Source organism: Rhodococcus koreensis (assembly GCF_017068375.1).
GTDB lineage: Bacteria > Actinomycetota > Actinomycetes > Mycobacteriales > Mycobacteriaceae > Rhodococcus_F > Rhodococcus_F koreensis.
This window is the reverse complement of record NZ_CP070611.1, coordinates 288,358-401,539: the sequence shown is the minus strand read 5'-3', so window position 1 is coordinate 401,539 and position 113,182 is coordinate 288,358. Positions and strand designations below refer to the sequence as shown.

At 64.9% G+C, this 113,182-nt stretch carries 104 protein-coding genes, 12 pseudogenes and 1 riboswitch (2 of these 117 running past the window's edge); of the genes and pseudogenes, 42 read left to right on the top strand and 74 right to left on the bottom strand.

What is annotated here, in order from left to right; all coding sequences use genetic code 11:
• Nucleotides 1-442: the 5' portion of an SRPBCC family protein gene (locus JWS14_RS48475; protein ID WP_206017246.1), read on the bottom strand. 20 nt of this gene lie to the left of the window's left edge; the window shows 442 of its 462 coding nt (coding positions 1-442); it begins with the start codon at nt 440-442; the stop codon falls past the left edge of the window.
• Between the two features lie 158 nt (nt 443-600).
• On the opposite strand from JWS14_RS48475, the pseudogene JWS14_RS48470 reads away from it, so the two are divergent.
• A pseudogene (locus JWS14_RS48470) lies at nt 601-1,852 on the top strand (serine/threonine-protein kinase).
• A 536-nt stretch (nt 1,853-2,388) separates the two neighbouring features.
• The gene (locus JWS14_RS48465) at nt 2,389-3,453 is read left to right on the top strand and encodes an NAD-dependent epimerase/dehydratase family protein (protein ID WP_206017245.1); all 1,065 of its coding nucleotides are present in this window, start codon (nt 2,389-2,391) and stop codon (nt 3,451-3,453) included.
• Between the two features lie 199 nt (nt 3,454-3,652).
• On the opposite strand, the gene JWS14_RS48460 is transcribed toward JWS14_RS48465, so the two are convergent.
• The 4 genes from JWS14_RS48460 to JWS14_RS48450 form a co-directional block, all read right to left on the bottom strand.
• Nucleotides 3,653-3,919 (bottom strand): hypothetical protein, encoded by a 267-nt coding sequence (locus JWS14_RS48460; protein ID WP_206017244.1) that lies wholly within the window; start codon nt 3,917-3,919, stop codon nt 3,653-3,655.
• Between the two features lie 228 nt (nt 3,920-4,147).
• Nucleotides 4,148-5,041, bottom strand: coding sequence for a glycosyltransferase (locus JWS14_RS48455; RefSeq protein ID WP_241031944.1), 894 nt, complete (start codon nt 5,039-5,041; stop codon nt 4,148-4,150).
• Entirely contained in the window at nt 4,986-5,264 is a 279-nt protein-coding gene (locus tag JWS14_RS51065; protein ID WP_241031929.1) for a hypothetical protein, read from the bottom strand. The genes JWS14_RS48455 and JWS14_RS51065 overlap by 56 nt, the downstream gene beginning before the upstream one ends.
• Nucleotides 5,261-5,425: a hypothetical protein gene (locus tag JWS14_RS48450; RefSeq protein ID WP_206017243.1), complete on the bottom strand. Its 165-nt coding sequence runs from the start codon at nt 5,423-5,425 to the stop codon at nt 5,261-5,263. The genes JWS14_RS51065 and JWS14_RS48450 overlap by 4 nt, the downstream gene beginning before the upstream one ends.
• Before the next feature lie 93 nt (nt 5,426-5,518).
• On the opposite strand from JWS14_RS48450, the gene JWS14_RS48445 reads away from it, so the two are divergent.
• Nucleotides 5,519-5,776 (top strand): DUF7218 family protein, encoded by a 258-nt coding sequence (locus tag JWS14_RS48445; RefSeq protein WP_206017242.1) that lies wholly within the window; start codon nt 5,519-5,521, stop codon nt 5,774-5,776.
• A gap of 806 nt (nt 5,777-6,582) precedes the next feature.
• Here the strand turns inward: JWS14_RS48445 and JWS14_RS48435 are convergent.
• Nucleotides 6,583-6,906, bottom strand: a complete 324-nt coding sequence (locus tag JWS14_RS48435) for a hypothetical protein (RefSeq protein WP_206017240.1) — start codon at nt 6,904-6,906, stop codon at nt 6,583-6,585.
• Between the two features lie 416 nt (nt 6,907-7,322).
• On the opposite strand from JWS14_RS48435, the gene JWS14_RS51430 reads away from it, so the two are divergent.
• From JWS14_RS51430 to JWS14_RS48420, 3 genes are all read left to right on the top strand, one after another.
• Entirely contained in the window at nt 7,323-8,789 is a 1,467-nt protein-coding gene (locus JWS14_RS51430; protein ID WP_206017239.1) for an aminotransferase class I/II-fold pyridoxal phosphate-dependent enzyme, read from the top strand.
• A gap of 397 nt (nt 8,790-9,186) precedes the next feature.
• The gene (locus JWS14_RS48425) at nt 9,187-9,891 is read left to right on the top strand and encodes a GAF and ANTAR domain-containing protein (protein WP_241031928.1); all 705 of its coding nucleotides are present in this window, start codon (nt 9,187-9,189) and stop codon (nt 9,889-9,891) included.
• 28 nt (nt 9,892-9,919) lie between these two features.
• On the top strand, nt 9,920-10,678 hold the full coding sequence (locus tag JWS14_RS48420; protein ID WP_206017238.1) for a GAF domain-containing protein: 759 nt from the start codon (nt 9,920-9,922) through the stop codon (nt 10,676-10,678).
• Nucleotides 10,679-10,775: 97 nt separating this feature from the next.
• On the opposite strand, the gene JWS14_RS48415 is transcribed toward JWS14_RS48420, so the two are convergent.
• Nucleotides 10,776-11,027: a hypothetical protein gene (locus tag JWS14_RS48415; protein ID WP_206017237.1), complete on the bottom strand. Its 252-nt coding sequence runs from the start codon at nt 11,025-11,027 to the stop codon at nt 10,776-10,778.
• Nucleotides 11,024-11,800 carry an ANTAR domain-containing protein gene (locus JWS14_RS48410; protein WP_241031927.1) on the bottom strand — a complete coding sequence of 259 codons (777 nt, stop codon included), beginning with the start codon at nt 11,798-11,800 and terminating at the stop codon, nt 11,024-11,026. The genes JWS14_RS48415 and JWS14_RS48410 overlap by 4 nt, the downstream gene beginning before the upstream one ends.
• Nucleotides 11,801-12,086: 286 nt before the next feature.
• Here JWS14_RS48410 and JWS14_RS48405 point away from each other — a divergent pair, with 286 nt between their 5' ends.
• On the top strand, nt 12,087-12,851 hold the full coding sequence (locus tag JWS14_RS48405; RefSeq protein ID WP_206017235.1) for a GAF and ANTAR domain-containing protein: 765 nt from the start codon (nt 12,087-12,089) through the stop codon (nt 12,849-12,851).
• A gap of 939 nt (nt 12,852-13,790) precedes the next feature.
• Here the strand turns inward: JWS14_RS48405 and JWS14_RS48400 are convergent.
• The 4 genes from JWS14_RS48400 to JWS14_RS48385 form a co-directional block, all read right to left on the bottom strand.
• Nucleotides 13,791-14,273, bottom strand: coding sequence for a hypothetical protein (locus JWS14_RS48400; protein ID WP_241031926.1), 483 nt, complete (start codon nt 14,271-14,273; stop codon nt 13,791-13,793).
• Nucleotides 14,274-14,413: 140 nt separating this feature from the next.
• The gene (locus tag JWS14_RS48395; protein ID WP_206017234.1) at nt 14,414-15,139 is read right to left on the bottom strand and encodes a GAF and ANTAR domain-containing protein; all 726 of its coding nucleotides are present in this window, start codon (nt 15,137-15,139) and stop codon (nt 14,414-14,416) included.
• Nucleotides 15,136-15,459 carry a hypothetical protein gene (locus JWS14_RS48390; protein WP_206017233.1) on the bottom strand — a complete coding sequence of 108 codons (324 nt, stop codon included), beginning with the start codon at nt 15,457-15,459 and terminating at the stop codon, nt 15,136-15,138. Before JWS14_RS48390 ends, JWS14_RS48395 begins: the two co-directional genes overlap by 4 nt.
• A 127-nt stretch (nt 15,460-15,586) precedes the next feature.
• On the bottom strand, nt 15,587-15,859 hold the full coding sequence (locus JWS14_RS48385; RefSeq protein ID WP_206017232.1) for a response regulator transcription factor: 273 nt from the start codon (nt 15,857-15,859) through the stop codon (nt 15,587-15,589).
• Nucleotides 15,860-16,129: 270 nt separating this feature from the next.
• On the opposite strand from JWS14_RS48385, the gene JWS14_RS48380 reads away from it, so the two are divergent.
• The 3 genes from JWS14_RS48380 (at nt 16,130) to JWS14_RS48370 (ending at nt 20,627) form a co-directional block, all read left to right on the top strand.
• A complete protein-coding gene (locus JWS14_RS48380; RefSeq protein ID WP_206017231.1) occupies nt 16,130-18,007 on the top strand; it encodes an RNB domain-containing ribonuclease in 1,878 nt (625 codons plus the stop codon).
• Nucleotides 18,008-18,646: 639 nt separating this feature from the next.
• Nucleotides 18,647-19,819 (top strand): ATP-binding protein, encoded by a 1,173-nt coding sequence (locus JWS14_RS48375; RefSeq protein ID WP_206017230.1) that lies wholly within the window; start codon nt 18,647-18,649, stop codon nt 19,817-19,819.
• 628 nt (nt 19,820-20,447) lie between these two features.
• Entirely contained in the window at nt 20,448-20,627 is a 180-nt protein-coding gene (locus tag JWS14_RS48370; protein ID WP_005572760.1) for a YegP family protein, read from the top strand.
• A gap of 403 nt (nt 20,628-21,030) precedes the next feature.
• Here the strand turns inward: JWS14_RS48370 and JWS14_RS48365 are convergent, their stop codons facing one another.
• Both JWS14_RS48365 and JWS14_RS48360 read right to left on the bottom strand, forming a co-directional pair.
• On the bottom strand, nt 21,031-21,612 hold the full coding sequence (locus JWS14_RS48365; protein ID WP_206017229.1) for a transglycosylase family protein: 582 nt from the start codon (nt 21,610-21,612) through the stop codon (nt 21,031-21,033).
• 8 nt (nt 21,613-21,620) lie between these two features.
• A riboswitch (cyclic di-AMP (ydaO/yuaA leader) is annotated at nt 21,621-21,834 on the bottom strand.
• Nucleotides 21,835-22,429: 595 nt separating this feature from the next.
• Nucleotides 22,430-22,588 carry a hypothetical protein gene (locus tag JWS14_RS48360; protein WP_206017228.1) on the bottom strand — a complete coding sequence of 53 codons (159 nt, stop codon included), beginning with the start codon at nt 22,586-22,588 and terminating at the stop codon, nt 22,430-22,432.
• Nucleotides 22,589-22,740: 152 nt separating this feature from the next.
• Here JWS14_RS48360 and JWS14_RS48355 point away from each other — a divergent pair, with 152 nt between their 5' ends.
• Complete coding sequence (locus JWS14_RS48355; protein WP_206017227.1) at nt 22,741-23,400, top strand: pyridoxamine 5'-phosphate oxidase family protein; 660 nt, start codon at nt 22,741-22,743, stop codon at nt 23,398-23,400.
• A gap of 82 nt (nt 23,401-23,482) precedes the next feature.
• Here the strand turns inward: JWS14_RS48355 and JWS14_RS48350 are convergent, their stop codons facing one another.
• The 3 genes from JWS14_RS48350 to JWS14_RS48340 form a co-directional block, all read right to left on the bottom strand.
• On the bottom strand, nt 23,483-24,292 hold the full coding sequence (locus JWS14_RS48350) for a GvpL/GvpF family gas vesicle protein (protein ID WP_206017226.1): 810 nt from the start codon (nt 24,290-24,292) through the stop codon (nt 23,483-23,485).
• Entirely contained in the window at nt 24,289-24,654 is a 366-nt protein-coding gene (gvpJ, locus tag JWS14_RS48345; RefSeq protein ID WP_206017225.1) for a gas vesicle protein GvpJ, read from the bottom strand. The genes JWS14_RS48350 and gvpJ (JWS14_RS48345) overlap by 4 nt, the downstream gene beginning before the upstream one ends.
• A 289-nt stretch (nt 24,655-24,943) precedes the next feature.
• Nucleotides 24,944-25,219, bottom strand: a complete 276-nt coding sequence (locus JWS14_RS48340; RefSeq protein WP_206017224.1) for a hypothetical protein — start codon at nt 25,217-25,219, stop codon at nt 24,944-24,946.
• Between the two features lie 1,328 nt (nt 25,220-26,547).
• Here JWS14_RS48340 and JWS14_RS48335 point away from each other — a divergent pair.
• Nucleotides 26,548-26,796, top strand: a complete 249-nt coding sequence (locus JWS14_RS48335; protein WP_206017223.1) for a hypothetical protein — start codon at nt 26,548-26,550, stop codon at nt 26,794-26,796.
• A gap of 71 nt (nt 26,797-26,867) precedes the next feature.
• On the opposite strand, the gene JWS14_RS48330 is transcribed toward JWS14_RS48335, so the two are convergent.
• Complete coding sequence (locus JWS14_RS48330) at nt 26,868-27,179, bottom strand: hypothetical protein (protein ID WP_206017222.1); 312 nt, start codon at nt 27,177-27,179, stop codon at nt 26,868-26,870.
• 279 nt (nt 27,180-27,458) lie between these two features.
• Here JWS14_RS48330 and JWS14_RS48325 point away from each other — a divergent pair, with 279 nt between their 5' ends.
• On the top strand, nt 27,459-28,106 hold the full coding sequence (locus tag JWS14_RS48325) for a TetR/AcrR family transcriptional regulator (RefSeq protein ID WP_420855186.1): 648 nt from the start codon (nt 27,459-27,461) through the stop codon (nt 28,104-28,106).
• A gap of 76 nt (nt 28,107-28,182) precedes the next feature.
• Here the strand turns inward: JWS14_RS48325 and JWS14_RS51060 are convergent, their stop codons facing one another.
• The 4 genes and pseudogenes from JWS14_RS51060 to JWS14_RS48305 all read right to left on the bottom strand — a co-directional run.
• Nucleotides 28,183-28,635, bottom strand: coding sequence for a hypothetical protein (locus JWS14_RS51060; protein ID WP_241031925.1), 453 nt, complete (start codon nt 28,633-28,635; stop codon nt 28,183-28,185).
• A 63-nt stretch (nt 28,636-28,698) separates the two neighbouring features.
• Complete coding sequence (locus JWS14_RS48315; protein WP_206017221.1) at nt 28,699-29,109, bottom strand: PAS domain-containing protein; 411 nt, start codon at nt 29,107-29,109, stop codon at nt 28,699-28,701.
• A gap of 314 nt (nt 29,110-29,423) precedes the next feature.
• The gene (locus JWS14_RS48310; RefSeq protein ID WP_206017220.1) at nt 29,424-29,888 is read right to left on the bottom strand and encodes a DUF4190 domain-containing protein; all 465 of its coding nucleotides are present in this window, start codon (nt 29,886-29,888) and stop codon (nt 29,424-29,426) included.
• A 409-nt stretch (nt 29,889-30,297) separates the two neighbouring features.
• A pseudogene (locus JWS14_RS48305) lies at nt 30,298-31,115 on the bottom strand (IS1634 family transposase); the annotation flags it as partial.
• Nucleotides 31,116-31,368: 253 nt separating this feature from the next.
• Between JWS14_RS48305 and JWS14_RS48300 the strand changes: the two are divergent.
• Nucleotides 31,369-32,634, top strand: coding sequence for a hypothetical protein (locus JWS14_RS48300; RefSeq protein WP_206017219.1), 1,266 nt, complete (start codon nt 31,369-31,371; stop codon nt 32,632-32,634).
• A gap of 477 nt (nt 32,635-33,111) precedes the next feature.
• Here the strand turns inward: JWS14_RS48300 and JWS14_RS48295 are convergent, their stop codons facing one another.
• From JWS14_RS48295 to JWS14_RS48270, 6 genes are all read right to left on the bottom strand, one after another.
• Nucleotides 33,112-33,339 (bottom strand): gas vesicle protein GvpG, encoded by a 228-nt coding sequence (locus tag JWS14_RS48295; RefSeq protein WP_095870859.1) that lies wholly within the window; start codon nt 33,337-33,339, stop codon nt 33,112-33,114.
• 3 nt (nt 33,340-33,342) lie between these two features.
• Nucleotides 33,343-34,146 carry a GvpL/GvpF family gas vesicle protein gene (locus JWS14_RS48290; protein ID WP_206017218.1) on the bottom strand — a complete coding sequence of 268 codons (804 nt, stop codon included), beginning with the start codon at nt 34,144-34,146 and terminating at the stop codon, nt 33,343-33,345.
• On the bottom strand, nt 34,146-34,511 hold the full coding sequence (gene gvpJ / locus JWS14_RS48285) for a gas vesicle protein GvpJ (protein WP_206017217.1): 366 nt from the start codon (nt 34,509-34,511) through the stop codon (nt 34,146-34,148). The genes JWS14_RS48290 and gvpJ (JWS14_RS48285) overlap by 1 nt, the downstream gene beginning before the upstream one ends.
• A gap of 307 nt (nt 34,512-34,818) precedes the next feature.
• Entirely contained in the window at nt 34,819-35,232 is a 414-nt protein-coding gene (gene gvpJ / locus JWS14_RS48280) for a gas vesicle protein GvpJ (RefSeq protein ID WP_206017216.1), read from the bottom strand.
• A complete protein-coding gene (locus JWS14_RS48275; protein WP_206017215.1) occupies nt 35,229-36,842 on the bottom strand; it encodes an SRPBCC family protein in 1,614 nt (537 codons plus the stop codon). The genes gvpJ (JWS14_RS48280) and JWS14_RS48275 overlap by 4 nt, the downstream gene beginning before the upstream one ends.
• Nucleotides 36,843-36,848: 6 nt before the next feature.
• Nucleotides 36,849-37,445, bottom strand: coding sequence for a hypothetical protein (locus JWS14_RS48270; RefSeq protein WP_206017214.1), 597 nt, complete (start codon nt 37,443-37,445; stop codon nt 36,849-36,851).
• A 701-nt stretch (nt 37,446-38,146) separates the two neighbouring features.
• Between JWS14_RS48270 and JWS14_RS48265 the strand changes: the two genes are divergently transcribed.
• Entirely contained in the window at nt 38,147-38,455 is a 309-nt protein-coding gene (locus JWS14_RS48265; protein ID WP_179443455.1) for a hypothetical protein, read from the top strand.
• A 65-nt stretch (nt 38,456-38,520) separates the two neighbouring features.
• On the opposite strand, the pseudogene JWS14_RS51055 reads toward JWS14_RS48265, so the two are convergent.
• Nucleotides 38,521-38,813: pseudogene (locus JWS14_RS51055) on the bottom strand (hypothetical protein).
• Between JWS14_RS51055 and JWS14_RS48260 the strand changes: the two are divergent.
• Nucleotides 38,800-39,033, top strand: a pseudogene (locus tag JWS14_RS48260) (DDE-type integrase/transposase/recombinase); the annotation flags it as partial. The pseudogenes JWS14_RS51055 and JWS14_RS48260 sit on opposite strands and share 14 nt — an antisense overlap.
• A gap of 55 nt (nt 39,034-39,088) precedes the next feature.
• Here JWS14_RS48260 and JWS14_RS48255 read toward each other — a convergent pair.
• A pseudogene (locus tag JWS14_RS48255) lies at nt 39,089-39,295 on the bottom strand (recombinase family protein); the annotation flags it as partial.
• A gap of 197 nt (nt 39,296-39,492) precedes the next feature.
• Between JWS14_RS48255 and JWS14_RS48250 the strand changes: the two are divergent.
• The 4 genes from JWS14_RS48250 to JWS14_RS48235 all read left to right on the top strand — a co-directional run bounded on the left by JWS14_RS48250 (nt 39,493) and on the right by JWS14_RS48235 (nt 43,188).
• Complete coding sequence (locus JWS14_RS48250) at nt 39,493-39,708, top strand: hypothetical protein (protein WP_007298551.1); 216 nt, start codon at nt 39,493-39,495, stop codon at nt 39,706-39,708.
• On the top strand, nt 39,705-40,058 hold the full coding sequence (locus tag JWS14_RS48245) for a hypothetical protein (RefSeq protein ID WP_061044005.1): 354 nt from the start codon (nt 39,705-39,707) through the stop codon (nt 40,056-40,058). The genes JWS14_RS48250 and JWS14_RS48245 overlap by 4 nt, the downstream gene beginning before the upstream one ends.
• Nucleotides 40,059-40,400: 342 nt before the next feature.
• On the top strand, nt 40,401-41,915 hold the full coding sequence (locus JWS14_RS48240) for a M15 family metallopeptidase (RefSeq protein WP_206017212.1): 1,515 nt from the start codon (nt 40,401-40,403) through the stop codon (nt 41,913-41,915).
• Nucleotides 41,916-41,928: 13 nt separating this feature from the next.
• Nucleotides 41,929-43,188, top strand: coding sequence for a DUF4185 domain-containing protein (locus tag JWS14_RS48235; protein WP_206017211.1), 1,260 nt, complete (start codon nt 41,929-41,931; stop codon nt 43,186-43,188).
• 237 nt (nt 43,189-43,425) lie between these two features.
• Here JWS14_RS48235 and JWS14_RS48230 read toward each other — a convergent pair.
• Nucleotides 43,426-43,995 (bottom strand): annotated as a pseudogene (locus JWS14_RS48230) (long-chain fatty acid--CoA ligase); the annotation flags it as partial.
• A gap of 366 nt (nt 43,996-44,361) precedes the next feature.
• Between JWS14_RS48230 and JWS14_RS48225 the strand changes: the two are divergent.
• Nucleotides 44,362-44,691 (top strand): hypothetical protein, encoded by a 330-nt coding sequence (locus JWS14_RS48225; protein WP_197436272.1) that lies wholly within the window; start codon nt 44,362-44,364, stop codon nt 44,689-44,691.
• A 429-nt stretch (nt 44,692-45,120) separates the two neighbouring features.
• Here the strand turns inward: JWS14_RS48225 and JWS14_RS48220 are convergent, their stop codons facing one another.
• The 6 genes from JWS14_RS48220 to JWS14_RS48195 all read right to left on the bottom strand — a co-directional run bounded on the left by JWS14_RS48220 (nt 45,121) and on the right by JWS14_RS48195 (nt 53,665).
• Nucleotides 45,121-45,924 carry an SGNH/GDSL hydrolase family protein gene (locus JWS14_RS48220; RefSeq protein WP_206017210.1) on the bottom strand — a complete coding sequence of 268 codons (804 nt, stop codon included), beginning with the start codon at nt 45,922-45,924 and terminating at the stop codon, nt 45,121-45,123.
• Between the two features lie 166 nt (nt 45,925-46,090).
• Complete coding sequence (locus JWS14_RS48215) at nt 46,091-46,279, bottom strand: hypothetical protein (RefSeq protein WP_061044010.1); 189 nt, start codon at nt 46,277-46,279, stop codon at nt 46,091-46,093.
• Between the two features lie 350 nt (nt 46,280-46,629).
• Nucleotides 46,630-48,348 carry an NPCBM/NEW2 domain-containing protein gene (locus tag JWS14_RS48210; RefSeq protein ID WP_206017209.1) on the bottom strand — a complete coding sequence of 573 codons (1,719 nt, stop codon included), beginning with the start codon at nt 48,346-48,348 and terminating at the stop codon, nt 46,630-46,632.
• 414 nt (nt 48,349-48,762) lie between these two features.
• Nucleotides 48,763-50,985, bottom strand: a complete 2,223-nt coding sequence (locus JWS14_RS48205) for a DUF7937 domain-containing protein (RefSeq protein WP_206017208.1) — start codon at nt 50,983-50,985, stop codon at nt 48,763-48,765.
• Nucleotides 50,986-51,003: 18 nt separating this feature from the next.
• Nucleotides 51,004-53,376: an outer membrane protein assembly factor BamB family protein gene (locus JWS14_RS48200; RefSeq protein WP_206017207.1), complete on the bottom strand. Its 2,373-nt coding sequence runs from the start codon at nt 53,374-53,376 to the stop codon at nt 51,004-51,006.
• A complete protein-coding gene (locus tag JWS14_RS48195) occupies nt 53,324-53,665 on the bottom strand; it encodes a hypothetical protein (protein ID WP_206017206.1) in 342 nt (113 codons plus the stop codon). Before JWS14_RS48195 ends, JWS14_RS48200 begins: the two co-directional genes overlap by 53 nt.
• A 1,285-nt stretch (nt 53,666-54,950) precedes the next feature.
• Between JWS14_RS48195 and JWS14_RS48190 the strand changes: the two genes are divergently transcribed.
• The 7 genes from JWS14_RS48190 to JWS14_RS48160 all read left to right on the top strand — a co-directional run bounded on the left by JWS14_RS48190 (nt 54,951) and on the right by JWS14_RS48160 (nt 61,773).
• Nucleotides 54,951-55,514 carry a hypothetical protein gene (locus JWS14_RS48190; protein WP_206017205.1) on the top strand — a complete coding sequence of 188 codons (564 nt, stop codon included), beginning with the start codon at nt 54,951-54,953 and terminating at the stop codon, nt 55,512-55,514.
• On the top strand, nt 55,511-56,092 hold the full coding sequence (locus JWS14_RS48185) for a hypothetical protein (protein WP_206017204.1): 582 nt from the start codon (nt 55,511-55,513) through the stop codon (nt 56,090-56,092). The genes JWS14_RS48190 and JWS14_RS48185 overlap by 4 nt, the downstream gene beginning before the upstream one ends.
• A gap of 1,034 nt (nt 56,093-57,126) precedes the next feature.
• Nucleotides 57,127-58,635 carry a protein kinase domain-containing protein gene (locus tag JWS14_RS51050; RefSeq protein WP_241031924.1) on the top strand — a complete coding sequence of 503 codons (1,509 nt, stop codon included), beginning with the start codon at nt 57,127-57,129 and terminating at the stop codon, nt 58,633-58,635.
• Nucleotides 58,636-58,679: 44 nt separating this feature from the next.
• Nucleotides 58,680-59,813, top strand: a complete 1,134-nt coding sequence (locus JWS14_RS48175) for a sensor histidine kinase (RefSeq protein WP_206017203.1) — start codon at nt 58,680-58,682, stop codon at nt 59,811-59,813.
• A complete protein-coding gene (locus JWS14_RS48170; RefSeq protein WP_241031923.1) occupies nt 59,810-60,880 on the top strand; it encodes a hypothetical protein in 1,071 nt (356 codons plus the stop codon). The genes JWS14_RS48175 and JWS14_RS48170 overlap by 4 nt, the downstream gene beginning before the upstream one ends.
• A gap of 153 nt (nt 60,881-61,033) precedes the next feature.
• Nucleotides 61,034-61,336, top strand: coding sequence for a helix-turn-helix transcriptional regulator (locus JWS14_RS48165; protein WP_206017201.1), 303 nt, complete (start codon nt 61,034-61,036; stop codon nt 61,334-61,336).
• Between the two features lie 212 nt (nt 61,337-61,548).
• Nucleotides 61,549-61,773 (top strand): phosphoadenosine phosphosulfate reductase domain-containing protein, encoded by a 225-nt coding sequence (locus JWS14_RS48160; RefSeq protein ID WP_241031922.1) that lies wholly within the window; start codon nt 61,549-61,551, stop codon nt 61,771-61,773.
• Here the strand turns inward: JWS14_RS48160 and JWS14_RS52155 are convergent.
• Nucleotides 61,713-62,017 (bottom strand): annotated as a pseudogene (locus tag JWS14_RS52155) (IS1634 family transposase); the annotation flags it as partial. The gene JWS14_RS48160 and the pseudogene JWS14_RS52155 overlap by 61 nt on opposite strands.
• 574 nt (nt 62,018-62,591) lie before the next feature.
• Between JWS14_RS52155 and JWS14_RS48155 the strand changes: the two are divergent.
• From JWS14_RS48155 to JWS14_RS52150, 3 genes and pseudogenes are all read left to right on the top strand, one after another.
• The gene (locus JWS14_RS48155) at nt 62,592-62,933 is read left to right on the top strand and encodes a hypothetical protein (protein ID WP_206017200.1); all 342 of its coding nucleotides are present in this window, start codon (nt 62,592-62,594) and stop codon (nt 62,931-62,933) included.
• Nucleotides 62,934-63,096: 163 nt separating this feature from the next.
• Nucleotides 63,097-63,624: a winged helix-turn-helix domain-containing protein gene (locus JWS14_RS48150; protein ID WP_241031921.1), complete on the top strand. Its 528-nt coding sequence runs from the start codon at nt 63,097-63,099 to the stop codon at nt 63,622-63,624.
• Between the two features lie 119 nt (nt 63,625-63,743).
• A pseudogene (locus JWS14_RS52150) lies at nt 63,744-64,749 on the top strand (helicase-related protein); the annotation flags it as partial.
• A gap of 104 nt (nt 64,750-64,853) precedes the next feature.
• On the opposite strand, the gene JWS14_RS48140 reads toward JWS14_RS52150, so the two are convergent.
• The 17 genes from JWS14_RS48140 to JWS14_RS48060 all read right to left on the bottom strand — a co-directional run bounded on the left by JWS14_RS48140 (nt 64,854) and on the right by JWS14_RS48060 (nt 79,821).
• Complete coding sequence (locus tag JWS14_RS48140; RefSeq protein WP_206017199.1) at nt 64,854-65,081, bottom strand: hypothetical protein; 228 nt, start codon at nt 65,079-65,081, stop codon at nt 64,854-64,856.
• 1,390 nt (nt 65,082-66,471) lie between these two features.
• Nucleotides 66,472-66,624, bottom strand: coding sequence for a helix-turn-helix domain-containing protein (locus JWS14_RS51030; protein WP_259376171.1), 153 nt, complete (start codon nt 66,622-66,624; stop codon nt 66,472-66,474).
• Nucleotides 66,625-66,751: 127 nt separating this feature from the next.
• Nucleotides 66,752-67,042 carry an alkylmercury lyase gene (locus JWS14_RS48130; protein ID WP_206017197.1) on the bottom strand — a complete coding sequence of 97 codons (291 nt, stop codon included), beginning with the start codon at nt 67,040-67,042 and terminating at the stop codon, nt 66,752-66,754.
• Nucleotides 67,043-67,127: 85 nt separating this feature from the next.
• Complete coding sequence (locus JWS14_RS48125; protein ID WP_241031920.1) at nt 67,128-68,015, bottom strand: hypothetical protein; 888 nt, start codon at nt 68,013-68,015, stop codon at nt 67,128-67,130.
• A 1,031-nt stretch (nt 68,016-69,046) separates the two neighbouring features.
• Entirely contained in the window at nt 69,047-70,528 is a 1,482-nt protein-coding gene (locus JWS14_RS48120; protein ID WP_206017196.1) for an NAD-dependent succinate-semialdehyde dehydrogenase, read from the bottom strand.
• A gap of 124 nt (nt 70,529-70,652) precedes the next feature.
• Nucleotides 70,653-71,930 carry a serine hydroxymethyltransferase gene (gene glyA / locus JWS14_RS48115; RefSeq protein ID WP_206017195.1) on the bottom strand — a complete coding sequence of 426 codons (1,278 nt, stop codon included), beginning with the start codon at nt 71,928-71,930 and terminating at the stop codon, nt 70,653-70,655.
• 20 nt (nt 71,931-71,950) lie between these two features.
• The gene (locus JWS14_RS48110; protein WP_073358024.1) at nt 71,951-72,250 is read right to left on the bottom strand and encodes a putative quinol monooxygenase; all 300 of its coding nucleotides are present in this window, start codon (nt 72,248-72,250) and stop codon (nt 71,951-71,953) included.
• A gap of 25 nt (nt 72,251-72,275) precedes the next feature.
• Nucleotides 72,276-73,037, bottom strand: a complete 762-nt coding sequence (locus JWS14_RS48105) for an iron-sulfur cluster assembly protein (protein ID WP_206017194.1) — start codon at nt 73,035-73,037, stop codon at nt 72,276-72,278.
• Entirely contained in the window at nt 73,034-74,284 is a 1,251-nt protein-coding gene (locus JWS14_RS48100; RefSeq protein ID WP_206017193.1) for an NAD(P)/FAD-dependent oxidoreductase, read from the bottom strand. Before JWS14_RS48100 ends, JWS14_RS48105 begins: the two co-directional genes overlap by 4 nt.
• Nucleotides 74,281-74,610 carry a Rieske 2Fe-2S domain-containing protein gene (locus tag JWS14_RS48095; RefSeq protein ID WP_205415326.1) on the bottom strand — a complete coding sequence of 110 codons (330 nt, stop codon included), beginning with the start codon at nt 74,608-74,610 and terminating at the stop codon, nt 74,281-74,283. The genes JWS14_RS48100 and JWS14_RS48095 overlap by 4 nt, the downstream gene beginning before the upstream one ends.
• Nucleotides 74,607-75,659, bottom strand: a complete 1,053-nt coding sequence (locus JWS14_RS48090; RefSeq protein ID WP_206017192.1) for a ferritin family protein — start codon at nt 75,657-75,659, stop codon at nt 74,607-74,609. Before JWS14_RS48090 ends, JWS14_RS48095 begins: the two co-directional genes overlap by 4 nt.
• A complete protein-coding gene (locus JWS14_RS48085) occupies nt 75,652-75,963 on the bottom strand; it encodes an MmoB/DmpM family protein (protein ID WP_206017191.1) in 312 nt (103 codons plus the stop codon). The genes JWS14_RS48090 and JWS14_RS48085 overlap by 8 nt, the downstream gene beginning before the upstream one ends.
• Nucleotides 75,960-76,271 (bottom strand): toluene-4-monooxygenase system B family protein, encoded by a 312-nt coding sequence (locus JWS14_RS48080; protein ID WP_073358019.1) that lies wholly within the window; start codon nt 76,269-76,271, stop codon nt 75,960-75,962. Before JWS14_RS48080 ends, JWS14_RS48085 begins: the two co-directional genes overlap by 4 nt.
• The gene (locus JWS14_RS48075; protein WP_206017190.1) at nt 76,268-77,800 is read right to left on the bottom strand and encodes a ferritin family protein; all 1,533 of its coding nucleotides are present in this window, start codon (nt 77,798-77,800) and stop codon (nt 76,268-76,270) included. Before JWS14_RS48075 ends, JWS14_RS48080 begins: the two co-directional genes overlap by 4 nt.
• Before the next feature lie 14 nt (nt 77,801-77,814).
• The gene (locus JWS14_RS48070; protein ID WP_073358017.1) at nt 77,815-78,297 is read right to left on the bottom strand and encodes a nuclear transport factor 2 family protein; all 483 of its coding nucleotides are present in this window, start codon (nt 78,295-78,297) and stop codon (nt 77,815-77,817) included.
• A gap of 11 nt (nt 78,298-78,308) precedes the next feature.
• Nucleotides 78,309-78,743 (bottom strand): nuclear transport factor 2 family protein, encoded by a 435-nt coding sequence (locus JWS14_RS48065; RefSeq protein WP_206017189.1) that lies wholly within the window; start codon nt 78,741-78,743, stop codon nt 78,309-78,311.
• 40 nt (nt 78,744-78,783) lie between these two features.
• Nucleotides 78,784-79,821, bottom strand: a complete 1,038-nt coding sequence (locus JWS14_RS48060; RefSeq protein ID WP_206017188.1) for a DJ-1/PfpI family protein — start codon at nt 79,819-79,821, stop codon at nt 78,784-78,786.
• Between the two features lie 289 nt (nt 79,822-80,110).
• On the opposite strand from JWS14_RS48060, the gene JWS14_RS48055 reads away from it, so the two are divergent.
• Nucleotides 80,111-80,833 (top strand): type 1 glutamine amidotransferase domain-containing protein, encoded by a 723-nt coding sequence (locus tag JWS14_RS48055; protein WP_206017187.1) that lies wholly within the window; start codon nt 80,111-80,113, stop codon nt 80,831-80,833.
• Here JWS14_RS48055 and JWS14_RS48050 read toward each other — a convergent pair.
• The 3 genes from JWS14_RS48050 to JWS14_RS48040 form a co-directional block, all read right to left on the bottom strand.
• On the bottom strand, nt 80,819-81,775 hold the full coding sequence (locus tag JWS14_RS48050; RefSeq protein WP_206017186.1) for an AraC family transcriptional regulator: 957 nt from the start codon (nt 81,773-81,775) through the stop codon (nt 80,819-80,821). The two genes, JWS14_RS48055 and JWS14_RS48050, sit on opposite strands and share 15 nt — an antisense overlap.
• 302 nt (nt 81,776-82,077) lie before the next feature.
• The gene (locus JWS14_RS48045; RefSeq protein ID WP_206017185.1) at nt 82,078-82,506 is read right to left on the bottom strand and encodes a hypothetical protein; all 429 of its coding nucleotides are present in this window, start codon (nt 82,504-82,506) and stop codon (nt 82,078-82,080) included.
• Between the two features lie 237 nt (nt 82,507-82,743).
• Nucleotides 82,744-83,034 carry a helix-turn-helix domain-containing protein gene (locus JWS14_RS48040; protein ID WP_206017184.1) on the bottom strand — a complete coding sequence of 97 codons (291 nt, stop codon included), beginning with the start codon at nt 83,032-83,034 and terminating at the stop codon, nt 82,744-82,746.
• A 140-nt stretch (nt 83,035-83,174) separates the two neighbouring features.
• Between JWS14_RS48040 and JWS14_RS51025 the strand changes: the two are divergent.
• Nucleotides 83,175-83,559, top strand: a pseudogene (locus tag JWS14_RS51025) (N-formylglutamate amidohydrolase); the annotation flags it as partial.
• Nucleotides 83,560-83,595: 36 nt separating this feature from the next.
• On the opposite strand, the gene JWS14_RS48035 reads toward JWS14_RS51025, so the two are convergent.
• The 7 genes from JWS14_RS48035 to JWS14_RS48005 form a co-directional block, all read right to left on the bottom strand.
• Entirely contained in the window at nt 83,596-85,950 is a 2,355-nt protein-coding gene (locus JWS14_RS48035; RefSeq protein WP_420855185.1) for a LuxR C-terminal-related transcriptional regulator, read from the bottom strand.
• Nucleotides 85,951-86,736: 786 nt separating this feature from the next.
• The gene (locus tag JWS14_RS48030) at nt 86,737-87,759 is read right to left on the bottom strand and encodes an NADPH:quinone reductase (protein WP_206017325.1); all 1,023 of its coding nucleotides are present in this window, start codon (nt 87,757-87,759) and stop codon (nt 86,737-86,739) included.
• A gap of 114 nt (nt 87,760-87,873) precedes the next feature.
• Nucleotides 87,874-89,145 (bottom strand): acyl-CoA dehydrogenase family protein, encoded by a 1,272-nt coding sequence (locus tag JWS14_RS48025; protein ID WP_206017182.1) that lies wholly within the window; start codon nt 89,143-89,145, stop codon nt 87,874-87,876.
• A gap of 107 nt (nt 89,146-89,252) precedes the next feature.
• Nucleotides 89,253-90,851: an AMP-binding protein gene (locus JWS14_RS48020; protein WP_206017181.1), complete on the bottom strand. Its 1,599-nt coding sequence runs from the start codon at nt 90,849-90,851 to the stop codon at nt 89,253-89,255.
• Complete coding sequence (locus tag JWS14_RS48015; protein WP_206017180.1) at nt 90,848-91,879, bottom strand: ABC transporter permease; 1,032 nt, start codon at nt 91,877-91,879, stop codon at nt 90,848-90,850. Before JWS14_RS48015 ends, JWS14_RS48020 begins: the two co-directional genes overlap by 4 nt.
• The gene (locus JWS14_RS48010) at nt 91,876-93,414 is read right to left on the bottom strand and encodes a sugar ABC transporter ATP-binding protein (RefSeq protein WP_206017179.1); all 1,539 of its coding nucleotides are present in this window, start codon (nt 93,412-93,414) and stop codon (nt 91,876-91,878) included. The genes JWS14_RS48015 and JWS14_RS48010 overlap by 4 nt, the downstream gene beginning before the upstream one ends.
• Nucleotides 93,411-94,517, bottom strand: coding sequence for a substrate-binding domain-containing protein (locus tag JWS14_RS48005; protein ID WP_241031918.1), 1,107 nt, complete (start codon nt 94,515-94,517; stop codon nt 93,411-93,413). Before JWS14_RS48005 ends, JWS14_RS48010 begins: the two co-directional genes overlap by 4 nt.
• A gap of 267 nt (nt 94,518-94,784) precedes the next feature.
• Between JWS14_RS48005 and JWS14_RS48000 the strand changes: the two genes are divergently transcribed.
• Nucleotides 94,785-95,915 carry an iron-containing alcohol dehydrogenase gene (locus JWS14_RS48000; RefSeq protein WP_241031917.1) on the top strand — a complete coding sequence of 377 codons (1,131 nt, stop codon included), beginning with the start codon at nt 94,785-94,787 and terminating at the stop codon, nt 95,913-95,915.
• 112 nt (nt 95,916-96,027) lie between these two features.
• On the opposite strand, the gene JWS14_RS47995 is transcribed toward JWS14_RS48000, so the two are convergent.
• Both JWS14_RS47995 and JWS14_RS47990 read right to left on the bottom strand, forming a co-directional pair.
• On the bottom strand, nt 96,028-96,648 hold the full coding sequence (locus tag JWS14_RS47995; protein WP_011599260.1) for a TetR/AcrR family transcriptional regulator: 621 nt from the start codon (nt 96,646-96,648) through the stop codon (nt 96,028-96,030).
• 74 nt (nt 96,649-96,722) lie between these two features.
• Complete coding sequence (locus tag JWS14_RS47990) at nt 96,723-97,700, bottom strand: NADPH:quinone oxidoreductase family protein (protein ID WP_206017176.1); 978 nt, start codon at nt 97,698-97,700, stop codon at nt 96,723-96,725.
• Between the two features lie 131 nt (nt 97,701-97,831).
• Between JWS14_RS47990 and JWS14_RS47985 the strand changes: the two genes are divergently transcribed.
• From JWS14_RS47985 to JWS14_RS47955, 7 genes are all read left to right on the top strand, one after another.
• The gene (locus JWS14_RS47985; RefSeq protein ID WP_206017175.1) at nt 97,832-98,881 is read left to right on the top strand and encodes a phosphotransferase family protein; all 1,050 of its coding nucleotides are present in this window, start codon (nt 97,832-97,834) and stop codon (nt 98,879-98,881) included.
• 145 nt (nt 98,882-99,026) lie between these two features.
• On the top strand, nt 99,027-99,905 hold the full coding sequence (locus tag JWS14_RS47980; protein WP_206017174.1) for a MaoC/PaaZ C-terminal domain-containing protein: 879 nt from the start codon (nt 99,027-99,029) through the stop codon (nt 99,903-99,905).
• Nucleotides 99,906-99,989: 84 nt separating this feature from the next.
• A complete protein-coding gene (locus JWS14_RS47975) occupies nt 99,990-100,751 on the top strand; it encodes an SDR family NAD(P)-dependent oxidoreductase (protein WP_206017173.1) in 762 nt (253 codons plus the stop codon).
• 116 nt (nt 100,752-100,867) lie between these two features.
• Nucleotides 100,868-101,629, top strand: a complete 762-nt coding sequence (locus JWS14_RS47970) for a 3-hydroxyacyl-CoA dehydrogenase (RefSeq protein ID WP_206017172.1) — start codon at nt 100,868-100,870, stop codon at nt 101,627-101,629.
• Nucleotides 101,630-101,848: 219 nt separating this feature from the next.
• Complete coding sequence (locus JWS14_RS47965) at nt 101,849-103,000, top strand: citrate synthase 2 (RefSeq protein WP_206017171.1); 1,152 nt, start codon at nt 101,849-101,851, stop codon at nt 102,998-103,000.
• Nucleotides 103,001-103,229: 229 nt separating this feature from the next.
• Complete coding sequence (locus JWS14_RS47960) at nt 103,230-103,730, top strand: N-formylglutamate amidohydrolase (RefSeq protein WP_206017170.1); 501 nt, start codon at nt 103,230-103,232, stop codon at nt 103,728-103,730.
• 10 nt (nt 103,731-103,740) lie between these two features.
• Nucleotides 103,741-103,908, top strand: coding sequence for a hypothetical protein (locus JWS14_RS47955; RefSeq protein ID WP_158461371.1), 168 nt, complete (start codon nt 103,741-103,743; stop codon nt 103,906-103,908).
• A 1,122-nt stretch (nt 103,909-105,030) separates the two neighbouring features.
• Here JWS14_RS47955 and JWS14_RS52145 read toward each other — a convergent pair.
• The 4 genes and pseudogenes from JWS14_RS52145 to JWS14_RS47940 all read right to left on the bottom strand — a co-directional run.
• Nucleotides 105,031-105,204: pseudogene (locus tag JWS14_RS52145) on the bottom strand (IS256 family transposase); the annotation flags it as partial.
• 86 nt (nt 105,205-105,290) lie between these two features.
• Nucleotides 105,291-108,560 (bottom strand): protein kinase domain-containing protein, encoded by a 3,270-nt coding sequence (locus JWS14_RS47950; RefSeq protein WP_206017169.1) that lies wholly within the window; start codon nt 108,558-108,560, stop codon nt 105,291-105,293.
• 318 nt (nt 108,561-108,878) lie between these two features.
• A pseudogene (locus JWS14_RS47945) lies at nt 108,879-109,454 on the bottom strand (integrase core domain-containing protein); the annotation flags it as partial.
• 891 nt (nt 109,455-110,345) lie between these two features.
• Nucleotides 110,346-110,957 carry a malonic semialdehyde reductase gene (locus JWS14_RS47940; protein ID WP_206017168.1) on the bottom strand — a complete coding sequence of 204 codons (612 nt, stop codon included), beginning with the start codon at nt 110,955-110,957 and terminating at the stop codon, nt 110,346-110,348.
• 58 nt (nt 110,958-111,015) lie between these two features.
• On the opposite strand from JWS14_RS47940, the pseudogene JWS14_RS47935 reads away from it, so the two are divergent.
• A pseudogene (locus JWS14_RS47935) lies at nt 111,016-111,353 on the top strand (winged helix-turn-helix transcriptional regulator); the annotation flags it as partial.
• A gap of 143 nt (nt 111,354-111,496) precedes the next feature.
• On the opposite strand, the gene JWS14_RS47930 reads toward JWS14_RS47935, so the two are convergent.
• The 3 genes from JWS14_RS47930 to JWS14_RS47920 all read right to left on the bottom strand — a co-directional run.
• On the bottom strand, nt 111,497-111,808 hold the full coding sequence (locus JWS14_RS47930; protein WP_206017167.1) for a YciI family protein: 312 nt from the start codon (nt 111,806-111,808) through the stop codon (nt 111,497-111,499).
• Between the two features lie 426 nt (nt 111,809-112,234).
• Nucleotides 112,235-113,002 carry an SDR family NAD(P)-dependent oxidoreductase gene (locus JWS14_RS47925; protein WP_206017166.1) on the bottom strand — a complete coding sequence of 256 codons (768 nt, stop codon included), beginning with the start codon at nt 113,000-113,002 and terminating at the stop codon, nt 112,235-112,237.
• A gap of 40 nt (nt 113,003-113,042) precedes the next feature.
• On the bottom strand, nt 113,043-113,182 hold the 3' portion of the coding sequence (locus JWS14_RS47920; protein WP_206017165.1) for an FAD-dependent monooxygenase. It continues 1,627 nt past the right edge of the window; the window shows 140 of its 1,767 coding nt (coding positions 1,628-1,767); its start codon lies beyond the right edge, outside the window; its stop codon occupies nt 113,043-113,045.

Sequence of the window (113,182 nt, the reverse complement as noted above, 5' to 3'; positions counted from 1 at the left end):
CGTCGCCGCGCCAGCCGCCGGTTTCGGCGCCACGCTCTTCGATGAAATGCTTGAACTTCTTCATGTCAGCCTTGACCCGGTGGCCGAGGACGCCGAGCTTGTCGGCGGCATTCTCGACGAACCCGTCCGGGTCGATGTCCATCTGCGCCGTCACCCGGGTATGGGAGTCGTCGAGACGGTGGAAGGTGATCACCCCGGCATGATCGGGACCGGCATCCGAATGCCAGGCCACCCGCTCGTCCGGATGCTGTTCGGTGATGGTGGCATCGAACTCCCGGATCTGCCCCGCGATATCGAGCACCCAATGCGTGTGGGTGTCGTCGAGCTGACGGATCTCCCGCACGCCCTCCATGAACTTCGGGAACGTCTCGAACTGCGTCCACTGGTCGTAGGCGACCCGGACCGGAACATCGACATCGACTTCTTCGGTGATTGTGCTCATGCCCCTCGCGTACCCGGCTCTCGCCGATCCCACACGGAAGCCGAACCGACACGGCGTGCCCTCGACGGGCTGGATGGATGCCCATCGAGGGTTCCCGGCAGGTCTGCGTCGTGGTCACCGACTGGCCGCTCCCGTTAGCGTGACCGTATGTCGGGTCGGTGGTTCTCGCGGGTCGGTACGAACTGCGGGAGGTGCTGGGCCGCGGCGGCATGGCCGACGTGCACGACGGGTGGGATCAGCGCCTGGCCCGGGCGGTCGCGGTGAAGGTGCTGCGCCCGGAGATGGCGACGGTAGAGCAGACTCGGCGGCGTTTCGAATCCGAGGCGCGCCTGGCCGCGACGCTGAACCACCCGAACGTCGTCGCCGTCCACGACAGCGGCGACGACCACGGTGCCCCGTACATCGTGATGGAACGCCTGCCCGGGCGGACCCTGCTCGACGACCTCCTCGCCGGCCCGCTCCCCACCCCACGAGCCCGGACCGTGCTCATCCAGACCCTCGACGCTCTCGGGGCCGCACACGCGGCGGGAATCGTGCACCGGGACATCAAACCGGGCAACATCCTGTTCGACGCCGACGGCGCCGTGAAGGTCACCGACTTCGGCGTCGCCAAGCGCGCCGACACCGACCACACCAGCGCCGGAGAGGTCCTCGGCACCCTCTCCTACCTGAGCCCGGACCGCATCACCGGACACCCCGCCACGGTGACCGACGACCTCCACGCCGTCGGTGTCGTCGGCTACGAAGCCCTCGCCGGACACCGCCCCTACACCGGGGACACGATCCTGTCGCTGGCCCACGCGATCGTTCACGGCCGATACGAGCCCCTCGCCGCGATACGCCCCGACCTCGACCCGGCGCTGACCCCGGTGATCGACCGCGGCCCTCAGCCGCGACCCCCAACAACGGTTTACCAGCGCCGCGCAGATGCGCGAGGCCCTCGCCAATCCACGCCGAATTCCGCCGCCCGCGACCCGGGCGTTCAGCCCCGTCCCGATCACCGCCGTTGCCCCGCCTGCGCCTGCACAGCCGCGACGGTCACCCCGGTACCGGGGTGGTCGTCGCCGCGGCCGCGGCGATACTGGTGACCATCGCGCTGCTGACACCCGCCGTGACGTCGCAGAACGAGGGCAACACAGGAGGGTCGACCTCGGTCCCGGCGCCCGCTCCCACCCCGACCGGCAGCCTCGCCCCGGTAGCGCCACCGGCGGCGACGATGATCAGCTCCGAACCGATCGCCCCGGCACCCCTCATTGTCGCGCCGACCGACAACGCACCGGGCGCAGGCCTGGGCACCGGCGACGGGAACGGCCACCCGGGCGGCGGCAACACCAGTCCGGGCCACGGAAAGCAGGAAACAACAACGGGGGCAACGGTACTGGCGGCCACGGGAACGGCGGCAGGAACTGAGCGGACCGTCCACGATGCTCGCCGGCCACCACCAGAGTGCACCGGCCGCTTCCGCGAGGCGCCCGGATCAACAAGGACAGCTGCCCCAACGGCAGTGGCACTCAGAATTACACGCCACGCCACGGCGATCACGTCCCGATCGCCATGTGGGTGGACACCGCCGCGACGTCCGTCCTGCAGCCGTCTTTGCTGCGGCGGGCGCCACTTCACCATCCCCGCCTTCGTCTGCGCCAGCCCGGTTAATCGGTAGCGGTTGCAGCAGCTACTGGTCTGAACTGGTGCAGCCTCGACAACTCCGATGCTCCGGACCATCGGAGTGTCTGACGGTCGAATACCCGCAGCTGCGCAACCTGACCCAGCCCCGCAGCCGACCATTTCCCTCTCCGTCGTGCTGGCGCCGGACCCGCCCCGAGCCCGAGCCGCTGGGAAGCCTCCGTGCGGTGGCCGAGATTCACCTCTGAGCTCCCAGATGATGCTCTCGGAGCGCACACGGGTGGGGCCGGTTGGTGTTCTCGGTGACGGGTATTCGTGCCTGCATGAGTGACGGGCGCGGATTGAAGGTTGTCGTGATCGGCGCGACCGGGAATGTCGGCACCAGTGTGATCGAGTCCCTCGGCCGCGAACCGGCGGTCGCCGAGATCGTCGGCGTCGCCCGCCGAGCCACCGACTGGAATCCGTCGCGCACGACCCTGATCACTGCGGACGTTGCCCGCGACGACATGAACGAGGTGGTGCGCGGCGCGGACGCGGTGGTGCACCTGGCGTGGTTGTTCCAGCCCACGCATCGGCCGGAGGAGACGTGGACCAACAACGTCCTCGGCGCGATACGGGTGTTCGAGGCGGTGGCCGCCGAGAAGGTGCCCGCCCTGGTGTATGCGTCGTCGGTGGCGGCGTACTCGCCCGGTCCGTCGGACCGCGAGGTGGACGAACAGTGGCCGACCCATGGCTGGCCCCGTGCCGCGTACCCGCGGGAAAAGGCGTACCTCGAATCGTGGCTCGATACGTACGAACTTCGCAACCCGAACCTGCGCGTCGTCCGGATGCGCCCCGGTTTCATCTTCAAACGAGGGTCGGCGACCGCGCAGCGTCGACTCTTCCTCGGCCCACTTCTGCCCCGCCGGCTGGTGCGCCCGGACCGGATTCCCCTGGTTCCCCTCATTGCCGACCTGCGAGTGCAGGTACTGCACACCCAGGACGCCGCGGCCGCGTACGCGGCGGCCGTGCTTACCCCGGTGCACGGCGCATTCAACCTGGCCGCCGAGCCACCCGTCGACGGTGAGTTTCTCACCGAATTCCTCGGTGCCCGCGGCGTCCGGATCGCGCCGGCGATCGTCCGATCGGCCCTGGCCTTGGCCTGGCACCTGCACGCCGTCCCCGCCTCGCCGGGACTGTTCGAGACCGTACTGCGGCTGCCGCTGATGGATTGCTCCCGGGCGCGCAGCGAGCTGAACTGGACCCCGACCCATTCCCCACAGCGGACCCTCGACGAGTTCCTCCGCGGAGTCCACGACGGAGCCGGTCTGCCCACCCCGCCACTGCACCCCGACACCATCGCAGGGCGGTTGCGGGAATTCGCCACCGGTATCGGCCAGCGCGCCTAGACACGGCCTACCCGGTCACCGAGCAACCCTGCGTGCATTCCCCCCTCGCCGCGGAAACCACTCCGCCCACCTCTCCTCTGCACACCGGTTCCCGGCAGTCCTATTTCCGCCGGAGCTGGCACCTGTGCGGGATGGTGTTCGATCGCCCGTGTTCGGATTGCCCTGCCTGACAGCGAGATTGTGTCCCGAGGACGGCGAGCTACCCGGTTCGGGCGGCGCAGACCGAGCACGCCTTGTCCCGCCACTTCGGTAGCGGCCATTCGGTGGGATCGAAATGCGGCTGCTGCTCCATTCCCCGCGTCGGCCGACCACACACCGTTTCCACCTCGTCCCATGCCCTGCCTTCCGGGTCCGGCCACCTCACGGCGTGCACACCGACGGAAGCGATCAGACCGGGCCCGTCGTTGCCGCCGAAGGTGGGGTGCTTCTGAGGTTTCACGTCCAACGCGGTGGTGTAGCTCGGCATGACTCCACGGTAAGTGTTCACCGGATCCCAATCCGATAAGGACTCCCGGTGCGGGGAGTGCCGTCCGCCGCCGTCGGACTCACGGCGGGCCGTGTGGTCGTCCCGGGCCGGGGAGAGGACATCGGCGAAACGCTCTGTGCCCGCGGGCGGCGCTGACGACACCGCGGTGACCGGCGTCGCGAGCGGCGCAGCTCTTTCCGCGCCCGTGGTGACGAATGTTGTAGCCGATCACGAGGTCACCTTGTTGGGGCGGAATGTCTTCCGGCGGCGCTGCGCTTGCGTCAGGCTCCGATAGGTGTCCACGTAGGCGTCGACCATGACGCTTTCGGAGCAGTGTTCCGTCGCCCGGGTCCGTGCAGCCGGGCGGGAGAGTCGCACGGTCTCCGGAATCGCTCGCACCAAGGAGTCGAGGTCATCGGGTGGGACCAGCCGGCCGCAGTCCGGGGTGAGTACCTCCGGGATCCCGCCCCGGGCGAACGCGACCACGGGGGTGCCGCAGGCGAGTGCTTCGGCGACGACCAGGCCGTAGGGCTCGTCCCACACCGGTGTCACCAGCGCCGCCGCGGACCCGCCGATCGCCTCGACCAGTACGGGCTGCTCGAGGTGGCCGAGGTAGACGACGTCCCGACCCAGGCTGGGTCCGATGGAGCATTCGAAGTACTTCGTGTCGCTGATCGGGCCGGCCAACACCAGAGGGTATCCGGCGCGCCGCGCTGCGGCGATCGCGAGGTGGGCACCCTTCTCGGGTACCAGACGGCCGAACCAGATCAGACGCCGCCCGCCACCGCCGACCGGCCACGCTGCGAGGTCGACCCCGTTGGGGATGACCTCGATGTCGCCGACCACATGCGCCCAGGCGGCGGCGGTGTGTGCGCTCACCGCCGCGAACTCGGCGCCGTGCCCGCGACTGACCGCGATGGCCGACTCCAGCCACAGGGTCGGCGGTGTGTGCAGCGTGCACAGGATCGGGGCGGGGACGGTGGCCGCCATGGCCACCGGCAAATAATGCAGGCTGTGGTTGTGGATTACGTCGACGCTCCCGCCAACGGGCCGGCGAGATCGAGCATCAGCTGCAGATACGCGTGATGCTCTGCGTGAACCGGGTCGACGGCATCGACGAATCCGCCCGTGCCACCGCGCTCATCTCCAGTGCCCGGACCTCGAGATGCGCACGATCGAGCGCCGGATCCGAGCCCGGACCGGCGAACAACGTCACCCGATGCCCGCCCGCAGACAAGGCGCGCGCCAGCCACCACACATGCGACTCGAGACCACCCGCAAAAGGCTGCCGGATCGGGTGTCGGCTGGACGCGAGGAGCGCGATCCGCAGCGGCGCCCCGGTCACGACAGTGCCCGCTCATAGAGGTCGTGGTGTGCGCGGGCCAGTGCCCGCCGCTGTGATTCGCGTTCGGTCCAGGCGTCCGCTTGCAGTTGCGCCGAGCTGGAACCGATGTCGAGCACCGCGGGCCGCATCTGACGGGAGTACCCGCAGTAGCGCGAGGTCACGCAGTTTCCCCGGCTATCAATTACGGCCCCCGTGGTGAGAGAACACGGAATCCGGGTACGCGGTCAGCAGGCAACCAGCGAGAGGACTTCGTCATGCCACGGTCATCGATCAAGGACGAGAAGGTGTACCAGGAGGTCCGCAAGGACGGTGCGTCGAAACAGAAGGCGGCGCGGATCGCGAACTCGGCCGCCAACCGTGGCCGGTCCGGCACCGGACGCAAGGGCGGCAAGTCACAGTCGTACGAGGACTGGACCGTCGACGAGCTGAAGAAGAAGGCGAAAGAGGTCGGACTGTCGGGGTACTCGTCCAAGCGCAAGGGTGAATTGATCGACGCGCTACGCCACCACTGACGCTCCCTGCACCCGCAAGCGCGATCGACCCGGTCGGTCGCATCGAAAGATCTACCGCGGCGTCCCATCACCGGGAGGCGTCCGGGGATGACACCTCTGGTTCACGACACCGAACGACTCCCGCCGACAGCGACGCCGCGTTCGCGAAAGGGCAGATCGTGAAAGACGCAAGCGACTCGGCTGGTGATCGTCGCGCTTGCGGGACCCGAGCGCGGTGACGACGATGACAAGCCACCCCCAGCCCGCCCCCTCGAGGAGACGAGTTTCCGCACCCAACTCGAGGCGGCGCAACGCGTTGTGATGACGGCCCGCCGCTGCACCGAGGATCAGGCGTTCGACGAACTCCTCGACGTGGCACCATCTCGACTTCGCCCACTTCATCGACGAATTCCATCGCCGACCGCGCGGCCAACCTGACACCCGTCGACGTCCACCCCGCCAGTGCACGGGCCATCGCACGCCAGCACTGGCAACTGCTGACCTGGCCCCCGCCGCCCACATCAAGGTCGGACCGCTCCTGATCCGCACCCGCAGCGAAGACCTCGCACGGTCAGCGGCTGCCTCGATCATGACCACCGAATGGATCAAGCCCCTCCACAGAGCGGATGGACCAGCCCGACGCGAGAATCTGTTCGCCGAGGACATGCCACGACGGTTCCGATCGGTAGATACCGCCTTCCCGTGGTCCGGTACGAGCGCAGGAGCGACTCCCACACCGGACATGGGTACTGACTCGTTCCAGAACTCCGCAGAGGACTTTTCACACCGCGCCGGGCGCCGTCACAGTCGGACGAACGGGTGCGCCGTCAGGGGCTCAGATTGACCACCCTGGCGCTGGCCACCCGTGCCCTCGGCACAGTCGCTGCCCGCGGAATCAGTTGAAACGCCACGCTCTCCGGATCGGCGGGACACCGGAAACACAGGCAATGTTCGTCGAACCAGGCGAACCACTCCGCCCACGAAATGTGCTCGAAATAGTGACCCGACCGGGCACCGAGGAAATCGACGAGCAGAACCTTCGCCGCCCTCGTCGACACCGGGTCCGATATTCGGGCGGGTGCACCATGGTGGAGTTGAATCCACCGACGGATCTCGTCGTGGTCGATGGTGTCGCGCACCTGCATACCCATGTGTGCCTCCGCGTTTCGGCCCCCGCGAACAGGTCCGGCGGTGAGGCATCCCCTGGAGTATTTTGCCCACCCACCGACAGTGGTCGAGTGCCCCGGCAAAAGGGCCCGGAAACGCCGCGGTCCGGTAACCACGGGTCGTGGGACAGACCGTCCACCGGCGAGAAAGGTGGACCGTTCACGGACCGCGGAGACCGACGTCCAGGCGGCCGCCAGCCAGAGCGTCTCCTCTCCACACACCAGAGCGTTCCCTCCCCCGCCGGACAGTATTTCCGGAGGTCGAACAGCGTGCGCACAAATCTCCCGGCGCCGGAAGTCGCTGTCCCCGAACGCGGAAGTGTGGTGGACGTGCTGGTGCCATCGACAGGAGCAGACTCCTGCGGATTTCGCGGTGCGATCGGGTGGGTACCCGGCCCGGTATGGATCAGTCACACGCACCAATGCTGGAGGCCCTGGCCGACTACCACCGCCTCGACCGGTACGGCTTCACCCCACCCGGGCACCGGCAGGGCCGCGGCGCCGACGAACGCGTCACGGAAGTATTGGGCAGCGATCCGTTCCGGTCCGACGTTCTCGCCGCCTCCGGCCTGGACGACCGCACGTCGAGCAACCACTATCTCGCCGACGCCGAGGACCTCATGGCCGAGGCGGTGGGGGCGGATCAGGCGTTCTTCTCCACCTGCGGTAGCTCCCTGTCGGTGAAAGCGGCGATGATGGCCGTCGCCGGTAACGACCCGGGCGGGCTGCTCGTCGGCCGCGATTCGCACAAATCGATCGTCGCGGGCCTGATCTTCAGCCGGGTCACCCCGCGCTGGATCACCCCACGGTGGGACGAAGACATGCACTTCTCCCACCCACCGTCCCCGGCGCAGGTGCGCACCGCGTGGGAGCAGCACCCCGATGCCGCCGGCGCCATCGTCGTCAGCCCCAGCCCGTACGGCACCTGCGCCGACATCGCCGCCATCGCCGACGTGTGCCATCAGCGGGACAAACCGTTGATCATCGACGAGGCCTGGGGAGCGCACCTGCCCTTCCACGACGACCTACCGACCTGGGCGATGGACGCCGGCGCGGACATCTGCGTCGTCAGCGTCCACAAGATGGGTGCCGGATTCGAGCAGCGATCGGTCTTCCACGTCCAGGGCGACCTCGTCGACAGCGCCCACCTGTCCGCGTGCGCCGACCTGCTGATGACCACCAGCCCCAACGTGATGATCTACTCCGCCCTCGACGGATGGCGCCGGCAGATGGTCGAGCACGGCACGGAGCTCCTCGGTTCGGCGTTGTCCCTGGCCCGCCGCACCCGCGGACGCATCGACGCCATCGACGGTCTCAATGTCCTCGAGGACCGCCTGCTGGGCAAGGAAGCCTCCCACGACCTGGACCGCCTACAGATCCTGATCGACGTCAGCGACACCGGCGCGACCGGCTACCAGTGCGCCGACTGGCTGCGGAGCCACTGCCGGCTGGATGTCGGCATGGCCGATCACCGGCGCATCCTTGCCACCCTGTCGATGGCCGACGACGAGGCCACCACCGACCGACTCGTTCACGCCCTCGCCGAGATGCGTTCCGCCACTGAGTCCTTCACGCCCGCACCGCGTATCGATCTGCCCAGCCCGAACGAGCTGCAGCTCGAATCCGAGATGGCACCGGCCGAGGCGTTCTTCGGACCATCGGAAATGATCCCCGCCGACCGGGCGGCCGGCCGGATCGCCGCCGAACAACTCACCCCGTACCCGCCGGGAATCCCCGCCGTCGTGCCGGGCGAACGACTCGACACCGCCGTCATCGACTACCTGCGCACCGGACACGCCGCGGGAATGGCCGTGCCGGATGCCACCGATTCGACCCTGGAAACGTTGCGGGTGGCCGCCCACCGCTAGCCGACCGAAGCAATCGGCTGACGCTGTGGCACAGATGGTCGGGGTCCGCCGACCATCTGTGCCACGGTTGTTCGAGCAAGCCGGGAACGATTCGACATGGGTTGGGACTCCACCAGCTGACATGACGACACTCGTGGTTGTCGTCGCAGGAGCTCAGGGAACAGCGTGGTTTGAAGAGACACCCATCCGCCGTACGGCTGCACCAGCTGTTGGATGTGAACTGGTGCAGCCTCGACGGCTCTGATGCTCCGGAACACCGAAGTTGTCTGAGACCGACCGTACCCGCCACCCGGGCCAGCCGCGCACTGGGCGGCGTTTCGGTGACGACACCATCCGGTGCGCCTTCGGTCTCGTAGGGTGAGAACCGGGAGCGTGGTTCAGGTAGAGGATGTGATTCGTGGAGGATCGGCGGTCGTTGTGGCATGCCGTCGCGGACGCTGCGGGCGTTCCGGGACAGCATGTTTGGGCGCTGTCGGTGTGCCGCAACTGCGTGACGGCAGTGCCGGGAGTCGATGCCGCGGCGGTGACGCTGCGCGCGACCGAGACCGCCCAGGACCTGCTCGGTGCCAGCGACGACTGGGCGGCAGCGCTCGAGGACCAGCAGTACACCCTCGGCGAGGGACCGGGAATGCAGGCTTTCCGCACCCGGGAGCCGGTGCTGGTGGACAGCCTGGACATCGCCGATCAGCACTGGCCGGGATTCACCGATGCCGCCCAGACACTGGGGATGGGTGCGGCGTTCGCGTTCCCGTTGCAGTTCGGTGCCATCATCTTGGGCACCCTGGATCTGTATCGGCGCACCCCCGGGACGCTCGCGGGGCGGGCGCGGGCGGACGCCGCCGCGCTGGCGGACCTGATCACCCTGGCACTGCTCCGGCGCAACGAGCAGACCCACGTTTCGGGTGAGAACTGGCTGCCCGGGATGGGCTCGTACCACGACGTGAACATCGCCACCGGGATGCTGGCCGCACGCCTGGGGATCAGCCTGGGCGACGCCTTCACCCGGCTCCGCGGGCACGCCTTCCTGCTCGACCGCACCGTGCTGGAGCTCGCCCGGGACGTGATCGCCCACCGTATCGACGTCGACGACCTCGGCGAGTGAGACCATGAAAGCCAGGAGGCGAACCCCCATGCCGCAGAACAGCCCGGACCCGGGCGCCCGGGTGATCGACGCACTCTCGGAGGTCGCCGGAGCGCTCATCGATGATCGGCACGACGTGGGGGCGGCGCTGTTCCGGATCAGCACGCTCGGGGTGGAGCTGTTGTCGGCGGCCGCGGTCGGGATCATGGTCGTCGACCCCCGGGGTGGTGTCGGGGTGGTCGCCGCCTCCGACGAGCGGGCCCGGCTGGTGGAGTTGCTGCAGACCCAGTACGGCAGCGGGCCGTGCCCGCAGTGCATCCGCACCGGCGAAATGCTCGCGGTCCCGGACCTGACGGTCGACCCCGACCGGTGGCCCGAGTTCGCCGCTGTCGCCCGCGACCTCGGATACCGGGCGATCCTCGCGGTCCCGATGGTCCTCGACGGCCGCACCATCGGCGGCCTCAACGTCCTCTACACGCGGCCCACCGACTTCGACCGAGACGACCACCGACTCGCATCTCTGCTCGCCGCCCTGATCGTGCTCGAGCTCACCCAGGAAACCGGCGACCAACGCGCCGACCGGCTGGCGGAGCGGACGCTGGGACTGCTCAACGACCGCGTGCATGCCGGCCACGCCACCGGCTTCGTCGCCGGCACCCTCGACGTCTCCCCCGCCCGAGCCCGCGGACTGCTCGACGACTACAGCCGTCGCCACGCGATACCGCTGCGAGAACTCGCACGGCGGATCACCGACGGCACCCTGCACCCCATCGAACTCACCGAGACAGACGCAATCGAGACTGAGTAGCTTCCCGCCGCCGCCGCCGATCGGTGTCCGGACAAGGAACGGGACAACGCACACCCTGCGGCCGGGTTTGCGGCCGAACGGAGCGAGATCGAAAGGCCTAGGGCCAGTCCGGGTCCGACCGACCGTGGGCGGCGGCGTCGACCTGACCGCGCAACCTGTCGGCTTCGGCGGTGCTGGTCGACCCGACGCAGTCGGCGTCGAACTCACCGGTCGCCTGCTCGGTGGACAATCCACCCCACTGCCGCAGGATCCCGATGCTCTCCCCGCGGGCGGCGCGCAATGTCAGCAATCGGCGCAGCCGCAGCGCGGCCTCGCGCAACGTGGTCTCCGGGCCGGGCACGACGGTCACCGTCCTCTTGGCATCAGCCGAGGGACGTGCCCGGGACCTGGACGTGGACCGAGACCTGGACGTGGACCTGGACCTGGACCTGGACCTGGACCGGAGCCGAGGTGGACGAGTCGTTCCGCGACCGTGGCGACCGGGGTGTTCGAGTCCTGGGACAGGGTCACGAGGATCTGGAATGCCTGGTCCGCGCAGACCGAGAACCGTTCCATCAGCATGCCCTTGGCCTGCCCGATCAGATCACGACTGACCAGCGCGGACCGGAACTGCGACTCCCGCCGGCCGGCGGTGATCGCGATCGCGGCGTGCGCGGCCAACACTTCCCCGATGACGATCGATTCGTCGTCGAACGCGTGCGCGGTCGTGGCCAGCACATTCAGCGCGCCGGTGGTTGCGGTATGGGTGTAGAGCCGGAACGAGACGATGCTGTACACCCCCGACCGCAGCGCCTGCGGGGTGAACCGCGGCCACCGCACCTCGACGGTGAGGTCGTCGCTGCGGGTGACGAACCCGTCCACCGCGGCGTCGACGCACGGCCCCTCCCCGAAACGGGCCTGAACTCGGTCGAGATCGGCCGGCACGGCCGACGTCGGGGCGTGGGACTCGTAGTGGTGCCGTCCGGCGATAGTCAAAATGTCGGCGCTGTCCGCACCCGGGATCAGGTCCACGGCGGCCTGCGTCACCGCACACAGGGTGCTGTTCAGGTCCGTCGGCGCGGTCCAGGACCGGACCAGATCGGACATCAACACCCCGAGACGGTCGTGATCGAAATCGTTCACCGCTGCACCGCCCTTTCGCGTTGCCGGCAGCGTCCTCACTGGACATGGCGGCATTTTTTCGTCGCACTCGGGCCACGCGGAAGCTAGCGGAGGCGTCTTCATCGCCTCACCTCGAACACTACGCCCCCGACATCCGCCGGAAACCGACTCGGACCAGCGCAGGGAGGAGACGGCCCCGATCCCGGACCTCGTAGAATTGGTTCGTTTACCGCGGTAGAGAAGCCTGCCCACCCCCCCAGCGGCAGGTGAGGTGTGCCTGACGCGTGTTTGCCGGAGGAGATCACCGATGTCTCAGAACCTCTCGCCCGACCACGAGCTCGACCTCGACGTCATCGCCCGGGTCGACGCCGTCGCCTCCGCCCTGGATCAGCTGCGCGTCCGCTTCAGCGTCGCCCGCCAGCCCACCACCGCCACCACCCCGTTCCTCGAGCAGCTGTGCCGATGGGCCGTCGACACCATCCCCGGCGCCCACATGGCCGGCATCACCCTCGTCCACCCGGACGGGCTCGCGACCACCCCCGCGTGCACCGACCCCCGGGTGGTCGACATCGACGCCGACCAGTACCGGACCGGTCAGGGCCCCTGCCTCGAAGCCGCCGCCACCCGCACCGTCGTCAGGGTCAAACTCGACGAGTTGCCGGAACGCTGGCCCGATTTCGCCGCCGCGGTTCGTAGTCTGGGGGTGCGCAGTTACCTGTCCGCGCCGCTGCGCCTGGCCGAGGATCATATCGGGGCCCTCAACCTCTACAGCGTCGACGGCCACGGCTTCAGCGACCTCGACGCCGCCCTGCTGACGATCTACACCACCGTCGGGGAAACCATCATCAGCCTCTCCCGCGACCTCGACCGCGCCCACCACGACCTGTCCGGCCTGAAAACCGCCATGGAGAACCGGGGCGTCATCGAACAGGCCAAAGGTGCCCTCATGGCCTCCCGCGGGATCGACGAAGACACCGCCTTCGCGTCCCTCGTCGACGCCTCCCAACGCGAAAACGTCAAACTCGCCGCCATCGCCCACCGGATCGTCACCTCACTCGACCAGCATCGCTGAATCAGCCACCGGCACCACGAACCCCGGTGGATGGGGATGCGTAGCGCGGTGTGAGCGGGGTACTCGCGAACTACGCCGCAAGTCCCGGATCCCCGCAATCCGCAGCCGCGGCCAGACCCCTCCCGGGACCACACCGGAACCCCTTCGGCCCCTCGAAGGGGCCGCCGCCGCGCGCGGGCACCTGTCGAAATCACCGGCCCGCGCGAGGCCCGGCGACACACCTCCGGTGTATGAGAATTGCGCCCCCACAAGTTCGTTCGGGACGTACTAGTTCGTTCGGGACGTACTAGTTCGTTCGGGACGTACCAGGAGTCCTCGGCCGATCGCGCGCGTTTTTTACCGCGGTACAACCGAGGCACCACCCCGCTCAGGGAGTCGAGGGGGACTCGCCGAGTACCTGTTCCCACCACGCGGTGAGCGGGCTGGGGTCGGGCCAGACGATCGGCCCATCCGGGAACCACGAACACTCCCTCGGATCCTCGACATCAGGGTCCTGCTCACCTTCGGCAGGAACCGATGACCGACGTGTGACGCACCACCCGGCGGACGCAGACGGCGCCGCACCCGCCCGCGGTCGTGGCACTGGGTCAGGGGCCGGGCGTGCGGGCCGAAGAGTCTTTTCGGGCACTGCGTGCTCCTTCGCTACGAGCCTCAGCCGGCAGTTGCTGATGCCGCTGGTCACCACCGCCACGCAGGTGCTCCGCGTCACTGTCGATGCCCGCTCACAGTCTCTCCCGCAACGCGCCTGCTGTCAGCCAGTCTCCCTAACCCCCTCTACTCGCCGCACCGACGTTGCCCATTCCCCGCGGCGAAGTGATCGCGGGTCCGTAGACCTGTTCAATGAACGCTGGAGCAGTGTGTCAACGTGGGCCGTCTACCCCACGCCGCCTCGCATCCGCTGTTCGGCGGTACACACCCGGGCCTGCCGTGTCGGCGCATTCAGGCGACGAGGTCCGGTGGATCGGGAGCGGCCACATCGAGGAGGAAGTCGAGCCAAATCAACGAGTCCGCGAGCAAGGTCGCCCGCTGCACCGGATCCGGTTCCCGCCCGGCAACCGCGAGCCGCTCCCGACCGGCGTCGACGTTCTCGGACAGCAATGCTCCTACCGTCCCCAGCACCCAGTCTCGGGATTTGGGGATCGTGGCGGGGTCGACCTCCCCGCCGTTCTTGCGGTGCACATCCAACCCGAAATCCTGTCCCGGTGGTACCGGTCCGAGCCGGGCCACGATCACCTCGGCGATCGACTCGATTACCCAGGTCAGCACTTGCTCGTAGTCCGGATGCCCGCGGCCGGGACGAGGATTGAACGCCATCGCCGACAGCGCGTGCGTGAGCGTGGCACTGTCGCGGTCCGCGACCAGCGCCACCAACCGTCCACCGATGACCGCCGCATCGACCGGCCGCTCCGTCTCTGATCCCATGACCACCGAGTGCCCCGCCGCACCGGGGTGCACACCGCACCGGTGCGGCGCCCGGGGCGGCTCTCCCGACGTGTGGGTCTCGCGCACCCGGGGGTATCACGGAGAGTGCCGTCTCGAACGACGAATTTCCGCCATCGACGTCACTTCGCGGGGTCGGGGCCGTGTTCGACGATGTGCTGGGCGACCTCGTGGACCGGAATGTTGGTGTGCTGGGACCGTGTGACCAGGAGTGCGAAGGCCTGCGCGGCGTCGATCGAGTACCGCTGCATCAGCATCCCCTTGGCCTGACCGATGGTCTCCCGAGAGACCAGGGCATCCCGGAACTGTTCCTCCCGCTGGCAGGCGATCAACGCGATCGCCGCATGCGTGGCCAGCGTTGACCCGACGCTGACCGCGGTCTCGTCGAACGCGTCCGCCCCGCTCGAATGCAGACTCAACGCACCCAGAGCCTTCTCGGTGGTGTAGAGCGGGAACACCAACATCGACCGCGCCCCGATCCCCGCCGCCTCCGGCGCGAACCTCGGCCAGCGCCGCTCGGTGGCCATGTCCGTGACCAGGACCGTGTCGTGGTGCCAGATCACCTGCACACACGGCCCCTCATCGAGCCGGTACTGAAGATCGTCGATCAGCGTCGGCAACTTTGACGTCGCCGCCCGCGACTGAAACCCACCCCGCCGGGTGACCAGGGTGATGCCGGCCTCCTCGGTCCCGGGCACCACGACCCGCGCAGACCGGGTGATCACCTCCAAGGTGGCCCCGATGCTGGCGTGCTCGGCCCGCAGATCCCGCGCGATCTGCTCGAGTTCGCTCCGCACTCGGCGCTCGAAACCACCCCGTCCGAGGGCGTGGTCCCCGTCTGAGCTCATACCTCATCGTCGCATTCGCGCTGCACGTCAGAGCGAAATATCACGATTTCAGTGCGGTCGATAGATCGCATGGATGGAACTATTATCTCGCGCTCATCGAGCGGGCCGGGTTGGGCAGCTTTCCGGTGGATGCTGACAGCGCTGATGTCGTCTCCGGGGGCGGCCGCACCGAGGATCTCCTCACCCGAGCGGTGATCGAGGCGCTCAGGGCGGGCACGCCGTGGGCACAGATCGCTATGCAGCTCGGGGTGCCGCCCCCGGCCGCCCGCGACCACGCCGAGCCGACCGAGCATGACTGGCAGGAAGCAATCATCGCCCACGAGAACACCCGAGCAGCGCGGCTCGACGACCAGGCCTCGCCCCGGCGACCCGATACACCTCGAGATCGACCAGCCGACACCTTCTGTAGCGCTCGCGCGTGTGATGGGGCCTTCAGAGAAGCAGGCGTCAGAGCTCGGAGAGGGACACCAACCCGTCCTGCAGCGCCCGGATCAGCAGGCCAGTCTTGTCGGTCACGGGGCGGCCCACGGCCGCGTACTTCGCCCGGATCCGGATCAGATGGGTGTTGATCGTGCCCAGGCTGATTCCCAGGTCGGTTGCGGCCACGACCTTCGTTTCGCTTCGTAGCCACAGCCGCAGGATCTCGAGTTCGCGCGGGGTGAGCGCGGGCCGCCGTGGCGATTCCCCGAGGGAGTCCGGCGGGGAGTCGGGAACCGACATGTAGTGATCTCACCTTCTCGAGTCGCCGCGACGCTTGCGGCAGCACACACACTGCGTGATTCGATGCGGCGCACCATCCGGATGGGTCACCACGCAGGCTCGTGACACCGACAGGTGTCCGTTTTGTCCGTTGTTCAAGCGGTGAACAAACCGTACCTGAGGCCGGTTTTTATGACGGGCAGGTGCTGCTCCGGCAGGCGCGTCACCACCGCGCCCAGGTGGAGATTGGTTATCGTCGGAGTCCTGTAGAACCAAGGGGGTACGGCGACCATGACATCTTCAACAGTCACCGACGTGTCGACGCTGCTGATGATCGACTCGGCATCTGCGCGGGACCGGGACGACGCCTTCTCCGTCACCCCCTTCCCGGACGGCCGCGGGTGGACGATCGAAGTTCATCTCGCCGGCGTCGCCGACGTCGTCGAACTGGGGTCGGTCGCCGACGAGCAGGCGTTCCTGCGGGCGGAGACCCGGTACCTGCGCAGCCGCACCATTCCGATGCTCGGCGACACGGCCGAGCAGGCGGCCACCCTGACCGCCGAAGCCGTGCGGACCAGTCTGCGGGTCACCGGCACCATCACCACCGATGGCCGGCTGGTCGACACCGCCGTCGACCGGGGGGAGATTCCGTCGGGCCGGTGCGTGGCCGTCGATCACACACAGGTGCCTGGCATTCTGACCGACCCGGCAGATCCGCTGCACCCTCAGTTGGCCGCGGCGGATGCGGCCGCGCAGGTCCTGCTGACCGCCCGCCGCGACGGCGGCGCGCTCGCGTTCTACGACCTCACCCAAGGTTGGGCGGCGAATGAGGACGGGGCCATCGTGGCGATCGCCGCCGAACTGCGGACCGTCGCCTACGTCATCGTGCAGGAGCTGATGATCGCCACCAACGAAGCGGTGGCGTTGTGGTGTGTGGAGCAGGGATTGCCGATCCTATTCCGCAACCACCGCCCCAACCCGGTCGCCGGCAGCACCGACGAGCTGATGACCGAGATCGCCGCCGCGGCCGGGGACCCGGACCTGTTCGCGAAACTCCGTGGGCGCCTGCTGTCGACGCTGCGGGCCGCGACCTACGATCCGACGGTCCACGGCCACTACGGTCTCCGGTTGAGCGGCTATAGCCACGTCACCTCCCCGCTGCGCCGGGTGGCCGACCTGATCAACCAGCGGATCATCTTCGCCCACCTCGACCACTCCCCCACCCCCTACACCCCGGATCAGTTGGCGGCCCTCGGCGCCGATTTGAACCGGCGCACCCGCGCCGCCCGGGAAGCGAAGAAGAATCACTTCAAACACGCCGACCAACGCATCGTCGCCGAACAGGCGGCCACCGCCGATCTCACCGCCCTCGACAGTCGACGATTCCACAAGGTCCTCAAAGCCGAAGCCGCCGGACCACTTCGGGCCGAACTCGCCGCCGAGGTCGTCCGCCGCGTCGACGCCGACCTGATGACCGCCCCGGACGTCGCGGTCCTGATCGACGCCGCCGACCCCACCTGGCTTCCCATCCAACTCCGCGTCCTGGACACTCTCGCCGCCACCCACCCGGAGATGGGACCCAGCGTGGTGTCGGTGTGGCGGCAAGCCCACGATCAACCGCCGACCGACGTGGAGATCCGGCGCAACGGCGCCGACCACAACCCACTGTTCGCCGCCCGCGCTACCCACCGCAGCATTCGCGGGCCGTGGGCCACGGCGGCCGCGAAGAAACCGGCCGAACAGGCCGCCCTCTGGGCGGCAGTGCGCGCGCAACTGATCGGCACCGACCACCCCGACACAGCACCGGACTGGCCTACCATCGAGCCATCCCCGCAGCCAACGACTCCCCCGCCGGCGCCGGAGGATTCCGGTCCCGCCAAATCCGCGGCACCACACCGTACGACCGCTCCGGCCGCCCTGAACCTGGACGGGGCGAAGAAATCCAAGGCACTGTCCAACCCCACCGCCTGGCTGATGAGCCTCGCCCAGAACAACAATCAGCCCCCGCCCGTGTGGGCGTTCCACACCGACGGGCCCCCGCACGCACCCCGGTTCACCGCCACCGTGCACCTCGCCGGCCACACCGCCACCGCCGACGCAACCACGAAAACCGTGGCGAAGACCGCATCGGCCACCGCGCTCATCCAGGCACTCTTCGCCCGGCAATGATGGCGCCGCGCGGTCTTGTGTTTACCGCGGCGACACCAGTCGGGCGCCGGGACAGCTGAACCGCTGCCCCCGGGTAGCCGCCTGAGGCCCGCCGATTAACGCGGCACTCTCGTGGCGGCCGGACAAGAGCGCCGTCGATCGATCGGAGCATCGACATCCCGACTCCCCTCGATCCGAAAACAGAATGACGCAGGGACACCACACCCCGGTTCGGGCGAGAGCAGGTCGTCGGGCAGCCGGTCGAGACCAGTGCTGATGCGAGATTTCCGACCGATGTGTCAGGGGAGTATCCGCACCGCGGCGTTGCGGCGCCGACGACAACTGACCGGCATCGCCGACATGGGCGCTACCGACCCGAGATCGAGTGTCTTTGAATCCGATTCAGTTCCGCTTATCATCCTCACTCCCCACCTCATCGACCACCTTTTTAGCCCACTTGAACTGCGATTATGCTGCGACTCCCCCCACTCCCCACTAGATAGTCGCCGGGCCACGAAAATGTGTGTCCCGGTTCGGCGACGGACAAGGACCACGGATTCGGGGCACCCGCAGCAGCGGAGATCGGACCGACCTAAAGGCAGCTATAGCTAGTTATAGGAACTTATGGACTCTTTTCCATAAACGTCTATAGTTGTCGATATGGATCCCGCGCTGAACCCGTTCAAACCCGGCTCAGGTTTGCGGCCCCCGGCCCTGGAGGGCCGGGACCGGGAGCGCGAGGAATTCGACCTCCTCGTCGACCGCAGCAAGCAACGCAACTACGACCGCGGCATGGTGCTCTCCGGGCTCCGCGGGGTCGGCAAGACCACCCTGCTCAACACCCTGGCCGAGCACGCCGAGCGGCAGGGATGGTTGGCGATCAGCATCGAGGCCCGACCGAACGAGGCCGGGATCGCCGCGGTCCGCGCCCGCCTCGGCTACGAACTCGCCGTCGGTCTGCGCCGCTTCAGCCGCAAACATCAACTGCACAAGGTCATCGACGACCTCGTCTCCCTCGCGCGGGGTTTCACCCTCGGAGTCGGGCTGGGCCCGGCCAAGATCGAACTCGCCCTCGGCGGGCGGGCCGCCAGCGGAGACATCGACCTCGACCTCGAGGAGTTGGTCGAAGCGATCAGCGACGTCATGGGCAAAAAGGGTGCCGCGTTCGGACTGTTCATCGACGAAATGCAGGACCTCGACCCCGACCTGCTCGGTGCCCTGCTCGCGGTGCAACACCGCGCCAGCCAACGGGAATGGCCGTTCTTCGTCATCGGCGCCGGCCTACCCAGCCTGCCGGCGGTGCTCGCCGACAGCCGCTCCTACGCCGAACGGCAATTCTCCTACCGGACCATCGGCCCGCTCACCCCGGCCGATGCCGCCGACGCGCTCCGGGTCCCGGTCGAGGCGCACGGGGGTGCGTTCACCCCGGACGCGCTCGAGATCGTCGTCGAAGCCAGCGGCGGCTACCCATATTTCCTGCAAGAGTTCGGCAAGGCGATCTGGCACACCGCCCCCGCCTCCCCCTTCAATACCGAGGACGCCCACCTCGCCGTCGAGGAAGGCCGTCGAGCCTTGGACGACGGGTTCTTCCCGTCCCGGTGGACCCGAGCCACCGACCGGGAGCGCCGATACCTGCGCGCCATCGCCGAAACCGGGGAACCCACTCCCCGGTCCGGGAAGGTCGCCGCAGCCATGGGAGTGGCGACGACCGCGGTCAGCGACGTCCGTGATTCCGCCATCAAAAAGGGCCTCATCTGGTCACCCGAACACGGTCGCATCGCGTTCACCGTCCCGGGAATGGCCGACTTCATTCGACGCCAGCCCACCGCCTGAAACTCCGGTCTCACGCGCCGACTCGGATAGCGCACTCGCTGCCGGCATTCGTGTAGCAGTCTCAGAGTCAGGTGTGTCCGAAAAATTATCCCTGAACAACGATGCGGAAACGTCCTCTTACAGAAGTCGCCCGCACCGATGAGTGAGATGGTGGCCTTCCCGGGAACCTGGATCGAAGAACTTCTGGTACACACGTCTCGGTGATCCGATGAAGTTCAGTGTGAGGTGAAGTCGTCGGTGCCGATGCGATGGATGTGGACGAGGTTGGTCGAGCCGATGGTGTTGGGTGGGAGCCCGGCGCATCCGTGCGCAGAAACGATCAATCGGAGACCGACCTCCGCGAAGGGCTTACCCCGACTGCGCCTCGCCCCCGCCCCCGCAACGATCACCTCAATCGAGTGGTGCGCCAAAATCGTTGGCAGGCAGTTATTTTCGATTGCCGGTGACAATTAATATGTAAACTAGACTGCTCCGTATTTCATCAGATGCATCATTTCCGGGCACTCAACGGCCATGCCTGGTAGCTGACCTCCGTGGGGGAATCGTGCATTTCGTTGTCGATGCGTGTTCGATCGGCTTACCGTGAGCATGGTCCGCGTCCGCCGGGGACTCATCCAGAGGAGGAGCGATGACTGCGAAGTTCGAGCTGTTCAAGGACACCGCCGGCCAGTTCCGGTTTCACCTGAAGGCGGCTAACGGCGAGATCATCGCGGCCAGCCAGGGCTACACCTCGAAGGCGGCGGCTCAAAACGGGATCGACTCAATCAAAGCCAATGCGGCAACGGCTCCAACCGCGGACCTAACCTGACCTGAACGGACGCATGCCTTGCGCTGACGGGAACGCTCCGGTGGCAGGCTATTCGGTTCGGGCGGCGCAGACCCAGCACCCCTCGGTCCGCCACAAAGGGAAATCGTCTCGCATACACCCGGATTATCGACTTACTCAAACCGGATACGAACATTCGCCGTGGAGGCTCCGCCGATGCCGTTTTCGCGAGCAGCGTTGTCAGGTGGTTCTCGTAAAAGTTGAGGTCCTGGCGCTGCGGTAGGACCTTGACGTCGTGCGCGATGCCTACCACGGTTCCATTGTCAGCAACGCCAATGAGAAGGACACCCCTGATCAGCACCCATACCCAACTGCTGACCCGACGACACACGAGGGGCCCTGCACCGGATCGGTGCAGGGCCCCTCTTCTGTGAGGCGCGGGGGATTACTGCGGGAGCAGTCCCTTGTTCGCGTCGATGAGCTGCAGGATCTGGGGATCGATCGCGATGCCCTGAGCCTTGACGGCCTCGATCGCGCTGTCGACGACACCGGCGTACTGCGCGGTGCCGCTGGTGCTGGGGACGCCGCCCGTGAGGTCGGGGAGTGCCGGCGCCGCGGGGGCCTCGGGCACGGTTGCGGGGGCGGTGCGCTGGGTGGGTGCGCTGCTCAGGCCGAGGCTCGAGGAGCAGGACGGCCATGCGCCCCAGCCCTGGGAGTCGAGGACCTTCTCGGCGACGACGATCTGCTCTTCACGCGAGGCCTGGTTGGCGCTGGCCGCGTACTGGGTGCCACCGTGCGCGTTCCAGGTGCTCGGGGAGAACTGGAGTCCACCCTGGAAGCCGTTTCCGGTGTTGATTCCCCAGTTTCCGCCGGACTCGCACTGCGCGAGGCGGTCCCAGTCGGAGTCGGGTGCCGCGTTCGCGGTGCCCGAGAAGGCTGCTCCGGCGACACCCATGATGGCGCCGGTGACGGCGACCTTGGCGACGGTGCGGCCGGTGGTGGTGGGCTTGCGATGGCGTCCGCTCATAGTGGTCGAGATCCTCTCCACACGCGCCTGCGAGGTCAGCTGTCGGGTTCGGGCTGAGAGGTCGCCCGGCCTCGCCTCTCCTGGCTGGAGAGGGTCTGGCTTCACCCCAAGATCCGAGTGTGCGAGGCACATTCGGACCGGTGTCCGTCTGAGAACTTGCGTTCCCTGGAGGACTTTGGGTCCCCCGTCCTCGTCCCTGGAATGCTTCGTCGGGACTCCGGTACCCGCGGGACGAGGCTTGGCGCGGCGGGCCGGATGTGGCCGATGTTTCCTCGGCCGGTGACGACGGTAACGGGCCGAGGCCGCAATGTCACCATTTGATAACGCGGAGTGTCTTCGCCTGTTGCGGGGCCCCATTGGACGCACAGAGACCCCTCCCAGCTAGTGGCAACGAGACACGGGTATCGCCGAGCCGTTGCCCTTCCGTTACCGGACCGCTATGTGAGGAAGCTCACGCCACCGCGGTGCGTCGACGATCTCCTTGGCCGGTGCCCTGAGCGGAGATGGAGATGGGTGGGATGAGTGGATCCGACACTCAGGGTCCGATCGGTGGGCGCTGTGCGTCTTCGGCGCGGCGATGGCCCGGTAGACCATGAAGCGGGCGACATTGAACAGCTGCTGGGGGAAAGGCTTTGCGATGGAGGGGATGGGGCGCAGGGCGTGCGAAACTCCCGGGCCGGCCATTGACCGGTCCTGGCTCTGCGGGCCACCTCAGGGCAGCCGCGCTCCCGCAGGAAACCCAGGACGAGAGCGCTGAATTCGTCGGTCCGCCGGTACACACTCCCACATCGGTCGTGCTGCACGCCCCGGAGAAGTGCTACTCGATGTGCCCGGACGAGCCGATCTCGGCGGATACCTCGTCGAGGCGGCGTTTGGCCCTCTCCAGCCGGCCCTCGAGTTCGAGGACTTCCACCACTAACTCGTCCCGCTCGGCCAGCCGGCGGGCAAGCTCGTCTCGAGGGGATTTGGTCTTCATCCATTCACGGTACGCCCAGGTCACCGACCGATGCCTGGCCCAGGATCGCCCGCGTTGCAGCCCTCCCACGGTGTTGTTGCGCGGCGCGACGCACCCGCCTGGGTCCCGTAGGGTGAACCGGCCAATGATGCCGAACCGTAATGGAGAGACAGATGAGGCAGATCGGTAGCGCCGGAGAACGAGACCTCCAGCATCGGTACGGCACCGTCGAGCGTGCCGCCCGGTTCTATGCCGAACAGGTGCTCGACCATCTCACTCCGGCCATGATCGATTTCGTCGGCCGCCAGGAGATCGCGTTCGTCGCCACCGCGGACGCGGCCGGCGAATGTGACAACAGCCTGCGCGCCGGCGCACCCGGATTCCTGCACGTGATCGACCCCAAAACCCTCGCCTACCCCGAGTACCGAGGCAACGGGGTGATGGCCAGTCTCGGCAACATCGCCGAGAACCCGCACGTCGGACTCGTGCTCGTCGATTTCGTCCACGATCTGATCGGGCTGCACATCAACGGCGCGGCGCGGATCGTCGAGGACGACGTGCTGCGCTCCGAACTCCCGGATCTACCGGGCGACTGCGCGCCGGGACGAATCCCGCAACGGTGGGTGATGGTGGAGGTCGAAGAGGCATACATTCACTGCCGCAAGCACATTCCCCGCATGGAGCCCGTTCCGCAGCACCGGGACTGGGGAACCGACGAAGCGAAACGCAAGGGCGGTGACTACTTCGACGCGAAAGACACCCAGCGATACGACAGAGCGGCGGCGACCGCACCGCCCGAATCGACTCCGGTCTTGCCGTCGAGGTGTTTGTGACGTGGCTGAGCGTCACGGTCGCCAGCCGCCCTTCACCTGCTGGAGGGGGCAGCGGGACGAGGACTGACAGCAGACCCCTCGGTCAGCCCTCCGGCTTCGGTGCCACCACGAAGTCGTAGGGTGCCATCGGGCCGACGAGGCGCATGGTGACCCGGTCGTCCCAGCGCGCGGCGAGGTCTCCGACCGTCTGCTCGAGTTCGCCTTGCCGGTCCACCTCGAGCAGGACCGCGATCTGGACGGCATCCTCGTCGTGGGTGGGTTCGCGGACGGTGACGGTGTCGGTCAGCGGTGACAGCGCGTCGAGAGTGGTGCCGGTGTCCGTCTCCCGCTTGGCCTCGAGGGCGTGGCCGATCATCTCCCCCAACGCCATCCGGTCATCCCGGGAAACCTCCTCGAGCTGGTCGCGGATCGCCTCGAGCAGGGAGGAAGCCTCCGGGCTCTCGTCGACGATCTCGCGGATGATGGCCTCCTCGACGTAGCGGCCCCTGACCAGGTACTGGGCGAAGCCCTCCAGTTCCTCGAGAGCGGCGGCGAACTCGTCCTCGTGTTCGGCAAGCAGTTCGTTGACCACCGCGTCGCGGTCGGACACGACGGCACCGAACCGCAGCGGCAGCACCGGTGCGACGTGCGAGGTGCCGTCGAGGATGCGGGCGTGAGCCTGCAGGTCCGCGGGGGTCCCCAGTCGTTGGTCCGGGTCGATCTCGCTGACCAAGGCCGCGATGTCGCCGTGGGTGACGATCTCGATCGGGGCCTCGTGGACACCGGTGGCGTCCTCTTCGGGTTGCACGTCGGCCGGCACGATCCCGTACACGTAGATCACGGCCATCCGAGCACCCTCGTTGTTGTCGTTGTTGTCGTCGGCGTCGGTGTCGGTGTCCTCTGGGGAGGTCATTTGTGCCTCCGTCGGGGTGCCGGTTCGCGTTCGCTTCCCGATCCGGCGAGCAGCTCACCAAGCGTCTCCCCCACGCCCTCGAGGACACCCTTGGTCTTGGACTTCGTGCTGCCGCTGCCCTTCACATCGGAAACGAGATCGGACAGACCCTTCGGTTCGCTGCCGATCGCGAGCCGGTTCGCCGCCTCCGCGAACCGCAGGTAGGTGTCGACGCTGGCAACGACGATGCGGGCGTCGATCGTCAGCAGTTCGATGCCGACCAGCGAGACCCGCACGTACGCGTCGATGACCAGGCCCTTGTCCAAGATGGTGTCGATGACATCGGCCAGGCTGCTCGAACTCGGACCACCCGCTGTGGTCATCGCTGTGCTCCTCACTTCCGGCTCCCAGGTGTTTTCGCCTGGGCGCGCCGATCCCGACCGACCGCGAGTACCCCACCAACCTTCCCCCTGAACAGGGCACCGGCGACCGCAAGCTTTTGCGGAGTCGGCGGCATCGCCGATGCCGCCAGCGCATCAGCCTCGGCCCACCTCCGGCGGCCGGACGCAGAGGCCCGGGGCGTGCCTCGGCCGCCGCTGCGGCGTTCGAACCGCACAAAGCCCTCGTCGATCACGCCGCCAGCAAGGTCCGCTTGCGAGGTGGTCGGCGCTCTCATCCGACAACGATGAGTACGCCGACCACCGCGACCGCGAGTGCCGAGGCGCCGACGCAGGTCATCCATGCCGGCACTGCAAGCCGGTGCCAATCGTGAACCCGGGACGCCGCGTCGACGGTGCGCATCGGTGACTCCGGATCCGCGGCGGCAGTGTCAGCTGATCGGTGCACTCGGCGGCGAGATACCGCGTCCGCGGTGACCGCGACGCCGACGGACGCGACGATCACCACCAGCGTGGCCACCAGGACCACGACCATCCAGGGCATGTTCATACCAAGCACTTCGGATCTCCTGTTTGTGTGTGGTGTCCGCCGCTCACCGCGATCGGTTCCGCCTACCGGTCCCGCCGTCTCGTGCATCGCCGAGACAACCTCCCGTGTTGCTCGGCGTCCACGCTCCATCCCACTCGTCGACGCCCGAGACCACCTTCGAGCAGGAAATTCGCCGGGGCGCGAGGAGATCAAACCTCAATGTGTGATTCAGATCACTGGCAGTCCCGGCCCGCACTTTCAACGTCGCCGCCGCGAACGCAAGTCCCCGGGCGCACCGCTGTGAACGGGCTGCGCTCATCGCGTCCTACCGCATACGCAAGCCGTGTCGAGGCCTTCTCGTCGAGCCGGGACAGCACGCCCCATTCCGCCAACTGCAACGGTATGCGGGCCAGGTGGTAATTGAACCGCAGAAGGGCCAGCGCCGAGCCGCGCAAGGTTGTCACGATCGGGCCGCTATCCGGCACTCGTGCACGTTGCGCAGCGCATCCCAGGGTGTGGTCGCGTCGCCGAGTGGCGGATCGGCCGCGGCGGCCGTTGCGGGGTCGAGTCCGATCAACATAGCGGTCCTCTCCGAAAAGGAAATACCGGCCACCTTTAGTGGCAGCGAAATGCCTGGCGACCGCATCCAAAGTCGCTTTCTTATAACCGCGACATTCGAATTGTCCGCCACATGCTGCAATCGTGTACTTCGGTTTTGGGTGCGCCCGAAATCCGGGTCACGGTGTCGACCTTTCCTGGCCCGTCGCCTGCGGGTACCCCCCGGCGAGGAGGTCATGGTGAGCTGCTGCGCCCGAGTCCCTGCCATGGTGTGGAGCAGGCGGTTACGTACATGTACGTGCTGATCAGGGCGGTGGCCCGGCTGCCCCCAGGCGAGTCGGGCCACCGCTGTCCCGGATTGCTCCGTCGGTCAGCTCAGCCCGATGCCGCCGCCGAAGGTGACGCTCAGCCACTTCAAAACGCCTCGAACGCGACGCTGAAGTCGATTCCTGCAGAACCCATCAGAATTCACTCCTTTCCTGGTGATGAAAATCCACGGGATCGTCGATCGCCGCTTACACCATTTATCGCGTTCGCAATCTCGGGACGTTTCACCAAACCCCAGATATTCTCACATATTGAAATTTAACAACCGTCCACATTGCTGGACAATTGATCAAAATCGCCTTTCCAGTGAGGGTTCGTGTGTTTCTCGTGTTTATTAGAGCGGATTGTGAGCAACCAGAGGCACCCCAGAGGCGGGTGAGCGGCGCACCGTCCCCGGGAGCGCCGGATGAGGTTTCGCCGACGGGCTTATGATCCGGGTCGTAGCGAGCGGAAGGTGCAGACCGATGCCCGAGAAAAAGCACAAACCGACACCCGAGCCCGGCCCACTCGGCGCGGGCGCACGAGTGCTGGTGCGGCGGCCGTCCGAAGCGGACCAGACCGGGCAGATCATCGAGGACTACGCCGAGCTGACCGACACCGACGAACACGGGCACGCCTGGGCGCCGGTGCACCGGTGGGCGGTCGCCCTCGACGACGGGCGGCTGGTCTTCGCCGACACCGACGACCTGACCGCGGACCCGAGCACGCAATGATGCACCGGTAGACCGCCCCTGGCCGGTGGAACAACCAGCCAGGGCCGTGCCCCCGGGACCGACCAACCGGGTTACCTCACCGCCACGCTGCCGGTGAAGAAGAACGGCGCCGTGCCGCCGAAGCAGAAGACGGTCGCGTTTCCTTTCACGAAACCGCTGAGCTTTCCCGCAGGCCCGGGTCCGAACGCACCGGTCTTGAAGTTGAAGCCCGAGTCGAAACCGAAGCAGGTCCAGTTCTCTCCGGCGGGGACCGTCACCACCACTTCCCCGGTCGCCCCGGCGCTGAGCGCCGGTACCGCGGCGGCGGTACCGCCCGCGAAAACCATCGCGGGCGCGAGGACCGCCGACGCGATGGCGGTGCGGACCGCGATCTTCTTCGTCATGATGCTCACCTCATTCTGAGAGTCCCCGACTCTTGCAGCGAACGGGTGGCGGAACAGCCCCACACAGCATCTCTGGGCGCCGATTCGGGCACCCGTTCGTGTGAACACGTCAGGATTGCCCCGAAAAACAGCAGGTGAAACGGTGGAACGGGGTCGAAGCTCGAGTACGTAGCACCCTCTCCGGCGACCGCTGACTGCGCCGGGTATCGACAAGGAGACCCGCGAGCGTCTCGTGCGATTCGTCTGCTGGTGGGAGGTGCGAGCGCATACGATCCGCTGATGCAGTGGCTTCCCGCGGATGTCCGCCGTGGACAGCTCATCGATGCTGCGCTCGTGCTCGCCGCGCAACAGGGTGTCGCCGCGTTGACCATCCGCCGCGTAGCCGAGGCCGCCGGGGTGTCGCTCGGAGTGGTGCACTACCACTTCGAGGACAAGGACGAACTTCTCACCGAGATGGCGGAAAGCCTGATCCTCGCCATCAGCGAGTCGATGCGCACGGCGTTCACCGACCTCATCGGAACCGCGCACCCGCGCGGCATCGAGGGCCTTCGTGAACTCCTGCGGGCCGGCATCGGGGGCCTGTGGCCGATCATCGAGGCCACCCCCGACCACCAGTTGCTCACCTACGAGATCACCGCGCTGGCCCTCCGGCAACGCGGGGCCGGCCACGCCGCGGCCGGGGCGATCGCCGCCCGGCAGTACCGCACCATGGACACCGAAGCGGTGGCATTCCTCGACCTGTGCGCACACCGGGCCGGCGTCACCTGGAGCACGCCCGTGGATCAGGTCGCCCACTTCGCCCTGGCTGCGCTCGACGGACTGGTGCTGCGCTGGCTCGTCGACCGGGACAGCGACGCCGCCCTCGCCGCACTCGACGACCTGGTACAGATCATCGCCACCAAGGCGGTTCCGGATCGGCCCGGATGACCTGTGAAACCTCGATCCCGATGTTCGAACACACGTCGGCAGCGTTCGATGGGTGGTAGGGAGTGATCATTTCCGATCACCTCCCGGGCGCCGAGGACGGTCCCGGCATGGTGGTGTGGATGCGTTGTGCTCGTGCGTTTTCGTGGTCGACGATCGCGTCCTGCCACTGACGGTCGGAGCATTCGCGGTCCGGTGCGCAGGGATGAGGAACCCCGAGCCGGGCGCAGATCTGCGCCCAGGACGCGCCCTGTGTCAGGGCGGCAGCCACCGCCCGGGCGAGGAGTTCCTCGCCCAGCTCCCCGGGCGGGGCGAGCTGAGTGCGATCGTCGTCTCGGTGCTGCCGCCGCCGATCCTGATGGTGGACTGGCGCCATCTCCGGGACTGTATCGGACCCCCAGCCGGTGACGAGGCGACGTTCGCCCGCGGCGAAGTCGGAGCGCCGGCCACTCCAAGTGAAGGACGTGTCGTTCGAGACCGGCGTGCCGCTCCCGCAGTGGTAGTCGACATCGAGCGGGAGATGCTCGCTCATCTCCGTGCGCGGCGGCGCCCCGTCGCACCGGGCACTGACCAATAACCGACGCGATCGCGGCCTTTACCCGAAGGTCGGTGCGTGTCCGCCGTCCCACAGTTGCTCGGTCACGTCGTGGAAGCAGACGAGCAGCACCGGGTCGTCCGCCCGTGTCAGCACGGACTTGCTGATCGCCACCCGCACGGCAGAACCGTCTCGGTGTGTGAGCGTCACGATCGTGCCCGCCGACTGTTTCAGATCCTCTGTGACCGGCCGCGGAGGGGACGCCGTCGGGAGCAGGTCGCGCATCAATCGCCCCGAGAGCGCATCGTGCGGATACCCCATCATCGCCTCGAACGCGCGATTGACGTGCACGACGTGACCGTCGCGGTCGAGGGCGAGCACCGGCACCGGGAGCCGTTCCAGCAGCACCAGCGCGGGAAGTCCTTCGAGGTAGCCCAGTGCGGTATCGGGATCCGCACGTCGTCTCTCCATAATGATGTATCGAGGGTGCGGCCTCGCCGTTCCCGACGCTGGAACACCGGCAGCGGCGGCGACCCCTCGATCGGGCCACGTCGACACCCTGACGCAGCCCGGCCCGTCCTCGCGGCCGAGGGTATGAGGACGGGCCGGGCCCGCCGGGACGTCATGCAGCGTCGCCCCGCCACGCGACGAAGCCCTTCAGCGGCCTACCTGGGACCAATTGCTCTCGCAGTCACCATCTTTCACGGTCAGATCTCGCGATGAGACCCTGCTCATCAGTGGACTTCTCGAGACGTTCCTCGAGACGCCCGGTGCCGTGGGTGCTGTCAGGGCTGCGGGACCTCGACGTGGTGGGGGAGTTTGTCGCGCATCTGGTCCACCTGTTGCTCGATCCGGTCGACGGCACTGTCGTTGTTCAGGACGGTGACCATGCCGGCGGCGAAGGCGATCGAGATGACGATCGCCAACCCGCTCAGCACCAGGCCGGCGATCGCCACACCCTTCCCGGTGATCCCTACCCGGCGGGCCGCCCGCATACCGAGGACACCGAGGATCAACCCGATGATGCCCAGGACCAGTCCGATCGGGGACAGGATCACGATCAGCACACACACGAACGCGGCAGTCCCGACCGCGAGCGCGAATGCCGCGGCCGCGCTGGTGCGGGCGGGCTTGGTCACCACCCGCTCCTCCACCGCGACTGGGCGGTCATCGACGACACCGCGGTCGTCGACCCCGGGCTCCATCCGCCGCGGGTCGTCACGTCCCGGGCCGGTCAGTGGTCTGCTCATCGCTTACCTCCGTCTCGTCGATCCGCCGCATTCGGTGCGGGCGGCACACCCCTTCGCTGCCCGGTATGCCACCCACAACGCTTGCCCAGCTCACGCGTGTTCCAATCCGACGAGCCGACCACCGGGTGGCCGTCACCACGGGCGGCGGTTTCTCTCGGGCGTGGGAGGTGTCACCGCTGCGGCGATCACCAATCCCCGAGTCGGGGGCGTACGCCGCGGAACTGTCCGCCGGCTCCGGGGCGTCATCACGCTCGCGTAGCGGGCGGGGTATCCGGTCGCGGGGCACCACCCCGCCACCCCCGGGACGGCAGCGGGTGCTGCCCCCTGCGGCCTGACTTGCACAGATTTGGTGTGCAACGCTGACTACGAGTGCGGGATGTCCAGTGCGGTGAGGATGCGGGTTGCGTCGGGGGGGGAGTGGGTCGGCGGCGGTGTGGGGTTGGCCGGCGATGGTCAGGCTGATTTCTTGCGGGGGCCGGAGGGTTTTTACGATGCGTCCGATCGAGATCCCGGTCTCGGCTTGCAGGTAGCGGGCTACGGCGAGGGCGGTGAACACGACGGTGAGGTGGGCTTCGATCGCGTCTCGGGTGTGGTGGAACATCGGCCGCGCCGTAGGTCAGTTTTCGACATGCGGAACGACTGCTCGACGTGCCAGAGGTCGTGATATTTTCCGAGGACCTCGCCCGGTGTCATCAGGGTGGCGGAGAGGTTGGTGGATGTAGCCCTTCAACCCGACCAGCGACCGGGCCCGGGCGAGAGATGTGCTGTCGAGGGTGCGGCCGCCCGCGGTGGTCTTGACGAACCGTTTTCGATTTCGGTGACTTCGCCCCGTCGACGACCTTGCGGGCCCGGGCGTCTTGGGGCGTTCAGGGTTTGGTTGTCGCGGACGGCGCGGCGCTTCGAGTACTGCCACACCGCCCGCCACGACTTCGGATGTCCGGCTGCGTCCCAGACGGGTTCGGTGCGGTGACGGACATTGTTGACGGTGCTCTTCGCATGCCTCGGGGTGACGGTGTCGATGATCTGACCGTCGGTGAAAACGTCACCGTTCCAGTGGGAATGGTTCGCCAGATCAGCGGGCGCCTTGGTGACCCGAGAGCCGACGATGAACTTCAGGCCGGCGTCGTCGAGGTCCTTGAGGTTGCCGGCCGACAGCATGCCGGCGTCCGCGGCGACGACCATCTCGACATCGGCGATGTCGTGCCGGGTCTGGAACAGCCTCAACACTGCTCGAATGAGAGTCAATCCGAAGAGGTGTATAACTATGCAATATTCATGCCGATACGCTCGGACCTACTGTCAAACAGGACCAACCGGTCTTGACCTTTCGCCGATCAGCAGCGGACGATGAAGGTTCCTAGATTTCCACCCATCTTCCCGCCGGAATCCGTGGCCCCACCGCACTCCGTCAGCAAGACCACAGCTTCACGACGGCCGGCGTGTACGTCGGTTGAAGAGTCAATTCGAAAGGCAACCTGCCATGGGCAGCACGGACCTCATCACCTACTTGAACTACATGTCTACCTGGGAGACCGAATCAGATGAAAACATCGACGGCATTATTTCTGAGCAGGCTCTCTTTGTAAATCTTGGAGAATTCGATTCAGACACGGCGGTCAACGCCGAATTCACGACGCTGTACGACTTGTCGTGCGAGGTGCGTGACCTGACCGTTGCGAAGGACGCTACCCAGATTGCCGCCGACGGAGCCGCAATAGCTGCAATCTGGTCTTTCGGACTTGGGATGGCAGCGTTCGCCGCTCTCCAAGCTGCCGAGATAATTCAGGAAAAAGTTATTTCATCGAAGTCAACCGAACTCAACAATAAGCTGACATCGGTCGACGCTGACATCTCCGCTCAAATCAACTCGCCGGTGAGTGATTACGTCGCTAAATACAAGCAAAACAACAATCTGATTGCGAGCAAGGCTCCGGTGGGCCTCGACACGCGAACATGCCGAGGCCTTCTACTGCAATTCTTAGCGCAGGTGCAGAGAAACACGACGTTGGATGTTGGGACTTTCAAGCAGTACGCTGAGTCCGCGCGGCGTCTATACAACAGCGACGAGATAAACGCGGTCTACGATGCTTTGGATACGCTGAATCTCAGTCAAAAGACTGATGCCGACGTCAAGAAATTCATGGACTTTCTGGCGGGTTTTAATTTCCCCGGTAAGACTGAGATATCCATGGTCCAAAATGCGTGCATAGCGATTATGTTTTACAAATTGAAAATTGCGAACGCCACCATTAGGGAACAAGCAGAAGCTGCCGGCCTTCCTCTGGAGGAAGTAGACGCCACTGCTTTTGGCGCCATGGATGCTGTCGGCAAGTTCATCGCAGTTGTCGCAGTCGTCATGTCGGTAGCGGACGTTGTGTTTGAAATCCTGGACATTGAGAACGTAGTCACACAGTGCGAAAAGATGTGCGATCAACTGAACGGGCCCATTAAGCAAAGCTACCTCGACTATTTTAACGGAATAAAAACGTCAGCGCGTGCATACAAGGCGGCAATCCAGCCCGACTCTGGCAATAGTGCCGGACGCGACATCCAGCAGATGCAGAATCAAATACAGCAGTGGGGCTCGATCACCCAATTCGGGATCCAGATCGCGGAGATCACGGGTACGGCAGATAATCCCGATCAGAAAATCGGAACAGCAACCAAGACGGACCACGCGTTCTCGGGCTACAACGGGAGCTGGGAAATCGGAAACTGGGGAGACACGCTCAGATTCACCAACTAGTGGTGGTCGGCGTTAGTTCGTCGGGGGTTCAGGTCCACACGGTGGGGTCGGCGAGATAGAGGCCGCAAGCGGTGTCCAGGGCGTCCTCGGCGCTGCCGGCGCTAGCCGGTGGGCAGGTAGGAGTTTTGGTAGTCGTCGTGGTTGGCGTAGCCGGCGTACTTCAGGCGGCACAACGTACTTCAGGCGGCACAACTGCAGGGTCTGCCCGTCGGTCAGGACGGCGTCGACATAGGCGTACGGTGCCCGGAACCGCAGGTCGATCCGGGTGATCGCGGTCCATCGGTCGAGAGCGCGGGCGGACAAGCGTTGGCGCAGCGAGGTCTTCGTCGAGTCCGGGAGGGCAGCCATGACGGGACGGCGCAGCGGGTGCTGTCCCCTACGGGCACGGGAACCGCGGCAAGCGCTCCGACAACTGACAGGACAGTGAGGTGCCGCGGAATCGTATGGACGCACCGCACCGCTCCAGTGCCCGAATCCCTAGGGCGATCCCGTCAGCCGGTCGATGAGCGCCTGTTGCGCCTGCTCCTCCTCTTCGGCCGTGATGTCCCCCCGGGCACGGGCCTCGTCGAGTTCCTCGAGTGCGCGGCGGATGGCCGCCGGGTTGTGCATCTCCTCCTCGACCTGCCGTTGGATCAACTCCGCCAGCGAGATCACACCCTTCACCGGCTGGAGTGGCAGCGTGACGATGAATGACAGCAGTCCCATGGTTCAGCCCTGCCCGGCCGGATTCTGGGTGACCACGAAGTCGTAGGCTGCCATGGGCCCGAGCAGCTTAATCTCGACCCGGCCGTCCCACTCCTGGGCCAGTTTTCCCACCGCCTCTTCGAGTTGGTCCTGCCGGTCCACGTCGGCGAGCACCGCCACCTGCACGGCCTCTTCCTCGTGCGTGGGTTCGCGGCGGTTGACGGAGTCGGTGAGGTCGCCCAGGGCCTCGACCGTCTTGCGGGTGTCTTCCTCGCGCTTGCCGGCGATCGCGTTGTTCACCAGTTCCCCGAGCGCCATCCGCGCATCGCGGCCGGCGTCCTCCGACTTGTCCCGGATCTCATCACGCAACTGCGCCGCCTGCTCGTTCTCGTCGAGGATCTCCCGCAGGATCGCCTGCTCCACATATCTGCCCTTGACCACGTACTGGGCCTTTCCCTCCAATTGTTCGAGGGCCGCCGCGAACTCGTCCGCATGTGCCGTCAGCAGTTCCTCCTTCACGGCGTCGGCGTCGGTGAGCACCGCACCGAACCGCAGCGGCAGCACCGGCGCCACCCCGGCCGTCCCGTCCAGCACATTCGCATGGGCTCGGAGGTCTTCGGGTTTGCCGATCGGACGGTCCACGGACATTGCGCTCACCAGGGCGGCGATGTCACCGTCCGAGACGATGTCCACCTTCCCGTCCGCAACCCCGGTCGCCTCGTCCCCGGGTTCGACGTCGGCCGGGACGATGCCGTAGACGTACACCCCCGCCGTCTGCTTCTTGTCCGACTTCTCTGTGTTCTGCTTCTTCGTCTGCTCTGTAGCCATCACCTGTCACCTCGAGTCGACTTGCGCGACACCCGTTCCCGTTCCGGTTCCTCTTGCCCGCCCAGCAGGCCGCCGAGCTTGTCTTCGATGGCGCTCTTCGTCTTCGACTTCGCAATCTTTTCCGTCCCGCCCGACACCAGATCGGACAGCCCCTTCGGCTCGCTGCCGATCGCGAGCCGGTTCGCCGCCTCCGCGAACCGCAGGTAGGTGTCGACACTGGCGACGACGATGCGGGCATCGATGGTCAGCAGTTCGATACCGACCAGCGAGACCCGCACGTACGCATCGATGACCAAGCCCTTGTCCAAGATGGTGTCAATGACATCGGCCAGGCTGCTCGAACTCGGCCCACCCGCGGTAGTCATGCTCGTGCTCCTTGCTCCCCCGCTATCGCCCCACCGGCAACGCCGGTGTGCGGGCGGCTCGGCGACGTGTGGCGATACCGGTCGTTCCTCGGCCCGCTCTGCGCTCTCGCCGTCGCCTCGTCCACCTCGCCCCTGTGGCACACCCGAAGTGGAAATGTAAGCGCGGACTACCGGACTACCCGGAACTCCGGAAGTTCAATCGATCAAAGACCGCCAGGGGTGAGCAATTCGAAGCGTCCACCCCTGCTCGAAACGGTCCGACCGGTCGACTCCTCGGGTGGCCGTTGGTCTGTTCCTTTCGTCGACATCACTTGTCCCCGCGAGTGGACTTGCGTGAAACCCGTTCGCGCTGAGGTTCTTCCTTCCCGCCGCCGAGGAGGTCGCCGAGCTTCTCACCGGCGGCCCCGAGTGCGCCCTGGGTTTTCGACTCAGCGTCGCCCTCGCCGCCCCCAGCCAGGTCCGTCAGCCCCTTGGGCTCACTACCGATCTCGAGCCGGTTCACCGCTTCCGCGAACCGCAGGTAGGTGTCGACGCTGGCGACGACAACACGGGCGTCGATCGTCAGTAGTTCGATACCGACCAGCGAGACCCGCACGTACGCATCGATCACCAGGCCCTTGTCCAAGATGGTGTCGATGACGTCGGCGAGACTACTCGAGCTCGGTCCGCCGCTGACTCCCCCGCCGCCACCGCCACGACCTGCGGGTTGTATCGACGTCATCGCCGCGCTCCTCGCTTCGAGGCGGCCGACTTGGCCGCAGTCTTACGCGGACGGCCACGACGTGCCGGCGGCTTGTCCTCACTCGCAGACTTCGCCGCAGTCTTACGCGGACGGCCACGACGTGCCGGCGGCTTGTCCTCACTCGCAGACTTCGCCGCAGTCTTACGCGGACGGCCACGACGTGCCGGCGGCTTGTCCTCACTCGCAGACTTCGCCGCGGTCTTGCGCGGACGGCCACGGCGTGCCGGCGGCGGCGATGTTTCCTCCTCCTCGTCTTCGTCTGTCTCCTCCGGCTCCTCAGCCTCGTCCTCGTCTGTCTCCTCCGGCTCCTCAGCCTCGCCCTCGTCCGTCTCCTCGTCCTCTTCCTCGTCTGTCTCCTCCGGCTCCTCAGCCTCGCCCTCGTCCGTCTCCTCGTCCTCTTCCTCGTCTGTCTCCTCCGGCTCCTCAGCCTCGTCCTCGTCCGTCTCCTCGTCCTCTTCCTCGTCTGTCTCTTCCGGCTCCTCCTCTGTCTCCTCCGGCTCCTCCTCGTACTCGCCGGTCTCCTCCTCTGTCTCCTCCGGCTCCTCCTCGTACTCGCCGGTCTCCTCCTCTGCCTCCTCCGGCTCCTCCTCGTACTCGCCGGTCTCCTCCTCCGGCTCCTCCTCCTCCGCCTCGGCGGTGTCTTCCTCCGGCTCCTCCTCGTACTCGTCCGTCTCGTCGTCGGCTGTCTCGTCGTCAGCCGGTTCCTCGTTGTTGTCCTCGGACTCCTCGGGTTCGACAACCTTGCCGTCCCGGATCTCTCCGCGCCAGCCCACGACTTCGTCGGGATGGAGAACGGCCTGTGTCATGACATGGCGTCCGAAATGCTTCAACTCCAAGCGCGCTCGCCGCCCCTGTGCACGCCACAGGTTTCCCGTCCTCTCGAACAAGCCCTTCGGGTGATACTCGAGGATCAGAACGATGCGCGTGAGATCCGGGGTCACCTCATGGAACGTCACCGCCCCGTCGATGAAACCCTTGGCACCCTTCGAACGCCACACGATCCGCTCATCCGGGACCTGCTCGATGATCGACGCCTCCCAGGTCCGGTGCGACAAGAAGATCTGAGCCTTCCACTCGAGCTTCTCGTCCGCCTCCTGCTCCACCCGCTCGACCTTCTTCATGAAGGAGGGAAAGTCGGCGAATTGGGTCCACTGGTTATACGCCAGTTGGACCGGGACACCGACATCGATCGTTTCGACGATATTGGTCAACTTGAGCTTCTTGCCCTTACCGCCACCACCGCCACCGGTGACCGCGTCCTTCACATCCGACGCCGTCTCCTTCACCTTGTCGGTCAGCCCGGAGAACAGTGACTTGCCGTCGCCCTTCTCGTCCCCGTTGCCCTCCCCCTGCTGCTCTTTGCCGGTGACCGCGGACAGCAGGCTTCCGCCGCCGCCCTCGGCGTAGTCGGTGAGCCGGCCAGCCGCGCCCTGCACCTTGTCGGAGACGGTGGAGACCGCCTTGTCGGTCACGGTGCCAAGCAGGCCCTGCGCCGCCTTCTTCAGCGGTGACACCGATGCGGCCTCACCGGACGCACCGGAGACGTTCTGGCGCAGCTTCTTCGCTGCACTGTCGAGATTCGAGGTCATCGTCGTTCACTTCCGGCTGCGTCGTATGGGGATGACATCGGTCGTCGCCTTGGCGCGCGACTTCCGGGTGCGGGTGGGGGTTTCGTCCTCGTCGTCGTTGTTCGTCGACGACCGGGACCGGGACCGGGTAGGCCGGGAACCACCGCTGCTCGAGGTGCGGCGGCGCGGGGCCGGGCGCTTGCGGGCGCGGGGCGTCTCCTCCTCGGCTTCGTCCTCCTCGGCGGTCTCGTCCTCGGCGGTCTCGTCGTCGTAGTCGTCCTCGGGCTCCTCGCGGCGCCTGCGCTTCGACCCCTTCCCGCCCGCGGCCTCGTCACCGCCCGATTGCAACCGGGAGTTGAGTGAGTCGATGCGATGGCTGGCCGCGGTTACCGCGGCCGTCTTCGCCGCGTTCATCAATTCCTTCCGGACCGCCCCGCCGAGCTTGGCGACCTCGGGCGAATCCGCGAGCAGCTTGCCGGCCTGACCGAGCACACCCAGTGAGCCAGAAGGAAACCGACTGGATGCTCCGGCGCCCGCGAGCATCAGCGCCAACTTCATCTTGTGCGTACGCCCCAGCATGTATCCCGCACCCACGGCCAACGCCATCTGACCTTTGCCTGTCATGACCCAACCCCTTGTTGTCGAGAAGATGTGGTGCACCTCGGCGCCGGCGTCGGCGAAAAGGGTGGGGGCCGTGGTCGGTGGGTGGTGCCTTCGTTCCCGCCGACTACCCCGTGTCGGCGACGCTCAATCCGGCCGCACACCACATCCCCGATCCGAAACGGACACCGCACGAAGCAGGCCGGGGCCTGGCTTTCAGGGAAACCCGCGTAGCGCAGTGGCAAGCGGGTACCCGCTGAGTACGCTGCCCGCGCCGCAATGCGGTCCGGGCAGCCAGCCCCGCTCCGGCCGTTGAACCCCTCGGCCCGCGGGGCGCCCTCGCCGCGCGGGGCCGAGGTCACGTGTTCGCCCACCCCGCCTCAGCCCGCGCGCGGCACCCACCTTCGCAACCTCGTGGATCACGCGAATACACACGAGAAACACATGCGCCGATCAATTTCGAATTCACCCTAATTGCCTAACCGATTTCCCAGAACATTATGGGCGGGTTCTGCTTCAATGCCCGTTCGAGGCGTTCCTGAAGTGGCCGAGCGTCACCATCGGCGGCGGCATCGGCCTGAGCTGACCGACGGAGCGAATCCGCACAGCGGTGGCCCGGCTCACCTGGGGGCAGCCGGTCCACCGCCCTGATCAACACGATCACCGGCCAGGTCGCCACCTGCCCTACCGCCGTCCTCGGCCGGGAAGCGAGTTCGGTCTCCGGGGTGCCCGGTCGGCAGGCGACCCGGGCAGTCGAGCGCAGGCACCCGAGGGCTCGGGCCGCGCTGACCGAACGGGGGCGGTGGTGTGGGCCGACGGAGCTGCGGCACGTGCGGACCGGCGCGCCGATCCCGGCGGTCCTGTCGGTCTTCGTCACCGAACGCGACGAGGACGGGCGCCCGCTGCTGATCGGGGTGATCGGCCGGGAGCCGTCCACCGCGGGCGAGCAGGAGCAATCGCTGCTCGCTACTGGCACGAGCCGGTCACGGCGTGAGCAAATCCCGCTGGTCAGGCCCGATGGTGTACCGAGGTGAGCGCTGGCTGGAAACCGCTGGGTGGGACTGCCAACACCCCCCGGAGGTGGGGCACGCCACTCACCTCATGGATGGATCCCGCCCCCGCGACCGCGGGGCACGAGTTCAAACCATGCGCTCGTTCCGCCGCGCAGGTGCGGATCCGGGTAGCACAGGGCGAGGCCTTGCGCATCGAACGCGTGAACCATTCCTGCCAGGAGATGTGCTCGAGCTCGCCAGGGCGGACCGCGGCAAAGTCGATATGCAGGGTGCCTGCGATGTCGGTTTTCGCCGCCGTTCGTGCCGGTACGCCGTGATGCGCCTGAATCCAACCGCGGATTTCGTCGTGATCGGTGGTGATATCCAAGTACTTGAACAACCGGGCCGAGAATTCCCATCAGCCGACCCGACAGCGGGAGCGGGCGATGAAACGCTTCAAATCGGTCGCGCACGCGCAACGATTCCTGTCCGCGTTCAGCTCGATCTCACCGCATTTCCGGCCCCGCCGGCACCGACTGACCGCGCCCGAGTGGCGCACCGAGATGGCCGACCGATTCGCGGTCTGGCGGGAAGTCACCGCGAGCGGTGTTGCTGCCTGAAACGTGAACAACCCGAACGGGGGTACACTGCCGTGCGCTCCAAACCAACGGCGCCGCTGATTCTTTCAATCAACGTGACAGCGCCCTTTCGCCAGTTCCAGCACGCTGGAAGAGGGTTCGGCAGACCGGGCCGCTGACGATCGGTACCGGTCAAGCCGTGATCAACGTAGATCCGTTCCGGTGACACCCCGAGCCCGAGCAGAGCGTGCTGTGCGGTCAGGTCTTGCTGATCGGTGGACACTCGTGCATACCCGATGTACATCGCTGATTACCGGTCGTGCAGCGGCTCGGCCGGTCCGGAGCGCGGGCCCATCGCAGTCGGCATCGAGGGTGCGGACGTGTTGCCGCCCGTCCTGGCCGGTTCTCAGCCCTACCCGGAGACCGATGCGTATCTGAGCCGTACCTGGTACGGCTTTCGAGGTAGACTGAGCGGGCCGGGATCACCCTCAGGAGGACATCATGAGTAAGGACGACGTTTCCAAGGTCACCGCGAATCTGCCCAACGACGACATCAAGACGCTCGACGAGATCGCCAAGCGGCACGCCTCGACCAAGACCAGCGCCCTGGTCCGGGCCATCCGCACCACCGCCTATATCGACGAGGCCGCCGCCAACGGTGCCAAGGTCTTCATCGAAGAGCCCGACGGCACCAAACGGGAGGTCGTCTTCAAGTGACCGAACCCGACGGGCCCACCGTGCCCGCTGAGGACGGTGTCACCGCCCGGGACGACACGACCGTCGACGAGGTCAACGTCGGCAGCACCGACCCCCAGGTGACCGAACAGCCCGAGGTCACCATCCGGCGCCTCGACGAACGCCAGGAGGACACCCGTAAGGCCCTGGCGATCGGCCTGTCCGTGGCCACCTTCCTCGTCGGCCTGATCTACCTGCTGGTGCCGCTGTGGGCCGGCGCCGACAAGTGGGATCGCGCCAGCAGCCCATTCCAGGTGGTCTTCACCGCGATGGTGGGCCTGACCGGCAGCGCGATCGGCTACTACTTCTCCTCGCGCAATCCCCCGTCGTAACCGATTGGGGAACACGGAGCAGCCCCGCGCCGGGGTCCCGTCCCCATCGATCTCGATCCCCCTGCTCACTGCTACGCCGACCCTCAGAGGCGTTCCACAGCACCGCGGTCATCCGGCTCGGTCCGCCGGGGCAACGCGCCGGCTGACCTGGCACCGGGGAATGAGTACGGCACGCCTCGCGAAATTTTCCCGGCTCGGGCGTCACACTGAAGCTCGGAAGAACCGGGCGGGGCGTTGGTGTCGGTATGTGGTCCTATCGTCCGGGATGCACGGAGCGACACACAGCCGCGGCGGAAGGAAGCAGTGCAGCCAGGACCGTGGTGACGACGGAGGGTGAGCGCGATGGGATTTCGCAGCTACAAGGGGAACACAGTCTCCGAGAACGGCTGGCGCATTTGCGATACCGGCGAAATCGTCAAGCCGCTGGTGCCCGGCACGGACAACGTGCGGCCGGAGGTGCGCCGGGGCGCGGCGGCGACGATCCTGATTGCCTGGGCGGCGCTCTGGCATCGGCGGATCTGGCGAATCGACAGCTACCGGCCCCGTGACTACTGGGGGTTCAGCTGGGACAATGATATTGCCAACAGCAATCATCTCAGCGGGACGGCCGTGGATCTCAATGCCACCCGTTTGCCGTGGAAGGTGCGGGCGTCGGTGAACATGCCGGCCGACAAGATCGTCGCGGTCCGCCAGATGCTCACGGAGTTCGAGGGCACCGTGTTTTGGGGTGAGGATTGGGCCACCAAGGACCCGATGCACACCCAGATCAACCTCCCTGAGGGTGACACCCGCCTGGATGCCTTCGCCACCCGGCTCGAAAACGGCTACCTCTGGGTGTACGGGCCGCCCGATCCCGACGCGTTCCCCCTCCCGGCGGGGTATTACTACGGTCCGCTCGACGGACCCGCCGAGTCGATCAGCGGCCTGTTCCCCACGGACCCGCAATCCTGGAAGGACGGCCTGAGGCGCTGGCAGAAGACCTGTGGCATACCGGAAACCGGAATCTGGGACACGGACACCGCCCGCGCGGCGACCGCGCTGCAGATCTCGAACGGATGGCCGGTGACCGGCTATGTGTTCGAGGGCGAATGGAATGTCGTGATCCGCCACGGGCAACGCCCGGATCTCGGCGGACCGGTCACCCCGCCGCCGCCAGTGGTGCGCGGCAAGACCTGGGCGGATGTGTCGCAGTACCAGATGACCCCGGCCACCGACGCATACCCGTACGACATCTTCTGTTTCCGGTCCAACAGCGGGAACATGCGGGATACGAAGTTCGCGGCGAACCACGACTGGGCGGTGCGTGCCTGTGAGAACGGCCGGCTGCGGTTTTTCATCGTGTACTGGTTCTTCCGGCCCGGTCAGGCGAACATCGACTTACTGATGCAGATGGTCACCGAGAAGGGCGGGCCGCATCCGCGGATGGTCGTCATGGCCGACGTCGAGGACGCGGCCGGGGCGATCACCGGGGACCAGTCGGCGGAGGTCAACGACGAGATCCGGCGGGCCCGCGAATGGCTCGGCGAGCGGCGGGTGATCGGCTACTGGAACCCGGTCTCGAACGCGGACCTGTGGCGCACCCGCCCACCAGGTCTGCGATTGGTGACTCCCAGCTACGGCCGGGAGCCCGGATCGCCGAAGATCAAGCCGGACGGCTATTTCGCGCACCAATACACCGACAACGGCCCGTGCCCACCGTTCGGACGCTGCGACCTCAACTACACCCACCTCAGTACCGACGAACTCGAAGCGATGCTCGGGCTGGGGCAAAGCCCCCCGCCCCCGGGTCCGGAACCGTTCCCGGTCGACGACGCGGCGCTGTGGGACTACATCGCCGGGGAGGTTCTCGGCCGATGACACTGGTGCGGTCATGAAGATCAGGGATCTCACTCCGGTGCCGCAGTTCGGTGTGGGCGGCACCGACCTGGGCATCCCGGTCCGGGTGCCCACCGGGGAGATCGGCTTCTTCTTCGGTGACACCTTCGCCGAGAACCGGGTCGGCGGCCCCGGTTGGCGCAGCCCGGTACTGCTCTACAGCCACACCCACGACCTCGATGACGGGGTGCGGTTTCACCGCGCGGCCGGGGGCAACCCCGCGAAACAGCTCTGGGACTACCCGCACAACAACCCGGAGTTCAGCACCGTACTCCCGACCGACGCGATCGTGATCGGCAGCCGGATCTACCTGCACGTCCTCGTGGTCCGGGGCCTGCCCGACACGCGGTGGACCGAGATCCAATACTCCGACGACAACGGCGAGACCTGGACCCACGGTGGACCCAAGGCTCGGTGGGAAGGATGGGAATTCGGCGGCCATCGCCGGATGCTGACCTGGGAACGAGGCGGGGACGGGTTCGTCTACGTGATGACCACCGGCGGCCTCGAACGGGACAAGAACGTGCTGCTGTTCCGCTGCCCCGAGGACCAGCTGCTGGACCGGGACTTCTACGAGCCCTGGGGGTTCAGCAACGGCGCCTGGGCGTGGGGCAATCCGCCCACCCCGATCCTGCCGGTCGGGTCCAAGGTCGGAGAGATGTGCCTGCGCCGGATGCAGAACAACTGGGTGCTCAGCTACTTCAACGAAGCCGAATACAACATCACCATCCGCGTCGTCGGACAGATCACCGACAACTGGCACACCGCTCCAACATTCCGGCCGGTGCGGGGACCGTCGGGAAATGGCGGCCCCGACGTCGTGACCCGTCTGTATGGCGGATATGTGCACCCGGACAGCACGTTCGACAACTTTCACATCATCGTGTCCGAATGGGCCGAATCCGGATGGCCGTACCGGGCCATGCAATTTCGGGTACAGGTTCAACCCGCAGTACCGATCGAGGAGGACGAACAAATGAGTGCACGCGAAGTCGCCGCCGCGTTCCGGGACGACCACCCGGTTGCCCTCTACGACGGATCCGGCCGCAAGCTCGATCTGCGGGAGGCCATCGCCGAGATCTTATGGAAGGAGGTCACCAATCTCGGTCTCGAGGGCCGCCCGGTGCCCGCCGACCGCAAGGACGATCAGTTCGGCCACATCCTGTCCACTCACGCCCTGGCCGAGCAGAACAACAAACTACTCCGGGCACTGTGCGAGAAGGCCGGCATCGACGTCGACGAGGTCCTCACCTGAACGGACCCAACCCCCGTGGCCTACGCGGTCAACGAGTACAAGTTCACCACGTCAGCGACAACCAGGCCGCGGCGGCGTGGTACGCCCACTCGAGACGGTGATGGTCCGTCACGACGTTCTGTTCGATGCAGCGAAACAGATATCAGGACTTGATGTTCGGATGTACGCACGCTACCGCGGGACGGACGCGGAGGCGATCATGAACCCGCTCGACAGAGCGGTAGCCGCGGCGGCGGCTCAGCGACCCGAATACAGCTCCCCGATGGTGGCCGCGTACTTGGCATCGATCGGCCAGCGCTTGAGTTTCATAGCGGGGGGTCAGTTCGTCACCGGACGGCTCCCAGATGTTCGGCAGCACCGAGTGCCGCTTGATCTGCTCGACCCGAGACACCTTCGCGTTCGCGGCCTGCACCGCCTCCTCGACGGCGGCGAGCACGACCCGGATCCCGTGCGAGTTCCTCGTGCGCCTGCGCGGTCAGCCCGTGGCGCTCGGCGAACGCGGCGAGACCGTCGGGGTCGAGCGCGAGCAGCGCCACGTTGTACGGCCGGTCGTTGCCGATCACCGCAGCGACGCCGAGCATCGGGCAGGCCGCCCGCAGCGGCGCCCTCGATGTTCGCCGGCGACATGTTCTTGCCCGCCGCGTTGACGATGAGCTCCTTCTTACGGTCGACGATGCGGACATAGATGCGGACATATCCGTCGGCATCGATCTCGGCGATGTCGCCGGTGTGCAGCCACCCGTCCTCGTCGATCGCCTCGGCGGTCCGCCCGGGATCGTTGCGGTAACCACGCATCACTAGCGGACCGGAGCCGCGACTCGACGGTGAGCACCCGTGACTCCGGGTCGGATGCAACCTGATCGGCCCGTTCCGGCCCCTGCCTGCGCGTACGACGTCTGGAGATCGGGCAACGCCTCGACCCCGATCTAGCCGCGACCTACTCGCGGTGGCTCACCGACCACGAGCAGAAATCCAGCTCCCTATCCCTGGCCGACACGGCTTGACAGCATTAGAAGCATCCATCGGCCTGGACGCAAACCCGCGAATCGAATCAGCCGGCGGCACCCCAGACGGAAGTGCGGGTAGCGCTTGTTTCATCCGAACGACGGACTACCGCCGCACGTCCGGCGGTCGCGAGAATGTCATCACACGAAATCGACAAGGGAACACAACATGGTCACTCTACGTACATTATCGACGACGTTCAGGGGCGTCGCTGTGGCAGCTGCGCTGGCCGTCGGAGTCAGTGCTGTCGGGCTCGCTTCAGCCCCAACCGTCGCGGCTGCCGGATGGAACTGCAACTACGGCTTTTCCACGGTTGGGCCGTGGAAAACCTGCGCTAACACCGATAGCGGCGGTTACGCGGTACAAATACTATGTCGAAACAAAATCACCGCCACCTCGTATGTCAAGACCGGCAACCGCGTCTACCGCAGTGGCCAGCTCTCCTCGATCCAGAGTTGCAACAACTGGTACGAGAACTTCTACGGCCAGCCGTTCTAGGGTCACGGTGCACCTTTCTGGTGTCGAGATCCCGCACGGGGAAAAGCTCGCGTGCCGGGCGCTGGGACGAATACGGGGATCCCACTCTGATTCGTATCGTTTCACTCGCCGCTCTAGTTCACTCTTGGTGCCATGACTTCGAGAGACTTTGCTCAATCCGTGGAGAGGTGATTTCGGCGGGGTTGCTGGTGGTTTCGATCCTTCGAGCTGTGGGTGGGCATGCGCGGTCCGCTGACCGGTGTCATCCTCGGAGTCGCAGTCATCCTCGGGCTGGCTCTCAGGGCCTTCTGGCTGTACATGGTCACCGGGCTCGTCTACCCAGTTTCAAAGCGCCATTGGCGTCTACCTCGATCCCGCGTCAGTGTCGGCCACCGGGACTCGCGGCATTCTGTGATCTGACCTTCCGCGGCACTTCCTGTCATCCCCCAGTCACCCACTCGATAGGTCGAGGGCCGAGATCACTTGGGTGGCCATATTCTGATGCCCGCGCAGGTTGGGATGGAGTGGTTCGGAGTCGGACTCGGGGACCACTCCCTCGAGCCACCGGGTGGGTCCGGGTGCGCAGACATCGTGACCGACGCTGGGTGTGCGGGTGTCGACGTAGGTAGCTCCCGAGGCGAGGGCGTGCTCTGCCATGACAGCGTTGAGGTGGTCGAGCCGGGCTTGGAGATAGGTGGCGCTGGACGGGGCCATCGGTTGGATTGTGGGGCAACCGCCGTCGCGGATGGCGGTGGGGTATCCGACGAACACGACGTCCGCTTTCGGGGAACGGATGTGGATTTCGTGTGCAACGTGGTTGTAGGTCGGTCCCATCCGGTCGATGGCCTGGTCGAAGCGGTCCGGTCCCGTGCCAGTGGTCGGGACGCATGAGGTTGTCGGACGGGGAGCGAGGGGTAGGTCGAGGCAGGAGAGCGCGAGGTCGAAGAGGCCGACGTCGTTGCCGCCGATCGTGACGGTCACCAGCTCGGTGTCCTTGTCGAGGGCGTCGTATTGCGCGGGAACGTTTCCACCGAACTTGGTGTGCTGCGGGTCTGTGAGATCGGTGCTGCTGGCCCCGTTGCACGTCACATCGTCGAATTCGGTGATTCCCAGTTCCCGGGCTACGAGGTGGGGGTAGTTGTTGCCGGAGCGGAAGCAACTGGGCACTGCTTCCTGGGGGACGATCAGCGGTCCGGATGCGTAGGAATCGCCCAGTGCGACGTAGGAGGCCGGCGCATCATTGTTCTGGGCCATCGCAGCGGGAGGCGCGGCGGCAGTGAAGGCCGTCGCGGTCAGAACGATGGTCGCCAGCGGTCCAACTCCGCGCCTGGATAGTCTGGTCCCGCGAATTCCCCCTCTACCCATCCCGTCTCGGGCACGGATCCGGCGCGGTGTGGCTTGCCGCGCACCGCGATTGAACCTATCGTTTCTCGGCAGTGTGCCGCATCCTCTCCAGCACCTTGCGCGCCTCGCCGACCGCCCGCTGAGGGTCTTTCCCTGCGCGAGCGGCGGCGAGGGCGGACAGGACATCGTCGACGGTGTCTGCGACGACGAGGTCCACGATCTGGGGTGGAGCACCGACCGAGCTGGGCGCGGCAACAGGAACCATTCGGGCACAATCATGCTCGGCGATAGCACCGGCGACGAGGACCGTGACCGGGGGCACCCCCTGCGATGGCGCGGATCCAGGCGTGGCCGCCCACCACAATCCTCCACACCAGGCCGTGGCGATGCGTGTGGCCAGCGGATATGCCGTTCGAGCTGGTGGCCGCACACCCCTCCGTCGTATCCCCCTCGTTCATATCCTCCTCCTTCCTGCGATGATGGGTATCACCGCTGTCGGGTGCGAGCGGATTAGGGAAGTTCGTCAATGGTGAGGAAGCCCTCCCGCTGTTTGGCCGGCTTTCGGTCGGCCGATTGTGGGGCAGTGACCTAGTTCGGTGGCCAACCTTCAAGATGCTATCGGCGGGGGTGGGGGTTGGTGGTGCAATGCAGACGAGGAGTGCCCCACACATTGATGGCATCTGCGGCATGGCGATCGTCCTGGAGTTTGAGGCGGGATACGCCGGTGAGGTCGATGGCCAGGTGAATGGCGTCTTGGTTTATCGCAATGCTGTGATCGGCGGCGAGTCGAGTGTCGTCGAGGAAGACCCTGAAACGGCCGGGGTTGCCGGTGTTGCCTGGCGATTCGGCGGATTGACCGACGAACACATCGAGCTGGTCACACTTCCCACCCAAGAATAGGTTGACGTGGTTATTGTCGTCGCCGGGATTCGGCCCCGTCTGGTAGTAGCCGGTCATACTTTCTGGGTACGCGGTCGTGGTGATGGTTTGTGTGCTGCAGCAGTCGCTCCCATTGCCCCACGACAACCATTCCATCTCATCGAGGGTGTACCACCCTGGCTCGGCCGCCGTGCTGGTCGACGGCGGGCTGCTCGACGAAGCGTCGATCGAGGGTGGATTGCTCGACGAGGTAACGATCGGGGGTGGATTGTGCGATCCTGCTGTGCTGGAGAGGACGAATTCGAGGTGGTTGTCGCCGTTGAATTCACCGGCGATGCCGGCGATGTTTGCCAGTAGCTGTGCAGGCAGGCTGGTGAACAGCGATGTGGCGACGCTCATCCGATGCAGGATCTGGTGGGTGTCTCGGTTCCCGGCCGCGACTTCGGCACCGGCGAACCCGCATTGTCCGATCTCACCGAGCGCCTCGGTGAATTCAGCAACGCTGGGGTCGTCTGGCTGGGTCCAGCTCTGGTAAGCGGTGATCAGACAGTCATAGGACGCCTTCGTGCTCTGGAAACCGTACAGCAGCGAGTCCCCACCCGCACCGAGCATGTCCAATCCGGTGAGGATCGTCGCCAGCTGCAGCGCGGCCGGATCGATATCCAACCGGATCTGGGCCGATCTCGTACCCGGCGGAAACTCCACGGTGCCCTTGCCTTTCGGCGTCAGTAATCCGGACCCGGCGGCGGATCCGTGAAGGGCGACCGCGAGTTGTTCGGAGCCGGCCAGCGGTTGACCGTTGGTGAATTGCCCGACCGGGTCGGCGCTGACCTGGTAGTACTGTGCGGAGCCCGAGGTGAAATCAACAGCGATGCCTGTGTCGGTATCGCGCAAACACGCGGCGATCACTCCCGATGTCGAGGGTGTCAATGTGACCGTCTCGGATCCGACCTTCAGCTCGCTCTTGTCCTCACACGGTGAATCCAGGCCGCCGGCGGGGGTTTTCCACACCTGAGTGGCGGCGTCAGTGAGTGAGTTGCCCACGTCGGCGGCGATGATTGTGAAGGTGCTCAGGTGATCGGTCGTCACGGTCAAGACCTTCGATACGGGGTTCCACTCAGGTTGTAGCAGATCGCTGGTGTGCTCGTCGTTGACGAGGACGACGGGCCGGACGGTATCTGTGAATTTCTCATACAGCTGCGGCTGATCGGACAAATCGAAATTCAAAACGATCGGTGTTTTCGGTTGTTCGTTGCTACCCAGCGTCACCATGACCGGCGTAGCCGATGCCACCATTGCGGGAACCTGTGTCTGCGACGATGCGCCGACGCTGAGCAACTTCATCTGCGTTCCCGCATCGGCCACTCCGGCCGGTGCCGTCGCCGTTACCGGTATTTCCCCCGTTCGACCGGTGAGTTGCACGCCGGTGTCTCCAACCGCGCCCGATGCGATCACCGCCCGTTCCGCCGGTCGCAACTGGGACACCGGCCCCGGCCCCGGTGGACCCGACCCGTCCATGGAACCGTGTCTCGATCCGCATCCCGCCATACTCATCAGAACGAGCGATGCCACGGTGATCGAAACAATAAGGTGACCACCACGTCTTGCTGGAGGACTCGCCGGTGCCGCCGCATAATGTCGAAAGCGGCCGCCTGTTGTGGTGCCCACTCGATTAGGTCCGATTGTCATTGATGCGCGTTCGGACATCCCGGGTACCCCTTCCGAATTCTTCGAGATGACCTGGGCCGGAAACGATAAGGCATACTGCGCCGGCACCGCCCGACCCAGATTTGTGATTCGATGCACGAAGTCTCTGTGCAGCCAACGTGATGTGAAGCTATCATCCCCTGCCCCTATCTATACCCTGTCTTAGGTCTGGCCGCTGTTTCGTTGTTCGATCGCGCGCGTTACATCCGGGTCCTGTTGGGCTGCAAGCCAGTCGAGCAGCCCTGCATCGGTGTGTGGATGCGCGGCGACGAGAGCGCGTAGATCGGTGCGGTGCTGGGCGATCCGCGCCAACTGGGCCTGTGACGTGTAAGGGTTCATCGTCGCAGCTTTGTCTTCGTCATCGCCTTCCTCCGGCAGCGCGGACGGTAGGAGTGCTTGACGCGCGCGATGAGAAAGAGTACACCCCAGCGGGATTCCAGCGTACAGCTTGCGAACCGGGCCGGCTGCCGCGATCGCGAGAGCCACAGCGACCGCGAGCCCGGGGATCGCTAGATCCATCGGCACGGTCGATCGGTGCAGGCTCGTTCCCGCATTCACGGTCAGCCGAACAAGAGTAAGGGCAACGATGACGCAGCAGACGCAGAGCGTGACTTCCCGCGACGGCCGGGGATCCTGTGCTCGGTTGTAGCGCGGCCGCATTCTTCGTGCCCCGATCCCGGCGACGACTGCGGTCGATGCCGCCAACGCCGCCGAGACGACGGCCGCGACGATGTCAAGGGACCAGACGATCGCGGTGATCACCGATACGGCGGCGTCGATGAGCATCCATAGCCCGACGATGCCCAGTGCGTTGCGGCAGGCGGCGAGCCAGATGTAGCCGGCATGGGTGGGGCTGTCCGGGTCGAATGGTGCGCCGCCGGCGACGAGCGCGGCTCCGGCGGCTACGCACCAGGCGGTGGTCGCGAAATACCGACTACTGCCGAATTGTTCGACACCTCCCGATTGGGATTGCGTCATGATCGCTCCCGTGATGAGGACCGTCGACCCGCAGGCTGCCACGGTGAGCCGCCACGCCGGGAAGTCGGCGCCCACACCCGTGGCGACGACGCCGGCCAGTGTGCACGCGAGCATCGATGTGAGCAGGACAATGATTGCTTGTCCGGTGGTAGTGGGCGCGGAGGAGTTGCGTGCGGAATCAACAGCAAGGGCCAGGAGCGAGAACAGTCCCGAGAGCAAACTCAGGCAGGCGGCCACCCACATCGCCGGCCGCACGACGGCAAGCCACCGGCGAGAGCGGCCGGCGTCGACAGCGGCACGCCGCTGCGTGGCCAGAATCGTCGCGACCACCCCCCACCATATGCCGGGCCCCACACCGGGGCTTTGCGGTGGAAGCCGACCGAACTGGTACACGGCGCCGAGTACGTCGGCGACCGCGAATCCGCCGAGGAGCACCACATACGGTGCGGCCGTCAGCAGCTGCGGTGTGCGCAGGGCTGCGGTGCCGCGGTCGGCGCCGGGCAGGCCGAGCCGCGCGAGATATGGCAGCGCGACCGAGCAGATCGAGAGCAGCGTCGCGAGAACCAGGAGCGCGATCAGGGGTGCCGGACCCTCACCGGCGGGCAGGTTGACATTGCGGTTCCAACGCAAGAACAGCGCGCCGAGGTAGAGCGTGACCGCGGCGCCGTCACGGATACGGTCGGCCTGCGGGATGTCGGCCAGCTGCGCGGTCAGCGGTACGCGTGGCGCAGACGCCGGCTTCGGGGACGGCTGCTTGTGTAAGTCGACAGGTGGTATCCAACCCGCGCGACCAGGTACGGGTGGGTCGGTGGGAGCAGGTGGTGGCGGCATCACGACCGCATGACCGACGCCGCGGTACAGACACCAGCGCCGCGTCGAGGGCGCGGCGGCGAGGAGCAGGACGATGACGGGAAGCCCAAGGCTGCGGACGCCGGCCGTCCTCGCGGGGGGCCACGCCGATTCCAGTCCACTCGAGAACGAACCGCCGGTCAAACCGTCGAACGAGATTCGCCATGAGCCGACCGCTGACTGCACAACGACCCATCCGACGAGGTATCCGCCGATAGCGGCGAGAGACCCGAAGATGATCATCGTGCGGCCGGCGAGTCTGCGGCGCAGCAGAAGGACAGCTCCGCAGAGAAGTAGCACGGCGGTGATCGCATAATTCAGCTGACCGCCGGCCAAGAGTTGAGTCCACCAGTAGGGGCCGAAGTAGTTGGTGATCTGCACCGCGTTGTCGAAGCCGACCGTTGCCGCCAGCTCGTTGAACGCGTCGAGGTCCAAGACGATTCTCACCAACGCGAGCAGACCGACCCCCACTGCGAAGATCGCTGCGGTGATCGCGGTCGCGTCGCTCGGTGAGCGTCCTGGTGGTTCTCCGACGCCCTGACCAGCTGATGGGTACACGTGATCCTCCGCAACCGACTATCGCCGATACTTGGTCGTGCCCAACGAATCGCGGGTGTTACTGATGAGCTTGGCGAAGCATTCGTCGACCGGAATCCCGTGGCTGTCGCACCAGCTGTTCGCCGCGCCCGAATCCGGGAAAGTGATGCCGGTGACGGTGATCCACCAGCCGTTCAAGTCGAATGTGCGCCATTCGTCGCTCCACACCAGGCGCACGTCGGGATACCGCAGGCGTAGCCGCAGATGCTGGTTGAGAATTTCGGCCGCCGTCCACGTCACCACGCGCCCGTCGACATCCGGCGCCACCAGCCCGAGTCGTTTCGAGGACAATTGAGCGACCCACCGGTCGGCGAGCCCTGTCGTGACGACCGGGCGATCGGCGTCGGCCTGGGCGCGCAGGCCGTCGAGACTGGCCGTTTCGACCTCTGTGTTCGACGGCCCTGCCGGGCGTGCAGCGACGATCGGCCTGCCCGCGACCGACGGTGTGGGTGGTTCACCGCTGTCCGGGCCGCGGTTTTGGCCCTGGTCCTCGCACTCGACGAGCTGGTCACCGAACGCCTTCGTGGTCGATGCGCCGCCCGCTGAGGGCGAGGTCGAACCCAGGGAGTTCGGCAGCCGCCAGAAGCTGCCGACCGGATAGACGAATTCCTGCACGACCGGGCCCTCCGGCCCAGGGGTGCCGGCACTCGGCAAATACATCGGGGCGTCGGCGAAGTCGAAGACCGCCGAGGCCACGGTTTGCCCGTGGTCGGTCACGGTGATCCGCATTCCGTTGGTGGAGACGATGTCGCCGTCCGGACAGCTGGCCTTGACTTCCATCTTGACGACGAGTCCACCGGTGTCGGTGCGGTACTCGGTGGGCCGCATGGTCGGCACGCGACCGCACTTGGTCACCACCCGGCCCGCCTCGGAGACACTAGCCGGGGTCTGCGGTGCCGGCGGGGTGACGCCGAGTGCGGGTGCCGCCCCGCCGGTCGGTGGGTAGTAGACAATCTCGTCCGGTTGTCCCACCGCGAATCCGTCGCCAACGGGCGCAAGGCTGCCCGACCGCAGTTCCTGTGACGTCCAGGCGGGCTCGCCAGAGGAGAGGTCGACGGCGGTGAGACCGTCAGGGGATCGGAGTAGAACGCGCTCACCGTCAGAGGCCAGCGGATCTCCCGCCCAGGCCGTGGTCCACAGCTTGGCTCCGGTTCGCCGGTCGTAAGCGGCCATCGTGTTGGCGTCGACGTCCGTTCCGATCGCTATGTTGCCGATGATCTTCTCGATGGCAGGGCCGGCTGCCGTCCACCGTTGCGCGCCAGTGGTGAAGTCGTAGGCCGTGTTGCCGACGATGTAGGGGCCGTCGTCGTCGGGTGCGACGAGCCAGGGCTCGGCGGGCTCGGCGGCGCCGTCGTGGACGCGTAGTTGCCTGCCGGTGGCGTCGATGACGACGCTGTCGATGGTGTCGCCCGCGCAGCGGCGGGCGACCAGGCCGCGTCCCGGATACACGGCGACACCTTGTAATTCGGAGTCGATCACGCGGTGTCCGTCCGTGGCGGCGGCAACGACGGCGCCGGCATCGCTGCCGAAGAAGACGAACCGGTCGGTGACGCCGAATTGCTGTGAGTCACCCGACCCGGGGCACCCTGGATCGATGTCGTAGGTGGTGCGCCATTCGGCCGATAGATTGTCTGGCGTCCCACGCGACATTTCGCGATAGTCCGCGGTGATCACGTCGCGGTCGATCACCTCGACCCGGCTGGCGTTGCCGGCCACCAGCTGGTGGTCGACGTGACCGTCGGACACGCGGATGAATCGGACGGAGTCGCCGCCGATGCAGGGCAACATGCCGTCGACGGTGCGCGTCGCGCACGAGGGAGTCTCCGGGTAACTGTCGATCGGTGTCTTCCACCTCACGGCCCCGGTGTCGGACTCGATCGCGACGAGCATCGGCGGTGCATCGGTATCCGGCAGAATGACGGTGCTGATGAGGATGTCACCCAGGTCGATGAATCCCGGTCGCAGGTACTGGTAGGAAGTCGGGTCGGGCCGGACGAACTGCCCCCGTGGGACCGCGTCGGCGGCCTCGAGCCTCCAATCGGGTGCAGGTTTCGTCGGATACGTGTGGCGTAGCTGCCCCGCCACCGGACCACCACGGGAATCGATCGTGTGCACCGCGAACACGGTCACGACCCCGCCCGCCAAGACGAGCACCGATACGGTGAGGAACGCCAGCAACGCGCGCGTGCGGAACAGTGCTGATGGCGGTGGCGGTGGCGGCGGAGGAGGAGGAGGAGGCGCGACGGCGCCGGGCTCGACTCCGGCATCGTCTCGTCGAAATATAAACGCACCCATGGTGTCACCGGGCTGCGAAGCGCCGAGGAGGTATGATGCCAGGGCCGACCAGCGCACAAGGATCTGCCCCCCACACAAGCCTCCTGAACGCCGGTGTGCCGCAGATCAGATCAGTAACGACCGGTCCCACGATGGTGCGCTCGACGCACCCCGCGAGGCCCTTCATATCACCGTCGGTCAGTGTCAGCCGGTCCTGCACGATCACCACCTCGTTTTCTTGGGCGACCTCGATCATCGAGGGATCGTGACCGCGTCGCGACACTGCCCGGTTGATGTGATGTTCGGAGACGATGGCAACAATCCCCACCCCGCGGATTCCGTACGCCAGGCCGGCGATGTACAGCACTGCCCATCGCCCTGCGCCGCGGCCACCGCGTCCACGACTTCCGTCGCCAGAAGCGATGGGACTGACAGTAGTCGCCGCACGCTGCGTCTTGTATCGGTTGTTCAGCCGACCCGCCGCCCCCGACCAGTTCCGGAATGGCTGGGCAACATCCGCGATGCGAGGTGCGAGAACTCCCTCGGCCCCAACGTAACTCACCGCCCGGCGTCAGTGCGGTCCGTGGTGCTAGCCGTGGCGTGCGCCTCCTGCGAATCCGCAGGTTCGCCGAGTGGCGAATGAGCCTGATCGGCCTGTTCCCTGCTTAGATCTCGTCAGCCCTCATCTCTTTCAACGTCCGCGACTTCCTCCCTCCCGGAACGCATCCCGTTCGATTTGGGCCTTTGACGTCGCTGCAGAGCTCACCGACGCCGAGGCTCGACACCATTGTGAGACCTCTACGTGGATACTGGTTGGTATTCAATTTGATTGTCCTCTTGCCCAGCCTGGAAGTCACTAATGGTTCGCACCTCTAAGCAGGGCGCTCAGCGGGATCTACGCCATCACGTCCGACGGGTAGCCGGGGCTCGCCGAGTAGAGTCGCGCGATATCTCTCGTGGCCGTGGGGTATGTGCACCTCGGTTACAGCCCGTCGGGGAGGGTGACCAGGTCCTGCCAGCGGGGTGCGACCGGACTACCAGCCGTCACTGTCACCGAGTTATCTCTCCTTCTCGATCACTCGCCACGTGCGGGCGGGGATTGCTGTGGGCTCGACACTCCGGCGGTCGTTTCCAGTATCAGGGAGGCGCCATCGGTGCCCGGCTCAGTCACCCTGGTCCGACGAACTCGTTGGCCCTTCCGGACCTGGCGGTCATTCCCTGCCTCGACCTGCGTCCATTTCGATTTTTGGTGAGGTCCGCGTAGCGGCCTGAGCGATTTGGGGATTGGTGGTTTCGTGGCCGTGGAGAGCCGTTCTTCGGCGGGCACGATCGGTTCCGACCTGCGGCGAATCTGCGCCCGTGCGGTACCGGATTGCTTGTCACGGTTCACGTTCGAGGTGCGCCCGGCATTCGGAATTCCTCGGTAGGGGCTCGCCTGAATTCGGTCGACAAATCTCACACGGGTGGTACCGCACCTGGGCGCAGGGTGGTGCGGCGATTCCGGTCGTGTTCAAAAGCGTTGTTGAGTGTCGGCCGTCTGAACGACTGCGCCTGCCCATAGCGCAGGTGAGATGCTGGGTCGAGCATTAAGTTTGCGCTGTATGAGCGGCGCGAGTGCTCGATCACGGGAGCGGCAGATGGACGTGCTGGTTATGGTCGGCGTCATCCTCGCCCTCCTCGTTATGGGATGGATCTGGACGACCGTCACCGAAGCGGTCGAGGACAAGGCGAGTGACCTCACCGACAAAGCGATCTTCGGCCGGCAGCGCAGGGCGGCCAACGATCTCGGGGCAGCTGCCCTGAAGATCCGCACTTCCGTCGGATCGGACGAACTGTGGAACGAGCTCGGGTTCCGCCTGCCCTTGCCGTCCAGCAAACCGCGATTCGAGGACTCGTTGTACATCGCCGGGGAGCTCGCGAGCACGCAGCGGGGCAACCACGGAATGCGGGTCGACTGGAACGAGTGCATCCAGTCCGCCATCTTTGTTGTGCGGGAACATGACGGCGGGACGGTGTGCGAACACGCGATGCTTCGGTGGGCCGATAACGGCCAGGCGATGCGTAGCGCGGTCAAACAGTTTCAGTCCTTGCGGGAGAACCTCGTCGCAATAGTGCAGTCCCTTGATCCGCAGGCCCGCGCCACCCTTGTCGATGAGAACGATCGAGAAGCGCCATTCGCCGCGGGGCCCTGCAACACTGACAAGAGAGGTGAATGAGCGTGGAGGGATTAGGAGTCTTCCTGGTCGTCATGCTGGTGCTCATGGCCGGGCTCTGGATTCTGGAGACCGTGGTCGACGGTGTGGTCACCGGCCTATGCAAGATGATCGCGGCCCCCTTCAGGGCCGCGGGGAAGGCACGCGAAAAAAGCAAGATGGACACCTATGTCAACGGCTTCTACTTTGATACCTCGGCGCCAGCGGATCAGCTACACAAGGCCCTGTCTGATCATTTCACCAACGGCGAATTCCATCCCGCGAACAAGGTTATCGTGCAGACAAACGAGGACGGCAGGTTCGTCATCGGCATTGCCTGGCATGAGCAAACCGAGTTCCAATTGGAAGGAGTCGGGAGCGCATACGGCTCAGGCCTACCGGTGGTTGTCGTCGAATTGACGTATGAGGCTCGTGGTCCCCGGACTGCGGGCCGGATGAGGCTTACTCGCTTCCCGCATGAGCTCAATTGGGCCGAGAACGCGATCCTGGAGAACATTTTTCCGTGGTGCTTCTCCCCCATAGCCGATCTGGACCCATCAGTTCGGCTGCACAAGTATCAGGACGCGGCACCTCACGTGTGACCTCGGGGCACCGGCGCAGCCGGGAGGGGAAGCCTGCGAATGCGCGGACACTACGCAACCGACCTGCAACAAATAGCCCACAGGTGACCCCGGGGTCGAACTGACCCAGCAGCAGTGTCATCTCCATCATGTCTGCGCCGGTGGGCATACGCGTGCCGACGTCGGGGCCCGCCGACGCGAGCCAACCCGGCTTGTGGGCACGCGGGAGACGCCGTTCGTGATCGACCTCGGGTGCAGCGGCCGCAGCGGCGCATAGCGAGGCCCAGGAGCCTCGGTGTCAAGCAGCGATCCGCCGGGCGTGGTGTGCCCACGCGGTCGTTTCGTCGTCGTAGCGGGTGCGGCTCTCGCGGACTGTCCGTGCAGGACGCCGACGAGCCGGATGGCGAGCTGCCGTAAGACAGACCCGTGATCGAGTCCGCGCATTCGTTGGTTGTCCTAGCAGGCGCGGACCCCGGAGAAGCCTGCAGGGCCGAGAACGCCTGCACGTTGAGGCGTCGACCAGCCGGTCGTTGTGGACGAACCGGACCACAACGACCCTTTTCTCGCCGGAGGCCCGGGCGATGGACTGGTGGCATAGTTCTTGCGTGCTGTGGTGGTCGTGTCACGATTGCGGTCGTCGCCGAACTCGAGCACCCGGCACCACGCAGCTGTCCCATACCCGGCCAATGACGGGATGATCTCAGCGACCGGATGTCGGCAAAATGCGCATCGACCCGCCCCGTAGTCCCGCGATCCCGGGTTCGGCGTTGTCAGCACAGCCACGGCGGAGCGGGTGATGGCCGCGTCAGCGGTGGCGATGCGATTACCGCCGCCCGGCCCAGGTCTCGGCAGGCAGACCCCGGCGGCTGCCAGGTGTGGGCGACAATTGCGTTCGTCTCAGGTGCCCGCCGCCAGCCACTCCCCTGCGGTTTCCGAACACGCCAACCTGCGGGCTGCTCGGCGCGGGTGGTCAGTGCTGCGCACGTTACCGCCCGCAGCACGAAACGTCGGTCATAAACTACATGTGAACCTTCGGGTGACGAGGGGAGGGATCGATGCAGGAGACCTCATTCGGGCGGTACCAGCTGCGCGGCATGCTCGGCAGGGGCGGAATGGGAAACGTCTACCAGGCCTACGACACCGCGACGCAGCGCTCGGTAGCGATCAAGGTGCTCCCCGAGCACGCAGCCCAGGATCCCGAGTTCCGCACACGATTCGAACACGAAGCCCGTTGCGCCGCGCGCATCGGAGAGCCACATATCGTCCCAATTTTCGACTTCGGGGAGATCGACGGGCGCCTCTTCCTGTCAATGCAGTTGATCCACGGAACTGACGTCGGATCGCTTCTGGCTCAGGATGGGCCAATCGATCCGACGTCGGCTGTCGCGATCATCGAACAAATCGCCGCCGCCCTCGACGCCGCCCATGCCGACAACCTGCTCCCCCGCGACGTCACCCCCTCCAATATCTTGCTCACCGACCACAAGTACGCATACCTCATCGACTTCGGTATCGCCCGTGCGGTCGGCGACACCTCGCTCACCGCCACCGGTGCAACCATCGGGACCTTTGCTTACATGGCGCCTGAACGGTTCAAAGGGGAGGGCGACGCCCGAGTCGACGTCTACGCGCTCGCCTGCGTCCTGCACGAATGTCTCACCGCAACACGCCCATTTCCGGGAGGCAGCGTCGAAGAACAGCTGAGCTGCCACCTCCACGCGAGCCCACCCCGCCCCAGCCGACTCAGGCCAACGGTTCCTGTCTCATTCGACGATGTCATCGCACGCGGCATGGCCAAAGATCCACTCGACCGTTACCCCACCGCGGGGCAACTCGCCGAAGCGGCGCGCCGAGCACTAATTGCTGCCAGCACGGTCACGACACCGGCTGAGCGGCCAGCCGAGGCGACTGACCCGCGACGGATCGGCGTGGTGGAGGATCACGCGGTAGCGGTGTCGGGATTGCGTCACATCCTCGCCAACGAGCCGAACCTGACGATCGTTGCCGCCGCCCCGACGGTAGCGGAGTTGCTGGCAGTGACAGCGCAACTCGATCTGGTGGTGCTCGATCTGCGATTGCCGGACGGGTCGTCTCCGATCGCCAACGTCGAACAACTACGTGCCGCGGGAATCGAGGCACTTGTTCTCACCTCCGGTGACGAACCATTTCTGGTGCGTGCCGCAGCACAAGCCGGTGTGCTCGGCGTCGTGCGCAAGTCCGAACGCGAAGAGGTCATCGCCGCCGCAGTGCGCGACGCCGCGACGGGAAAGGCGGTAGCGACGATGGATTGGGCTGCGGCGATTGACTCCGACGAGGACCTGGCGAGGGTGAATCTCTCGCCGCGTCAACGTGGGGTGCTCAGCCTCTACGCATCCGGTGAGTCCGCGGAGCGCGTGGCGAAACTGTCCGGACTCACCGTGGACACGGTCAATGCCTACCTGGGTCGGATCCGCCAGAAATATGCGGAAGCCGGTCGCCCGGCGCGCACGAAAACCGATCTGTACAAGCGGGCACTGGAGGACGGATGGCTGCCGATCCCTCGACTGCGGCGCCGACGCCGCTAGCACCGTCGCCCACTGTCCCGAGGGACAGCGCGGAAGAACGTATCGTGCGGCTGTTCGCCCGATTCGTCAGCGCCGGCTATCTCTTCTATCTGGCGCTGCTGGCCCCGCTGATCGTCCACCAGGCTAGAGCCGTGGCCCACTGGTGGACCCCGTTCTCGATTCTGGCAGTGTTCGTGCCGCCCCTGCTGATGGGTATCGTGAGCTTCGTCCGCCGCACCCAATGGGTGCGGCGAGCGGCTGCTGTGACAGCGCTGTCCTTTCTGGTGGCGGCGGCTGCTTGGCCACTGGCGTGGAACGGCACACTGCTGCAGGAAGAGTGGTGGATCGCTCGCATCCCCGGCTTGGCCGGACTCGCGGCTGCCATTACCTGGCGGCCGAAATGGACGGTCATTCAGCTCGGCGTCGCCGTACTGACCGTGCAGTTGATCAACCATTACGGCCGCGAACCGAACTACAGAGGGCCGCTGATGCCGGATCTGGCCTTCGCGATGGGCTTCTGCCTGCTGTACGTGGCCGCCGCGCTGATGGCAATGCGCACCGGTCGCATACTCGACCAAACCCAAGCTTCCGCCTACACCGCTGCGGCTTCCGCCGCCGCGACTCAAGCCCGCACGGTGCAGCGCAGCAGGTTCAACGCACTGCTGCACGACTGGGTGATGTCGACACTGCTCGCCGCGGCGCGCCAACCCCACAACAACGATGTGCGCAGACAGGCCCAGCTCACCCTGGCCAAACTCGATGAGCTCGGGGAAGCCGATGACCCCACCTACGACACCGCCACCCTGTTGTCGCACCTACGCACCGCCGTCGGCGCCGTCGACCACGGCGTTCCAGTGGAGACCCACGTCGCAACGAGCGATGCCGGGACGGCGAGGTATCCCGCCGAAGCGGTCCGGGTGATCGGAGAAGCTGTCGCCGAAGCGGTGCGAAACAGCGTCATCCATGCCGGGAACGACGCGCAACGACGCGTCACGGTCACCGTCGGCGCCGACAGGTTCCACGCCGTCGTCGCCGACACCGGAAAAGGGTTCGATCTCGACGCCGTCGCCCCACACCGGCTCGGCTTGGCGGCCAGCATCCTCGGCCGGATCCGACAACTGCCCGGCGGCACCGTGAGCGTGCAGACCCGCCCGGGAGCGGGAACCACCATCCGTATGGCATGGTCGGGTCAGCCGTGAGCGCTCCGACGACGACGATCCGAGACGCGCGAACCCTGCTCGGCATGCATACCCGGGCGGCGTGGGCCATCGCCGTGTTCTACCTGACCGCGATGACATCGCTGGCCGTCACCTCCTGGGACGGAGTCAGCCACCGCTGGCCGATCGTCCTTGCTCTGCTGATCACGATCGTCGTCACCGGTGCCCTGCTGGCCGTGCGCCCGGATCCCCTGCCACCGGCCGTCACGGTGGCGATGGCCCTGTCCGGTCCGGTGTGCTGCGCTCTGGTGCTGGTCGTGCTGCCCGTGCCCCCGACCTCGACGTGGCAAACGTGGCCGCTGGCATCCGGCACCGGCACCGCAACCTACATGTGTGTGCGAGGCCGCACGCCCGCAGCGTGGATCAACCTGTGGGGGATGATCGCCGTCACCGCGCTGTGGTCGGGGGCGACCGGGCAAGGCGCAGCGCACGGTGTCGCCATCTCGATCGTCAACCTCCCTCCCCTGTTGATGGCCACGTTCTTCGCCTACACCATCCGTCCGGCCGCCCGCACCATCTTCGAACTGCGCGAGGAATCCTCCCGCCGCATCGCCGCAGAAGCCGCCGTCGGCGCGAGCCTCGCCGAACGCGAGGAACAGATGCGTCGCCTCGACCGAACCGTGCGACCGATCCTGCAACGCATCACCGACTCCGAGCCTCTGGACTCGGCCACCAGGCTCGAATGCAAGCTACTCGAAGCCCATCTGCGCGACACCCTGCGCGCACCCAGCCTGGTACAAGGGAGCCTGCCCGCAGCAGCCCGCGCGGCCCGCGCCCGCGGCGTCGAGGTCATCATGCTCGACGACCACGGCCTCGACACCGCCGACGCCGACACCCGCGAACGGTTGTCTACCTTCGTGGCCGCCGAACTCGACCGCGCCGACGCAGGCACCGTGACCATCCGCATCCTGCCACCCGACCGCGGCCTCCTTGCCACCATCCTCGCCGACCACCCCACCGAAGGCATGCGGCGAATCGAGCTGGGCCGCCACGGTGTACCCCTGACACCGCAGACCGAACAAGCCACGCAGGAACCTGGCCTCGCCTAATTGCTTCGGCTAACGCTGGCCCCAAATCCTGTGTCAACAAAGTCGAATCTTCTTAAGTCATTCGATCCGTTCTACCGTCAATATTCATCGGAACACAGCACGGTCGAGGAACCTGAACACAGTTCCGCCGCACTCGGGGAAGGAAAACCATCCATGCTCATCATCGCCGGTCCCCACCCAGCCAGCTCCAGCGTCGACCAGGAAGATGTGACCGTCCGAGCACCGCTGCGCGCCCCGACGCTGAGCCCCCGCGAGATCGAAGTGATGCTGACGTGGATCCTCAACGACTCCAAATCCGCTGTCTGCCGACAGTTGTACATCTCCCCCGGCACCGTCAACACCCACGTTGCACGCATCCGCGACAAATACCAATCCGTCGGACGCCCCGCACCCACCAAAGCCGCATTACTCGCACGCGCACTGCAAGACGGCCACATCACGCTGGAGCAACTGTGACCACCACCCCACGCGCTGAGCCAACTGGCAGCCACGGAGGCCGCCGGGATCGACACCCCGCCCGGGCCGAGGCCGACCCGGTCCCGGCCGTTGACTGCGCACCGCACAGACAGCGCCCCAGCCGGATAAGCGAGATCCCCGAACATCGTTGCTGATTACCGAACCCGCCCGCCGCGCGCACGCCTTGCTCGGCCCCCGGTGAGCTGTGGGGTGTGGGGGCCACGAATCCACCGCCCGCCGAATGCAGGGTCATCGCCCGCGACAACGGGGCGATCTCGTACGGGCCGATCTGGAACTGGACCACCGACGACCTCTGGGCGCACATCGCCCGCCATCAGCTGCCCGTGAACCCGGTCTACGCCACACTCCGCCAGCTCGTCGACTTCGGCGCCTCCCCGCCCTCGACAACCTCCCGAGCCCGACCTCTTGAGCGTTGAGGTTCTGACTGTCGAACCGCACGCCGTTTCGAGTACTGCCAGACCGCCCGCCACGAACTCGGGTGCCCGACCACGTCCCAGACCGGTTCGGCTCAATTCGTGGCATCGTTGACGACACTCCTGCCGTGCCGGGTGTGACTGTGTCGATGACCTAGCCATCGGTGAACCCGTCACCGTTCCATTGGAAATGGGTCGCCAGATCCCCCGGTGCCTTCGTGGCGCGGGACCCGACGATGAACTTCAGCCGGCGGTGACGCGCGCGCACTCACGCCCACAGGTATCGAGCGACAGCTCGGGCTCGGTGTCGCTCTTGAACACGTTGAAGTACGGTCCGGAATTTCCTGAACGGATCGGATCTTTCTTTGAGGCAGGACAATTCATGGAGGGTACCAACCTGGCACAACCACGAGCATCGGCACACGGGCAGTGGCTTTACGCGCTCCCTCCGACGTTCACTTCGGCCTCGCGACCGGCAATGCCGCTGACCGTAGGGATGTCGCCGCGCAACCCGCAAGCAAGCCCGCATCGCTTCGGCACCACGTCGGCACCGAGGGCCCTCGACCTACCCGACAGCGTCTGCACTTCGCCTCATAGTGCCGCAGGATCTGCGCAATGTCTGCCAAACGGACGACACTCTCGCGCCGGCCGTTGTGCGACGCTTATACAGCTAGTATCGACTGCAAATGGCCGGCCTTGTCCCCGCCGGTGGCCCAGGGCAATAGCAGATCACGGATCAGCGCTCGCGCTCCAGATCTGTACTGACATCAGCCATCGAACGGGGGTCGGGGACCTTAAGAGAGGGGAATCAGATGCGGACCATGAAGAAATTGCTGGCCAGCACTGTCATCATCGCGTCCATGACGGGAGGTGGGGTGTTGCTGAGTGCTACTTCCGCCTCCGCCGCTCAACTCGGCAGCGTCAACGTACAGAAGTATTGCGAGCAGAATCGCGGCGCTCTCCAGGGCAATGTGAGCACGACCCGCAACAACAATGATGCCTACTCGTGGCGGTGCGTCTACTCGCCCCCTCCGCCGTTCGTAGGGTCATCTACCTACCGGAGCGTGGACATGAATCTGGCCTGTCGGCAGCAGTACAGCCCCAAAGCCTGGGCCAAGCCGCTGAACACCCACGATGCCAACAGTTGGCGGTGTTACGACTGACCAAGCACTCCCAGCAGCCGCCATCCATTGTGAAGGTCACCGTCACAATGGAGATCAACGGCCGAATCGATGCCGCCTCTTTGAAGTGCACACCCTAAAGATGTTTCGGTAATAGAGTGTGTCGTTGAAGTTGATTTGCGCTGCGCTGCTTGATAATTGATGAATGGCAGGGAAGGACAGCGGTTCGGGTGAGGGGTCTGGCGCCCGGAAGGTAAAGCAGCGCAGTGGTCGCCGTGATCTCGAGGCATTGCGTGACCGCCGGATGCGGGCCGCGGAGATGTTTGCGGCGGGGCGGCGGCAGGTGGATGTGGCGGTCGAGCTGGAAGTGTCTCAGCAGACCGCGTCACGCTGGTATCGCCAGTGGACCGAGGGAGGCCAGGAGGCGCTTGAGGGCGACGGCCGTGCGGGGCGTCGGCCACGACTCGATGACGCCCAGATCGCCGTGATCAGGGAGGAACTGCTCAAAGGACCCCAAGCGCACGGCTTCGCGACCGGGGTGTGGACCCTGGGACGGGTCGCGATCGTGATCGACAGACTCACCGGCGTGCACTACGGGCCCACTCAGACGTGGACGATTCTGCGAACCCGGCTGGGGTGGAGCCGCCAGCGTCCCGCACGGCGGGCAGTCGAACGCGACGAGGATGCCATCGTCGCCTGGCGCGAGAACGAGTGGCCGCGGATAAAAAAATAGCGCGGCGCCGAGGTGCGTGGATCTGTTTCCAGGACGAAAGCGGTGTGTCGCTGCTTCCGGTGGTCCGCGCAACCTGGGCGCCTAAAGGTGTGACACCCGTTCTGCATAACCGATTCTTCCGTGACCGCGGGATCACCACCTTCGTCTCCCATTCCTCGCTGTCCGCCGCCGAGCGGCGGGAATCCGAGCAGGCCTTCGCCGAGGCCCGCGACTGCATCATCGTCGCCACCTCCACCCTCGAACTGGGAATCGACGTCGGCGACCTCGACCGCGTCATCCAAATCAACGCACCCCGCACCGTGTCGTCGTTTCTCCAGCGCCTCGGTCGCACCGGACGCCGCCCGGGAACCAGCCGCAACTGCCTGTTCCTGTGCATCACCGAGGACGCGGTTCTCGACGCCCTCGGAATGCTGCAGTGCTGGTCCAGTGGATGGGTCGAGCCCGTCGTCGCGACACCCGAACCGCGGCACATCGCAGCGCAACAGATCCTCGCCGCAGCCCTGCAGACCCGCCGGGTTCCGCTGGCGGACTGGCAACACGGCTGGGGAACCGGCGCCTCTGCTACGTCGAGGCCAGCACCATCGCCGGGAAGGCGAAATGGAGCTCCATCCCGGACGGTGCCTCGTTCGAGATCACCCGGGGCATCCGCGACGTCCTCCTCGGAGCAACACCGGCCGGTGTCACCCTCACCCGGCGTGCGGTGGCCTCGCTGGATGGAATTCGGAATGTGCGTGCCGAGACCCTTGTCGACGGCGCGTTCATCATCGCCCGCGACGACCGGGACGACTGGCGGTGGTGGACCTGGGCCGGCGCGAAAGAAAACCGCACCCTCGGCGCCTGGATTCCGTCGTTGGTAGTCCCACGGCAGATGTCCCGAGCCGATTCCCTTCGCCTGCACCGGGATCTGACGGTTCCCGAGATCAGGGAAGGATTGGCCACGGCGCGTGCTGCGAACGCCAGCCGCCCGTTGCCTGCTGTCGACAAGGTGCGTTGCGCGGACTGAAGTTCTCCGCCGCACTGCCCGAGGACTTGGCGAAGCGGACCCTGGCCGCACGGCTCACGAATGAGACTGCAGCTCAGATCGCATTAGGCGAGGTGGCGAGGATTCGAGGGAGGTCCTACTGAGGTTTATGAGGAGACGTCCCATGAATGTGCTCACCACTGGCCTGGGTGTGCGTGCGCGGCAGGCATCGCCCTGCCGAACCGACGACTCATCACGGCCCGCGAAGTCATCTCGTTCCGAGACGCTGCTGCTCCGCCCGCACGAAGTCCGCTTCGCTGGGTCCCACCCCGCCAGCCCAGTCGGTCTCCACCGCGGCGACGTCTGATTCCTTCGCGTGGCTACGGCGCGCGTACGCATCGAAGAGGTCGCTCTTGTGTGCAAGCGTTTTGCGCATCAGTTCTTCGATACTGTCCTTGGCCAGCCGGTGCACCTGCACCGACCGCACCTGTCCCATCCGACCTCAGCACCTTGACCGCGACAGTGCGGGCGAGCGCCGTTTCCTGGCACCGATAGACCACGCCGAATCCACCGCGTCCGATCTCACTCACGTCCTCGAACCCCTCGGATTCGAGTTCCACCCTGATCAGTGGGCTCACACCCTGAGAAGGTGGCGGTCCGTCCGGGTTGGTCATCGACTGGACCGCTACCTCGACGAGGGGGCATGACCTTGGACCATCTTCTACCGCCGACTCGATCTGGCGGTCCGCGCTCCACTAACTGGTTCACGCGGCACGCCGATCATCGCTCACATCGGTGATGAGCCTACCGCTGACCACGATGCCCTCGAGTCGTCTTGTGAGGGGTCTCGGTAAGCCGTCGCGGCCAACCACGACGAGGTTGCTCGTGCGTACGCGAGCTGTCGAATCAGCGCGCGTGTCGACATGCATGACCGACCTGTGATGAGGCTGAAAATCGCGATGAGGGCATGGAGGAACAAGGTGGGCACGGGGATCCTGTCGTGTGCGAATGCGTGAGATCTGTGGGGAATCGAGCTACCGATTGGTGCAGCGCGAGCTTGTGCGTCGTGGGATAAGTAACTTGACGGTCTTGGCTTCGGATACGGGCCATTAGACGATGTTGTTGCTCATATGTCACTCACTCGCAGTGGATTTCGATCAAGCGCCGATATCGCAGACAGCCCGTAGACGAACTCACGGGAGGTGCCACCTTTCCGAAGTTGGGACACTTGGAACCCGACAGCTGCTGTTAGTCGGCGTTTGTACTCGTTGATGTCGATTGCGAATGCGGCGGTGATATCCCTCGGAGCCGGCCCACCAAGCGGTTCCCAAAGAAGCGCAAAGTCCAGAATGTCGTTGTCACAAAGACTGTTCCACATTTCGTTCCTCTGTGAGGCGCGTGCTCACGTTTGCGTAACTGCCTGGGATCTGTCGGATCGCCAGCCGCCCGCTCCGTCCACGTGACCCGCCGAGCGACTCACGGAACGAGACGAGGATCGTCCGTTCGCAGGGGGTGCGGGGTATGTGCCCGCTAAACTGCGTATTTCCCCTTGAGCGCAGTTGGAATCAGGTATGACCTGCCACAAACGTTCGATGAACCGGAGCCGCGACATTCCGAAGTGAACGAGGATCTCGTCCTCGTCCGGACCGCCGTATGGTGCCCACATACTGGCGAACTCGATGAGGCGCTCCGCCTCGGTGTCGCGATGCTTGTGCGTGCGGTTGACCTCATCCCATGCGGCGCGTCGCCGCTGGGACCATCTGCGATTCTCGCGAGAATTCATCGGATTGAACGATCTACTCAGGGCCTGTGGTGGCCTTCGGGATTTGGTTGTCCTCGCCGCGGCAAGGCGTGAAAGCGGAGTGACATCCGTTCAGGGGTGACTGTCAAGTTGATTTCCGCACGGCGCACGAGGAGAGGCGAAGGGCGCGCCGGCGATATTCGCTGGGGGTCATCCCGTACTCCGCGCGGAAGTTCTGGCTGAAATGGGGGGCGTTGAGCATGCCGTTGCGGGCGGCGATCTCGCCCACAGGCCGCATGGCCTGGAGCGGGTCGGCGAGGTCCAGTCCGGTCCATCCTCGGCGTGGACGCTTCGAAATCAGCTCGACTACTGCACGCCGGGCGATTCGGTCGACTTGCCTTGTGCATTGTTCAGGTGTGTATCGATCAGCATGGCGGGGATGATCTCGGCGTCCGCGGATTCGCACTGGCCCGTAACGCGGCGAGAACGCGCTGCGGTGTAGGAACATCCAGCCGGCACACGCTGTCGCACAGGTGCGTACCCTCGGGGCGCATCACGTCGAGGCCGTCGACTAACACTGTCGGTGATGCGTATTGGCCGACGATCTCGATGATCGCAACATCATCGATGCCCAGATCGACCAGACAAGCACGCACGAGTCGGCGTGCAGAGTCGGCGTGCGGGCAGCCGGGCGAGGTCCGCAGTTCGATACGCACAGGAATCACTCCTTAGCCGCCGTACAGCTCGTCCCTTTGGTAAGTATTCTCCGAAAGGGGGCGAGTTGTACGGCGGCATGCTTATCTATGTGGTGCTCAGTACCTGTCTCTTCTCCCGATCCTGCTGCATGGTGACCCTCCTGCGCGTGACCGCCGGCGTGGCGATCCCGATCCCGATCCCACCGATGGCCAGCAGAATGATGCCAGGCGCGAAGAACCACCATGACAATGTCGTCGTCGCGGTGCCGGCAGTGGGAATACTTGCTGCCTTCTGGAAGCTCCCGACATTCTCCTCGATGGCGGAAACCAGACCTTGGAAGCGGGGAAGGATCGTGTTCAACTGCGAGACACCGGTGGCAACGGCGGGGTAGTTCTGCACCATGAAACTGTGGAACTGTGTGGAATTCATGTCGAGAGCACCCGCTAGCGCCGGCAGGGTCTGCTGCTGCAATTGGTTGGACATGTTCTGAATGACATCCATGTCCGCCCGCGCCGCCGCCGCCCCCTGGTCCGTGAACACCGGGCCGAACGCTGTGGTCAGATCATCGACGGCTTTGGCCTTGCTCGGTACCGACAGCACGAGGGGCGCAACGATGAACACAATTCCGACGACGGCGCTCACTACGAGGGTTGCCCGAGCCAGTTTCTCCCGACCGAGAACGAGGGCGCTGCCTGCGAGGAGGAACAGCGCCGCACCGGGGATCAAGAACAGGAACGGCACCGTCGTGCTCGGCAGAAAGTTCGTTGGGATCTCATCCGCTTTGCGGAAGTTCGGCGCCTGCATCTCCAGTCCGCCGACGAGACCCTGAAACTTGGGCAGGATCGTGTTCAACTGCGACACGCCATTGTCGACGTCCGGGAAGTTCTTTCCCATGTAACCCTTGAATGCATCCGGGGACATACCGAGGGCGCCAGGCAATGCTGGCAGCGTCTGAGCTTGCAGTTGGTCCGACATTGCTTGCACGGTGTTCATGTCGGCTCGAGTCTGGGCTAGCGCGGAGGGCGTCATACTCGATCTCAAGCTTCCCGTCAGTTTCTCGACGCCGTTGGTGTTGCTCAACATTCCCGTTACGAGCGGAAATAGAAAAAGTACTATCCCGAGGGTCGCGACGGCCGTGAGAACTATTTTCTTTACCGACATCACTGTCTCCTGTAGTTTCTTTGCGCACCTTGTTCGTGTGGTCGAATTTGCGGAGTAATGGTCATTAGCGCCCCTTGAGCGGACGGTCATTTCGATGGGCGAATCGCGTAACTGCGGGTTCCGCCACAGCACTGAAACGACAGACGACAGTACGACAGCGCCTACTCGATCGAATATCGTTAACCTGCGGAAAAGTAGCCCATTCGTGACCGGTTTCGACAAATCTGGTCAACAAGGCCGATCGCAGATCGGACAGGCAACAATCGGCCGGCTCCGAGGAAGTTGTCCTACTGTCGGATAATTCTCCATCCATTAGGGAAACCGACTGACATCACCGCACTCACCGCGTCGGGGCAAATCGATTGGGTGTTTGAGTGGGTCGTGCAGTTCAAAAACAAGAAGTCGAAGATTGACGTAGCGACGACACCGCCGACTACGAATCAGGAGACGACCACGCTGCGAAATTAGCGCTGCACCTGCGGGGCCCACTCCGACCTCGGCGACTTGTTCGCTGCCCAGCCCGGACACGCCAGAACCTCGACCGGTGAGGTGGCCTGAGTCGCCAGCATGTGAAGGCACTGATGGTGGCCGTCGACATCGTCCACGGCGGGCGGGGTAAACAAGCCATCGGCAGCGGCGGAGTGCGAAGTCGAGAATGCGTGATCAACCGACGAGCCTCGGAATATCAATAAATGAGACGAGGATGTGGCGTCGGCCCAGCGGTCACAATGACCTAATCGATCACACGCATCACCTAGCGTTATTGCGGCCGGTTGTTGGAAGCGGATCGCCCCGAAGATGAGCCATCCGGGGTGAGCCGATGTCTAATCTTTCGAAATACGCTCACCTGAAAGCAATGCCGGTCACGGATTTGTGAGGGCAATGTATTTGGTTTCGATATATTCCTCGATTCCTTCATGGCCGCCTTCGCGGCCCAATCCGGATTGTTTGAGACCGCCGAAAGGTGCTGCCGCGTCCGATACGACACCACGGTTGACGCCGACGAGCCCAGCTTCTAATGCTTCGGATACTCGCAGTGCTCGATTCACATCACGGGTGTAGACGTAGGCCGCTAATCCGTATTCTGTGTCGTTCGCACTCGCGATCGCTTGATCTTCGGTGTCGAATCCGGTGATTGCTGCAACAGGACCGAAGATTTCCTCACGTAACAGCCGCGCGCCGCTGGGTATGTCGGTGAGGACCGTCGGAGCGTAGAAGTATCCCGCACCGCCGAGTGCATGTCCGCCGGTGAGCAGCGTGGCGCCGTGTGTCACAGCATCGTCGACGAGGGCCGCTACGGCGCCTAGTTGTCGTTCGTTGATCAGCGGGCCGAGTCGGGTCCCGTCTTCATAGCCTGGGCCCACCGCAAGGGCGGAGATCTTTTCGGTCAGCTTCGTCGTGAACTCCGCGCGAACCGCGTTGGCGACCAGTATGCGATTGGCTGCGGTGCATGCTTGGCCGCCGTTGCGCATTTTCGCCGCCAGTGCCCCTTGGACCGCGTCGTCGATGTCGGCATCATCGAAGACGATGAATGGTGCGTTGCCGCCGAGCTCCATCGACGTTCGCAGGACGAGGTCCGCGGACTGGGCGATCAGCCGTTTTCCCACAGCGGTCGAACCCGTAAAGGTGACCTTGCGCAATCGCGTGTCTGCCATCAGCGCCCCGCTGATCGCAGCAGCGTTCGAGGTGGGTAGAACCGATAAGACGCCTCCCGGGAGCCCCGCTTCGACGAAGATCCGCCCGAGCACCATGAGCGTCAACGGAGTGTCTTCGGCTGGCTTGACAATCATTGTGCAGCCGGCGGCGAGCGCCGGTGCGATCTTGCGAGTGCCCATGGCAAGCGGAAAGTTCCATGGTGTGATCGCGAGAACCGGACCCACCGCCTGCTTGGTCACCAGGATACGGCCGTTTCCTGCGGGCGCGTGGGTGTAACGACCGTGTATGCGGGTCGCCTCCTCGCTGAACCATCGTAGGAACTCGGCGCCATATGCGACCTCACTACGGCTTTCGGCAAGCGGTTTACCCATCTCGAGACTCATCAGCAAGGCCAGCTCTTCGCCGCGCCCGACAACCAGTTCCCACGCGCGACGCAAAATCACAGATCGCTCCCGGGCAGGGGTGGCGGACCAGGACTGTTGAGCGGCAGCGGCGGCATCGAGTGCGGCAACGGCGTCCGTCTCCGTCGCGTCGGCGACGTTGATGAATGTCTCGCCTGTCGCCGGATTGCGCACGCCGAATGTTGCACGGTGCGCGGAGTCGGCATCACGGCCACCAATCAACAGCTTGGTGGGTAATCCGGCGACCAGGTCGTCGAGGTCGAGCTTGCTCAGGACTGCGGTGGTCATAGTGGGGACTCCAGGGAGTAGTGATGTGCTCTGGCAAGGATTGGGACGGAACCGGCGGCCGTTGGCGTGTGCAGTGCCGGGTCCTCGCGGCGCCCGAGTCGACACCCGTCGCGACTGCGGAGGGTTACACCTCTGCGTGGTTCTTTGCGGTGTCAGGCAAGTACGGGTAGATGGGGAAGGCCTCGGCGAGCGTGGTTGCCCGGGCGGCCAACTCCGCCTCGTCGCCGCCGATGAGTGTTTCGGCGACTATGTCGGCCACCTCAGTGAACTCGTCCCGGCCGAATCCCCGCGTGGCCAGTGCGGGCGTGCCGATTCGAAGTCCGGAGGTGACCATCGGCGGACGCGGATCGAAAGGTACCGCGTTGCGATTGACGGTGATTCCGACACGGTGCAAGGCGTCTTCGCCGTCGCGTCCGGTCAAAGGTGAGTTGCGCAGGTCCACCATGGCGAGGTGTACGTCGGTACCGCCGGTGAGGACGGCGATCCCTTTGCTCCGCACGTCGGTCTCCGACAGACGGGCCGCGAGCAGCCGTGCCCCCTCGACCGAGTTGCGCTGCCTGGTACGGAACTCCGCGGTGGCAGCGATCTTGATCGCAACAGCCTTGGCCGCAATGGCGTGCATTAGGGGGCCGCCCTGCTGACCGGGAAAGACGTTGCTGTCGATGGCCTTTGCATGCTCCGCCGTCGTGAGGATCACCGCGGAGCGCGGCCCGCCGAGGGTCTTGTGCACCGTGGTGGTGACGACATCGGCATACGGAATCGGCGACGGGTGAAGTCCCGCGGCGACAAGCCCTGCGAAATGTGCCATGTCCACCCACAGCGTGGCCCCCACGTCGTCGGCCACAGCGCGGAATGCCTCGAAGTCAAGTTCTCGTGGATACGCCGACCATCCGGCGATGAGGACCCGCGGGCGTTCGGCGCGGGCAATGGTGAGCACCTTGTCCATGTCGATCCGCGACGTCCGAGGATCGACCTGATAGGCCGCCGCGCGATAGAGCTTGCCCGAGAAATTGAGCCGCATGCCGTGGGTAAGGTGACCGCCATGTGCAAGGTCCAAACCCAAGATGGTGTCCCCGGGTTGGGCGAAGGTGCTCAACGCGGCTGCACTCGCCTGTGCACCTGCGTGTGGCTGGACGTTGGCGTGCTCGGCTCCGAACAGCGCTTTGACGCGGTCGATCGCGAGTTGCTCAACGACGTCGACGAACTCGCAGCCGCCGTAATACCTGCGCCGGGGGTACCCCTCAGCGTATTTGTTGGTCAGAACTGAGCCCTGGGCCTCCAATACCGCACGCGGTACGAGGTTCTCGGAGGCGATCATTTCGAGCGTCGAGCGTTGCCGCCCGAGCTCGCCAGCCATCGCAGCGGCGAGCTCGGGGTCGACGTCAGCGAGTGGCCGGTCCATCACGGACTGAAGACATGTGCTCACGCTTCGTCGCCGACGGTCGTGAACGTTGTCACCGAGCGGCTCTGCAGACGCGGAATGACCTCGCCGAGGACGAGCGTTTGAAACGGCTCGGAGGCGCGGTGTTCCTCGTAGCCGGTGGCGTCGGTGTAATGCTCGTAGACGACGAAAGTGTTCGGGTCATCGTTACTGACCTGCGCTTGGAAGTGGACCGTCTTCTCTTCGGCGCGGTTGCCCGGGGTCATTTTCTCGAGGATTGACCGGATGTAGTCGGCCTCGCCTTCTCTTGCGGTCCAGGTGGCGATGATGACGTGTCCCATGATGTGTTCCCTCCGGTGGGTGAGGTCAGATGGTGAATCCGATGGCCTGCAGTTGCTCGCGGCCGTCGGCAGTGATGTCGGACGGCTTCCATGGTGGAACCCATTGCCACTCGATGCGGAAGTCGGAGACGAGCCGATCACCTTCTGCCGGCAGCAGCTCGGCGCGCATCTGGTCGGACATGATCTCGGTCAGCGGGCAGGCCGCGGACGTCAATGTCATGGTGATGACGGCCACGCGACCCTGCTCGACCGCCACGTTGCGAACGAAACCCAGGTCCACGATGTTGACACCGAGGTCGGGATCGATGACCTCGTACAAGAGTTCACGGACAGAGTCGGCCAGCGGGTCACGGTCGGCAGGTCTGCGATCCGCCACGTCATCCTCGCGGCGTGAAACAGTCGGCGACGGAGCCGGCGCGACGTCGGCACCGGTAGCCTCGTAGAGGCCTCTCGGGGTCAGGTCGAACCGGATGTCGCTGGTGACGCTGGTGATCCAGTCGGCTTTCCCGTGCGCCTTCCGTCGTACCCGCACGATCTCCTCACCCGCGGTCACGGCTGCGGCGGTGACCACGAGCTGTCGCGGGTCGAGGCCCGAAGACCGCGCATCCGACATCGCTTTGTCGATGATGCGGGCGACCGGTTCGCAGGTGTGGCCAGCTGCGAACCGGAGCTTCTCCCGCGCCTGGGGTGCGGTGAGCCCAGTGACTGTGTCGAGTGCCGCACGCGCCTCGTCGCACGGCACGCGCACTTGCGACTCGGTAATCGTCAGTGCGGTCACGAGAGTCATGATGTCCTCTCCTCTGCTGTGGCGCCGGCGGGCACGCGTGAGCGCAGTCGGTTGAGCGGCATCGCCTGGTCTCGCAGCTTGTCGGCCGTCACATCATGGTCGACGAACAGCAACCGGCGCACCGCAATCACGTCGCGCGGCTGGTTGACCGAGATTACGCTGCGAATGCGCCCGTCCCGCAAGGTGAATGCCGAGAAATTCAGGTCGTCGAGCGAGCCACGGATGACGACTTCGTCCGAGCCCTCGGCGCGCCCCGTCCGCTGCAGATTGTGTTCGTATTGATCGGACCAGAACCAGTGCGCCTCGACGAACGGCTCGTCGTGGCCGAGAAGATTACGCGCTGCCGCCGCGCCGTGCCGGGTGGCGGTGTCGTGGTGTTCAACCCGCAGGTGCTGGTTGTAGAACGGGTGATAGGAGGAGGCGACGTCACCGGCGGCGTACACGTTCGGCACGTTCGTTCGGCAGAACTGGTCGGTGACGATGCCGTTGTCGGTGACGATGCCGGCCTCGGCGGCCAGTTCTACGTTGGGCAATGAGCCCGCTCCGACGACGACGAGGTCGGCCTCGATGGAACCGTGATTGGTACGCACGACAGCCGACGAACCGGTGTCGTGGACACCGAGGACGACACTGTTGAGATGCACCCCCACCCCCTTGGCGCGGTGTATGTCGGTGAACACGGCGCCGATCGAATGGCCGAGTGCCCTGTTCATCAAGACGTCGGCGCGTTCCACGATGGTGGCCCGCTTCCCAAGACCCACGGCAGTTGCCGCGACCTCGCAGCCGATGAATCCGCCCCCGAGAACTGCGACGTGTTCGGCCGATGCGAGCCGAGAACGCAACAACGTGGCGTCCGCGAATGACCGCAGCATGAGTATTCGATCGCTCGCCTCGCCCAGTGCCGGCCGGGCGCGCACTCCGGTCGCCAAGACGAGTCCGTCGTAGGACAGCGATTCGCCGGTCGACAGTGTCAAGCGCCTTGCTCGTGGGTCCAGGCGTTGAGCCCTTACCCCGAGAAGGGTCTGCACTTGGTGGTCGACGTACCACTGTGGCTCGCGAATCAGCGTCGGTACCGGGGGTGAATCAGGTTCCAGGAAGTCTTTCGACAGCGGTGGTCGCTCGTAGGGCACAGTGTCGTCGTCACTGACGAGGACGAGTTCGCCGTCGAAGCCGCCGGAGCGAAGGGTGGCCACGGCTGAGGCCGCCGCCACCCCTCCTCCGACAACAACGTGTCGTACGGTACTCATCCGACGTCGACCTGGATCATGCCGTCGTCATCCACCCTGCACGGGAACGACTTCAGGGTGGCGTCGTCCGGGTTGATACCCGCGCCGGAATCGGCAACGAAGGTCCACATGTGCCGGATGCAGGTGATCGACTCACCGTCGAAGTCGCCTTCGTCGAGGGCCCATGCCTGGTGCGGGCATTTGTTTTCGAAGGCACGGACTGCGCCGTCGACATTCACCAAAAGAACCTTTGTGCCGTCGATCTCGACACCGACCATGTCGCCTTCCCACAAGTCGTCGATGTGCTGAGCGTCCTGCCAGCTCCGGGTGGCGTCGTCTGTCATCATGGCGTGCTCACCTTCTCCACCGCCTCGGCTGGTGCGAGGATGCCGCGCAGCAAGCCTTCGCGTGCGGCCTTGGCACCGGCAGTGATGGCGTCGGCGTTGCGTGGGATTTCGGGAGTCTCTGCGAGGATCGTCGCGAGCCCATGTGCAGCGGCATCGGCGATCGGGGACCACTTGGCCACCCATTTGTCGATGGCCGATGCACTGGAGGGCTGCTGGGTGATCACGAACTCCGCCAGGGCGATGCTCCACCGGTTTCGTCGCTGGTTGTCCGCATCGAGGAAGCCGTGCAGAAGCCAGGTCAGTTCGTCGCCGTTGTCACGGGCTATCTCACCGAATTGGCGGCTCAGAACGTCGTCCAACGTCGGCAGCAGCACGAGGTTGAGCGCAGTGAATGCTTCGCCCCAGTCGTAGGTGACGAGCACGCTCTCGACGGCCTTGCGGGCGGGCTGCCATCCGGGGTGTGTCTCCCACACTCTGCGTTCGCGATCGGTGCCGATGTCGGAGCTCGGTTGTGCTAGTTGCAATTCCCGAGTGCGGTACGCGATCGTGGTGACCCGACGCAGGAAGTCCGCGGTGGCGAGACCCGCCGCATTCGTGACGTAGGAGGTCGGCGCCATGTAGCCGATGTAGGCCTCGATCTGTTGAAAACCGTGCACGGGATAGCGCGACGGTGTGTACAGGGTGGCGAGCGTCTCGACCCAGCCCGGAGCAAGGGCCGCAGCCGAACCGGCCGACGCGTACTCCTCGAGCACGCCGTGCACCTGCGACTCGGACTCCGCCTGGGCGTTGACGTACATCCGATAGGTGTACTGGTCCGGGTCGCGAAACTGCTCCCAGTCATCGGCTTGGAGGGCCGAGTTGTCCCGGTACGTGTTGAACCACATGTTGGGCGCAGAGGATGGATTCTGTTCGAACGCCGACGTACGGTTCTGCCGCGTTGTCCAGTTCTGCCCGTGCGTCACGATCTCGTATTCGCTCGGCATCTTGCGAACTTCACCGAACGCACTGAACGTGCGGCGTGCGCGTGGTTTGCGAACGTGTTCAGTCATGAGCGACTACTCCTTCGGGCGCGGTGCGCTTGATGTTCTCCCACACGATTTCGTCGCTGTTGTTGACGACACGGCCGACGAAAGACGACATCATCGTTCCGAAGGAACGAATCTCGTAGTCTGCGCCCAGATATCCGCGAAGCGTGTCCTGCGTGAGACGAATTCGGTCATGTCCTTGGATCCGCACATACGACCCGCGGTCGACGATCTCGATGGCTTGGTCGGGATTGTCATCGCGGATGGCGGCGATAACTTCTTCGATCTGGTCACCCATGCGCAGGATGGGACCGACAACACTGTTCATGACGCTCCCTTGGGGACGAGATACTCGACCGCGATGTGGTCGAGAGGTGCGAAGCCGGCCTCGGCGACCGTCATCTCCGCGGGGACGACCCGACCGTTGTGGATGACGACCTTCTCATACGGACGGGCACGCACACGTTTGCCCTCGACGTGATGGGCGACCGCCGCCGCCACTTCGGTCATGGTGTCAGCGGTGGTCACCGGCACCAGGATCTGGACGAAGTCCGTCGCGAAGATCGCGTTGAGCGGTACCAGCTCCGGTGCCCGATCCGCGGGCCCCAGCTCGATTGCTTCTCCAGACTGTGTCATTGCGTCGCCCCCTCAACCGTTGCGACAGCGAGACCCTCGACCGCGCGGCCGACATAGTCGCGAGTCCAGGCGCCGTAGTCGGGGTCGTCGCCCATGGCGTCGGGCGTCATACCCATGTAGTTCAGGATCCCGCCGACATCCATCGGCTGGATCTGACCGGCCAGGAACCGGTCGATGAGCGTCTCGTGATTGACATTGTCACGGTCTTTCCAGAAGATCTGCCGGCAGGCGTTGGTGCAGAAGTGGTACTTCTTGCCGTCGTAGTCGAGTTCCCAATTCCGAACCTTCCACTCCCCGTTGCGCGACGGGGTCGCATTGCAGCACGGGAGATGGCAGGTGCTGCACAGCCACGGCAACGTTTCGGGCAACGTCGCCTCGACGTTGTTGGCGTTGACCTGGTCGATCATCACGTCCCACTTGTCGCCGTAGACGTTCTCCCAGTTGGGGTATTTGGAGGCGAGCCAGGCGCGTTCGTCCTTGCTGACGCCGGCCTTCGGGCGCCACCATGTGGTGGGTCGCCAGTACCACAGACCCATGTGCAGCCCGTGGTGCCAGGTGTCGAGTCCAGTGATGAACTCATCCCAGTACCACGGCTTCTTCAGTCCGTAGTCTTCGATCGTGTGGATGTACTGATCGATGATCCACTCCTCCATGAACTCCCGGTAAGACTGCTTGCGGTGTTCGAGAGGGGTGTAATAGTCCATCGCCGGTCCGGTGAGCGCGGCGAAAGCTCGGGCCGAGCCCCAGAAGCTCTTGTCGATCACCCACTGTGCGCGGACCGGGTCGTGCTCGACCAGGATCTCCATCGTCGGCCCACCCTGCTGGGAGTGGCGAGCTTCGTCGGTCTGGATCGAGGAGATCATGTTGGCGAAGTTCACATCACCGGATTCCAGTGCGTCCGCCGAGAGAGCAATGAACTGCAGATTGGTGAAGCCGGTCTCGAAGGTGAACGGCAGCTCGATCGCAAGGTCGACGACGTTGGGGGAAGTTATCATGCCGTCGAACAGGTTTCGTAACGCGATCGGTACCCAGTCGTTGGTGTGGAACGTTTTCTGGGTCCAGTCGTACTGTGCGTCTTGGCCGACGAACTCGTGTCCGAAGAACGTGGTGATCTGCGCGTGCCGCATCTCGTCGAGCTGACCGAACGTCGCCATGTTGCGCCAGGAGCCATTCAGTCCGAACCGTGCCATCTTCAGTTCACCGAGCACCGCAGCGTATTCGACCAGCGCGACCCCGCCGAAATGCATTTTGGTGGCCGACTTCCACCCCTCGTCGAGGTCGTGAAACGTGTTCGAGCGCTGCAATGCGGCCTTGACCGCGTAGGTGGATGATTCCTTTTCACGTTGGGTTGCCACATATTCGGGATAGCTGACCTTGTAGGACTCCTCCCATCCCTGCCACGCCTCGCGCGGTACCTTCCCGGTACCACAATGCCATTCAGGATAGATTGCCTCGTCGTCGACGTATGTGGGCGTCCAATCGACGTCGCGGACGAAGCCCTGCCACTCTTCTCGCTTCAATAGGGTCATAATGGTGTGCTCCTCTAGTCGACTTCCATGTGGCCGAGCTGTTGGCTGATTCCGGCGTTGTTCCAATACCCGGTCACCGATTCGATGAGACCGTCGCTGTTGAGCCGGAAGAGGAATATGTGTGGCTCGCTGAAGGTCTTGCCTGCGGGGAGGACCAAGCCCCATGGCTGCTGCTGAGTTCCGCCGATATCGACCTGGACGACGACGTCGCCCTCGTCGTTGGCGTCGACGGAATGCACGACATTGGACAGGTTGGGAAACGCGGTGATCAGGCCCGTCCAGATCGGCTTTCCTACTGTTCCCACCTTGCCGTCGCCACGCAGTACGCGCTGTTTACCCCACACTTCGAAGGGCGGGTAGGAGAAGTCTGCGTTGATCGTGCAGAGATCCACCATCCCGTCGACGTCGTGTGCGCGGTACCGGTCGAAGAACTCGGTCACCACCGCAGCGTTCTGTGCTGCAGTGCGCGACGACACAATTACTGATGCACTGGACATGGGTGAGCTCCTCAGACGATTGCTATTTGGTCGAACCGCTTGACCCCGAGGCGGCGGTAGAGCTGCTGTTGACACCAGTACGCGTCGATCTGCGTGATGCGGTCCTCGGCGACGACGAAACGCCACACTTCGTCCAAGTCGATGTGTTTCTCCTGGTTGATCGCGCCGGCGTAGGAGGCGGCTTGGGTGCCCTGGACGTTGATCTCGGTGGTGACCACGTTGCCTGCGGTGATGGTCCTCTTCACGGTGACGATCAGATCGGGGAAGGCCTCGACAATGTCGGCGAGGACGGCGCGGATGGTGCCGCGCCCGGTATCATGGCGACCGAGTCCGTAGACGTTGACGTTGATGTCTTCGGCTGTGTCGGCGAGGGCTCCGTCGATGTCACGTCCGGCGAAGTCATCGAGAAAGTCACTGACGACTTTCTGTGGGCTGCGACTGTTCACAGGGGTACTCCTTCTGGTCTTGCGCAGGAACGACAGCACCTCAGGCTGCTTTCGCCGAGGACGCGGCTTTCAGCGCTGTGATGACGGACGCGGCGACGGCCTCGGTCGAACCCGGGTTCTGGCCCGTGATGACGTGCCGGTCGACAACAACGTGGCTTGCCCACGCGGACGGGCCGTCGTCGAACACGGCCCCGGCATTCATTAGCGCGGTGTCGACGTACCAAGGCAGACCGAGCAGGCCCGGTTCAGTTTGGTTCTCCTCCTCGTCGGTGAAGCACGTCATCCGGTAGCCGTCGAAAAGCCATTGACCGTCAGCACGTTCGGGCGCCGAGAGCATCAGCGCGGGGCCGTGACACAGAGAGGCGATCGGCGCACGCTTCTCGTGCAAGGCAACCAGCAGTCGCCCGACATCGGGGTTGTCTGCCAGGTCGACCATCGGTCCGTGCCCACCCGGGGCGAACACCGCATCGAAGCCGGCCAGTTCGTCGTCACCGAGGCTGCGCAGATCCAGTGGATGGTTGAATCCCTCGATCTCGTCGAGTCGTGCTTTTCGTTCGCCGGCAAGTTCTTCACTCGCTGCCCGTTGTGCCGCGACGGCCTGGTGAATCTCTACTGGGCTCAGTCCTGCGGTCAGGCCGTCCTCCACCATTACATCGGCGAGGTGTCGATCGTGGCGCCACGCGATCTTGGCTGCCTTGCTGACCTGATCGTGCGCCTGCGCCGGTGTCATGCCCTTGCCCTCGAGTGCCGCTGCAATCCGGCGACTGGCGGCAAGTCCTAGTTCGGTGTTTTGGTGCAGCGTGAATCGGATGTCGTCGACATCGTGGGAGAAGGTGCGCACGACGGAGTTGAGATAGTCCTTGTCTTCTTCCGGATAGTGGAAGTACCAGTTCAGTCCGTAGGGATCGGCTGTGGGCTTCTTGCCGTCGGGGGTGATGACGGCGACGTCGAAACCGGCCGCGGTGAAACTTTCGAAGGGCTTGATCGCTTCCTCGGCGAAGTACCCTGTCGGATGGCTCGTGCCATCGGCCATGGTGATCTCGGTTGCACTCGAGACCAGGTAGGCAATGCGCGTCATCGGCTTCCTCCTGCGTCGTTGATGGTGAGAATGTGACCGCTGCCCCGTTGATGGTGAGAATGTGACCGCGATTACCTCCACCTCGAAGCAAACCCCACCCGCAACCGCAGCGGTACCGCGTTCCGACTCAATCTGTGCCCATTCCGAGCGACTCTGAAATACCGATATCGCAGACCGACGGACTTGTATCGCAATCGAACGCAGTAGCGACTATCTCAACCGTCTCGGACCTAGCGTGGGGTTGCGCGGCCGTCGGCCGCGCTGTCACCGACACGACGGAGGATCATCAATGTCCCGCATACTTTTTGCCGTGACCGGATCAGATAGTTGGACACTGGCCGACGGCACTGTGCACCCCTGCGGATACTGGCCCGAAGAGTTGGCTGTCCCGCACGAAGTGTTCACCGACGCCGACGCCGGCTTCGAGATCACGATCGCTACTCCGGGCGGCGTCCGCCCGGTAGCAGACGAGGCTGGGTTTTCGCCGGAAATGAACGGCGGCACCACCGAACCCGGAGAGCGATTTCGTTCCTACCTCGACGGCATTGCCGAGATCCTTTCAAAACCAACCGATCTGAATAGTGTCCGTGCGGAGGACTTCGACCTGGTCTTCGTCCCAGGGGGGCATGGTCCCATGGAAGACCTTGCAGTGTCGGATACTTTCGGCGCACTCATCAGCGAATTCGTTGCACAGAGTAAACTCGTCGCCGCGGTGTGCCATGGACCGGCAGCGCTGTTGCCGGCCCGCAACGGAGACGGATCATGGCTGTTCACAGGCCGCCGTGTCACGGGATTCAGTAACGCCGAGGAATCTCAGGTGGGGTTCGCAGACAAGGCGCCGTGGCTACTACAGAACCGGCTCACTGAGAGCGGAGGCGTGTTCGAAGAGAGCGGCTCGCCATGGCAGGAGCATGTCACCGTGGACGGCAACCTCTACACCGGTCAGAATCCAGCATCATCGAGGCCGTTGGCGGAGGCACTGGTTGCGGCGCTGGTCTCAGCTCGCGTCTGAGCGAATCGCCCGCATTTCCTCGCCCAGGGCCTGTGCATCTGCATAGGCCTTGGGTGTCGTCCCGAATCGCCCCCGGAATTCCTTGATGAAGTGGGACACGCTGCAGTAGCCCACCGCACGCGACACCTCGGTGACAGCGAGTCGACCGTCAACGAGCAGTTCGCGTGCGCGGTCGAGGCGAATCTCCTTCACGAACTGGTACGGCGACCGGCCTGTCACCTCGCGGAACAGATGCGAAAATGCCGACGGGCTCAGACTCACCTGCTCAGCCATATCGGTGACAGTCATCGGTTCGCCGAGATGGGCACGGATGTAGGTCAACGCAGCCGCGACCGGATTGCCCGCCGCCTGCTGTGCGGCGATATGCAACATTCGCGAGAATTGCTCCCTCTTCAGGACGCGATACACCATTTCCTGCATGTATAGCGGAGCCAGCACGCGGCGATCAGGTCCCACCGACAGCGCTTGCAAGAAACGCACCACCGTGCCCATCAGGTCCTGGTCTAGTGCCGATACCACGCACTTGTCGGGTTCTGCGTCGCGTACCGGCGGGAACGACGCGGCTCGACGCTCGAGCATGTCCGTCGACACCTTGCGGACGAGCGCTGGGTCGATCTGCAGAACGAACGACAGGAAGGGCAGACGCGCAGACGCCTCGAGAATCTCTGCTTGAAAATGCAGATTACTGCTTAGCACAAGGTAATTGAACGGGTCGTACACGTAGCGCTTACCCTCGACGGTCACTGCCTTGCGTCCCTGCGCGACGATGCCCAGAGATAGTGACTGAATTTCCTCCCACTGCGGGTCCATCGGTTCGGTGAATCGATAGATAGTCAGTCCTGGCCATCCGCCGTCGTTGCCACCGACCCGCGGCGCCCGCGCGGCGAGCGCAGCAATAAGATCACCGGAGGTGATTCTGTGCTCAATTTGATTAATAGTCATTGATCGGACCTTCCGTCAGCGAGCACACGCCGCAGCGCAATATATGGGCCCGCGGCAGCCGCTTCGTCGAGATCTGCGGTCCTGGTTTCCTCGTGGACGTCGATAAATTATACGCCTCGTCGCCGCAAAAATCATTCGTCGTCCAAATGCGAAGCGAAACTAATTATAGGTAGAGAAGGAGAGGACAGGGTCCCTCATCGACGAGACTGAGAAGTCCGTAGGACAGTAGCGCCTGCGGGCTTTTTCTCTGCCCGAATGCAGTTCCGGTGCCGACGGTCATAAGCCTGTCACCTGGGGAGACCCTAGTGGCTGCTGGGTGGTTGTTCGCCATCTCCACGACGCTCGTTGCCGGTGTGCGATTTGGCCGGCATCGCCCCTCGCGGTGCCAGGTGCAACCAGGATCGGGGCACCTGCTCGAGCCCATCGGCGTAGGCCGCGGCCAGCAACAACCCCGCGGTCCTGCGCATCCCCACCATCCGGACTTCATCGAACCGCTCCTGCGCTGCCCAACACTTCGCCTCGGCCGCCACCTCCTCGAAACCGGGAATCCACCGACCGTCGATCCGCGCGGCGAGGGCATGCGAGAAGTGCCGCGGCGGCGATACCAGGAGTAACTGCCCCTCGGGAAGGACCGGGCAGATCGACTCGTCGTCGACCGGCGCCACCGTGCCGAATCGCACCCACGGCGGCCTGGGCCACGACAGCCGGTTTGTCGAGGTCGGAGTGGCCATCCCGCTCCGGGAACGATGTATCAAGCACAGCGGCGACGTAGCACAGCCGACACACGCGGCTGCAGTTGACGAGGTCGACAAATCCGCGACGACGGCACTGCGCGACTTGAGAATTCGTACGCACCCACACCTTGCAGGGTGCGCACCGTCCGTCCGCACCACAGACACCCCATCCATGACACACACGGCATTCGCCGCCACCAGGCCTCATGGGCATCGCTCGGTCATCCAGTGGGTTCACACCGGCGGTAGCGGTCGAGGACCGCGGCGCCCCCGCTGAGGAGTCGGACGGACCTGGGGCCCACTGGCAGCAGGAGTGCGCAGGCCGCCCTCGGCGGTGATCTCACTCTGGTCGGTTCCCGTCCCGGAGACCGGCTGGGGCTCGAGCAGGTCCGCCCTAGTGCAATCCAGCGCTGCGCAGATCAGATCGAGTTCGTCGAGCCGGACCGAGATCGGCTTCTTGCTCCACAAATGGGCAACCTTGCTCAGCGACGGCTCGAATCCGACCTCAATCGAACCTGCGCGCACTCCGGCACCGGTCCAGTCCTTCCGTTAGGGGACCTGCCGTCTCTGCAGGTCAAAACCCTATTCTGCCGGGATCAGTCGTCGGTCGGACGAATCGTCATCACTCCGCCGGCCGGCTATCGGCGGCCCGTACCCTTGCCCCCATGTCCGCTGATCCAGGCAGCATCTGCGCCGACGGCCACCAGGCGCTGCCGAACCCGGCCGCACAGGATGCTTCGGCGGATCCCCACATCATCACAGCCGCGGCCGTACCGGAACGGACATCGAGCTGCGGATTCACACGTCCATCGCGCCGTTCGACGTCGCGGCCGAGTAGGGGTTCCCGCGGCTACCGGGTTCGCCGTCACGGTCATCGTGCACATCGTCGACGCCGAGACGGGCCAGTCACGCTACTGCCACCCGCGGAACCCGCCGAGTGGGCGCGCGCGATCTTCTCCACCGTCGACACCACGCACGGCTACTCCTCGCGCCGTCGACCCGGACACCGGCACACGCCACCGCCCGCCGCGGGCAAACACCTCATACCTTGGCGGTATCGCCGTGTGTCGAGCTCTTGACGCTGGCCTATGAAGCCCTTTGCTCACCGGGTCCGAATCCGGTTCGGCGAGTGGGGAGCGTTTGATTCGGCGTCGCGGATTGGTATTCCTGCTCAACTATCCACGCCGCGATCTGACTTCGGGAGTTGAAGCCAAGTTTGGTAAGAATATGTTCGACGTGGCCTTGAGCGGTACGTTGCGAGATCACCAGTTCGGAGGCGATTGCCCTGTTGGTCATCCCCTTCGAAACCAGGTACGCGACCTGCCTTTCTCTTCGTGTCAGCGTCGTGTCAGAACATGCGAGGCCCTGGTTGGTCGTTTGAGTCTCGCCGAGAGCGAAGGCGACAGCGTCGGCGACACACGTATCCGATCCGTTGGAATACGCTGCCTCGAAAGCTCGATCGCCAAGTGCACGTCTTGCCTGCTGCTCGCAGCGCGCGTGGTGTGGGAGTAGCTGTGGGGAGACGATGCATGCTCCGCCGACCCCGTGCGCCGCTCCAAGGAGGAGCGCCGCTCGGCGAGCGTCTCGATTCCGGCCAGAGATCCACGCTGAAATCTCCAGGCAACCAGCGACGCCCAGACGGTCGTTAACGACAGAAGCGGATCGCAAGCAGTCTTTGACCATGCTGTCCGCTCGTGCGAGGTCGCCGTGTTGGAAGGTTGTCAAGGCTGCGATCCATTGGATCCACCGACGGTAGGTCTCTGTTCCACGAGTGTCGCCTATTTCCGAGATGCAGCGTAGGCACAGTTGTACACGTGCTATGTCACCCGACAGTCCGCTCGCGAGCGCAAGTCCGAGCCACGCCCAAACTTGCTTTAAGGGTGCTTCATGGTTTCGGCTGACCGATACGGCTTTGTCGAAGAACATTTGGGCCTGGGAGAAATGGCCTCGCAGGATGGCGTGACATCCTGCGGCATAGAAGTCGAGCAGCCCCACGTGCTCATCAGCTGCGTGTGCGCTGTGCTTCATCCCATCGTCGATGAGTGCTCTCGCTGCCAACAGATCACCTTGCAGAGCGGCGAGGACACCTGCAGCATAGAGTCCTTCGATCCGGTCAGCGCTTGGGTGGCCGTGTGCTCCGTCCAACATCCTGGTGAACCATTGTCGTCCCTCCCCCAGCATGCCCTGAGCACACCAGAACGGGTATAGCGCAACGGCAATTCGCAAACCTGTGTCCCGTTCGGCGCCGTCTTGTCCGGTGCCACAGTGTTCGAGTGCGGCTCGTAGGTTCGGCTGTTCCGCCTCCAACCGGGCGATCCAGTCGACTTGGTGACGACTGATCCACTCACTGTTCGCTTGATTTACCAGTCGGGCATACCAATCGCGGTGCAGCCGGCGCAGCGATTGATATTCGGTGTCGTCCTGCAGCTGTTCTCTTCCGTAGTCGCGTAGGGTTCCAAGTAGGCGGTACCGCGCTGTGGCACCGTGGTCCTCTCTGATGAGGATTGACTTGTCGATTAGCGAGGCGATGAGGTCGAGCACCTCGTCCGCGGCGAGGTTGCCGGCGCAAATCCCCTCGGCTGCGTCAAGGTCGAAGCTTTCCTCGAAGACCGACAGTCTTGCCCAGAGCGCCCGTTCCTCAGCGGAACATAGGTCGCGAGTCCAATCGATAGACCGCCGCAATGTCTGTTGGCGTGCGGGCGCACCCGTCGTACCTACCGACAGCAGGCTGTAGGGGTCGGGCAGCTTCTGCAGGATCTGTTCGACAGACATTGCCCTCAGCCGAATCGCGGCCAGTTCGATCGCTAGTGGGATCCCGTCGAGTCGACGGCAAATCGCGGATACTGCCCCGTGATTGGCATCAGTGAGGCCGAACTCGGGGACAATAGTTGCTGCCCGTTCCGTGAATAGGGTGATCGCCTCGCACCGTGAGGTGCTGTGCACCGGGCGCTGCAGATCTTCGCTCGGCACTGTCATGGGCGGGACGCGGAATACCGCCTCCCCACCGCTTCCGAGAGCTTGCCTGGTGGTGGTCAGTATCCGTAGTCCTGGGCAACGTCGCAGCAGGAACGCGCACAAGGCGGCTGTCGATGCGATGAATTGATCGCAGCAGTCGAGGATGAGCAGCGCGGTCTTGGGCGCGAGATGCTCCGCAAGTTTCGGGGCGGTATGCTCGTTGTATTCGGCAGGCTTGCCGACGATGTCGGAGACTGCGGCGACGAGCGACGAGCCGTCGGGAATTTCACTGAGGTCAACCAACCAGACACCGTCGTCGAAGGTGCGTAACACCTCCGATGCGACGCGACACGCTAGCCGGGTTTTCCCTATTCCACCAGCCCCGGTGATGGTTACCAGTCGCGTCACTGATAGCAGTCGTTTTGTCTCCGCCAGTTCGCGGCGGCGCCCGACAAAACTGGTCAACTCGTACGGCAGGTTACCCACCCTGCTTTTGCTAGCCGTAGGCATCTCGAGGCCACCGTGCCGAGTGTCCGGTGAAGGGAGAACGACCCGCTATGGCCGCACTCGCGGATCGAGTACCCGAACGCAGATGCTGACGAGGGCTCGGACCACCATTGCGACTTGACGGAGCGTCCAACTCCGACGCCGAGTGTCGAGAGCCGAGCGGATGGCCAGCGGTCGGCAGCTGGTCGGTGGCACTGGTGTAGCGGTCATCGGCGGCGGGGCGCAGTGACAGGCTCGCCTCGACGGCTTCGGGGCCGGTCTGTAGCCGTCGCTGCAGCAGTTCGCCGCACTCGGGGTTACCGGTGGACATCGGAGCGTTCGGCGTCTCGGTGGTGGGCGTTCGAAACGGGGTAGGTTTCTGCGAGTTGCTCACTGCATGTTGGATCGCATTCCAAGTCTTGGACGCTTTGCCAGAGCTTTTGGAGAAATCTCTGCCTAGACATTCCAAATGTCTGGAATATCTCGCCGGAAGGGGCTCCGCCGAAGGGAATCCAGATCTGGGCGAAGCGAAAGATCTCCTGCGCCTCACTCTGACGGTGTCGTCCCTTAGCCCTTCTCTGCCTGAGCTTGTGATAACGAGTCGATCGATAGGGGCGCGTCTGGTCGTCAACCAGCGAGTTCCGGTCCACCCCAGTGGGGGATGAGGGTTGTTTCTGTGAGGGTCCAGCTGTATTCATGGCAATTCCAGGGCTGATGGAGGTTTGAGATCAGTGAACTCTTGGGTGTTGGGAGATCTGTAGGGGATCTCGATCCTTTGAGGCGGAACTAGTGCGAGGCTATGTCGATGAGTACCTTGCCGATGGTGCCTCGTTCGACTGCGGCATGAGCTTCCGCCGTCCGGTCGAGGTCATAGCGTTCGAGCGGTAAGCCGTGTTCGGTACCGACCTTCATTGCGCCGTCAGCGACGGCAGCGTTCACGCTGGCCACGGCGAGTTCCTTCTGGTCGGCGCTCGTCGTATAGGTGTAGGTGAAGCTGATGTGCACGTTCTTGACGAGTAGCCCAAGTGAGGGTGTCCGCAGTGTTTCGCCGTTGACGAATGTGTAGACGCTGATGGTCCCGTTCGGTGCGATCACGCTGACATCAACCTCGAGATTGGCTGCCAGATCGACCTCGACTATTCGTTGCACGCCATCGGGTGCCAGCGCGGCGATGCGTGAGGCGACGTCCTCTGTGCGGTAGTTGACGATGTGGTGAGCGCCTGCGTTGCGGGCAAGCTGCGCTTTTTCCGCACTGCTCACGGTCGTGATGACGGTTGCGCCTGCCCACACGGCCAGTTGAATTGCGGCGTGCCCTACGGCACCCGCTCCGCCGTGCACCAGCACACTGCTGCCTGTGAGTGCGCCCGGATAGAGTCGGCTGGGACCAGCCTCCGCGGAAGTGAGCGTGCGGTACGCGGTCAACGCGGGGATACCGAGCGACGCACCAACGTCGAAGCTGGCGGCCTCCGGAAGTGCCACTGCGTGGCGGGCGGGCACGACCACGTACTCCTGTGCCGTGCCTGATGCCCGACCATAGGCCACATCCCACAGCCACACTCGTTGCCCAACAAAGAATCCTTCGACGTCGTCGGCGAGTGCGTCAATGACTCCGGCTCCGTCCTGGTTCGGAACCTGCTCGTCGAATTTCATGCCTGACGACTGGCCCGATCGGCTGCGCCAATCTGTCGGGTTGACCCCCGACACGACGAGGCGGACACGGACATGGCCGGCCGGTATCTGCGGCATCGCCTTCTCTACCAGCTGCAGAACCTCGGGACCGCCTGTCCGTGTGTAGATAACAGCTTTCATCCTTGTGCTCCTCGAGTCGATCACGATCAATAACGTGGGAGTGAGACGCGGGCGTCGGACACCCGCTCCCGGTGTGCCTGCCTCGGGGAAGCCCGGCCGACTCCGGGCCACCGCTCAGCCAACCGCTACCTTGCGGTTCATCGTCGGCAGGACATCGGTCTCCGCGGCGATGGCACGTGGACTGTGATACTTGCGCAATTCGAAGTTGGCTATTGCGCGCTTGTGCACCTCGTCGGGACCGTCCGCGAGGCGCAGAATGCGTAGGTGCGCGTACGCCATGGCCAACGGGAAGTCGTCGGTGACGCCTCCTCCGCCGTGCACCTGGATGGCACGGTCGACGATCTTCAGGGCGATCTGAGGTGCGGCGACCTTGATTGCCGCGATCTCGGTGCGAGCTGCCTTGTTTCCGACGGTGTCCATGAGGTGCGCGGCCTTGAGCGTGAGCAACCGGATCATCTCGATGTCGATGCGTGCCTCCGCGATCCAGTCCTGAATGTTGCTACGTTCGCTCAGTGGTTGCCCGAAGGTGGTTCGGGATTGGGCACGGGTGCACATCAACTCGAGTGCACGCTCGGCCATACCGATCGACCGCATGCAGTGGTGGATGCGTCCGGGTCCGAGCCGCGCTTGGCTGATCGCGAAGCCCTCGCCCTCACCCTTGAGGACGTCTTTCGAGGGAACTCGCACATCCTTGAAGTCGATCTCGGCATGTCCTTCCCGATCCTGATAGCCGAAGACGGGGAGTCCGCGGAGGACGGTGACCCCGGGAGCGTCGATCGGGACGACCATCATCGTTTGCTGCCGGTGCCTGGCCGCGGTGGGGTCGGTCTTCCCCATCACGATCATCACCTTGCAGTTCTTGTGCAACGCGTTGGAAGCGAACCATTTACGGCCGTTCAGCACATATTCGTCGCCCGCGCGTTCCATGGTCAGTTCGATGTTGGTGGCATCGGAACTCGCCACTGCCGGTTCGGTCATCGCGAACGCCGATGCCATGGTTCCGTCCAGGAGCGGCTTCAGGTATTTTTCCCTGTGCTCGTCGGTTCCGAATAGCTCGAGTACCTCGATGTTGCCGGTGTCGGGTGCGTTGCAGTTGCACGCCTCTGATGCAAGGTGGCTGCGACCCATGATCTCTGCGAGTGGTGCGTATTCCAGATTGCTCAGTCCGGGGCCTGTGCCGGGGTGCGGGTGGAAGAGGTTCCACAGCCCACGTACTCGTGCCTCGGCTTTGAGTTCCTCGAGGATCGGTGGTTGGAAATGGGGGTCTCCCGATTCGCGCATCTGCAGGTCGTAGATGGTCTCGGCGGGGTAGATGTGCGAGTCCATGAATTCGAGTAGGTCGGATTGATACTTCTTTGTACGGTCAGAGAATTCGAAAAGCGACATGTGAGCTCCTGCCCGGTGGTGCGAGTAGTTCGGGGGGTGTTCGTCGAGGCGTGTACTGTGCCGTCGACCTCTGCGGCTCCGCAGGGTGTGGGATTCGGTCTCCCGGCTCATCTCGCGATCTTGATGCCCGCGGCTTCCCGGTCCCAGGTGTCGGGGGTGATGCCCCACTCGCGAAGGGTGGTTTTTTGTATTTTGGCGGTGGGAGTTTTCGGTAGCTCGTCCACCAGCCTGATGTATCGGGGGATCATGTAGTACGCCATTCTCGGTTCGAGGAATCGGATCAGGGCGACGGGGTCGAGTGTGGTGCCGGGGACTGGCGCTACGACTGCCATCACTTCGTCCTCGGAGATTTCGCTGGCGACCGCGATCACGGCCGCCTCGCGGACGTGCGGATGTGCCATGATTTCGGCTTCGACTTCCATCGAGGAGATGTTTTCCCCGCGTCGTCGGATCGCGTCCTTGAGCCGGTCGGCGAAGTAGTAGTTTCCTTCGGCATCCCGTCGCGCGGTGTCGCCAGTGTGGAACCACCCGTTGCGCCAGGCCTTGGCTGTTGCCTCCGGCATCTGGAAGTACCCGTGGTTCATCGCCCAGGGGGCATCGGTGCGGATGATGATTTCGCCGACTTCACCGATGGGTACCTCCCGGTCGGCGTCGTCGACCAGTCTGATCTCGACGCCGGGGCGTGCCTTGCCGCAGGTTCCGTGTTGGGTGGGGTTGGGGCCGGAAATGATCGGTGCCGAGAGCTCGGTCATGTTGTAGATCGTGTAGACGTCGACACCGAATCGTGTGGCGAACGCCGCGATGTCGTCGAGGAGGGGGACGATGAACACCTTGGTCAGCGGATTGTCGGCGTCGTCGTCTCGGGGTGGGCGGCGATCGACGAAGTTGGCCATGACGCCGAGCAGAAACACCATCGTGCTGTGCGTGTCGCGGATTTGGCTCCAGAAGCGTTCGCCGCTGAACCTGTCGACGACGGCGACCGACCCGCCGTTGATCAGCATCGCGTAGAGCAGCGTCGCCCCACCGACGTGGAAGGCCGGCATGTTGATCAGGAAACGGTCGTCGGCCGTCATGATGGGCATCGTTTCCGGTCCGAACATGGCGTACGCCTGCATGTATGAGGACAGGACGCCCTTGGACGGGCCGGTGGTGCCGGATGTGTACAGGATCGCCTGGGTGTGCCAGGGTTCGATCGGTGTGATCGGTTCCGACGGCTCGCCGCCGACCGTTGTCAGTTCGTCGGCCCCGACTATCTGGATTCCGTCGATGGTGGTTCGATCGCCGCCGACCTGGACTGCGAGGCGAACTTTTCCGCGTTCGTCGATCTCGTTCAGCCGCGGCAGCAGTTCCGCGTCGCCGATGACGATTTCCGCATCGGAGTTGGTGAGCACATGCGAGAGGACGCCGCCTCGATAGGCGGTGTTGATCGGCACGAACACCGCACCGAGATAGTTGATTGCGAACCAGAAGCGCAGGACGTCGGGGCCGTTGGGCAACCAACACACGACGTTGTCACCCTGACGGACTCCGATGGACTCCAGTGAGGCCGCTGTCTGTCGTACGTTCTGCAGCAACTCCGACCTGGTCCAGGTCGGGCCCCCGTCGAAGATGACGAACACCTTGTCCGGATCTTCGTTTGCGCGACGTTCGAGCAGGTACCGCAGGACGAGTCTGTCGCGAGGGGGGATTCGTGGATCCGTGGTCACGACTGTTCCTTTCGAAGATAGCGAGTAACGAGAGCTGCAATCAGCAGTACGACGCCGGCGAAGATCGGTTCGATGTAGAACGGCACACCGATCAGCTGCAATCCGGTCGAGCCCACGGCCAGCACCAAGACCGCGAGGATAGTGCCGGTGACGTTGAAGGTGCCCGGTCGGATCGATGTGGCGCCGAGGAAGCAGGCCGCGAAGGCCGGTAGCAGGAACTCGGGGCCAGTGGTGGGGTTGGCCGATCCCAACTTGGAAACCAGCAGGACACCACCGATACCGCACAAAAATCCTGATGCGGCGAACGTCATGATGGTCAAGCGATCCACGCTCAACCCGGATAGCCGTGACGCCTCACTCGAGCCGCCGACCGCGTACAGATACCGCCCCGTCGGGGTCATCCGAAGGACGTACCCCATCACGAGCGCGATCACGATTACCAGGAGGAATGGGATCGGGATGTAGAGGATGGAGCTGCGCCCGATGTCGGTCAGTGTGCTCGGGATGTTGTCGACGATGACCGTTCCGTCGGTGCTCCAGATGACGATTCCTGACAGTAGGGAGCTGACCGCGAGGGTCGCTACGAAGGAGCTGATGCCGATCGTGGCCACCAAGAACCCGTTGACGAACCCGAGCAGGGTCGACAGAACGATCGCGACCGCAATACCTGCGCCGGTCGAGAAACCCAGTTCACTCGTCGCCATCGCAACTGCAATTGACGCCATGCCCATGTTGGCACCGACCGAGAGGTCGTACTGGCCCACGATGAGCGGAAGCATCGCCCCCAGCGCGACCAGAATGAGTACCGCCTCGGATCCGAGGAGGGTTGTGAAGTTTCCCTGGGTCGCGAAGGTTTCAGGTTGCAGCACGGAGAACAGTGCGATGAACGCCAGCAAGATCACGGGTAGGGCCCATTGGGCGGCGCGAACACTCGTCGGGGTCGGCGCTGTGCGCGCGAGCGGACGCGGTTCGACCGTGGAGTCGGCCGAGACCGGTGACGTCGTGGTTTCCGTTGGTGGTGTGTTCATCCCGCGTCCTTCAAGTATGCGAGTTCGACCATTCGATCGACCGTCTTCGATTCGTTTTCGAGTTCTGCCACCAACTGCCCGTCCCGCAGGACCAGCACTCGATGACAGAGTGCGTTCAGGTCCTCGAAATCCGAACTGACCATGATGACGGTGGAGCCGTGTTCGGCGACCCACTGTTCGATCAGGTGGTAAATGTCGCTCTTGGACCCGACGTCGACGCCTTGTGCGGGCTCATCGAGCAGGAGAATGGTGGGGCTGATTTCGATCCACTTGGCCAGCACACCCTTTTGTTGGTTGCCGCCGGAGAGTCGGCCCATCATCTGTGCGGCGTTGCCCGGGCGGATGTCGTACGACCCGATGAGTTCTCGAACGCGCTTCGTCTCGGGTCCCACTTGTATCCGCCCGTACTTCCAGTAGCGGCCGACCGTGAGCAGTGAAAGGTTCTCCGCGACCGTCATGCGCCCGAACACACCGTGGTGGATCCTGTCCTCGGGGACGTGGGCGATTCCAGCCTGGATGGCGCTCGCGGGATGGCGGAAGTCCACGTCCTGGCCGTGGAGTCGAATGCGTCCGCTTTGGCGTTGCTGCGCGCCGAAGAGCAACCGGATGATTTCACTGCGACCCGATCCTTGAAGGCCGGCGATTCCGAGGATCTCGCCTCGGTGCGCGGTGAACGAGACGTCCGACACCCGGGTTGCGGTCAGTCCCTCGACCTCGAGGACCACGTTCGCTCGGGCCTTCGGTGCGGATTCGGGGTACAGCGTGACCAGGTCACGACCGACGATCTTTTGTACCAGTGTGCGTTCGTCGAGGTCGGCGATGTCGAACGTGCCGATCTTCTTGGAGTCGCGGAGCACCGTTACGCGATGGGCGACATCGAAGACTTCCTGCAGGCGGTGGGACACGAAAAGGACCGCCGTTCCCTGCTCTGCGAGACGTCGGATCACCTGGAACAGGGCGTCCACCTCCGACCGGGGCAGAGCGGCCGTGGGCTCGTCCAGCACAATGAGACTTGCGCCGTCCTTCGCGCTCGCCAGTGCCCGTGCGATTGCGATAGTCGCGTGCTCGCTCGCTGACAGTGTCGAGGCCAGCGCGTGCGGTGGGATGTCCTCTCGTCCGAGTATCGCCAGCGCCTCCGTTGTCTTGTTCGCTTGCGTGCGCCACTGGATCCGCCCTCCCTTGGTGGCGAACCCGGCACCGAGGGCCATGTTCTCCATGACGCTGAGGGTCGGCACAATCCCGAAGTCTTGGTGTACGAAGACCAGTCCTCGTTCCACGGCCTGGGCAGCGGTGTACGGGATCGCAAGTCCTTTACCGCGGACGTTCAATTCGGCGCCCCCGTCCGGGGCTTGGTAGCCGGACAGGCATTTGATGAAGGTCGACTTTCCGCATCCATTCTCACCGACAAGTGCGTGAATCTCGCCGGGCTCGAGCGTGAGATCGAAGTCGGTGAGGGCCCGCTGGCCGGGGAAGGTCTTCGAGAATGAGCGGATCTCGACAGCGTGTACTCCGCCTCCGGCCGGGTCCGAGGTCACGAGACGCCCCAGAGTTGGGTGAATGCGGCGGCGGGGTCGCTGTCGCCGAGATAGGTCTCGCCCTCGCCGGGTGCATTGCTCTTGATCACGAGCTTGTCCTTGACGCCCTGGTCGACGGGTTGTTCGCCGGCGAATACCCGGTTGAATTGATCGACGCCCGCGTAGGCGATCCACTTGTACGGCGAGGCCACGGTGCCGGCCTCGACGTCCCCGTCGCGGATCCACTTGACATTGAGGTCGATGGGATCGAAGCCGTATGCGCGTTGGCCATCCTGTACCAGTCCTGCCGATCGCAGTTCAGGAAGTACGAACGTCAGGGGCGCGTCGTACGGCGCGAACAGGGCGTTCCATCCCGGGTTCTTCCGGAGCAGGGCGACGGTCTGTTTGGGCAGTGACGTACTGATGTCTTGGACGAGGAAATTTTGCTGTCCGACCAGTTCACAGCTCGCGCCCGCAGCCTTGCACTCGTCGATGAATTTCACAACACCCTGCTGGCGGCGAATGGTGTTTCCGAACTCGCTGTCTTGCAGCAGGATTGCCTTCAGGTTCGCGCCACTGTCGATGAAGGCCTGGGCAGCGAGCGCGTAACCGTCCCGTTCGTGCTGGGCGGCCGCGGGAAGTTCGTCGACCAACAGTTCCGGCTCGTCGATGCACGAGAAACAGATGGTATCGATACCGGCCTCGTTCGCCGCCTTGAGTGGAGCCTGAATCGTGGAGGAGTCGATCGCGACCGTGAAGATTCCGTCTGCCTTCATGCTGACTGCCCGGTTGACGGCATCGGCCATCTTGGCGGGGTCGCCGGCCGGGTCGATCATGATCGTCTTCCAGCCGATGGCCTGGGCGGCCTCTGCGAACTGATCGACCGCGAACTTACAGCCCTGCGCGGCAGCAGAACACGGGATCGTGACGATCGTCTTGTCTTTGACTGCGGGAGGTCCACTTGTCGGCGCAGTCAGAGGAATCTCGCCCGACGCGGCTTTCGCCACCTGTTCAGCGTGTGTGAGGAAGGCCCTCGCCGACTCGCTATCGCCCGGGCCCGAGCTCGTCCCGCCACCATCGGAACCGCATCCCACCGTCCCGAACACTATGGCGATGGCTCCCACGAGAGCCGCTCTCTTGAACACGTCATTTCCTCCAGTTGGCCGCTAGCCCCCGCCAAAGACCACCCATGCGAGTGGACTGATCAGTACGGTCGCATGAACGGAATCTCGTGTCAAGGGTCACATCTTTTCCGTGAAATCCGTAGACTCTCCCTTGAATGAACGGTACATTTTTTGTGGTCGCGCAACCGTGCGTTCACGAACAGAGACTTGGAGTGTTTGGTCATGCCGGAGATTGTGAAATTCGAAATGCCGCGAGTGGAGACGGTCGTGCAAGGGGTTGGCGCGGTCCGTGAAATCGGCACCGAACTCGACCGCCGCGACCTCAAGCGTGTATTTCTGGTGACAGGCCACTCGGTGGGGTCGAGTGAGGCCTTCGCAGCACTGGCGGCCGACCTCGGCGACCGAGTGGTCGGGACATACAACCAGGTCAAGGCCCACAATCCCGTGGACCTCATCGTCGACCTGATCACAGCGGCGAAGTCTGCGCAGGCAGAAGCATTCGTCGCTGTGGGCGGGGGGTCACCGGTCGACGCCGCGAAGCTGGCAGCGATCGGGCTCTGCGAAGGTTCGGAGTCGGTCGAGGACCTCGCCCGCAATTACCTGGTATTCGAGTACCCGAACACGATCCGTCAAAAGCCCCTCACCGGGAAACCCATCCCCGTCTTCGCGGTGCCCACGACGCTCTCCGCAGCGGAATGGGACGGTTTCGCCGGCTCCGTCGACCACACCCGCGACACCAAGGACCTGACCGTCTACCTCGAAGCGACGCCGCAGGTCGTTTTCCTCGATCCCGAGTTCTGCGCTCACACCCCTCGCGACCTCTGGGCCACCACCGGAGTGCGTGCGCTCGACCACGCGGTCGAGACCGCCTACGCCAAGAACGCCCACCCCTTCACCACGGCGTTGGCGAATGGGGCCCTGACGATGCTGGCCGAGAACCTGCCCCGGTCGGCGAAGGATCCGCATGATTACGAGGCCGCGCTGAAGTGTCTCGAGGCCGCGTGGATGTCGATCATCGGAGTCCACAACGTGTCATTGGGTCTGTCCCACGCGATCGGTCATCAGCTCGGGGCCGTGGGCATCCCGCACGGGGTGACCTCGTGCATCATGCTTCCCCACGTCATGCGCTTCCTCGAGCCGGTGACGTCCGCCGAACAGGCACGCATGGCTCAGTCGCTGGCGCAGGTTCAAGGCGACGGAGAAGACCTTCCGGCGGCCGACAGGCTCGAACGGATCCTCGACGAACTCGGGGTCCCTCGCCGGGTCTCCGATTTCGGGGTGGGGCGCGACAAGATGGACGGAGTGGCGCGGGCCACCCTGGGCGACATCGTGGTGCGTGAGTCGCCCCGGCCGGTGGACGAGACGGTGGTGTACGAGCTGCTCGAAACCGTGTGGTGAGTGCGGATGCGCCCGTATAGCGCGGCTGCCAGCCGATAACGAAGGAGGAGGCCCCGGGCGATCCGCCCGGGGCCTCCTCCTTCGTCACCGCAGGGAGCCGGCCCTCATGCTCTCAGAGGTCCCGCTCGAGCACTCCCTCCAGCAACGAGTCGCTGAACAGGTCCGCGATCTCCTCTGGAGTCCGATCACCGTCTGGACGGATCCACGAGTACGAGTAGTTGTAGAGACCGAGAATACCCTTTGTGACCAGGGGGTCCAGGACCCGGAACTCACCTGCCCTGGCACCGCCCTCCAAGACCTCGACCACCATGCTCTCGTATCGTTCGCGGGCCTCCTGGATCACGACACGTCGCTGCCCAGTCAGGGCCTTGAACTCTTGGAACGACACCGTCCACTCCACCACGTTGTCGGCGATGTTGCGCAACGCCACACGCATCAGTTCCCGAAACCGCTCCTGGTAGGTGCTGTCCATCGCCAGGACCCGGCCCGACTGCGTCAGCAGGTCCGCCATGCGCGTGTGGCAGATCTCGAACAACACTGCTTCCTTGTTCCCGATGTGGTGATAGAGCGCGCCCTTGCCAAGCTGGGTTTCCTTCGAGATCTCCTCGACACCGGTGCCGTGGTAGCCGTTCTCAGCGAAGAGTTTGGCCGCCGCATCCATGATGCGCTGCCTGGATTCCACGCCGATGCGGGTAGTTCGACGCGTCGAACTACCCAGCTTGACATCAGACATTTGATGGTCCCTTCGCTTGTTCATCAGGCCGCAGGCCTACACCCTTCGCCAGAAGTTCAGAGCACTCTGGTCGATTAGTCCACTACATCGACCGCGAGAACCACCTTTCCGGTAGCGGTACGGTCCTCCATCGCGGTGAGCGCCTTCGCCGCGGCGGCTAACGGGTACACGTTTCCCACGACAGGTCTGATGAACCCCTCCCGTGCCAGCCGGGTGAGCTCAGCGGCGGATTCCGCCGCGATGGACTCGTCCTGCTCGATGAAGCCGCCCCAGTACACGCCCACGACATCGATATTCTTCAGCAACAGGCGATTGACCGCGATCTCGGGGATGCCTCCGGCAGCGAATCCGATCACCAGGTGGCGGCCTTCCCGACGCAGGAGCCGGATCGAGTCGGCGAAGAAGTCGCCTCCTACCGGGTCCACCGTCACGTCCACGCCTCCTGGAGCAACCGCCCGGACAGCCTCAGCCCAACCGTCACCCGCCACCACGACGGCGTCGGCCCCCGCGGACTCAGCAACCCCGACGTTGGCATCAGAATCGACAACAGCGGTCACCATCGCTCCCAGGCCTTTCGCGACCTGGATGGCCGCGGTGCCCACACCTCCGGCCGCTCCGTGCACGAGCACGTGCTCCCCCGCCTTCACACGCCCCCGCCGAACCAGCGCGAAGTGCACGGTTTGGAAGTTCATCGCGAACGCCGCACCCTGATGGAACGACAACTCGTCCGGCAGCGGAAATGTCACTGAGGGCTTGGCCACCACGACCTCGGCATATCCCCCACGAGGGATGTACGCGGCGCAGCGGTCACCAGCCTTGACCGACGCACCGTCCGGGGCGGAACGCACGAGACCTGCGACCTCAACTCCCGGCACGAACGGCAGTTCCGGCCGCACCTGGTATTTGCCGCGCGTCATCAAAGCGTCGACGAAGCTCACACCTACAGCCTTCACGTCGATGACAATCTCGTCGACCGCCGCGACAGGCTCGTCGAGATCGACGAACTCCACCGCACCGGGACCATCCAGCGTCGAGATCTGTACTGCTTTCACGTTGGTTTCCTCACGTTCGACTCCCTGTACCGATCGTACAGTTATTGATCTTCCTGGCATCTGAATCTTGACGAGTAAGATCGCCAGCCTTAGTGTACCGATCATTCAGTTAAGATAGAAGGGTGGCGGACGTGAAAGAACAGTTAGACGAAGTCGTCGGGCTTCCGAGGGCACCTGTGGACCGATGGCTCCGATCCGCCGTCGGGGACAGATTCGATCTCGCCGGCTGGTACGCAGAACCCATCTCCGGAGGCCTGTCGAACCTGACATACCGACTGCGGTTCCAGGACCAATCGGTCATCCTGCGACGACCACCCCTGGGCGGCGTCCTACCCAGCGCCCACGACATGCACCGCGAATGGACACTGCTCGTCGCCCTACATCCCACGCGCGTGCCGGTTCCCGAACCCCTCGCCCTGTGCTCCGACAACTCCGTCCTCGGCGGAACCTTTTATGTAATGTCCGACGTCGCCGGCGCAGTGCTTCGAACCCACGAGGACACCGGAGCACTGGCGATGCCCCAACGGCAATGGCTTTCCACAGCCCTTGTGAACGCGCTTTCGGACCTCCACGCCCTGGTTCCGGACGACGTCGGTCTCGGCGACTTCGGCCGCCCCAACGGATTCAACGAGCGTCAGGTGCGGCGCTGGAGACAGCAGTGGCAGCAATCGAGTCGGCAGGAGCTGCCCGACATGGATGCACTCTTCACCAAGCTCGGCGAACAGATACCTGCGACGAGTGACGTCGCCATCGTTCATGGCGATTACCGCCTCGACAACATGATCCTCGACCTCGGCCCACGTGACCCCCACATCAACGCGATCGTGGATTGGGAGCTGTCGACGCTCGGCGACCCACTCGCCGATCTTGGACTGGCATTGACCTATTGGCACGATCTCGATGACCAGGAGCGCGCGCTCATCCCGGTCGCTCTCGGAGTCACTGCACACCCCGGGTTCATGTCGGCCGCTGACATCGCCGAGCACTACTCCACGGTCAGTGGCCGCAATCTCGACAACCTGAACTTCTACGTCGCGATGGGCGCGATGAAGCTCGCGGTGATCCTCGCGGGAGTCGACGCCCGATTCACCGACGGGCACATGGCCCAGCGCAGCTCGCTGGGTCTGGACGAAGCCGTCCGCGTCCTTGTAGCCCGCGGGCTACGCCAACTCGCCACCTGACACCCGGGGGAACCATGAGTACACGCACAATCCAGCAGGCACTCGCCCGCCACCGCAGCGATACCCCGACCCAAGGCACGCGACCCCACTACCCGGCGGCATGCCTCGTTCACCCCCTTGGGTCCGCTGACAGGGGCGTCCCCCTGTGATCACCGAGGATCGCATCATCCGCGTGGTCCCCGCGGACACCCCCGGCCTCGTTCGAGCGGTCGAGCACGTGATCGACGACCGGTGGCTCCGCGCCTACGCCGCGTCGGTCGGCGACACCCGGCCCGAGTTCTTCGACCTCGAGCACAGCGGCGGAATCATCGGCCATCCAGTCTTTCCCGTGTGCATCGAATGGCCGCTCGTCGAACACGGCGCGCCGGGAATAGAACTGACCGTCAACACTCTGAGACTGGGCCTGCACGTGTCCCATCAGATGCGGTTGCATGCTCCCCTGCGGCCGGCGCAACGGGTCCGAACCGAGGCCGAACTGTACCTGGCAGAGGCACGCACCGACGCAACCCTCATCGCCACCAGGTTCCGGACCTACTCGTCGGATGGCGAGTTACTCGTCACAACGCTCCTCCACATGCTCTACCGAGGCGTACGCCTCGAAGGCTCCAAGACACCCGACCACCCGCATGAAGTCACCCCACGATCCGACACCGACCTCGCCCCCATCGCGAAGTTCACGGTCGACGCAACCAACGCGGTCATCTACACCGAGTGCGCGAGGATTTGGAATCCCATCCACACCGATATCCGCGTGGCGCACGCTGCGGGACTTCCCGACACCGTCCTGCACGGTACCGAGACGCTCGCGCGGGCGGTCTCAACCATTTCTCGTGCCGGCGCCCTCCCCGCAGGGGCGGTGGTCACCGGTATCGGCTGCCGGTTCACCGGACCGGTATTTCCCGGTGCCACGCTCACGGTCAGCACGGCGGATCTATCAGAGGACTCCGTTGCCTTCGACGTCCAGGACACCAACGGCACATCGGCGATCTCGGACGGCACCATCACCTTCGAACTTCCGTCCTGACGACCTGCAGAAGGCCCGCTCTACACAAAGCTTTCGTGCTTCGACGCGCTTCCACCCGCACACCGCTACAAAAGGAATTCGTCAATGTCGATCTTGGAACAATTCCGCTTCGACGACAAGGTAGTCGTCGTCACCGGGGCATCCTCAGGACTAGGTGTCGCGTTCGCGCGAGCGTTCGCCGAGGCAGGCGCCGATCTAGTCCTCGCCGCACGCCGCGCCGACAAACTGGCCACCACCGCAAACATGGTCGAAGAGACGGGACAGCGGGCGCACACGGTGGTCACCGACGTGACCTCACCGCAAGAGTGCACGGCCATGATCGACGCCGCGATCGACACCTTCGGCCGAGTGGACGTGCTGATCAACAATGCAGGTATAGGAACCGCAGTGCCAGCGCTGCGGGAAACACCCGAACAGTTCACCTCGGTGATGGAAATCAACCTCCACGGGACGTACTGGGCCGCGCAAGCAGCAGCATCCGTGATGGAGCCAGGTAGTGCCATCATCAACATCACGAGCATCCTGGGCCTGACAACGGCCTCCCTTCCACAGGCTGCCTACAGCTCCAGCAAAGCTGGCGTCATAGGCCTCACCCGCGACCTCGCGCAACAGTGGGGCACACGGAAAGGTATCCGTGTCAACGCAGTTGCCCCAGGATTCTTCGAGTCCGAGATGACCGCACAATACAAACCCGGGTACCTCGAAAGCCTGCAGCCGCGGATGCTCCTCGGGCGCATTGGCACTCCCGACGAACTCGCCGCGACCGTGGTGTGGTTGGCCTCTCCCGCTGCGGGCTACGTCACAGGACAGACAATCGCCGTCGACGGCGGTATGTCGATCGCCTGACCCAGCCAGCACGCCGATCCAGCCCGACCGATCTTTCCCGTTGCCCGTTCCCATCCGTCACCTGTTCTTCGGAACCGATGGCGTACCGATCAGATCCAATAAAAGGAGTCGCAACAATGCTCATTCCGGACAGTGTCTGTGTGATCACCGGAGGCGCTTCGGGCCTCGGCCTGGCCGCAGCGAAGTCACTTCTCCACGAAGGCGCAGCAGTGGTCATCGTCGACCTTCCCGCCTCACACGGCGAGTCGATAGCCGAACGGCTCGGTGACCGAGTCAGATTCGTAGCCGCAGACGTCACCGACGAACAAGCCATCTCCTCCGCCCTTGATGTGGCGGAGACCCTTGGCCCGGTACGCGTGGCGATCAACTGCGCCGGCATCACCAACGCGATCAAGACCGTCGGCAAGTCCGGGCCCTTTCCGCTCGCCGATTTCGCCAAAGTTGTGTCGGTGAACCTTGTCGGCACGTTCAACGTCCTCAGACTCGCCGCCGAGCGCATTGCCCAGACCGAACCCATCGACGGCGAACGCGGCGTCATCATCAACACCGCATCGGTTGCCGCTTTCGACGGTCAGATCGGTCAAGCCGCGTATTCCGCCTCCAAGGGCGGAGTCGCCGGCATGACCCTGCCCATCGCACGCGATCTAGCCTCGCTCATGATCCGCGTCGTGACCATCGCCCCGGGATTGTTCAAGACCCCACTCCTCGAGTCACTTCCGCTGGAGGCACAAAGATCGCTCGGAGCGCAGGTCCCCCACCCGTCGCGCCTGGGCGATCCCTCCGAATACGGATCCCTTGCGGCGCATATCGTCTCCAATCCGATGCTCAACGGTGAAACCATCCGACTCGACGGCGCAATCCGCATGTCACCACGCTGACAAAACCCGGAGCGTATGCCCAGCATACCTTCTCAGCGGGCACGGCATTCGGATGCCTACCCTTGAAGGCTGGCGTCGACAGTGTCATCACACCGCCGACTGCTTCGACTCACGAGACCGCGTCCCCGCCGTTCAACGGGCGGGGAACACCACACGGGTCGCAGCTCTTGCTCTGCAGAAGCAGTCGGCCAAGCCACCACAAGTGAAAGAAATACGACGATGAACGCACCATCGGTTATCACCAGCCGAACTCCCGAAGTGTCCGAGCATTTCAACCCCGGTTTGGAAGGCGTGGTCGCGTTCACCAGCGACATCGCCGAACCCGACAAGGACGGCGGCGCCCTGCGCTACCGCGGCGTCGACATCGAAGAACTCGTCTCCAAGCACGTCACCTTCGGCAACGTGTGGGCCCTGCTCGTCGACGGCCGCTTCGGCCCCGGACTGCCCCCGGCCGAACCGTTCCCGCTGCCCGTGCACACCGGCGACGTTCGCGTCGACGTCCAGGCCGGCCTCGCCATGCTCGCCCCCATCTGGGGATACCAGCCCCTCCTCGACATCGACGACGACACCGCCCGCGAACAACTCGCCCGCGCCTCCGTGATGGCCCTGTCCTACGTCGCCCAGTCCGCCCGCGGCATCTACCAGCCCGCCGTCCCGCAGAAACGCATCGACGAGGCGAAAACCGTCACCGAACGGTTCATGGTCCGCTGGAAAGGCGACCCCGACCCCGCCCACGTCGCCGCCATCGACGCCTACTGGGTCTCCGCCGCCGAACACGGCATGAACGCCTCCACCTTCACCGCCCGCGTCATCGCCTCCACCGGCGCCGACGTCGCCGCCTCCCTGTCCGGGGCGATCGGCGCGATGTCCGGCCCCCTGCACGGCGGCGCCCCCGCCCGCGTCCTGCCGATGATCGAGGACACCGAAAAGTCCGGCGACGCCCGCGCCCTGGTCAAGGGCATCCTCGACCGCAAGGAAAAGCTGATGGGCTTCGGGCACCGCGTCTACCGCGCCGAAGACCCCCGCGCCCGGGTGCTCCGTGCCACCGCGAAACGCCTGAACGCCCCCCGCTACGAGGCGGCCGCCGCCCTCGAGCAGGCCGCCCTCGCCGAACTGCGCGAACACCGCCCCGACCGGGCCATCGAAACCAACGTCGAATTCTGGGCCGCGGTCATCCTCGACTTCGCCGAGGTCCCCGCGCACATGATGCCCGCGATGTTCACCTGCGGCCGCACCGCCGGCTGGTGCGCCCACATCCTCGAGCAGAAGCGCCTCGGCAAGCTCGTCCGCCCCGCCGCCATCTACACCGGACCCGCACCCCGCACCCCCGAATCCGTCGAGGGCTGGGACCAGATCGCCCACACCAACTGACCATTCGACGTCCACGTGATGGATGAGACGAGGGATCGGAGTCAGTTCGGGCCAGATACTCGAACGTGACCCCTGGGAGCTGGGAGCAACAAGTCCGTGTCCCTGGAGGCCTCCCTCCAGGGACCTGCCGTCAGTGCAGGTCAAATCACTCGTTCTGCCGGACCACCCGTCGTCGGACGAATCGCCGTCACCCCGCGGGCCGTGTACCGGCGGCCCGTACGCTTGCCCCATGTCCGCTGATCCCGGCAGCATCCGCGCCGACGGCCACCAGGGGCTGCCGAACCTGGCCGCACAGGATGCAGCGGCGGATCCACACATCATCACGACGCCGGCGCGCACCGAAAGGGACATCGAGCTGCGCATTCACACGTCCATCGCACCGTTCGACGTCGCAGCCGAGGAGTGGTTCCCTGCGGTAGCCGGGTTCGCCGTCACGGTCGTCGTGCACACCGTCGACCCTGCGACGGGCCGGCCACGGCATTTGCCGCCCGCGGAGCCCGCCGAGTGGGCGCGGGCGAGCTTCTCGACCCTCGACGCCGCGCAGGGGTACTTCCTCGGCGCCGTCGACCCGGAGACCGGCAGCCACCGACGCGGGCAGCTCGCATATCGCCTCTACCTCGACACCGACCGTCAGGCGATTCCCGTGCCCCGGCAGGTGGTCACCTGCCCGCACTATCTGCTCTCTGCAATTGACGGCAGAGCTGAGATCACCATTCCCACAACTGCCTGACCCCGCCAGGATGCGCGACTTGATCTCCGGAGTGGTCGTGCACACGACGAAGAAGACCACCTCCCGTCTCCGCCGTTCCGCGGTGTCGCCTCGCCGAACTGCCCGGCTTCCGGCCGCGGTCGCGCAATACGTCGCGGCCGAGACCGCGAACTGGCTCGCTCGCGCACGAGCGTCGTAGATGTCACCGTCCCCCGTCGCAGCGGAGTTCAGTGTGCGTCGCGGATCGCGATGTGCCGCTCCGTCAACCGTGGCGAGTGGTGGCCGAGGTGGTCTGCCTCGCTCGAGCATGTCTTCGCCATGCCGAGGGCCGGCTCGATATTCCTGCCGCCGAGGCGCTGCTACGACTGCGGGCCGCCGCCTGCGCCGACCACCGCTCCGTCACCGACCTTTCCCCGGCATCGTGCGCAGGGTGGCCGAGGTCGGTGAGGGCGGCGCGGCGCACGCACCCTCTGGCCTGCACACCCGTCCCGTCCTCGCCTCCTTGCGCTGCGGACCCGAACTGTGGCGGGATCCACAGCAGCAACATTGTGCAAGATCTCTATCACTTCCCTGCCAGATTGGTTGTAGGGATCCTTCGGTCGGTGGATTTGCGTGGTGACCCAACCCACCTCGGGCGGAACCCGCCCAGTGATTACCTCTGCGTGTCAGTCAGCGCGTCGCGATCGTTGACCACCTCGGAGAAATTATGTTCGTCCATCCGGAGTTGACCGCCGGGAGGAGGCGAACGTGTCCGTTGGCACTCCCGGACCGCCTCGAGCACGTCCGCCGCGAACTCGGCGCCCGCCTATCTCAGGAAGATCGAGGGCTGGCATGAACAGCAACCCGCATAGAAACAGGTACGGGCATACGCCGAACTACCCATGCGCAACCTCGCAGAGCACCTCACACTTGTGACGTAGAAAACAGCCGAACCGCGGAAGCAGGCCGCCGAACACGTTTCCGAACAAACTTCACTCGCACACGCAGGCAGCACCCCGCGCAGACAGGAAACACGCGCCCCCTTTTGAGGGATCAGTGCTGCACCCCAAGAAACCGCTCCGCTCGTTGGGGCGGGGTCGGGGGATGCCCGCCCGTACGATGGCACCGTCGTACGGGCGGGCCACTCCGCGGCAATCTCATGAACAAGACTCGAGGTGCGCTGGCTCCTTTTGATTGGCTTTCCCGCTTGGCTTCGGAAGGACACGGTGGCAGTCTCGGACCGAGCGTCGGCCAGTATCACCGCTACCCCGACCGCGTAGAGGTGCGAAAACGGCGAGTGGGACTGTCCGAACATCCGTGGATCCAGTTCTGGCGCATGAATCTAGATCACAGTTGGGGTGATTGGGCCTTCCGATGTGACAGCAAACGCGCTGAGGACCGGCTTCCACCTCGTCACCCATCGTGCTCTTCCCTGACCCGTGGGGTCCAGCGCCCGGGTGGCGAGGCAGAAAACACTTGAGAGCGGGCTGCTCGGGTGGCCCCTCGCTCGCATCGACCAAGGCAAGATCAACCCTATCGCGACCGTCGTCTGTCACGTTGTCATAGTTCCCAAAGTTTAGCGGTCACGTCCGGTAAACGAGGCTAGTCGTGCGCCTGCTCCACGACCCAGGCTGCGACCTGTGTCCGGGAGGTGAAACCTAGTTTGGCCAGGATGTGCTCGACGTGGCCTTGTGCGGTGCGGGGTGAGATCACCAGGCGGTCGGCGATGGCCTGATTGGTCAGGCCTTCGGCGATCAGGTCTGCGACTTGGCGTTCTCTGTTGGTCAGTCGCGTCGACGCGTCGGTGTGGAGCGTGGAGGCGGCGGACTGTTGTTCGTGGAGGGCGTAGGCGATGGCCGCGTCGAAGCCGAGCTGTTCGCCTTTGCGGTGAGCCGCTCCGAATGGCTTGTCTCCAAGCTTGTGACGGACCGTCTGTTCATAGTTCTCGTGGTAGACAAGCAGATTGGAATGAAGGACAACGGCACTGCCCACCGACCGTGCCAACCCGTCCGCGGCTCCCAGCAGAACCGCAGCCCGCGATGGATCGTGCCGGTCGCACGCGATCCAGGCCAGCACCTCGAGGCATGAGATGGCGACACGCGGGCCATGCACTTTTCTGGTCAACTCCAGCGATTGCTCGAAGAGCTGGATCGCATGATCTACATTATTTTGCTGCCAGACGGCAATACCCATGGCCCACAATGAGTACGACCGGTACATCTTCTCGCCGTGCACTTCAGTAATCGCGAGCACACGCGCGTGGCACGAGATTGCCTGATCCGTCGACCCATGCTGCCCATAGGCCACACCCAACGAGAACAGGACACTGGTTTCGAGTGTGCGATCCTTCCGCTTGCTGAACTCCGCAAGTGCGGTTTCCATGCGAGAGCACGCGCGCGTGAAATCACCACTGTAGAGGGCCAGCATGCCGTCAGCGCAGTCAGCGAAGGCGCTTATCATGAGGTCGCTGGTCTGCCCCGCCAGCATTCGCGCCGCCGCCACGAGTTCGGCACCGGTCTGGAGGTCACCCTGAACGTTCGCCATTACGCTGTCGACGTAGAGCGCCTTGACCCACTCGAGAGTGGGTGGGCCGCTCTGACGGGCGAGCAGTTGGTCGAGCCAGCGCCGCCCCTCGTTGTAGAGGCCCTGGGAGGTCCAGAACGAGAACAGTGCGGCGGCGGTGCGCAGGCCGGCGGCGGGGTTATCGTCGACGCTGAATTCGAGGGCCTCCCGCAGGTTCGGTTGTTCCCGCGTCAGGCGGGCGATCCAGTCGAGTTGGCGGGCGCTGATCCACTCGGCTTCCGATTCGAGCGCCAATGCCTCAGACCAGTCCCGGTGCCTGCGGCGCACGGGTAGGGATTCACCGGTCTGCTCGAGTTTCTCGTAACCGTATTCGCGGAGGGTCTCGAGCATCCGGAACAGCACCACCGACCCGGATTCCTCCCGGATCAGGATCGACTTCTCCACCAGGGAGGTCAGCGTGTCGAGCAACTCGTCCGGTTCGAGGTCGGCGCCGCACACCTGCTCTGCCGCATCGAGTTCGAAACTTCCCGCGAAGACCGCCACCCGACCCCACACCAGTTGTTCACCGGCGGTGCACAACTCGAAGCTCCAGTCGATACACAGTCGCAGCGTCTGTTGCCGTGTCGGCGCACTCCGGCTGCCGCGGGTCAGCAGGGTATAGCGGTCGGTCAGCCGCCCCAGGATCTGCTGGGGCGACATCGCCCGCAACCGGGCCGCAGCCAATTCGATCGGTAGCGGCAACCCGTCGAGCCGGTGGCAGATGCCCGCCACCGTTGCCCCGTTGTCCTCGGTGAGTACGAACCCGGGAACGGTGGAAGCGGCGCGTTCGACGAAGAGGGTCACTGCATCGTATTTCGGCAACGCCCGCAACGAGGGCTGCCGCTCGGGATCCGGGACGGACAGCGGGGGAACCCGCACCACTGCCTCCCCCCCAATGCCCAGGGGTTCACGGCTGGTGGCCAGTATCCGGAGTCCCGGACACATCCGCAGCAGGTTGTCGGCGAGTTCCGCGGCGGCGTCCACCACGTGTTCGCAGTTGTCGAGCATCAGCAACAGTGTCTGTGCCGCCAACTGTTCCAGGAGGACCTCCCGCAGCGGCCTCACCGAGTGGTCCCGTACCCCCACGGCCGCAGCCACCGCATCGACCAGCGATGACTCGTCACGCAGCTCACCCAACTCGGCCAGGCGCACACCGTCGGCGTAGTCGCGTTGGACACTTGCCGCCACCCGCATCGCCAGCCGCGTCTTGCCCACACCCCCGATCCCCGTCAACGTCACCAGCCGCGACCCTGCGAGCATGTTCCTCGCCTCGGTGAGCTCATGTCGACGGCCGACGAAACTGGTCAGCTCCAGGGGAAGATTCCCCATCGCACCCGGAGTGGAGGCACCTGTGCGCCGCGGTTGCCCCTCTGGCTGCCTTGGCCGCTGGTCGTTGCCCTGTGTGTCGGGTTCGGCTCGTAGGGGCATCTCGTCGACCGGAAAGCCATGATCGAGTTGAAGCCGTCGCAGTTCCTCTCCGAAGTCGGCGGCGGACGGCGGACGCTGATCGGGCTCGCGGGACATCGCCCGGGCGATAACAGCGGACACATCCTCGGGGATCCCGTACTCACGCAAATCGGGCACTTCTTGCGTGGTGATTCGCAGGAACTGGGCGACGACCTGCTCACCGCTGTGACGCTCGAATGCGGCATGCCCGGTCAGGGCACTGAACAGGGTGGCGCCGAGGCCGTAGACATCGGCAACCGGACTTGGCGGGTCACCCTCGAGCACCTCCGGAGCGGTGTAGGCCGGCGACCCGGTGACGGCGCCGGTAGCCGTCTCGAAGCCGCCGGCGATGTGCGCGATGCCGAAGTCGGCCAACTCCGGCGCGCCGTAGTCGGTGAGCAGGATGTTCGCGGGTTTGACGTCGCGATGGAGGATGCCGAGCCGGTGCGCCGTCTCCACCGCGCCGGCGATCTTCACCCCCAGCCGGAGTGCCTCACCCAACGGCAGGGGACCGCCGCGACGGATGAGTGCGTCGAGGGAATCCTGCGGGTGATACGGCATCACGATGTAGGGAAGGCCGCTGTCGGTGGCCCCGACCTGCAAAATGTTGAGAATGTTCGGGTGCCCGGTCAGCCGCCCCATCGCCCGCTGCTCCCGAAAGAATCGAGCCCGGTTCTCCTCGTCGAGTTCCACAGTGAGCACCTTCACCGCCACCGTGCGCTCCAGCTCCTCCTGCGTGCAGCGGTAGACCACACCAAAACCACCCCGGCCGATCTCCTCGGCATTGCCAAAGCCGGTTCCTGCCAACTCCGCGGCTGGGGAGGGCGGGTACCGCTGAGTATCGAGCGGATCACCTTCACTCATCGGACGGTCTACTCACTCCGTCGGCTCATGTGCCTACGCACTGGTCCCGGCGGCACGACCAGCACCCGTTCCCTCCGTGGACTCACCTCTGGAGAGCGCCCCTCAAGGATATCGCCCGATTGGTGGCGCCGACCGCATTAGCGCGCCACCTCGCCGACCGGCAACCACTGCCACTCATCCAGCGAGTGCGCCCGCACCCGCTGGACCGGAGTGCGTCCACAAGTTTCCGGTTCGTCGTCGACGAACGCCGACCACCACCACCCCACTGCAACCCCAGACCGGTCACCGCCTCCACCAAATCCGGCCTAAAACATCCGGTCACGCCCTAGTTGTAATTCCTGGGACGTTGTGAACGGGGACGCGGTCGATGGGTGACTGATCCCGGTGTGCGGTCGGTGATGATTGTAATGATGCAACCAAGCATGGTAGGTCGCCGAGCGGGCCGCGTCGGTGACGTAAGTGTCCGCGTAGGCCCATTCTGCGGCGAGGGCCCGGTTGAAGCGTTCGACCTTGCCGTTGGTCTGCGGTCGGTACGGCCTGGTTCGTTTGTGAGTGACCTCTGGCCCGAGTGCATCTGCGAACACCTTTGAGCGGTAACAGGAGCCGTTGCCCATCAACACCCGCGTCGCAGTGATGTGGTGGGCGGCGAAGAAGTCTCTCGCTCGGATCCAGAAGCCGGGGGCGGTCTCCTTCTTCTCGTCGCCGAGGATCTCCGAGTACGCGAGCCGGGAATGATCGTCGACGGCGTGGTGCAGGTACGAGAAGCCGACTCCGGAGCCGGTTGCGGCGCCCGGCGGCGCGGCCCAGTTTGCGGTGTCCACCGCCGTCGGGGATCCGACCGAGTTTCTTGATGTCGACGTGGACGAGGCCACCGGGCTTGTCGTGCTCGTACCGGATTGCCGCTCAAGCGCTGTAATTGCGGCCAGCCCATAGATGTGCTCGGCAGAGGTGATGCCTTGCTGTAGTCGGGCCATCTGGAGCCTCGCAGCGCCTCGGAGCCGGTGGTTGTACTCCCTCATGTCGATTGAGAAGGCGGCTGCAACGTTTTCCGGAGCGGGCCCTCCAAGCGGATCCCAGAGAAGCGCAAAGTCGAGAAGGTCATTGTCGTTACGGCTGTTCCACACTTCTTCCTGCCTGAGTTCGCTTACTCTGATTTCTTTCGCAAGTTCTTGGGACCTGTCGGAACGTCAGCCGCCTTGGCCGGCCAGGTAACAGATCGCCGAGGGGCCTCCGGAATGGGTGAGGAACCGCTCGTTCGTCGGCGGTGCGGGTATGCGCTTGCTAAACTGCGTATCTCGTCTGGGACACAGTTCGATTCAGGGATGACCTGCCACAATCTCTCGATGAACCGGCGCGTTGTCATTCCGAAGTGCACAAGGAGTTCCTCGTCGGGAGGGCCACCGTACGGTGCCCACATGCTGGCGAACTCGATGAGACGCTCTGCCTCGACGTCAGGATGTTTGCGTTTGCGGTTGACTTCGATCCAAGCAGCGCGGCGCCTCTGACGCCACTGGCGATACTCACGAGAGTTCATGGGATTCACGTCTAATCGGGACGGAGGAATACCTCGGATTATGGATGTCCTCGCCGCATCGAGGGATATACGGGAGTGCCAGTCGTTCTCGCCCTGACCGTCAAATTACTTATCCCGCACCGCACTAGCCACATGGCCGCAGCCATCTCGGAATCACGCCCATATAGCCGCTGAGACGTCTCCGTGCCGCCTCCCCACTAGAGGGCCGCGGAAAACGCAACAACCGCCGCGCGCCCTAACACGGCGGAACTTCAAGCCCAGGAAACCGATTCCGTCGAATCGAGCCTGGGGAGCCGGTCGAACCAAGGGTTCTCGCCCGGGTGGCCGATGTTGACCACCAGGGTCGAATGCCACTGTCCCTCGGGGAAGAACTCCTTGTCGATCCCGTCGGCGTCGAATCCTCCCATCGGTCCGGCCGCCAGACCCAGCGCCCGCACGGCGAGGATGAAGTAGCCGGCCTGGAGGGCGGCGTTGAAGTCCCCGGTCTGCTTGCGTATCTGTTCGTTCCCCTCGAACACGTCGCGGAGTTCGGGACGAAACGGAAACAGTGCCGGGATGTGGTCGTGGAAACGTGGGTCGACCGCGAGGACGGCGACGGCAGGCGCCGATGCGGTCTTCGCCTTGTTTCCCTCTTCCATGTGCTCGACCAGACGAGCGCGGCCCTCACCGGTGCGCACGAACAGCACCCGGAGCGGCTGCGTATTGGCCCCCGTCGGCGCCCAGCGCGCGAGTTCCCAGATCTGCGCGAGTTCCTCGTCGCTCACCGGTGTCGGAGCGAAACTGTTGGCGGTGCGCGCCTCCGTGTAGAGCAGCGCGCGTGCCGCCTCGTCGAGTCCTCTTCCTGACGAAGTTGCGTGACTCATTGACTTCCTTTCTGCTTGTTACTTCTAAACGACCAGTTACAGGGCTGAAGCTAGCGCCATTGATAGGGGTGTAGGGGCGGCTGACGATGGCGAAGTGACGCACGAACCCCTTGCCTGCGATGCGGCACTCGCGCGCGCCTTCACGTTTCTCGGCAAGCGCTGGAGCGGTGTCATCCTGGGCGTGCTGATGGAGGGACCGTCCACGTTCTCCGGGCTACGGCGCGGAGTGGGCGGTATCAGCGATTCGGTGCTGTCCGACCGGCTCGCCGAACTAGCCTCGGCCGGACTCGTGCTGCGCTCGGTGGATACCCGCCGGTCTCGCTCGCGTACGAACTCACGCCGGCCGGGCGGGCGCTCCTGCCGTCCCTGAACGCCGTGACGGCGCCGGCGCGCGAAACCTGTCGGCATAGCCCGAAGAATCCGCCACGATGGGGAGGGTGTTTGTGCGCGGGGGTCTGTTGGGTCGTGAGTACGCGACGCACCCTTCGCCGAGACGGCCGGATACGACCGACACAACGGACTATTGTGATGTCCCGTCTTTAGGGCGCAGTCACGGGACGAAGGCCAAGACGGTCCTCGCCGATCGATAAGGTCCAACGCTGAACCGACCTCTCCTTGATGATGCCGCGCGCATGGAAAGGGTCGTTGTCGGCGAGCTCCTCCACGCGTTTGACGGACTCAACGTCGACGATGAGTAGTCCGCTGGGCGGACCCGGCTCGCCCAAGCCGCCAGCCAAGACAAGCTCACCCGCATCGGCGAGCTGGCGGAGGTACGCACGGTGCTCGGGGCGGTGCTCGGTGATGAGGGTGACGTCGTCGATGTAGCGGTAGGTGAGAGCGAAAAGTGGCATGTTCGATGCTCCTTCGGCATTACATGTTGGTAGGTCGGTCGGTGGGTAGGATGCCCGTCCTCCCCTAGGCGGGACGACGGGCCTCGGAGATGCGGCCTTCTCAGCGTCGGTACCGAGGGTGACTGCGAGCCCGGTGCAGTCACGCCCGTCGGCGTCCGCTGCCGACGCTTCAGCGAATAGCTTCCCCGCAGCAGCAGCGTGCCCAGTCGTAGTTCGAACTTCGCCGCCGTAGCGGTAGACAAGCGCACATCCTTGGTCGGGATCAGGCCGAAGAGCAGCTCACTCGCCGGGTCCGTCGCGGCGGCGAGCCCGACCGCTCCTTCCGCTGCTTGCTCACGTCAGGTATCCGGCTGCATTGCCGGACCGCCGGAGTGCTCCCATCTCGGCACCAGTGAGCACTGCGGTTTGGCCGTCAGCTGCTGCGCTTCACATCCGCCGACCGGCTGTTACGCCGCCGTCGACTGGGATCAACGCTCCAGTGACGAACGACGATTCGTCGGACAGCAGCCAGCGGGCCGCCTGGCCGATTTCCTCAGGCTCGGCCAGGCGGCCGAGCAGGTGCAGAGCTCGTACCCCTTCCTGGAACTCGGGTGCGTCCAACGAGCCGAAGACCGACTCCACCATGGGGGTGCGCACGATCCCCGGAAGAAGTGCGTTGACCCTGATCCCGTCGGGCCCGCCCTCGACCGCGGCAGCACGGGTCAGACCGCACACGGCATGCTTCGAGGCGATGTACTCCGCCGCGTTGGGCATCGCGATGACCCCCAGGCCCGACGACGTGTTCACAATCGAGCCGCCATCGGTCATGGCCAGCATCTGGTGCTTCAGGCAGTGGAATACCCCCAGCACGTTGATTCGCATCACCTTGGAAAACTCCTCTGACGTGAGGTTCACGAGGAGCTTTTCGTGCTGGGGCACCCCGGCATTGTTGAACGCGCCGTCCAGCCGGGCGAAACGTTCGACGGCATGGTCGACGAGCGCGCGGGCCTGGTCCTCCTCTGCGAGGTCTGCCGCGAAGAACGACGCCTTGGCGCCGCGAGCGGAGAGCTCTTCGGCGAGCTCGGCGCCGCCGGAGTCAATGACGTCACTCGCGACGACGTGGGCACCTGCGTCGGCCAGGAGTCGGGCCGTCGCACCGCCGATGCCACCGAGGGCGCCGGTGACGATCAGAACCTTCGACTCAATGCTGCTCATAATCTTTCTCCTCTGTTCTGGTACTGCTGCGACTGCGCGGTCATCTGCTGAGCACGGCGCCGAGCGCCTGCATCAGAGAGTCGCTGGCATCGGCGACCGGCTCTCCCGCCCGGTAGGCGACGTGGTTGTCTGGCCGGACCAGGACGGCACCGCCCTCACCGACCTCACGAAGCCGCGCCC

What these genes read in the sequence shown, in the direction of transcription:
- JWS14_RS48270 (WP_206017214.1), bottom strand. Translation starts at nt 37,445, where the DNA reads ATGACAGGCAAAGGTCAGATGGCGTTGGCCGTGGGTGCGGGATACATG.
- JWS14_RS51060 (WP_241031925.1), bottom strand. Translation starts at nt 28,635, where the DNA reads ATGAGCGAGCATCTCCCGCTCGATGTCGACTACCACTGCGGGAGCGGC.
- JWS14_RS48400 (WP_241031926.1), bottom strand. Translation starts at nt 14,273, where the DNA reads ATGGGATCAGAGACGGAGCGGCCGGTCGATGCGGCGGTCATCGGTGGA.
- JWS14_RS48395 (WP_206017234.1), bottom strand. Translation starts at nt 15,139, where the DNA reads ATGAGCTCAGACGGGGACCACGCCCTCGGACGGGGTGGTTTCGAGCGC.
- JWS14_RS47970 (WP_206017172.1), top strand. Translation starts at nt 100,868, where the DNA reads ATGCTCATTCCGGACAGTGTCTGTGTGATCACCGGAGGCGCTTCGGGC.
- JWS14_RS48250 (WP_007298551.1), top strand. Translation starts at nt 39,493, where the DNA reads ATGAGTAAGGACGACGTTTCCAAGGTCACCGCGAATCTGCCCAACGAC.
- JWS14_RS48325 (WP_420855186.1), top strand. Translation starts at nt 27,459, where the DNA reads ATGCAGTGGCTTCCCGCGGATGTCCGCCGTGGACAGCTCATCGATGCT.
- JWS14_RS48435 (WP_206017240.1), bottom strand. Translation starts at nt 6,906, where the DNA reads ATGGGTATGCAGGTGCGCGACACCATCGACCACGACGAGATCCGTCGG.
- glyA (WP_206017195.1), bottom strand. Translation starts at nt 71,930, where the DNA reads ATGGACCGGCCACTCGCTGACGTCGACCCCGAGCTCGCCGCTGCGATG.
- JWS14_RS48295 (WP_095870859.1), bottom strand. Translation starts at nt 33,339, where the DNA reads ATGGGACTGCTGTCATTCATCGTCACGCTGCCACTCCAGCCGGTGAAG.
- JWS14_RS48385 (WP_206017232.1), bottom strand. Translation starts at nt 15,859, where the DNA reads ATGTCGGTTCCCGACTCCCCGCCGGACTCCCTCGGGGAATCGCCACGG.
- JWS14_RS48275 (WP_206017215.1), bottom strand. Translation starts at nt 36,842, where the DNA reads ATGACCTCGAATCTCGACAGTGCAGCGAAGAAGCTGCGCCAGAACGTC.
- JWS14_RS48405 (WP_206017235.1), top strand. Translation starts at nt 12,087, where the DNA reads ATGTCTCAGAACCTCTCGCCCGACCACGAGCTCGACCTCGACGTCATC.
- JWS14_RS48300 (WP_206017219.1), top strand. Translation starts at nt 31,369, where the DNA reads ATGGGCAGCACGGACCTCATCACCTACTTGAACTACATGTCTACCTGG.
- JWS14_RS47930 (WP_206017167.1), bottom strand. Translation starts at nt 111,808, where the DNA reads ATGCCACTTTTCGCTCTCACCTACCGCTACATCGACGACGTCACCCTC.
- JWS14_RS48185 (WP_206017204.1), top strand. Translation starts at nt 55,511, where the DNA reads ATGAGCGTGGAGGGATTAGGAGTCTTCCTGGTCGTCATGCTGGTGCTC.
- JWS14_RS48085 (WP_206017191.1), bottom strand. Translation starts at nt 75,963, where the DNA reads ATGAACAGTGTTGTCGGTCCCATCCTGCGCATGGGTGACCAGATCGAA.
- JWS14_RS48080 (WP_073358019.1), bottom strand. Translation starts at nt 76,271, where the DNA reads ATGACACAGTCTGGAGAAGCAATCGAGCTGGGGCCCGCGGATCGGGCA.
- JWS14_RS47960 (WP_206017170.1), top strand. Translation starts at nt 103,230, where the DNA reads ATGTCCGCTGATCCCGGCAGCATCCGCGCCGACGGCCACCAGGGGCTG.
- JWS14_RS48340 (WP_206017224.1), bottom strand. Translation starts at nt 25,219, where the DNA reads ATGAACATGCCCTGGATGGTCGTGGTCCTGGTGGCCACGCTGGTGGTG.
- JWS14_RS48355 (WP_206017227.1), top strand. Translation starts at nt 22,741, where the DNA reads ATGAGGCAGATCGGTAGCGCCGGAGAACGAGACCTCCAGCATCGGTAC.
- JWS14_RS48225 (WP_197436272.1), top strand. Translation starts at nt 44,362, where the DNA reads ATGGTCACTCTACGTACATTATCGACGACGTTCAGGGGCGTCGCTGTG.
- JWS14_RS48025 (WP_206017182.1), bottom strand. Translation starts at nt 89,145, where the DNA reads ATGTCGCTTTTCGAATTCTCTGACCGTACAAAGAAGTATCAATCCGAC.
- JWS14_RS48030 (WP_206017325.1), bottom strand. Translation starts at nt 87,759, where the DNA reads ATGAAAGCTGTTATCTACACACGGACAGGCGGTCCCGAGGTTCTGCAG.
- JWS14_RS48330 (WP_206017222.1), bottom strand. Translation starts at nt 27,179, where the DNA reads ATGACGAAGAAGATCGCGGTCCGCACCGCCATCGCGTCGGCGGTCCTC.
- JWS14_RS47955 (WP_158461371.1), top strand. Translation starts at nt 103,741, where the DNA reads ATGCGCGACTTGATCTCCGGAGTGGTCGTGCACACGACGAAGAAGACC.
- JWS14_RS51050 (WP_241031924.1), top strand. Translation starts at nt 57,127, where the DNA reads ATGCAGGAGACCTCATTCGGGCGGTACCAGCTGCGCGGCATGCTCGGC.
- JWS14_RS47925 (WP_206017166.1), bottom strand. Translation starts at nt 113,002, where the DNA reads ATGAGCAGCATTGAGTCGAAGGTTCTGATCGTCACCGGCGCCCTCGGT.
- JWS14_RS48045 (WP_206017185.1), bottom strand. Translation starts at nt 82,506, where the DNA reads ATGGCCACTCCGACCTCGACAAACCGGCTGTCGTGGCCCAGGCCGCCG.
- JWS14_RS47950 (WP_206017169.1), bottom strand. Translation starts at nt 108,560, where the DNA reads ATGAGTGAAGGTGATCCGCTCGATACTCAGCGGTACCCGCCCTCCCCA.
- JWS14_RS51030 (WP_259376171.1), bottom strand. Translation starts at nt 66,624, where the DNA reads ATGCGGCCTGTGGGCGAGATCGCCGCCCGCAACGGCATGCTCAACGCC.
- JWS14_RS48125 (WP_241031920.1), bottom strand. Translation starts at nt 68,015, where the DNA reads ATGAACACCGTGCAAGCAATGTCGGACCAACTGCAAGCTCAGACGCTG.
- JWS14_RS47995 (WP_011599260.1), bottom strand. Translation starts at nt 96,648, where the DNA reads ATGTCTGATGTCAAGCTGGGTAGTTCGACGCGTCGAACTACCCGCATC.
- JWS14_RS48215 (WP_061044010.1), bottom strand. Translation starts at nt 46,279, where the DNA reads ATGGTTCCTGTTGCCGCGCCCAGCTCGGTCGGTGCTCCACCCCAGATC.
- JWS14_RS48365 (WP_206017229.1), bottom strand. Translation starts at nt 21,612, where the DNA reads ATGAGCGGACGCCATCGCAAGCCCACCACCACCGGCCGCACCGTCGCC.
- JWS14_RS47965 (WP_206017171.1), top strand. Translation starts at nt 101,849, where the DNA reads ATGAACGCACCATCGGTTATCACCAGCCGAACTCCCGAAGTGTCCGAG.
- JWS14_RS48190 (WP_206017205.1), top strand. Translation starts at nt 54,951, where the DNA reads ATGGTCGGCGTCATCCTCGCCCTCCTCGTTATGGGATGGATCTGGACG.
- JWS14_RS48140 (WP_206017199.1), bottom strand. Translation starts at nt 65,081, where the DNA reads ATGGGACAGGTGCGGTCGGTGCAGGTGCACCGGCTGGCCAAGGACAGT.
- JWS14_RS48240 (WP_206017212.1), top strand. Translation starts at nt 40,401, where the DNA reads ATGGGATTTCGCAGCTACAAGGGGAACACAGTCTCCGAGAACGGCTGG.
- JWS14_RS48360 (WP_206017228.1), bottom strand. Translation starts at nt 22,588, where the DNA reads ATGAAGACCAAATCCCCTCGAGACGAGCTTGCCCGCCGGCTGGCCGAG.
- JWS14_RS48375 (WP_206017230.1), top strand. Translation starts at nt 18,647, where the DNA reads ATGGATCCCGCGCTGAACCCGTTCAAACCCGGCTCAGGTTTGCGGCCC.
- JWS14_RS48335 (WP_206017223.1), top strand. Translation starts at nt 26,548, where the DNA reads ATGCCCGAGAAAAAGCACAAACCGACACCCGAGCCCGGCCCACTCGGC.
- JWS14_RS48150 (WP_241031921.1), top strand. Translation starts at nt 63,097, where the DNA reads ATGGCAGGGAAGGACAGCGGTTCGGGTGAGGGGTCTGGCGCCCGGAAG.
- JWS14_RS51430 (WP_206017239.1), top strand. Translation starts at nt 7,323, where the DNA reads ATGGATCAGTCACACGCACCAATGCTGGAGGCCCTGGCCGACTACCAC.
- JWS14_RS48315 (WP_206017221.1), bottom strand. Translation starts at nt 29,109, where the DNA reads ATGGAGAGACGACGTGCGGATCCCGATACCGCACTGGGCTACCTCGAA.
- JWS14_RS48165 (WP_206017201.1), top strand. Translation starts at nt 61,034, where the DNA reads ATGCTCATCATCGCCGGTCCCCACCCAGCCAGCTCCAGCGTCGACCAG.
- JWS14_RS48310 (WP_206017220.1), bottom strand. Translation starts at nt 29,888, where the DNA reads ATGAGCAGACCACTGACCGGCCCGGGACGTGACGACCCGCGGCGGATG.
- JWS14_RS48220 (WP_206017210.1), bottom strand. Translation starts at nt 45,924, where the DNA reads ATGGCCCAGAACAATGATGCGCCGGCCTCCTACGTCGCACTGGGCGAT.
- JWS14_RS48090 (WP_206017192.1), bottom strand. Translation starts at nt 75,659, where the DNA reads ATGACTGAACACGTTCGCAAACCACGCGCACGCCGCACGTTCAGTGCG.
- gvpJ (WP_206017217.1), bottom strand. Translation starts at nt 34,511, where the DNA reads ATGACTACCGCGGGTGGGCCGAGTTCGAGCAGCCTGGCCGATGTCATT.
- JWS14_RS48070 (WP_073358017.1), bottom strand. Translation starts at nt 78,297, where the DNA reads ATGTCCAGTGCATCAGTAATTGTGTCGTCGCGCACTGCAGCACAGAAC.
- JWS14_RS48460 (WP_206017244.1), bottom strand. Translation starts at nt 3,919, where the DNA reads ATGCCGAGCTACACCACCGCGTTGGACGTGAAACCTCAGAAGCACCCC.
- JWS14_RS48445 (WP_206017242.1), top strand. Translation starts at nt 5,519, where the DNA reads ATGCCACGGTCATCGATCAAGGACGAGAAGGTGTACCAGGAGGTCCGC.
- JWS14_RS48110 (WP_073358024.1), bottom strand. Translation starts at nt 72,250, where the DNA reads ATGGGACACGTCATCATCGCCACCTGGACCGCAAGAGAAGGCGAGGCC.
- JWS14_RS48350 (WP_206017226.1), bottom strand. Translation starts at nt 24,292, where the DNA reads ATGACCTCCCCAGAGGACACCGACACCGACGCCGACGACAACAACGAC.
- JWS14_RS48095 (WP_205415326.1), bottom strand. Translation starts at nt 74,610, where the DNA reads ATGATGACAGACGACGCCACCCGGAGCTGGCAGGACGCTCAGCACATC.
- JWS14_RS48075 (WP_206017190.1), bottom strand. Translation starts at nt 77,800, where the DNA reads ATGACCCTATTGAAGCGAGAAGAGTGGCAGGGCTTCGTCCGCGACGTC.
- JWS14_RS48370 (WP_005572760.1), top strand. Translation starts at nt 20,448, where the DNA reads ATGACTGCGAAGTTCGAGCTGTTCAAGGACACCGCCGGCCAGTTCCGG.
- JWS14_RS48050 (WP_206017186.1), bottom strand. Translation starts at nt 81,775, where the DNA reads ATGACTATTAATCAAATTGAGCACAGAATCACCTCCGGTGATCTTATT.
- JWS14_RS47975 (WP_206017173.1), top strand. Translation starts at nt 99,990, where the DNA reads ATGTCGATCTTGGAACAATTCCGCTTCGACGACAAGGTAGTCGTCGTC.
- gvpJ (WP_206017225.1), bottom strand. Translation starts at nt 24,654, where the DNA reads ATGACCACAGCGGGTGGTCCGAGTTCGAGCAGCCTGGCCGATGTCATC.
- JWS14_RS48100 (WP_206017193.1), bottom strand. Translation starts at nt 74,284, where the DNA reads ATGAGTACCGTACGACACGTTGTTGTCGGAGGAGGGGTGGCGGCGGCC.
- JWS14_RS48055 (WP_206017187.1), top strand. Translation starts at nt 80,111, where the DNA reads ATGTCCCGCATACTTTTTGCCGTGACCGGATCAGATAGTTGGACACTG.
- JWS14_RS48060 (WP_206017188.1), bottom strand. Translation starts at nt 79,821, where the DNA reads ATGACGCGCATTGCCTACCTGGTCTCGAGTGCAACCGAGATCACCATG.
- JWS14_RS48120 (WP_206017196.1), bottom strand. Translation starts at nt 70,528, where the DNA reads ATGACCACCGCAGTCCTGAGCAAGCTCGACCTCGACGACCTGGTCGCC.
- JWS14_RS48015 (WP_206017180.1), bottom strand. Translation starts at nt 91,879, where the DNA reads ATGAACACACCACCAACGGAAACCACGACGTCACCGGTCTCGGCCGAC.
- JWS14_RS48380 (WP_206017231.1), top strand. Translation starts at nt 16,130, where the DNA reads ATGACATCTTCAACAGTCACCGACGTGTCGACGCTGCTGATGATCGAC.
- JWS14_RS48155 (WP_206017200.1), top strand. Translation starts at nt 62,592, where the DNA reads ATGAAGAAATTGCTGGCCAGCACTGTCATCATCGCGTCCATGACGGGA.
- gvpJ (WP_206017216.1), bottom strand. Translation starts at nt 35,232, where the DNA reads ATGACGTCGATACAACCCGCAGGTCGTGGCGGTGGCGGCGGGGGAGTC.
- JWS14_RS48105 (WP_206017194.1), bottom strand. Translation starts at nt 73,037, where the DNA reads ATGACTCTCGTGACCGCACTGACGATTACCGAGTCGCAAGTGCGCGTG.
- JWS14_RS48290 (WP_206017218.1), bottom strand. Translation starts at nt 34,146, where the DNA reads ATGGCTACAGAGCAGACGAAGAAGCAGAACACAGAGAAGTCGGACAAG.
- JWS14_RS48235 (WP_206017211.1), top strand. Translation starts at nt 41,929, where the DNA reads ATGAAGATCAGGGATCTCACTCCGGTGCCGCAGTTCGGTGTGGGCGGC.
- JWS14_RS47940 (WP_206017168.1), bottom strand. Translation starts at nt 110,957, where the DNA reads ATGAGTCACGCAACTTCGTCAGGAAGAGGACTCGACGAGGCGGCACGC.
- JWS14_RS48465 (WP_206017245.1), top strand. Translation starts at nt 2,389, where the DNA reads ATGAGTGACGGGCGCGGATTGAAGGTTGTCGTGATCGGCGCGACCGGG.
- JWS14_RS48420 (WP_206017238.1), top strand. Translation starts at nt 9,920, where the DNA reads ATGCCGCAGAACAGCCCGGACCCGGGCGCCCGGGTGATCGACGCACTC.